Source organism: Ramlibacter ginsenosidimutans (assembly GCF_016654015.1).
GTDB classification, from domain to species: domain Bacteria; phylum Pseudomonadota; class Gammaproteobacteria; order Burkholderiales; family Burkholderiaceae_C; genus Ramlibacter; species Ramlibacter ginsenosidimutans.
Window position 1 is genome coordinate 110,771 of the sequence record NZ_JAEPWM010000001.1, and the last position, 111,338, is coordinate 222,108.

General features: G+C 68.0%; 111 protein-coding genes, 1 tRNA gene and 1 pseudogene (2 of these 113 running past the window's edge). 26 read left to right on the plus strand and 87 right to left on the minus strand.

Annotation, left to right across the window (positions count from 1 at the left end):
- Both JJB11_RS00590 and JJB11_RS00595 read left to right on the plus strand, forming a co-directional pair.
- Window positions 1-760: the end of a UxaA family hydrolase gene (locus tag JJB11_RS00590; protein ID WP_201165966.1), read on the plus strand. Its footprint begins 767 nt before the window's first position; 760 of the gene's 1,527 nt are visible here — the last part of the coding sequence; its start codon lies beyond the left edge, outside the window; the stop codon is at window positions 758-760.
- Window positions 761-768: 8 nt separating this feature from the next.
- Window positions 769-1,827: a malate/lactate/ureidoglycolate dehydrogenase gene (locus tag JJB11_RS00595; RefSeq protein WP_201165967.1), complete on the plus strand. Its 1,059-nt coding sequence runs from the start codon at window positions 769-771 to the stop codon at window positions 1,825-1,827.
- A gap of 34 nt (window positions 1,828-1,861) precedes the next feature.
- Here JJB11_RS00595 and JJB11_RS00600 read toward each other — a convergent pair whose 3' ends face one another.
- The 19 genes from JJB11_RS00600 to rfbB form a co-directional block, all read right to left on the minus strand.
- Window positions 1,862-2,221 (minus strand): hypothetical protein, encoded by a 360-nt coding sequence (locus tag JJB11_RS00600; protein WP_201165968.1) that lies wholly within the window; start codon window positions 2,219-2,221, stop codon window positions 1,862-1,864.
- Window positions 2,222-2,332: 111 nt separating this feature from the next.
- On the minus strand, window positions 2,333-3,019 hold the full coding sequence (pdeM, locus tag JJB11_RS00605; protein ID WP_201165969.1) for a ligase-associated DNA damage response endonuclease PdeM: 687 nt from the start codon (window positions 3,017-3,019) through the stop codon (window positions 2,333-2,335).
- A 137-nt stretch (window positions 3,020-3,156) separates the two neighbouring features.
- Window positions 3,157-3,789 carry a nucleoid occlusion factor SlmA gene (gene slmA / locus JJB11_RS00610; RefSeq protein WP_201165970.1) on the minus strand — a complete coding sequence of 211 codons (633 nt, stop codon included), beginning with the start codon at window positions 3,787-3,789 and terminating at the stop codon, window positions 3,157-3,159.
- A 98-nt stretch (window positions 3,790-3,887) separates the two neighbouring features.
- Window positions 3,888-5,222 carry an ATP-binding protein gene (locus tag JJB11_RS00615; RefSeq protein ID WP_201166969.1) on the minus strand — a complete coding sequence of 445 codons (1,335 nt, stop codon included), beginning with the start codon at window positions 5,220-5,222 and terminating at the stop codon, window positions 3,888-3,890.
- Window positions 5,223-5,323: 101 nt separating this feature from the next.
- Window positions 5,324-6,025 carry a response regulator transcription factor gene (locus JJB11_RS00620; RefSeq protein WP_201165971.1) on the minus strand — a complete coding sequence of 234 codons (702 nt, stop codon included), beginning with the start codon at window positions 6,023-6,025 and terminating at the stop codon, window positions 5,324-5,326.
- Window positions 6,026-6,119: 94 nt separating this feature from the next.
- Window positions 6,120-7,010 (minus strand): acetylglutamate kinase, encoded by an 891-nt coding sequence (argB, locus tag JJB11_RS00625; protein WP_201165972.1) that lies wholly within the window; start codon window positions 7,008-7,010, stop codon window positions 6,120-6,122.
- Window positions 7,011-7,061: 51 nt separating this feature from the next.
- A complete protein-coding gene (locus JJB11_RS00630; RefSeq protein ID WP_201165973.1) occupies window positions 7,062-8,189 on the minus strand; it encodes a glycosyltransferase family 4 protein in 1,128 nt (375 codons plus the stop codon).
- Window positions 8,190-8,257: 68 nt separating this feature from the next.
- Window positions 8,258-9,205, minus strand: a complete 948-nt coding sequence (locus JJB11_RS00635; protein ID WP_201165974.1) for a glycosyltransferase — start codon at window positions 9,203-9,205, stop codon at window positions 8,258-8,260.
- Between the two features lie 4 nt (window positions 9,206-9,209).
- Window positions 9,210-10,169, minus strand: coding sequence for a glycosyltransferase family 2 protein (locus JJB11_RS00640; RefSeq protein WP_201165975.1), 960 nt, complete (start codon window positions 10,167-10,169; stop codon window positions 9,210-9,212).
- A gap of 43 nt (window positions 10,170-10,212) precedes the next feature.
- A complete protein-coding gene (locus JJB11_RS00645) occupies window positions 10,213-11,607 on the minus strand; it encodes a hypothetical protein (RefSeq protein WP_201165976.1) in 1,395 nt (464 codons plus the stop codon).
- Window positions 11,607-12,836: a glycosyltransferase family protein gene (locus JJB11_RS00650; protein WP_201165977.1), complete on the minus strand. Its 1,230-nt coding sequence runs from the start codon at window positions 12,834-12,836 to the stop codon at window positions 11,607-11,609. Before JJB11_RS00650 ends, JJB11_RS00645 begins: the two co-directional genes overlap by 1 nt.
- Window positions 12,833-14,413 carry a glycosyltransferase gene (locus tag JJB11_RS00655; protein ID WP_201165978.1) on the minus strand — a complete coding sequence of 527 codons (1,581 nt, stop codon included), beginning with the start codon at window positions 14,411-14,413 and terminating at the stop codon, window positions 12,833-12,835. The genes JJB11_RS00650 and JJB11_RS00655 overlap by 4 nt, the downstream gene beginning before the upstream one ends.
- A complete protein-coding gene (locus tag JJB11_RS00660; protein WP_201165979.1) occupies window positions 14,410-15,486 on the minus strand; it encodes an FkbM family methyltransferase in 1,077 nt (358 codons plus the stop codon). Before JJB11_RS00660 ends, JJB11_RS00655 begins: the two co-directional genes overlap by 4 nt.
- A gap of 68 nt (window positions 15,487-15,554) precedes the next feature.
- On the minus strand, window positions 15,555-16,913 hold the full coding sequence (locus tag JJB11_RS00665; RefSeq protein WP_201165980.1) for an ABC transporter ATP-binding protein: 1,359 nt from the start codon (window positions 16,911-16,913) through the stop codon (window positions 15,555-15,557).
- Window positions 16,903-17,721 carry an ABC transporter permease gene (locus tag JJB11_RS00670; protein WP_201165981.1) on the minus strand — a complete coding sequence of 273 codons (819 nt, stop codon included), beginning with the start codon at window positions 17,719-17,721 and terminating at the stop codon, window positions 16,903-16,905. Before JJB11_RS00670 ends, JJB11_RS00665 begins: the two co-directional genes overlap by 11 nt.
- Before the next feature lie 3 nt (window positions 17,722-17,724).
- The gene (gene rfbC, locus JJB11_RS00675; RefSeq protein ID WP_201165982.1) at window positions 17,725-18,273 is read right to left on the minus strand and encodes a dTDP-4-dehydrorhamnose 3,5-epimerase; all 549 of its coding nucleotides are present in this window, start codon (window positions 18,271-18,273) and stop codon (window positions 17,725-17,727) included.
- A complete protein-coding gene (rfbA, locus tag JJB11_RS00680) occupies window positions 18,270-19,160 on the minus strand; it encodes a glucose-1-phosphate thymidylyltransferase RfbA (protein ID WP_201165983.1) in 891 nt (296 codons plus the stop codon). Before rfbA ends, rfbC begins: the two co-directional genes overlap by 4 nt.
- Window positions 19,161-19,162: 2 nt before the next feature.
- Window positions 19,163-20,056: a dTDP-4-dehydrorhamnose reductase gene (gene rfbD / locus JJB11_RS00685; RefSeq protein WP_201964528.1), complete on the minus strand. Its 894-nt coding sequence runs from the start codon at window positions 20,054-20,056 to the stop codon at window positions 19,163-19,165.
- Window positions 20,057-20,063: 7 nt separating this feature from the next.
- Complete coding sequence (gene rfbB / locus JJB11_RS00690; RefSeq protein WP_201165984.1) at window positions 20,064-21,128, minus strand: dTDP-glucose 4,6-dehydratase; 1,065 nt, start codon at window positions 21,126-21,128, stop codon at window positions 20,064-20,066.
- A gap of 127 nt (window positions 21,129-21,255) precedes the next feature.
- On the opposite strand from rfbB, the gene rfbF reads away from it, so the two are divergent.
- The 12 genes and pseudogenes from rfbF to JJB11_RS00750 all read left to right on the plus strand — a co-directional run bounded on the left by rfbF (window position 21,256) and on the right by JJB11_RS00750 (window position 31,233).
- On the plus strand, window positions 21,256-22,026 hold the full coding sequence (rfbF, locus tag JJB11_RS00695; RefSeq protein ID WP_201165985.1) for a glucose-1-phosphate cytidylyltransferase: 771 nt from the start codon (window positions 21,256-21,258) through the stop codon (window positions 22,024-22,026).
- Window positions 22,023-23,105 carry a CDP-glucose 4,6-dehydratase gene (rfbG, locus tag JJB11_RS00700; protein WP_201165986.1) on the plus strand — a complete coding sequence of 361 codons (1,083 nt, stop codon included), beginning with the start codon at window positions 22,023-22,025 and terminating at the stop codon, window positions 23,103-23,105. Before rfbF ends, rfbG begins: the two co-directional genes overlap by 4 nt.
- 14 nt (window positions 23,106-23,119) lie before the next feature.
- Entirely contained in the window at window positions 23,120-24,442 is a 1,323-nt protein-coding gene (gene rfbH, locus JJB11_RS00705) for a lipopolysaccharide biosynthesis protein RfbH (RefSeq protein ID WP_201165987.1), read from the plus strand.
- A gap of 119 nt (window positions 24,443-24,561) precedes the next feature.
- Window positions 24,562-24,981 carry a GtrA family protein gene (locus JJB11_RS00710; protein ID WP_201165988.1) on the plus strand — a complete coding sequence of 140 codons (420 nt, stop codon included), beginning with the start codon at window positions 24,562-24,564 and terminating at the stop codon, window positions 24,979-24,981.
- Between the two features lie 131 nt (window positions 24,982-25,112).
- Window positions 25,113-25,919 (plus strand): transketolase, encoded by an 807-nt coding sequence (locus JJB11_RS00715; RefSeq protein WP_201165989.1) that lies wholly within the window; start codon window positions 25,113-25,115, stop codon window positions 25,917-25,919.
- Window positions 25,916-26,848, plus strand: a complete 933-nt coding sequence (locus JJB11_RS00720) for a transketolase family protein (protein ID WP_201165990.1) — start codon at window positions 25,916-25,918, stop codon at window positions 26,846-26,848. Before JJB11_RS00715 ends, JJB11_RS00720 begins: the two co-directional genes overlap by 4 nt.
- A 161-nt stretch (window positions 26,849-27,009) precedes the next feature.
- Window positions 27,010-28,011, plus strand: coding sequence for a glycosyltransferase family 2 protein (locus JJB11_RS00725; RefSeq protein WP_201165991.1), 1,002 nt, complete (start codon window positions 27,010-27,012; stop codon window positions 28,009-28,011).
- A gap of 303 nt (window positions 28,012-28,314) precedes the next feature.
- Window positions 28,315-28,827, plus strand: coding sequence for a phasin family protein (locus JJB11_RS00730; protein WP_201165992.1), 513 nt, complete (start codon window positions 28,315-28,317; stop codon window positions 28,825-28,827).
- An 89-nt stretch (window positions 28,828-28,916) separates the two neighbouring features.
- Window positions 28,917-29,582 carry a TetR/AcrR family transcriptional regulator gene (locus JJB11_RS00735; protein WP_201165993.1) on the plus strand — a complete coding sequence of 222 codons (666 nt, stop codon included), beginning with the start codon at window positions 28,917-28,919 and terminating at the stop codon, window positions 29,580-29,582.
- A gap of 29 nt (window positions 29,583-29,611) precedes the next feature.
- Window positions 29,612-30,376, plus strand: a pseudogene (locus tag JJB11_RS00740) (hypothetical protein); the annotation flags it as partial.
- 81 nt (window positions 30,377-30,457) lie between these two features.
- Window positions 30,458-30,916 (plus strand): hemerythrin domain-containing protein, encoded by a 459-nt coding sequence (locus JJB11_RS00745; protein WP_201166974.1) that lies wholly within the window; start codon window positions 30,458-30,460, stop codon window positions 30,914-30,916.
- Between the two features lie 62 nt (window positions 30,917-30,978).
- Window positions 30,979-31,233, plus strand: a complete 255-nt coding sequence (locus JJB11_RS00750) for an acyl-CoA-binding protein (protein WP_201165994.1) — start codon at window positions 30,979-30,981, stop codon at window positions 31,231-31,233.
- Window positions 31,234-31,257: 24 nt separating this feature from the next.
- Here JJB11_RS00750 and JJB11_RS00755 read toward each other — a convergent pair whose 3' ends face one another.
- Genes JJB11_RS00755 through JJB11_RS00765 form a run of 3 tightly spaced genes read right to left on the minus strand, consistent with a single transcriptional unit; the run spans window position 31,258 to window position 34,842 of the window.
- The gene (locus JJB11_RS00755; protein ID WP_201165995.1) at window positions 31,258-31,683 is read right to left on the minus strand and encodes a polyhydroxyalkanoic acid system family protein; all 426 of its coding nucleotides are present in this window, start codon (window positions 31,681-31,683) and stop codon (window positions 31,258-31,260) included.
- Window positions 31,676-32,737: an aminopeptidase gene (locus JJB11_RS00760; RefSeq protein WP_201964530.1), complete on the minus strand. Its 1,062-nt coding sequence runs from the start codon at window positions 32,735-32,737 to the stop codon at window positions 31,676-31,678. The genes JJB11_RS00755 and JJB11_RS00760 overlap by 8 nt, the downstream gene beginning before the upstream one ends.
- Window positions 32,738-32,775: 38 nt before the next feature.
- On the minus strand, window positions 32,776-34,842 hold the full coding sequence (locus JJB11_RS00765; protein WP_201165997.1) for a molybdopterin-containing oxidoreductase family protein: 2,067 nt from the start codon (window positions 34,840-34,842) through the stop codon (window positions 32,776-32,778).
- 122 nt (window positions 34,843-34,964) lie between these two features.
- Here JJB11_RS00765 and JJB11_RS00770 point away from each other — a divergent pair, with 122 nt between their 5' ends.
- Window positions 34,965-36,089, plus strand: coding sequence for an ABC transporter substrate-binding protein (locus JJB11_RS00770; protein WP_201165998.1), 1,125 nt, complete (start codon window positions 34,965-34,967; stop codon window positions 36,087-36,089).
- Between the two features lie 23 nt (window positions 36,090-36,112).
- Here JJB11_RS00770 and argE read toward each other — a convergent pair whose 3' ends face one another.
- Window positions 36,113-37,282, minus strand: a complete 1,170-nt coding sequence (argE, locus tag JJB11_RS00775; protein WP_201165999.1) for an acetylornithine deacetylase — start codon at window positions 37,280-37,282, stop codon at window positions 36,113-36,115.
- 95 nt (window positions 37,283-37,377) lie between these two features.
- On the opposite strand from argE, the gene JJB11_RS00780 reads away from it, so the two are divergent.
- Together JJB11_RS00780 and JJB11_RS00785 are read left to right on the plus strand one after the other, a co-directional pair.
- Window positions 37,378-38,574 (plus strand): M20 aminoacylase family protein, encoded by a 1,197-nt coding sequence (locus JJB11_RS00780; RefSeq protein ID WP_201166000.1) that lies wholly within the window; start codon window positions 37,378-37,380, stop codon window positions 38,572-38,574.
- Window positions 38,571-39,668 carry a DUF2817 domain-containing protein gene (locus tag JJB11_RS00785; RefSeq protein ID WP_201166001.1) on the plus strand — a complete coding sequence of 366 codons (1,098 nt, stop codon included), beginning with the start codon at window positions 38,571-38,573 and terminating at the stop codon, window positions 39,666-39,668. The genes JJB11_RS00780 and JJB11_RS00785 overlap by 4 nt, the downstream gene beginning before the upstream one ends.
- Here JJB11_RS00785 and JJB11_RS00790 read toward each other — a convergent pair whose 3' ends face one another.
- From JJB11_RS00790 to JJB11_RS00800, 3 genes are read right to left on the minus strand one after another with little or no spacing between them, the layout of a single operon-like run.
- Entirely contained in the window at window positions 39,669-40,439 is a 771-nt protein-coding gene (locus JJB11_RS00790; RefSeq protein WP_201166002.1) for a type III pantothenate kinase, read from the minus strand. It lies immediately after the preceding gene.
- 5 nt (window positions 40,440-40,444) lie between these two features.
- Window positions 40,445-41,380, minus strand: a complete 936-nt coding sequence (locus tag JJB11_RS00795; RefSeq protein WP_201166003.1) for a hypothetical protein — start codon at window positions 41,378-41,380, stop codon at window positions 40,445-40,447.
- A 40-nt stretch (window positions 41,381-41,420) separates the two neighbouring features.
- The gene (locus JJB11_RS00800; RefSeq protein WP_201166004.1) at window positions 41,421-42,089 is read right to left on the minus strand and encodes a helix-turn-helix transcriptional regulator; all 669 of its coding nucleotides are present in this window, start codon (window positions 42,087-42,089) and stop codon (window positions 41,421-41,423) included.
- A 168-nt stretch (window positions 42,090-42,257) separates the two neighbouring features.
- Here JJB11_RS00800 and JJB11_RS00805 point away from each other — a divergent pair, with 168 nt between their 5' ends.
- Together JJB11_RS00805 and JJB11_RS00810 are read left to right on the plus strand one after the other, a co-directional pair.
- Entirely contained in the window at window positions 42,258-43,475 is a 1,218-nt protein-coding gene (locus tag JJB11_RS00805) for a sensor histidine kinase (RefSeq protein ID WP_201964531.1), read from the plus strand.
- A 15-nt stretch (window positions 43,476-43,490) separates the two neighbouring features.
- Window positions 43,491-44,468 (plus strand): response regulator, encoded by a 978-nt coding sequence (locus tag JJB11_RS00810; RefSeq protein ID WP_201166005.1) that lies wholly within the window; start codon window positions 43,491-43,493, stop codon window positions 44,466-44,468.
- Between the two features lie 49 nt (window positions 44,469-44,517).
- On the opposite strand, the gene cqsA is transcribed toward JJB11_RS00810, so the two are convergent.
- The 3 genes from cqsA to JJB11_RS00825 all read right to left on the minus strand — a co-directional run bounded on the left by cqsA (window position 44,518) and on the right by JJB11_RS00825 (window position 49,960).
- Entirely contained in the window at window positions 44,518-45,774 is a 1,257-nt protein-coding gene (gene cqsA / locus JJB11_RS00815) for an alpha-hydroxyketone-type quorum-sensing autoinducer synthase (protein WP_201166006.1), read from the minus strand.
- 176 nt (window positions 45,775-45,950) lie between these two features.
- A complete protein-coding gene (gene secA, locus JJB11_RS00820) occupies window positions 45,951-48,764 on the minus strand; it encodes a preprotein translocase subunit SecA (protein WP_201166007.1) in 2,814 nt (937 codons plus the stop codon).
- Between the two features lie 212 nt (window positions 48,765-48,976).
- Window positions 48,977-49,960 (minus strand): M23 family metallopeptidase, encoded by a 984-nt coding sequence (locus tag JJB11_RS00825; protein WP_201166008.1) that lies wholly within the window; start codon window positions 49,958-49,960, stop codon window positions 48,977-48,979.
- 14 nt (window positions 49,961-49,974) lie between these two features.
- On the opposite strand from JJB11_RS00825, the gene JJB11_RS00830 reads away from it, so the two are divergent.
- The gene (locus tag JJB11_RS00830; RefSeq protein WP_201166009.1) at window positions 49,975-50,298 is read left to right on the plus strand and encodes a DciA family protein; all 324 of its coding nucleotides are present in this window, start codon (window positions 49,975-49,977) and stop codon (window positions 50,296-50,298) included.
- A 156-nt stretch (window positions 50,299-50,454) separates the two neighbouring features.
- Here JJB11_RS00830 and arnF read toward each other — a convergent pair whose 3' ends face one another.
- From arnF to petA, 13 genes are all read right to left on the minus strand, one after another.
- On the minus strand, window positions 50,455-50,859 hold the full coding sequence (gene arnF, locus JJB11_RS00835; protein ID WP_201166010.1) for a 4-amino-4-deoxy-L-arabinose-phosphoundecaprenol flippase subunit ArnF: 405 nt from the start codon (window positions 50,857-50,859) through the stop codon (window positions 50,455-50,457).
- Window positions 50,856-51,191 carry a 4-amino-4-deoxy-L-arabinose-phosphoundecaprenol flippase subunit ArnE gene (arnE, locus tag JJB11_RS00840; RefSeq protein WP_201166011.1) on the minus strand — a complete coding sequence of 112 codons (336 nt, stop codon included), beginning with the start codon at window positions 51,189-51,191 and terminating at the stop codon, window positions 50,856-50,858. Before arnE ends, arnF begins: the two co-directional genes overlap by 4 nt.
- Window positions 51,188-52,837: a lipid IV(A) 4-amino-4-deoxy-L-arabinosyltransferase gene (arnT, locus tag JJB11_RS00845; protein ID WP_201166012.1), complete on the minus strand. Its 1,650-nt coding sequence runs from the start codon at window positions 52,835-52,837 to the stop codon at window positions 51,188-51,190. The genes arnE and arnT overlap by 4 nt, the downstream gene beginning before the upstream one ends.
- Window positions 52,834-53,718 (minus strand): 4-deoxy-4-formamido-L-arabinose-phosphoundecaprenol deformylase, encoded by an 885-nt coding sequence (gene arnD, locus JJB11_RS00850; protein ID WP_201166013.1) that lies wholly within the window; start codon window positions 53,716-53,718, stop codon window positions 52,834-52,836. The genes arnT and arnD overlap by 4 nt, the downstream gene beginning before the upstream one ends.
- Window positions 53,715-55,682, minus strand: coding sequence for a bifunctional UDP-4-amino-4-deoxy-L-arabinose formyltransferase/UDP-glucuronic acid oxidase ArnA (gene arnA / locus JJB11_RS00855; protein WP_201166014.1), 1,968 nt, complete (start codon window positions 55,680-55,682; stop codon window positions 53,715-53,717). Before arnA ends, arnD begins: the two co-directional genes overlap by 4 nt.
- The gene (gene arnC, locus JJB11_RS00860; RefSeq protein WP_201166015.1) at window positions 55,679-56,677 is read right to left on the minus strand and encodes an undecaprenyl-phosphate 4-deoxy-4-formamido-L-arabinose transferase; all 999 of its coding nucleotides are present in this window, start codon (window positions 56,675-56,677) and stop codon (window positions 55,679-55,681) included. Before arnC ends, arnA begins: the two co-directional genes overlap by 4 nt.
- Window positions 56,674-57,822: a UDP-4-amino-4-deoxy-L-arabinose aminotransferase gene (gene arnB / locus JJB11_RS00865; protein WP_201166016.1), complete on the minus strand. Its 1,149-nt coding sequence runs from the start codon at window positions 57,820-57,822 to the stop codon at window positions 56,674-56,676. Before arnB ends, arnC begins: the two co-directional genes overlap by 4 nt.
- A gap of 149 nt (window positions 57,823-57,971) precedes the next feature.
- Window positions 57,972-58,047, minus strand: a tRNA-Thr gene (locus JJB11_RS00870).
- Window positions 58,048-58,168: 121 nt separating this feature from the next.
- Window positions 58,169-58,675 carry a ClpXP protease specificity-enhancing factor gene (locus JJB11_RS00875; RefSeq protein ID WP_201166017.1) on the minus strand — a complete coding sequence of 169 codons (507 nt, stop codon included), beginning with the start codon at window positions 58,673-58,675 and terminating at the stop codon, window positions 58,169-58,171.
- 19 nt (window positions 58,676-58,694) lie between these two features.
- Window positions 58,695-59,306, minus strand: a complete 612-nt coding sequence (locus tag JJB11_RS00880; protein ID WP_061500777.1) for a glutathione S-transferase N-terminal domain-containing protein — start codon at window positions 59,304-59,306, stop codon at window positions 58,695-58,697.
- 99 nt (window positions 59,307-59,405) lie between these two features.
- A complete protein-coding gene (locus tag JJB11_RS00885) occupies window positions 59,406-60,161 on the minus strand; it encodes a cytochrome c1 (RefSeq protein ID WP_201166018.1) in 756 nt (251 codons plus the stop codon).
- 17 nt (window positions 60,162-60,178) lie between these two features.
- Window positions 60,179-61,588 carry a cytochrome b gene (locus tag JJB11_RS00890; protein ID WP_201166019.1) on the minus strand — a complete coding sequence of 470 codons (1,410 nt, stop codon included), beginning with the start codon at window positions 61,586-61,588 and terminating at the stop codon, window positions 60,179-60,181.
- Between the two features lie 11 nt (window positions 61,589-61,599).
- Window positions 61,600-62,196 (minus strand): ubiquinol-cytochrome c reductase iron-sulfur subunit, encoded by a 597-nt coding sequence (gene petA, locus JJB11_RS00895; protein WP_201166020.1) that lies wholly within the window; start codon window positions 62,194-62,196, stop codon window positions 61,600-61,602.
- A gap of 127 nt (window positions 62,197-62,323) precedes the next feature.
- Here petA and mscL point away from each other — a divergent pair, with 127 nt between their 5' ends.
- Window positions 62,324-62,785: a large conductance mechanosensitive channel protein MscL gene (gene mscL / locus JJB11_RS00900; RefSeq protein ID WP_201166021.1), complete on the plus strand. Its 462-nt coding sequence runs from the start codon at window positions 62,324-62,326 to the stop codon at window positions 62,783-62,785.
- Here the strand turns inward: mscL and pdxA are convergent.
- Together pdxA and JJB11_RS00910 are read right to left on the minus strand one after the other, a co-directional pair.
- The gene (pdxA, locus tag JJB11_RS00905; RefSeq protein ID WP_201166022.1) at window positions 62,782-63,801 is read right to left on the minus strand and encodes a 4-hydroxythreonine-4-phosphate dehydrogenase PdxA; all 1,020 of its coding nucleotides are present in this window, start codon (window positions 63,799-63,801) and stop codon (window positions 62,782-62,784) included. The two genes, mscL and pdxA, sit on opposite strands and share 4 nt — an antisense overlap.
- A gap of 25 nt (window positions 63,802-63,826) precedes the next feature.
- Entirely contained in the window at window positions 63,827-64,585 is a 759-nt protein-coding gene (locus JJB11_RS00910) for a Nif3-like dinuclear metal center hexameric protein (protein WP_201166023.1), read from the minus strand.
- Window positions 64,586-64,669: 84 nt separating this feature from the next.
- On the opposite strand from JJB11_RS00910, the gene JJB11_RS00915 reads away from it, so the two are divergent.
- Both JJB11_RS00915 and JJB11_RS00920 read left to right on the plus strand, forming a co-directional pair.
- Window positions 64,670-65,938: a diguanylate cyclase domain-containing protein gene (locus JJB11_RS00915; protein WP_201166024.1), complete on the plus strand. Its 1,269-nt coding sequence runs from the start codon at window positions 64,670-64,672 to the stop codon at window positions 65,936-65,938.
- Window positions 65,939-65,985: 47 nt separating this feature from the next.
- Window positions 65,986-67,149, plus strand: coding sequence for a S1C family serine protease (locus tag JJB11_RS00920; RefSeq protein ID WP_201166977.1), 1,164 nt, complete (start codon window positions 65,986-65,988; stop codon window positions 67,147-67,149).
- Between the two features lie 192 nt (window positions 67,150-67,341).
- On the opposite strand, the gene tatC is transcribed toward JJB11_RS00920, so the two are convergent.
- The 38 genes from tatC to JJB11_RS01110 all read right to left on the minus strand — a co-directional run bounded on the left by tatC (window position 67,342) and on the right by JJB11_RS01110 (window position 101,909).
- Complete coding sequence (gene tatC / locus JJB11_RS00925) at window positions 67,342-68,136, minus strand: twin-arginine translocase subunit TatC (protein ID WP_201166025.1); 795 nt, start codon at window positions 68,134-68,136, stop codon at window positions 67,342-67,344.
- Window positions 68,137-68,170: 34 nt separating this feature from the next.
- Window positions 68,171-68,629: a Sec-independent protein translocase protein TatB gene (tatB, locus tag JJB11_RS00930; RefSeq protein ID WP_201166026.1), complete on the minus strand. Its 459-nt coding sequence runs from the start codon at window positions 68,627-68,629 to the stop codon at window positions 68,171-68,173.
- A gap of 13 nt (window positions 68,630-68,642) precedes the next feature.
- Window positions 68,643-68,885, minus strand: a complete 243-nt coding sequence (gene tatA, locus JJB11_RS00935) for a Sec-independent protein translocase subunit TatA (RefSeq protein WP_201166027.1) — start codon at window positions 68,883-68,885, stop codon at window positions 68,643-68,645.
- A 64-nt stretch (window positions 68,886-68,949) separates the two neighbouring features.
- The gene (locus tag JJB11_RS00940) at window positions 68,950-69,306 is read right to left on the minus strand and encodes an HIT domain-containing protein (protein WP_201166028.1); all 357 of its coding nucleotides are present in this window, start codon (window positions 69,304-69,306) and stop codon (window positions 68,950-68,952) included.
- A 37-nt stretch (window positions 69,307-69,343) separates the two neighbouring features.
- On the minus strand, window positions 69,344-69,709 hold the full coding sequence (locus JJB11_RS00945) for a DUF4870 family protein (RefSeq protein ID WP_201166029.1): 366 nt from the start codon (window positions 69,707-69,709) through the stop codon (window positions 69,344-69,346).
- 19 nt (window positions 69,710-69,728) lie between these two features.
- Window positions 69,729-70,103 carry a phosphoribosyl-ATP diphosphatase gene (locus tag JJB11_RS00950; RefSeq protein WP_201166030.1) on the minus strand — a complete coding sequence of 125 codons (375 nt, stop codon included), beginning with the start codon at window positions 70,101-70,103 and terminating at the stop codon, window positions 69,729-69,731.
- Window positions 70,100-70,495, minus strand: coding sequence for a phosphoribosyl-AMP cyclohydrolase (gene hisI / locus JJB11_RS00955; RefSeq protein WP_201166031.1), 396 nt, complete (start codon window positions 70,493-70,495; stop codon window positions 70,100-70,102). The genes JJB11_RS00950 and hisI overlap by 4 nt, the downstream gene beginning before the upstream one ends.
- A 39-nt stretch (window positions 70,496-70,534) precedes the next feature.
- Window positions 70,535-71,314, minus strand: a complete 780-nt coding sequence (gene hisF, locus JJB11_RS00960) for an imidazole glycerol phosphate synthase subunit HisF (RefSeq protein ID WP_201166032.1) — start codon at window positions 71,312-71,314, stop codon at window positions 70,535-70,537.
- Between the two features lie 10 nt (window positions 71,315-71,324).
- Window positions 71,325-72,068, minus strand: coding sequence for a 1-(5-phosphoribosyl)-5-[(5-phosphoribosylamino)methylideneamino]imidazole-4-carboxamide isomerase (gene hisA / locus JJB11_RS00965; protein WP_201166033.1), 744 nt, complete (start codon window positions 72,066-72,068; stop codon window positions 71,325-71,327).
- Between the two features lie 51 nt (window positions 72,069-72,119).
- The gene (gene hisH, locus JJB11_RS00970; protein ID WP_201166034.1) at window positions 72,120-72,767 is read right to left on the minus strand and encodes an imidazole glycerol phosphate synthase subunit HisH; all 648 of its coding nucleotides are present in this window, start codon (window positions 72,765-72,767) and stop codon (window positions 72,120-72,122) included.
- Window positions 72,768-72,825: 58 nt separating this feature from the next.
- Complete coding sequence (gene hisB / locus JJB11_RS00975) at window positions 72,826-73,422, minus strand: imidazoleglycerol-phosphate dehydratase HisB (RefSeq protein WP_201166035.1); 597 nt, start codon at window positions 73,420-73,422, stop codon at window positions 72,826-72,828.
- A 20-nt stretch (window positions 73,423-73,442) separates the two neighbouring features.
- Window positions 73,443-74,519 carry a histidinol-phosphate transaminase gene (hisC, locus tag JJB11_RS00980; protein WP_201166036.1) on the minus strand — a complete coding sequence of 359 codons (1,077 nt, stop codon included), beginning with the start codon at window positions 74,517-74,519 and terminating at the stop codon, window positions 73,443-73,445.
- A gap of 162 nt (window positions 74,520-74,681) precedes the next feature.
- Window positions 74,682-75,998, minus strand: a complete 1,317-nt coding sequence (gene hisD, locus JJB11_RS00985; protein ID WP_201166037.1) for a histidinol dehydrogenase — start codon at window positions 75,996-75,998, stop codon at window positions 74,682-74,684.
- Entirely contained in the window at window positions 75,995-76,663 is a 669-nt protein-coding gene (gene hisG, locus JJB11_RS00990) for an ATP phosphoribosyltransferase (RefSeq protein WP_201166038.1), read from the minus strand. Before hisG ends, hisD begins: the two co-directional genes overlap by 4 nt.
- 61 nt (window positions 76,664-76,724) lie before the next feature.
- Window positions 76,725-77,990: a UDP-N-acetylglucosamine 1-carboxyvinyltransferase gene (gene murA / locus JJB11_RS00995; protein ID WP_201166039.1), complete on the minus strand. Its 1,266-nt coding sequence runs from the start codon at window positions 77,988-77,990 to the stop codon at window positions 76,725-76,727.
- 6 nt (window positions 77,991-77,996) lie between these two features.
- Complete coding sequence (locus JJB11_RS01000) at window positions 77,997-78,239, minus strand: BolA family protein (protein WP_201166040.1); 243 nt, start codon at window positions 78,237-78,239, stop codon at window positions 77,997-77,999.
- Between the two features lie 12 nt (window positions 78,240-78,251).
- Window positions 78,252-79,007 carry an ABC transporter permease gene (locus JJB11_RS01005; RefSeq protein WP_201166041.1) on the minus strand — a complete coding sequence of 252 codons (756 nt, stop codon included), beginning with the start codon at window positions 79,005-79,007 and terminating at the stop codon, window positions 78,252-78,254.
- 145 nt (window positions 79,008-79,152) lie between these two features.
- The gene (locus tag JJB11_RS01010; RefSeq protein ID WP_201166042.1) at window positions 79,153-80,073 is read right to left on the minus strand and encodes an ABC transporter ATP-binding protein; all 921 of its coding nucleotides are present in this window, start codon (window positions 80,071-80,073) and stop codon (window positions 79,153-79,155) included.
- Between the two features lie 51 nt (window positions 80,074-80,124).
- The gene (locus tag JJB11_RS01015; RefSeq protein ID WP_201166043.1) at window positions 80,125-80,406 is read right to left on the minus strand and encodes an STAS domain-containing protein; all 282 of its coding nucleotides are present in this window, start codon (window positions 80,404-80,406) and stop codon (window positions 80,125-80,127) included.
- A 4-nt stretch (window positions 80,407-80,410) separates the two neighbouring features.
- Window positions 80,411-81,064 (minus strand): MlaC/ttg2D family ABC transporter substrate-binding protein, encoded by a 654-nt coding sequence (locus tag JJB11_RS01020; RefSeq protein WP_201166044.1) that lies wholly within the window; start codon window positions 81,062-81,064, stop codon window positions 80,411-80,413.
- Window positions 81,065-81,166: 102 nt separating this feature from the next.
- On the minus strand, window positions 81,167-81,958 hold the full coding sequence (locus tag JJB11_RS01025) for an MlaA family lipoprotein (protein WP_201166045.1): 792 nt from the start codon (window positions 81,956-81,958) through the stop codon (window positions 81,167-81,169).
- On the minus strand, window positions 81,955-82,437 hold the full coding sequence (gene mlaD, locus JJB11_RS01030; protein WP_201166046.1) for an outer membrane lipid asymmetry maintenance protein MlaD: 483 nt from the start codon (window positions 82,435-82,437) through the stop codon (window positions 81,955-81,957). Before mlaD ends, JJB11_RS01025 begins: the two co-directional genes overlap by 4 nt.
- 21 nt (window positions 82,438-82,458) lie before the next feature.
- Window positions 82,459-83,241, minus strand: coding sequence for a lipid asymmetry maintenance ABC transporter permease subunit MlaE (gene mlaE / locus JJB11_RS01035; protein WP_201166047.1), 783 nt, complete (start codon window positions 83,239-83,241; stop codon window positions 82,459-82,461).
- A gap of 79 nt (window positions 83,242-83,320) precedes the next feature.
- Window positions 83,321-84,139 carry an ABC transporter ATP-binding protein gene (locus JJB11_RS01040; RefSeq protein WP_201166048.1) on the minus strand — a complete coding sequence of 273 codons (819 nt, stop codon included), beginning with the start codon at window positions 84,137-84,139 and terminating at the stop codon, window positions 83,321-83,323.
- Window positions 84,140-84,249: 110 nt separating this feature from the next.
- Window positions 84,250-85,716, minus strand: a complete 1,467-nt coding sequence (locus JJB11_RS01045; protein ID WP_201166049.1) for a glutamate synthase subunit beta — start codon at window positions 85,714-85,716, stop codon at window positions 84,250-84,252.
- Window positions 85,717-85,733: 17 nt separating this feature from the next.
- Window positions 85,734-90,464 (minus strand): glutamate synthase-related protein, encoded by a 4,731-nt coding sequence (locus JJB11_RS01050; RefSeq protein WP_201166050.1) that lies wholly within the window; start codon window positions 90,462-90,464, stop codon window positions 85,734-85,736.
- A 112-nt stretch (window positions 90,465-90,576) separates the two neighbouring features.
- A complete protein-coding gene (locus JJB11_RS01055) occupies window positions 90,577-91,287 on the minus strand; it encodes an REP-associated tyrosine transposase (protein WP_201166051.1) in 711 nt (236 codons plus the stop codon).
- Window positions 91,288-91,296: 9 nt separating this feature from the next.
- Window positions 91,297-92,190 (minus strand): class I SAM-dependent methyltransferase, encoded by an 894-nt coding sequence (locus JJB11_RS01060; protein WP_201166052.1) that lies wholly within the window; start codon window positions 92,188-92,190, stop codon window positions 91,297-91,299.
- Window positions 92,187-92,738, minus strand: coding sequence for a DUF1415 family protein (locus tag JJB11_RS01065; RefSeq protein ID WP_201166053.1), 552 nt, complete (start codon window positions 92,736-92,738; stop codon window positions 92,187-92,189). The genes JJB11_RS01060 and JJB11_RS01065 overlap by 4 nt, the downstream gene beginning before the upstream one ends.
- A 9-nt stretch (window positions 92,739-92,747) precedes the next feature.
- Window positions 92,748-93,974, minus strand: a complete 1,227-nt coding sequence (locus JJB11_RS01070; protein WP_201166054.1) for an MFS transporter — start codon at window positions 93,972-93,974, stop codon at window positions 92,748-92,750.
- A gap of 22 nt (window positions 93,975-93,996) precedes the next feature.
- A complete protein-coding gene (locus JJB11_RS01075) occupies window positions 93,997-95,136 on the minus strand; it encodes a deoxyguanosinetriphosphate triphosphohydrolase (protein WP_201166055.1) in 1,140 nt (379 codons plus the stop codon).
- A 6-nt stretch (window positions 95,137-95,142) separates the two neighbouring features.
- Window positions 95,143-96,243, minus strand: coding sequence for a 3-dehydroquinate synthase (aroB, locus tag JJB11_RS01080; RefSeq protein ID WP_201166056.1), 1,101 nt, complete (start codon window positions 96,241-96,243; stop codon window positions 95,143-95,145).
- A gap of 10 nt (window positions 96,244-96,253) precedes the next feature.
- Entirely contained in the window at window positions 96,254-96,781 is a 528-nt protein-coding gene (locus JJB11_RS01085) for a shikimate kinase (protein ID WP_201166057.1), read from the minus strand.
- 15 nt (window positions 96,782-96,796) lie between these two features.
- Window positions 96,797-98,875 (minus strand): type IV pilus secretin PilQ, encoded by a 2,079-nt coding sequence (locus JJB11_RS01090; RefSeq protein ID WP_201166058.1) that lies wholly within the window; start codon window positions 98,873-98,875, stop codon window positions 96,797-96,799.
- A complete protein-coding gene (locus JJB11_RS01095; RefSeq protein ID WP_201166059.1) occupies window positions 98,872-99,414 on the minus strand; it encodes a pilus assembly protein PilP in 543 nt (180 codons plus the stop codon). Before JJB11_RS01095 ends, JJB11_RS01090 begins: the two co-directional genes overlap by 4 nt.
- Window positions 99,411-100,076: a type IV pilus inner membrane component PilO gene (locus tag JJB11_RS01100; RefSeq protein WP_201166060.1), complete on the minus strand. Its 666-nt coding sequence runs from the start codon at window positions 100,074-100,076 to the stop codon at window positions 99,411-99,413. Before JJB11_RS01100 ends, JJB11_RS01095 begins: the two co-directional genes overlap by 4 nt.
- 43 nt (window positions 100,077-100,119) lie before the next feature.
- The gene (locus JJB11_RS01105; RefSeq protein ID WP_201166061.1) at window positions 100,120-100,833 is read right to left on the minus strand and encodes a PilN domain-containing protein; all 714 of its coding nucleotides are present in this window, start codon (window positions 100,831-100,833) and stop codon (window positions 100,120-100,122) included.
- The gene (locus tag JJB11_RS01110; protein WP_201166062.1) at window positions 100,830-101,909 is read right to left on the minus strand and encodes a pilus assembly protein PilM; all 1,080 of its coding nucleotides are present in this window, start codon (window positions 101,907-101,909) and stop codon (window positions 100,830-100,832) included. The genes JJB11_RS01105 and JJB11_RS01110 overlap by 4 nt, the downstream gene beginning before the upstream one ends.
- A 271-nt stretch (window positions 101,910-102,180) precedes the next feature.
- Between JJB11_RS01110 and JJB11_RS01115 the strand changes: the two genes are divergently transcribed.
- Window positions 102,181-104,643 (plus strand): penicillin-binding protein 1A, encoded by a 2,463-nt coding sequence (locus JJB11_RS01115; protein WP_201166063.1) that lies wholly within the window; start codon window positions 102,181-102,183, stop codon window positions 104,641-104,643.
- Here the strand turns inward: JJB11_RS01115 and cyaY are convergent.
- Window positions 104,633-104,962 carry an iron donor protein CyaY gene (gene cyaY / locus JJB11_RS01120; RefSeq protein ID WP_201166064.1) on the minus strand — a complete coding sequence of 110 codons (330 nt, stop codon included), beginning with the start codon at window positions 104,960-104,962 and terminating at the stop codon, window positions 104,633-104,635. The genes JJB11_RS01115 and cyaY overlap by 11 nt on opposite strands.
- A gap of 12 nt (window positions 104,963-104,974) precedes the next feature.
- On the opposite strand from cyaY, the gene lptM reads away from it, so the two are divergent.
- Together lptM and lysA are read left to right on the plus strand one after the other, a co-directional pair.
- On the plus strand, window positions 104,975-105,232 hold the full coding sequence (gene lptM / locus JJB11_RS01125) for an LPS translocon maturation chaperone LptM (protein ID WP_201166065.1): 258 nt from the start codon (window positions 104,975-104,977) through the stop codon (window positions 105,230-105,232).
- Window positions 105,229-106,506 (plus strand): diaminopimelate decarboxylase, encoded by a 1,278-nt coding sequence (lysA, locus tag JJB11_RS01130; protein WP_201166066.1) that lies wholly within the window; start codon window positions 105,229-105,231, stop codon window positions 106,504-106,506. The genes lptM and lysA overlap by 4 nt, the downstream gene beginning before the upstream one ends.
- An 18-nt stretch (window positions 106,507-106,524) precedes the next feature.
- On the opposite strand, the gene JJB11_RS01135 is transcribed toward lysA, so the two are convergent.
- The 4 genes from JJB11_RS01135 to JJB11_RS01150 form a co-directional block, all read right to left on the minus strand.
- Window positions 106,525-107,205: a protein-methionine-sulfoxide reductase heme-binding subunit MsrQ gene (locus tag JJB11_RS01135; RefSeq protein WP_201166067.1), complete on the minus strand. Its 681-nt coding sequence runs from the start codon at window positions 107,203-107,205 to the stop codon at window positions 106,525-106,527.
- Window positions 107,205-108,206 (minus strand): protein-methionine-sulfoxide reductase catalytic subunit MsrP, encoded by a 1,002-nt coding sequence (msrP, locus tag JJB11_RS01140; protein ID WP_201166068.1) that lies wholly within the window; start codon window positions 108,204-108,206, stop codon window positions 107,205-107,207. The genes JJB11_RS01135 and msrP overlap by 1 nt, the downstream gene beginning before the upstream one ends.
- Window positions 108,207-108,279: 73 nt before the next feature.
- Complete coding sequence (gene ccsB / locus JJB11_RS01145) at window positions 108,280-109,611, minus strand: c-type cytochrome biogenesis protein CcsB (RefSeq protein ID WP_201166069.1); 1,332 nt, start codon at window positions 109,609-109,611, stop codon at window positions 108,280-108,282.
- Window positions 109,608-111,338, minus strand: the 3' portion of a protein-coding gene (locus JJB11_RS01150; RefSeq protein WP_201166070.1) for a cytochrome c biogenesis protein ResB. Its footprint extends 381 nt past the window's final position; only the last 1,731 of its 2,112 coding nucleotides appear in the window; its start codon lies off the right edge, out of view; it ends in the stop codon at window positions 109,608-109,610. The genes ccsB and JJB11_RS01150 overlap by 4 nt, the downstream gene beginning before the upstream one ends.

Consider the following 111,338-nt stretch of genomic DNA (forward strand, 5'->3'; position numbering starts at 1 on the left):
CGTGAAGCGCGAGCCTTGCAGCGCCTCGCACATCACCATCGGCCTGCAGTGCGGCGGCTCCGACGGCTATTCGGGCATCAGCGCCAATCCGGCGCTGGGCGCGGCAGTGGACCTGCTGGTCGCGCACGGCGGCACCGCCATCCTGTCCGAGACCCCCGAGATCTACGGCGCCGAGCACCTGCTCACGCGGCGCGCCGTGCGGCGCGAGGTCGGCGAGAAACTCATCGAACGCATCCATTGGTGGGAGCACTACACCAAGGTGAACGAAGGCGAGATGAACAACAACCCCTCGCCGGGGAACAAGGCCGGCGGCCTCACGACCATCCTGGAGAAGTCGCTGGGCGCCGTCGCCAAGGGCGGCACCAGCAACCTGCAGGCGGTGTACGAATACGCGGAGCCGGTGACGGCGCACGGCTTCGTCTACATGGACACGCCCGGGTACGATCCGGTCAGCGCCACGGGCCAGGTGGCCGGCGGCGCCAACATGATCTGCTTCACGACCGGACGCGGCTCGGCCTACGGCTGCGCGCCGTCGCCTTCCCTCAAGCTGGCCACCAACTCCACGCTGTGGCAGCGCCAGGAAGAGGACATGGACATCAACTGCGGCGAGATCATCGACGGCACGAGCTCGGTCGCGGAAATGGGCGAGCGCATCTTCCGGCTCGTGCTGGCCACCGCCTCGGGCGAGCGCAGCAAGAGCGAACAACATGGCTACGGCCAGAACGAATTCGTGCCGTGGCAAGTCGGCGCGGTCATGTAAGGAGCATCATGAGCAGGACATTCCAGGCGGCGCCGCTGCGCGCCACCATCGCCGCGATCATCCAGGCGGCCGGCAGCAGTGCGCAGGAGGCGAAGACCGTCGCCGACAACCTGGTGCTGGCCAACCTGAGCGGGCACGACTCGCACGGCGTAGGCATGGTGCCGCGCTACGTGGACGCGGTGCTCGAAGGCGGACTCAAGCCCAATGCGAGCGTGAAGGTGCAGTTCGACGGCGGCAGCCTGCTGGCGCTGGACGGCCAGCGCGGCTACGGGCAGGTGGTGGGCGAGCAGGCGATGACGCTGGCGATCCAGCGCGCGCAGGAGACCGGCAGTTGCGTGATGGCGCTGGCGCACGCGCACCACCTGGGCCGCATCGGCCACTTCGCCGAGATGGCGGTGGCGCGCGGCCTCGTGTCCATCCACTTCGTCAACGTGCAGTCTCGGCCGGTGGTCGCGCCCTTCGGCGGCGGCGACGGCCGCTACGGCACCAACCCGTTCACGGTGGGCATCCCGCTGGCGGGGCGCGAGCCCTTCGTGCTGGACTTCGCGACCAGCCGCGTGGCGCAAGGCAAGATGCGCGTGGCGCACAACGAAGGCCGGCAGGTCGAACCGGGGTACCTGATCGACGAGCAGGGCCGCCCGACGACGAATCCCGGCGTGGTGGTCGTGCCGCAACCAGGCGGCATGTTCGGCGCCCTGCTCGCCTTCGGCGAACACAAGGGCTACGGCATGGCGGTAGCGTGCGAGCTGCTGGGCGGCGCACTCACCGGCAGCGGCACCTGGCATCGGCCCGCGGACAACCAGCGCGCCGTCATCAACGGGATGTTCACGATCGTGGTCGACCCGCGCAAGCTCGGCACGCAGGCGAGCTTCGAGGGCGAGGCGCTGGCCTTCGTCGACTGGCTCAAGCAAAGCCCGCCCGCGCCCGGCGGCGACGGCGTGCTGCTCGCCGGCGAACCCGAACGGCGGGCGCGGCGCGAGCGCGAGGCGCACGGCTTCGCGGTCGATGACCAGACCTGGGGCGAGATCGTCGCCGCCGCAGGCAAGGTCGGCGCGCGCATCGCCTGACGCGCCTAGTGGCAACGGGCGCGCTTGGCGCCCGTTACTTCAGCGACTGCCAGCTCTGGAAGTCGTAGCGGTTCTGCGCGTTCGGCGGCACGTTCACCCAGTAGGTGTTGACCTCGGTCTTGGTGCCGCTGGCATCACCGGCGGGGCCGCCCAGGACGGTCGTGGAACTCCTCTGGACCATCGCGCCGCCGGGCAGCAGGTGCGCGCTCGGCACCGCGACCGCAGTCGAAGGAGTCACGGTCACGGTGGCGGAAGGCGCGCCGGGCGTCACCGGGACGCCGGAGCTCGAGTTCACGGTGGCGCCGGTCCCGGTGCTGACGGTGGCGGGGGTGGGCGCCTGGGCGAAAGCGGAAGCGGCCAGCAGGGCCGCGGCGGCAATGGCGATCTTCTTCATTCGGTGCTCCTGTGCTTCAGGGGATGCTGTGGTGCTATTCCACGGCCCCTCCACGCGCAGCAGCGCCGGTCCGCATCGACGAAAGCTGTCAGCGGCGGACCGACGCAGCCCTCAAGGCACAGGCAGCGGCGGCAAGGCGCGCACGGCGTCCCCCGCGACCGGGAAAATCCGGTCCCCCGCGCGCGGCTCGATGCGGTGCATGCCCGTGAAGCTGCCGAAGGCCGGCAGGATGCCCACCGCCTGCTGCGGCAGTTGCCCGCTGTCGTCGCCCAGCCAGAAGCACGGCAGGCGCAGGCGCTCGAACGCGCGGCCCGTGATGCTGATGCACGGATGCCAGTGCCCGGCGAGCACGTACGCATCCGCCACCGGGCGCGGGTGGTGGCACAGCGCGAACGGGCCCAGGCGCAGCGGCTCGTCGACGACGGTGAAGCGAAGAGTCGCCGGCGGGTCGCCCGCGCGGTCGTCGTGGTTGCCGCGCACCAGCGTGAGCTCCAGCGCCGGATGCGCTTCGCGCCATTCGTGCAGCACGCGCAAGGTGCCGGCCGCATGCGATCGCCACGAATGCAGGAAGTCGCCGAGGAAGACCACGCGCTGCGCGCCCGTGTCCGCCAGGGCCGCGTCGAGCCGCTCGAGGGTGCCGGCAGTGGTGCCGCTGGGCACCGGCACGCCCAGCTTGCGGAAGCTCACGGCCTTGCCGAAGTGCGCATCGGCCACCAGCAGCGTTTGCTCGGCGGAAAGGAAAAGGGTGCCGCTCGGATGCAGCAGCGCATCCTGGCCGGCGAGGCGGATTCTCAACATCGATCGAATGGAAGTGCGATGGCGAAAGCTGGGGTTCGCCTGCGGCTCACCGCCAGCCTACGTGAGGCCCGCAAGCGGATCGTAGGCTGGTGGTGAACGAAGTGAACCCCAGCGATGCGCAGTTGGCGCAGGGCGAATTACAGCATGCGCTGCAGCGCCTGCTCCAGGTGCTCCGACGGCGCGCGCTTGAACCCCGAGCGGGCGAAGCGCTGCAGCCGGCCCACCATGAAGGCCGTCAGCACCGAGGCGCGCACCTGCGCGTCCACGGTCGGCGCGGCGGCGTCGGAGGTGATGCGCAGGCTCTGCTTCAGCGACGACTCCACCTTGTCGAAGAACTGGTTCATGCGCTGCTGCAGCCGCTCGTTCTCGAACACCAGCGCGTCGCCCACCATCACGCGGGTCATGCCGGGGTTCTTCTCGGCGAACTGGATCAGCATGGTCACGATCCGTCCCGCCTGCGCCGCTCCCGCGGGCTCGCGCTCGGTGATCTGGTTGATCAGCGTGAACACGGTCTGCTCGATGAATTCGATCAGGCCCTCGAACATCTGCGCCTTGCTGGCGAAGTGCCGGTACAGCGCCGCCTCGCTCACGTCCAGCTTGGCCGCCAGGGCCGCCGTGGTGATGCGCTCGGCCCCGGGCTGCTCCAGCATCGTGGCCAGCGCCTCGAGGATCTGCACCCGCCGCTCGCCCGGTTTCGGGCGCTTGCGCACCACGGCCGGCGCGTCGCCACCGGGGGTCGGTTCGGGAGAGTCGAGCTCGGCGTGGGACATGGAATGCCTAGGTCAGCGGTTCCAAATCATTCTCGCATACGCGACCGTGGGCGCCTCCTGCCGCGACCCGGCCGCGGCATTGCTGCGCGAGCAGGTGCTCACCCCGGCAACGGAAGTGTGACTTTCAAGCCACGACCGGCGGTCCCGGGCTGCAGTTGGAGGTGGGTGCGGTGGACCCGCGCGATCTCCTCCGCGATAGCCAGGCCCAGCCCGTTGCCCTCGCCCTGCGTGCCCTGCACGCGGTAGAAGCGCTCCAGGATGCGCGGCATCTCGTGGGGCGGGACACCGGGCCCGTCGTCCTCCACCTCGAGGAAGGGCTGGCTGCCGCGACGGCCGCACCGGATGGTGACGCAGCCGCCTTCGTGCGTGTACTTCACCGCGTTGTCCACGAGATTGGACAGCAGCTCGCGCAGCAGCCACTCGTGTCCCATCACGTGCACCGGGTCCGCGTCCAGTCCCAGGTCGATACCGCGCGCCGTGGCCGCGTCGAGGTGCGCCTCCAGCGCGCCTTCGCACAAGGCCTTGAGGTCCACGCGCTGCTCCGGTTGCGCTTGCATGCCACGCGCGTCGGCACGCGAGAGCGCCAGCAGCTGGTTGGCGAGTTGCGAGGTGCGGCGGGTCGCGCTGCGCAGCTTGAACACCTGCTCCGTGGGCAGCGCCAGGGTCTGCGCCTTCGCCGCCGTGGTCGCGGCCTGCGCCCAGGCCTCGACCTGGGCCTGCAGCCCCGCGATGGGCGTGCGCAGCTGGTGGGCGGCGTCCGCCACGAAGCGGCGCTGGCTTTCCGCCTGCGCATTCACCAGGCCGAACAGGCGGTTGAGCGAATCCACCAGCGGCCGCACTTCCTCGGGCGACGCGGCTTCGTCGATCGCGCTCAGGTCGCGTGGCGAGCGGCGTTCGACCGCTTCCTTCAGCGACAGCAGCGGCCGCAAGGCCTGCTGCACCGCCCAGCGTACCGCGAAGGCGGCGGCCGCGATCAGCACGAAGTTCGGCAGCAGCACGCGCAGCAGGATGGAGCGGGCCCACTGCTGGCGCGGGTCCGAGCTGTCGGCGATGACGATCACCACTTCGCCGAGCACGGTGGGCTCGCGCTGGCGCACGATGCGCCAGCTCGCGCCATCGTGCTCCTCGCTGTGCACCTCGGGCGCGCGGTCCGTCGGCGGCAGGCCGGCGAGCCACTCGTCCCCGTGCAACACCTTGCCGTCCGGATCGAGGATGGCGAAGGCCGCCGCACCCGGCCGGTCCTTGAGGAACTCCTCGAACGGCGGCGCGAGCAGCAGCAGGGGACGATCGCCCGACTGGCCGATCACCGAGTCCGCCACCAGCGGAATCAGCGAGAGCAGGCGCTCGTCCTGGTGCATCGCGACGTTGTCGGCCGAGCGGTACTCCAGCCATGCATTGGCCATGGCCAGCACGACCAGGGGCGCGATCAGCATCACCAGCAGGCGGCGGCGCAGCCCGGAGGTGACGCCCCGCACCTCGCGCAACTGCGAGCGCGACGCCGGGGCGTCGGGCAGGAAGGACGAAGCGAACAACCTCACTCGCCGTCGGCCGGGCGCAGCTCGAGCCGGTAACCGAAGCCGCGGATCGAGCGCAGCGCCACCCCGTACGGTTCGAGCTTGCCGCGCAGGCGCGAGATGTAGACCTCGACCGCGTTGGGAGTGATCTCCTTGTCCCAGCCGGTGAGGGCCTGCAGCAGCTTCTCCTTGCTGGCCGGCTTGGGCGCGTTGATCAGGAGGTACTCCATGACCGTCCACTCGCGCGGACCCAGCTCCAGCGGCACGGCCGTCCCGTTGCGCTGGGCGCTGGCGCGCCGGTTCGCGGTATCAAGCTCGATCGGCCCGAAGCTCAGCACCGCGGACGTGGCCGCCTGCGAGCGGCGCAAGAGCGCGCGCAGGCGCGCGAGCAGCTCCGGCAGCTCGAACGGCTTGATCATGTAGTCGTCCGCACCGAGGTCGAGGCCCTGCACGCGGTCGTGCAGCGCGTCGCGCGCGGTGAGGATCAGCACGGGCGTGTGATGGCTCGCCATCTCGGGCCGGCGCAGGCGCCGCGTGAGCTCCAGGCCGTCCATGTGCGGCAACCCGATGTCGATGATCGCCGCGTCGAACACCTCGGTGCGCAGCACTTCCTCCGCGCGCTCGCCGCTGCCGACCCAGTCCACCGCATAACCGGCGTTGGCGAGCCCCAGCTTGATGCCGCTGGCGACCATCACGTCGTCCTCGACTAACAGCAACCGCATGGGGCTTCTTCCAGTGCCGCCGCGGAACCGGCTTTGCCGGTCCGCTGGGGGCGCCCCCTCGAGGGGGAGGCGCCGCAGGCGCATCGGGGGTGGGTCATTTCGCGCGGATCATGGTGCCGTAGGCTTGGTCCGTGAGGATCTCCAGCAGCATGGCATGGGGCACGCGCCCGTCGATGATGTGCACCGCGTTCACGCCGGCGCGGGCGGCGTCCAGCGCGCCGCTGATCTTCGGCAGCATGCCGCCGGAGATGGTGCCGTCGGCGAACAGCGCATCGATCTGCCTGGCGGTGAGATCCGTCAGCAGCTTGCCCGACTTGTCCAGCACGCCGGGCGTGTTCGTCAGCAGCACCAGCTTCTCGGCCTGCAACACCTCGGCCAGCTTGCTCGCCACCACGTCGGCGTTGATGTTGTAGCTCTCGTTCTGGTCGCCGAAGCCGATCGGGCTGACCACCGGAATGAAGTTGTCCTCCAGCAGCGCGCGCACCACGCCCGGCGAGATCTCCACGATGTCGCCCACCTGCCCGACGTCGTGTTCCTTCGTCGGGTCCTTGGAGTCGAGCATCTTCAGCTTCTTGGCGCGGATCAGGCCGCCGTCGCGCCCGGTGAGGCCCACGGCCAGGCCGCCCGCCTTGTGGATGAAGCCGACGATGTCCTGCTGCACCTCGCCTGCCAGCACCCATTCGACGACTTCCATTGTCTCGGCGTCGGTGACGCGCATGCCCTGGATGAACTCGCCCTTCTTGCCCAGGCGGTTGAGGGCCTGCTCGATCTGCGGGCCGCCACCGTGGACCACCACGGGATTGATGCCCACCAGCTTCAGCAGCACGACGTCCTCCGCGAAGTCGGCCTGCAGCTCCGGGTCGGTCATGGCGTTGCCGCCGTACTTGATCACCATGGTCTTGCCATGGAACTTGCGGATGTACGGCAGCGCCTGGGCCAGGATCTCGGCCTTGTCGCGGGCGGCGATGGAAAGGACTTGGGTCATGGGCGGGAGGGGATTTGCCCGATTTTGCCGCAAGCGCGGGCGCGGCCCGGATCAGCGCCGCGAACGCAGGAAGCGCTGCAGGGTGCGGGTGCGGAAGCGGACGATGCTGTAGTAGGCGTACAGGTAGGTGAACACGAACAGCAGCAGGAAGCCGATCAGGGCGGCCGTGCTTTGCCAGAACAGCATGGCGGGCAGCGCGCTGAGCACCACGAAGCCCAGGAGGTACGGCGACGTGCGGTTGTTGCGCATCAGCATGCGGCGCGCCTCGTTGTCGTGGAACACGTAGCGCACGATGCGCCGGAACACCAGGTGATGCAGGTGCAGGCCGTCGGGCAGGCCCGGCGAGCGGCCCATGTATCGCTTGCGCCAGATGGAGAACAGCGTCTCCCAGATCGGGTAGGCCAGCAGCAGCACCGGGAACCAGGGCGAGACCTCGGGGTGGCGCTGCGCGAGCTGCACGCAGGTGAGCGCGATCATCGCGCCCCACAGGTAGGCGCCGCCGTCGCCGGCGAAGATCAGGCCGTAGGGATAGTTCCAGATCAGGAAACCCACCGTGGCGCCGGCGAGCACGACCACCACACCGGCGAGCTCGCGGTCGCCGACGGCGAGGGCCACGTAGCCGATCGCGAAACAGCAGATCAGGGTGAGTACGCTGGCCAGGCCGTTGTAGCCGTCGATGATGTTGATGGAGTGCGGCAGGCCTGCCACCGCGAACACCGCCAGCGCGACGCCCACCCAGGGCATGCCTTCCCACAGCCGCTCGACGCCGGGGATGCCGATGCGCGGGACGGCGATCTCGAAGAAGGCGAATGCCGCCAGCGCAGCGAACAGGGTGCCCAGGAGCCGCCAGCGGGGCTTCATGGCATGCGTGACGTCCTCCAGCAGACCGGTCACCGTGGCGATGGACGCAACCGCGCCATACGCGATCGCCGAGGACAAGTGCATCGGGATGCTGTTCACCACCCCGAAGATCGGCTCGGACAAGGCCATCCAGACCCAGCCGCCGATGCAGGCCACCAGCATCGCTGCGCCGCCCAGTCGCGGCACATGGCCGATGTGGAAGCGCTGCGGCACGTCGGTGAGCTGCCAGTAGCGGCGCGAACTCTCCTGCCCGGCGCGCAGCAGCGCGGCGCAGCCGAGCAAGGACAGCAACCCGCTCAGAATCACCAGGATCAGCATTCAGGCAACCTTTTTATCTCTCCCCGACCGCATTTTCTCATCAGTCGGGCGCGGCCCCGCCGCTCGGGTCACATGCGGCCGAGCGCACAGGCGAGCCACAGCATCAACTGCTCGGAGGGCTTCTGGCGGAAGGCGCCGCTGCGGCGCAGCCAGGCGAGGCGGGACCAGGGACTGCGTTCCTGGCGAGCCCGGGCGAACGACTCCAGCACCTGCCGGTTCGCCTGCGTGAACACGGAGGCGCGCTGCGCCAAGGCCGTGACGTTCAAGGCGTTCCACTCACGGTATTCGCCGCGCAGCATGCGCAGCAGCCGCTCCCAGCGCGCGCGCCAGCCGAGATTGCTGCCGATCACATTCTGCGCGTGCTGCCGGTAGCGCACGAACGGGCGCGGGTCGTAATGGATGAAACCATCCGCACCGGAGACGAGCTGGTAGGTGAGCCAGTCGTGCGTCACGACTTCCAGGTGCGCGGAGGCGGCGACCAGTTCAGCCGCGGCGCGGTTCATGACCATCGTGTTGCCGCCCATGATGTTCTGCGTCACCGCGTTGCGGAAGCACGGCGGCCGTACGAACAGTGGCGACAGGCCGCCTTCGCGGTCGTCGTCGTCGACGGCCAGCGTGCGGCCGCCGTAGAGCGCGGGTCGGCTCGCATCGGCCAGCGGGCCCAGCACCTCGATGGCGGCCGCGAGCTTGCCCGGCAGCCATACGTCGTCCTGGTCGCAATAGGCGAACCAGCGGGCCTCCGGCGAGCGGTTCACCCCGTCGGCCATCAGCATCAGGAAGCTGCGCGTGGCGGACCGCCGGGGGGCCGCCTGCACCCAGTGCACCGATCGCACCGCGCCTTGGGGTTGTGCCGAGAGCTCTTGCAGCAAGGCGACCGTGCCGTCGCTGGAACCGTCGTCCGCGACGTGCACGACCAGCTCGACGCCTTGCTGCTGCTCGAGGCTTTGCCACTGCTTGCGCAGGTAACGCTCGCCGTTGTAGGTGGCGAGCAGGACGTGGATGGTGGGCAAGGCCATCGTTTCAGGTTGCGATGAGGAGGTCGTGGAGCATGGAGAGGTCACCGCTGGACCACTGGTCGTACCGGCCAGCACTCCATTCGCGCCGCACCGCGAACAGCCGGCGCAGGAAGGCACGCGGAAGGTTCGCGCGGTGCCGCGCGTGCCGTATGGCGCTATCGATGCAGACCAGCGCGTCCTGCGGGGCGTCTAGCCTGGCCGCGTGCTCGCGGATTTCCAGCAGGCGCTCGAGCCGCCGCTGCTGGGCGGCCACCTGCGGTTCCGTCACGGCCCGCAGCACGCTGCGCGCGCGCCAGCCCCAGGTCGGGATCGGGAGACCTACGGTATTCGTCGCATGCAGCCGGTACTCCATCAAGGGCGTGTCCAGCATCCGCACGCGCGAGGCAAAAGCGCAGGTTAACGCGATCCACTCGTCGTGGATCCAGCGTTCCGAGAACGGCATGGCGAGCGCCAGAGCGTGCACGCTGGAGGCGCAGGCGGCGCCGGTGACGAGGTTGCGTTTCACGTAGGCGAGGTACGCCTGGCCGGAAGCGACCAGTTCCCGCTCCTTGCTTGTGACCAGCAGCGAAGCAAAGAGCCGCCGACCAAGGGGCTGACCGTCGCTGTCGATCAGCGTCGCGTCGCTGTGCACGAGGCCGAGCGACGGGTCGGCCTCGAAAGCGTCGACCACAGTCGCGAGCTTCTCGGGAAACCAGACGTCGTCGTGGTCGCTGAAGAAGACGACGTCGACCTCCCCGAGCAGCAGGCGCGCGGCTTTTTCGAAGTTTCGCACTACACCGAGGTTGCCCTCGTTGCGCTGCAGGAGCACGCGGAACGGCGCGCCCACGGCCCATTCCTGCAGAAGCTCCCAGCTGCCGTCGGTGGAGCCGTCGTCGACGATCGCCATGCACCGCGGGAGCTCGCTCTGCGCGGCGATGCTGTCCAGCTGCGCACGCAGGTAGCGGCCGCCGTTGTAGACGCACATGGCGACACCCGCAGCGGGGCGACGGGCGTGCGCAGGCCCCGTGCTAGGAAGCTCGCCCATCCGAGCGGGCGGCGAGGAGCGAACTCACCACGAAGACGAGGCAGAGCAACGCTCCCCAGATGCTCCAGAAGTTATACCGCACGTCCGCTGCGGGGGAGATGAAGAACATGGGCGCCAGATAGAGCAACCCGCTGCCAAGGGCAGCCACCGCTTCGCCGGCAAAACGGCGATTGCGCTTTGGGAGGAAGACCACCAACGACAAGAGCCCCGCGACGTAGTAGACCCACGCACGTTCCAGGATGCTGTAGCGCGCCTTCCAGACATATCCCACCGCGACCGGCGTCAGCGCATTGGGTGTGTGGGAGATGCCGAGCTTGTTCTCGTCGACGGAGGGATGGGTCACGTAGAACGGCTCGTGCCGGTGCAGACCGATGTACTCGCGGAACACCGCGGCGCGATGTCGCAGGTAGTCGCCGGGATGCTGCCTGATCGCCGCAACCCAGTAGCGAGCGATCTCGCCGGGCTCCTGCACCGCCACCCTGTGCTCGACATCGTTGGCCGCCGTGATGTTCACGTGCCGCGGATCGTAGATCTTGCGCAGGTAGGCGACGTCCACCATCCCCCCGTCGCGTGCCGGCGTCACGGACTCGCCGGAAAAGCGCGAAATGCCGATCAGGTCGTAGCGCATGATTCCGTCCATGTTTGTGTTGCGCTCCAGGCGCTCCATGGAGGGAAAGCGAAAGCTGTTCACCACCAACACCAAGACGAACAGTACGAGCACGAGGCCGGTGCCACCGAGCGCCGCACGCACGATTTCGCGTCGTCCGCTACGGGCACGTGCCACCCACACCGCGTAGATGAGCAGAGGCAGTGCTCCGCTGGCTGCGTTGAAGCGGTAAGCCATCCCGCAGAACAGCAGGAGGACACCGAAGGCGATCCAAATTTTCCCGGGCAGCGCGCGCAAGCGTGCGTGGACCAGGGCCGCGAAGCCGGCCGCGTAGAAAGCGGCCATCGCGACGTCTTTCCAGACCACCAGCATCGTGCCAGTGAGGGGCGGCAATGCCGCCACGGCAATCACGGTCACCACCTGCGCAATCGGGTTCCAGCGCAGGGAGTGGAGTATCCACACCAACGACCCGAGGAGCAGCGCGTTCTGGAACAACTGCATGAGGCTCGGTCCTGGCCATATCCAGTCCAGGACCCGCCACACGTAGCTGCCGAACGGGGGGTACTGCGACCCTTCGACGTGGGAGCGGGCCTGCCGCAAGGCTTCGAGGGAGTCATAGGACATGAATCCCGGATACGACGCTACGGTGAAGAACACCGTCACAAGGAGCACCGCCATAACGCCCGCCGCGGGGAACGCGAAGTCGGAGCGCTTGTTCTCGCGTGCCGGTGCGTCCTGCAGGGGGCCGCCTCGCGCGAAGTCCGGCGCCATCACATCAGCCTCCGCAGCACGCCCTTGATCCCTTCCTGCTTCCAGACGCGGTGCGCGCGCACGAGCAGCGGGCTGGGATGGGCGACGGGCGCGCCAGCAGAGCGAATCGACTCGCCGGGCGGTACCGGCGACAACCCGGGCGATAGGTGCACCGTCAGTCGCTCCAGCGCTGCCTTCGGATCTGCGGAGTCGACGCCGGGATACTCAAGCTGGCCCTGCTGTTGCCACCACTGCGCATAACCGTCGGCGCGGAAGGGATCGGGAAAGGCTGCCTGCAGGTCCGGCCGGTCGCGATAGGCGATCCGCTGTGCGGGCGTAATCGGGGTGCCGTCGGAAAAGGTGCCATAGGCCCACTGCACCTTCGCGAGCGGATCCTGCGCGAGGCGGGAAGTCGTGTCCAGGTACCACTGCACCAGCTCGGCGACGGTAGTATTCCCGTCGGCGTGCTTGTCGGCCATGGCCTTGTGCGCGCCGCTATCGAAGCCGGTGAAATGATAGAAACCCAACGGCTCGCCGTTCACGCGGATGCCGTCGCGCATCGTGCCCTCCAGCTTGCGGCGGCGGATGTTCCAGGTCGCGACGTTTAGCCGCGGTGTCCGGAGGATGCCCGTCGTGGAGAAGAAGGCGGGCACGAGGTCGATCCAGCGCTGGTCCGTAAACAGGCCGTTCTTGATGTCGTCGCGGCAGAAGCGGTAGATGCGCTCGCCCCACCAGTGCGCGAACTCGCGGCCCTGTTCGTCCGCCTTCACGCCCACGAAGCCGAGGTTGTACACGCCGTGCTTGAGGCAGCTGATTTCGTTGTCCATCACGGCATCGAGGGTCTGCTCCGGCATCGTGAGGTGCGGCGTGAGCACGACACTGTGGGCGTCGAGGGCGGCCAGGACGTCGTCGAGGCGAGAGAAGGCCACCGTGTCAGGGTCCATGTACAGGACCTTCTCGCAGTCGTCGCGTTCGAGGAGCTTGGCCAGCATGAACGGCTTGATGGCGGTGGCGAGCTCCACGATACGGTGGCAGAAGATCCACCGCGTGGTGTTGGGAATGCCCAGGTCCTCGACGGCGGTGACGTGGTCGAACGGCTCCCGGGACAGGTCGTTGCCCGGATGCAAGCGATCCGCTAGCGCCAAGTGCAGCACCAACTCGGGGTGGTGGCGGCGCAGCGATTCGAACAGCAGCCGCACCTTGGGGATGTAGTTGAACGCCGCGCTGGTGAAGACGTGGACTTTTTTCATGCGAGCTCTGCGTGCTGGTCAGCGATGTCTTGGTGGAACCGGAGCAGCCGGTCGAGGAGGTCCGCGGCCGTGCCGCGGGGCAAGACTCGTCCGAAGCAATAGGTGCCCACGCGGTCCGCAGGCGCGCCGAAGTCGAAGCATGCCAACGGCACGCCCAACATGATCAGCTCCTGTGTGACGTAGGAGAAGGTTTCCGGGCAGATGGACGGCAGCAGGAACACGTTCGCGCCGGACCCCGAAATCAGCCGGGGCAGGTCGTCGCGGGAGAACGGGCCCGTGCTGCGCACCACCGAGGCGTCGCAGCGCGCATAGACCGAGCCGATCACCGTGATCTTGACGGGCAGGCTGCGCCGCACGATCTCTTCCGCCAACTCCTTCAGCACGCCCGCCCCCTTGTGCCATCCGATCGCCCCGACCACGCCGATGTGCAGCGGCGCGGAAAGGTCGACCACCGGTAGTGCATCGAAGCCTTCCACCGCGTGCGGGTGCACGCGAATGCGCCCGGGCACCAGCGCGGGATATGCGCGGCGCAGTAGTGACTCGGATGATGCTGAGAAGCAGGTGATCGTGTCGGCCGCGGCGAGGGCGCGGCCCCAGGCCTCCCGCCATACCGGCATGGACGCCGGCGGAAAGAGGCGCGCGAACTCGTTGTCATTGCGCGGCAGGCATCGCGTGCATTCCACGAGGTCCGGCACGCCGCAGAAGCGGCCCGCGTCGTTCAGCAGGAACTGTGAAGGGCATACCGCCAGGTAGTCGTGGATCACCACGTGCAAGGTCGTCCCCGGTTGAGCCCGGAAGGCCAGCAGCCAATCGGGCACACACTCTGGACGAGGGAAGGACACGGCGTCGTTGTAGAGGACCTCGTCGACAATGCCCGAGCCAGCCAGAGCGTCGGCGGGCGGGGTGATGAAGTGGAAAATCCGCGCCACCCCGTGGGCGCTGCGCAGTTCCAGGGTGTAGCGCAGTGACGCAATCTCGAAGGAAAGCACCAGGACCAGCGGCCGGTCGCGCAGGTGCTGCGAGATCCACCCCGCGCTGTAGCCGCTCGCACCACCACCCATGGAGTGATCAAAAACGAGCGGACAGCTCTCGGAACCGCGCGCATGCAGCGCGGCTCGGAGTTCGGCCATCCAGACTTCGGGAGTCGCGCCACCGTCCGCCTGAGGCTTCGCTCGCCGGTCGCCCCGCACCCACATGCGCGCGCGTCGCGAGAGCCGCCGGAAGAAATCCCCGGCATCCCAGGCAGCGTCACCGGCCCGGAGGCCGTCGACTGCAAGGGCGCAGGTGAACTCCTCGCCGTTTTCCAGCACACCAACGAGGGCGAGCGCTACCGCCTGGGCGCCTTCCCACGCCCCGTACACGAGCCAGCCGGAATGGCCCGCGTGAGGCTCGGTCGGGAATGCCTCCGCCACGTCCCGCCTCTCCTTCTGCGCCACGACGGGCAGCATCACGCTGCGGCGATCGGCCAGCGTGACGCGCAGGCGGAGCTGCGCCACGGCGCAGCGGCCGTCGAAGGCCCAGCCATAGGCGAACACTCGGTTGTCCCGGACCACACAGGCGTCGAGACTCGTTTTCATGGCCGACCTGCGGGAGAGATGCGCCTGCGCAGCCGCCCCAGCCACCAGCGCAAGCTGCTGGAGCGGTAGCTTTCGGCCGCCAGCGCGCGCTGCTCCTCCTGTTTCAGACGGGCCTCAGTCATGCTCAGGAGAGCCTCCGTGTTGCCAAGTCGCGCCGCAGTCGCTTGGGCGTGCTCGCTACAGGCCGCGAGCTCGGCGCGCCCTTTGCGGACTTCTTCTTCCATCATGCGCGACAGCGGGCTGGCATAGCGGAGCCCGAGCGTGCCTGCTGCGGAACTGGCGGCCAGTACCTCGAACGGGTACTGCGCCTTGTGCAGCATCAGGAGCGCCAGCGCATCGATGGATTCGATCGGTGCGAGGCCCTGCAGCGAACCATGGGCATGCAGCACGGGCAGGCGTTCGCGTGGCACTGCGAGGAGCGCCGCTTCGCCGGCTTCGCCGAACACGTTATGTGCGTTATTGAGGAAGTTCGCCGGGTTGTACGCCGGCTCCACCGAACCGAGGACGGCGCAGTCCAGGTCCTGGAAGGCACGGAGCACCTGCGCGCCGCCTTCCAGGTCGTTGCATTCAGCGAAGATCACAGGTCGGTGGCGCGCGAGCGTCTGTCCGGCTCCGGCGATCACGTCCGGCTCCATCCCTTCTGCGTCGATCTTAATCAGGTCCAACTGCTCGAAGGCGAAGCTATCCAGCGGCCGGATCGCGACGCGCTCCACTGGCTGCGCCTCTTTGTCTTCGGCCTCGCGCAGCGCCAGTCCGCCGAAGTTGACGGCGCGCTCGGACGAGATGCTAGCAGCCACGGACGGGATCTCCAGTGTGGCCTCGGAGCGGCCCAAGGCGCAGCCGTGGACGCGCACCTGGCTGAGCCCGTTGCGATCGACGTTGGACTGCAGCAGTTGACGGATCGCGCTGCGCGGCTCGAAGCTGTGCACCTGCCCTTGCGGGCCCACCATGCGGGCGAAGGCCAGCGTGTGGCTGCCGACAAAGGCGCCGATGTCCAGGACGGTGCCGCCCGCGGGCAGCAGCCGGGCAAGTTTCTCCAGCTCCAGTTGCGCCCACTCGCCGTACAGGCGCAAGGCTTCGCCTACCGTGGTGTCGCCTTCGAAGCATTCCATGGCCCCGTAGCGCGTCTCGAGCACCGGCCTCATGCAGGCAGCTCCGCCCCCACGGGCGTACGCGCCAGCCTGAGGGACAACTCCGGCAGGCCGCAGATCCCCTGCACGAGTCTTCCGTTCAGCGAGCTCAGCGCGATCGCATCGTGGATCCAGTGGTGCTGGACGTGATCATGGCCCTGGCCTTCGGCGAACGCGATATCGACCATGTAGTGACCTTGAAGCAGTTCAGGCATGCGGAAAGCGAATTCCACCGTAACCAAGTCGCCGGCCGCGAACACGACGCGAGAGGAACGGAAGGCTTGATCGGTGCTTTCGGAGATGATGAATTGACCCAGCCTGTCCTTGATAGTGATGCCGAACGCGGGGTACACCACCTGCTGGTCGATCCGCACCTGCAGCCGGACCGCCACCGGCTCGCCGGCGCGCGCCGTGTCGATGCGCTGGCCCCGCGCATTCACGAAGCAGGCGTCGACAAAGCGTCCGCCGCCACGACCGAAGGACTCGCCGCCGGCGTTGAACCCCGAGATCTGCACCACGCTGGGCTGCAGCGTGTCTGGCGTGAAGCTGACTGCGCCGGGTTGTGCCGGCGCAGGCGCAGCGAGGTCCGGTGCGGCGTCGCCGGCACGGGGTTCCTCCTGAACCTGCTGCGCATAGAAGTCCCTCAAATAGGCCTTGCAAACCTCATCGGAATCTCCCATCACGTACTCGGAGGTTGAGGGCTTCTTCAGCCACAGCGCCGTGCGGCACAGGTTCACGATAGCCGACGTGTCGTGGCTCACGAACAGCATGGTGCCGCCGTTCGCCTGGAACTGTCGCAGGAAGCGCATGCACTTCTGCTGGAAGAACACATCGCCCACGGCCAGCGCCTCGTCGATGACGAGGATCTCGGCGTCCACGTGCGCGATCACGGCAAAGGCCAGGCGCACGAACATGCCGCTGGAATACGTCTTCACTGGCTGATCAATGAAGGCCCCGATGTCGGCGAACGCGACGATGCGGTCAAAGCGCGCGTCCACCTGCTGACGCGACAGCCCGTACAGGGCCGAGGCGATGTAGACGTTTTCGCGGCCGGTGAACTCCGGGTTGAAGCCAGCGCCGAGTTCCAACAGGGCGGCGACCCGGCCGCGCACGTTGATCTCGCCGTCGGTGGGCGTCAGAGTGCCGCAGATCATCTGCAGCAGGGTGGATTTGCCCGCGCCGTTGCGACCGATCACGCCCACCGTCTGCCCCCGCTCTACACGGAACGAGAGATCCCGGATAGCCGCGAACTCGCGATAGTGCTTGCGGCCGCCGCGGGCGAACAGCTGACTAAGCCGCTGTTTCGGGCTGTCATAGATGTGGTAAAGCTTGCTGACGTGCGCGACTTCGATGATGGCGTCAGAGGACATCGGCGAATCCACTGCGCAACTTCTGGAAGCACGCGAATCCCGCCCACGCGATGAGCGCGCAGGCAAGGGTGTAGAGGCCAAATAGGGAGGCATCCGGCAGACGGGCCCAGAACAGCACGTCGCGCGCAAACTCCACCGGCACCGCGATCGGGTTGAGCGCGAAGATGCCGCGCAGGCGCTCAGGCAGGGCGGAGAGCGGATAGAAAATCGGAGACATGAACATGAGCGCGGTTGTAAAGACGCCCACGAGCGGCTCCAGGTCGCGCAGGTACACGGCCAGGGCGGAAAGCAGCCAACTCAGGCCGACGGTCAACAGCAGCACGGGCACGAGCACCACCAGGAACAGCGGCGCGGTGGCGCTCGGCGCGCCGAAAAAGACAAGGTAGAACAGCTCCCAGACTGCAAAGCTGACCAGCGTATGGAACAGCGCGGCGCCCAACGAGACCCAGGGTAGGATCTCCAGCGGGAACACCACCTTCTTCACGTAGTTCTGATTCTGCTTGATCAGCGCTGGGGCGCGGTTGACGCACTCGGCGAACAGGTTGAACACCATCAACCCGGCGAACAGCACGAGCGCAAACTCGCCGCGCGAGGTGCTGGCGGCGTTCCAGCGCGCCTTGAACACGGCGCTGAAGACGAAGGTGTAGACGCCCAGCATGAAGACCGGAAGCAGGAATGACCAAAGCAGACCCAGCATGGATCCGCGATAGCGGCCTACGACCTCACGCTTCGTGAGCACGCCGATCAGGGCGCGATGCCGCCAGAAACTGGTCACCATCTCGCGGGGGGAAGCCGCAAACTTAGCCATGGCTCAGTCGAACACCTGCGCGTCAGCCAGCAGCTTTCCCTCGCGGTCCTTGGCCGACAGCTGGGGGGCCATACCGATGTCAGGCCACCCGATCGCGAGGTTGGGATCATTCCAGGCCACGCACCGCTCGTGCTCAGGCGCGTAGTAGTCAGTGGTCTTGTAGAGGAAATCCGCCGACGGGCTGAGCACCAGGAAGCCATGGCCGAAGCCGGCCGGCACCCAGAACTGCTTCTGATTCTCCTCGCTCAGCTCGATCCCCACCCACCTGCCGAACGTCGGCGAGGAGCGGCGCAGGTCCACGGCCACGTCGAACACGGCGCCGCGCACAACGCGCACCAGCTTGCCCTGCGGCTGCTCCAGCTGGTAGTGCAGGCCGCGCAGCACGCCTTTCGCGGAGCGGGAATGGTTGTCCTGCACGAACCTCGTCACGACGCCGGTGGCTGCGCCGAATACCTTCTCGTTGAAACTTTCCAGGAAGAAGCCCCGGGCGTCGCCGAACACCTTGGGCTCGAGGACTAGGACATCCGGGATCTCTGTACGGGTGACCTTCATAGCGGCACGTTCCCTTCGCGCAGCACGCGCAGCAGGTAGCGCCCGTAGCCGTTCTTCTTCAACGGCTCGGCGAGCCGCTCCAGTTGGCCGTCATCGATGAACCCCGCGCGCCAGGCGATCTCCTCAGGGCAGGCGATCTTCAGGCCCTGCCGGTGTTCCAGCGTGGCGATGAACTGGCTCGCCTCCAGCAGGCTCTCGTGCGTGCCGGTGTCCAGCCACGCGTAGCCGCGCTTCATGATCTGCACCGACAGCTGCTTCTTCTGCAGGTAGGCCGCGTTCACCGCGGTGATCTCCAGCTCCCCGCGCGCGCTGGGCTTCACCGACTTGGCGATGTCGACCACCTGGTTGTCGTAGAAATACAGGCCCGTCACGGCGTAGTGGCTCTTGGGCTGTGCCGGCTTTTCCTCGATGCTCGTGGCGTTGCCCCCCTTGTCGAAGGCGACGACGCCGTAGCGCTCCGGGTCCTGCACGTGGTACGCGAACACCGTGGCGCCCGTCTTCTGCGCGTCGGCCTGCTGCATCATGGGCGCGAGGTCGTGTCCGTAGAAGATGTTGTCGCCCAGCACGAGCGCGCTCGGGTCGTTGCCCACGAACTTGTCGCCGATGATGAAGGCCTGCGCCAGGCCCTCCGGGCTGGACTGCACCGCGTACTGCAGGTGGATGCCCCACTGCGACCCGTCCCCGAGCAGCTGCTGGAAGCGCGGCGTGTCCTGCGGTGTGCTGATCACGAGGATGTCGCGCATGCCCGCCAGCATCAGCGTGCTGAGCGGGTAGTACACCATCGGTTTGTCGTACACGGGCAGCAGCTGCTTGCTCATGGCAAGCGTCGCCGGATGCAGGCGCGTGCCGGAGCCGCCTGCCAGGATGAGGCCTTTGCGTCGGGTCATGTTCAGAGGATTTCTTCCAGCATGCGGCTGACGCCCTGCTGCCAAGGAGGAAGCACCAGCCCGAAGGTGCTGCGGAAGCGGCTGGTGGCTAGTCTCGAATTATGCGGGCGCCGCGCAGCGGTCGGAAACGCGGAGGTGGGCACGGGGTCCACCTGATCCGGCCCGGCCTTGACATTTTCCCCGGCTTGCTGCGCTTTACCAACAACGAAGCGCGCATAACCGTTCCAGGTGGTCTCGCCGGCGGCCGCCACGTGGTAAATGCCGGCCTGCCCAGACCCGGCCAGCAGGCTGCGCACGGCATGGGCCGTCACGTCGGCCAGCAGGTCCGCGCCCGTGGGCGCGCCGTGCTGGTCGGCGATCACCGTCAGCCGCTCGCGCTCGCGCGCCAGCCGCAGCATGGTCTTCGCGAAATTGCCTCCGCGCGCCGCGTACACCCAGCTGGTGCGCATCACCAGGTGGCGGGGATTGGCGGCGACGATCCGCTGCTCGCCCGCCAGCTTGGTGCGTCCGTAGACGCTCAGGGGCCCGGTCTCGTCGTCCTCGCGCCAGGGGCGGCTTCCGCTGCCATCGAAGACATAGTCGCTCGAGTAATGCACCATCCACGCGCCGACTTCCGCGGCGGCCTGCGCGATGGCGCCAGGCGCGATCGCATTGATCTGCGCGGCCTGTTCGGCCTCGCTCTCCGCCTTGTCGACGGCGGTGTAGGCCGCGGCATTCACGACGGCATCGGGCCGCACGGAACGCACGGCAGCCGAGACGCCTTCCGCGTCCATCAAGTTCCCGCAGAGACCATTGGCGCCTTCACGATCGAGGGCTACGACCTCGCCGAGCGGCGCCAGGCTGCGCTGCAGCTCCCAGCCCACCTGGCCGTTGCGACCGAAGAGAAGAATCTTCACGGGCCGGTCACGCGGGCTGCGCGTAATGCTGGGTGATCCAGTCGCGATAGGCGCCGCTCTGCACGCGCTGCACCCAGTCGCCGTTCGCGAGGTACCACTGCACCGTCTTGCGGATACCGGTCTCGAAGGTCTCCGCCGGCTTCCACCCCAGCTCACGCTCGATCTTGCGGGCGTCGATGGCGTAGCGGCGGTCGTGCCCCGGACGGTCCTTCACGAACGTGATCTGCTCCCGGTAGCTGCCGCCGCCCCGCTTGGGGTTCATTTCGTCCAGCAGCGCGCACACCGTGTGCACGATCTCGAGATTCGGCTTCTCGTTCCATCCACCCACGTTGTAGGTCTCGCCCAGGCGCCCGGCCTCGAGCACGCGGCGGATGGCGCTGCAATGGTCGCCGACGTAGAGCCAATCGCGGATCTGCTGGCCGTCGCCGTACACGGGCAGCGGCTTGCCGGCGAGGGCATTGACGATCATCAGCGGGATCAGCTTCTCGGGGAAATGATAGGGGCCGTAGTTGTTCGAGCAGTTGGTGGTCAGCACCGGCAGCCCGTACGTGTGGTGGTACGCGCGCACCAGGTGGTCGCTGGCGGCCTTGCTCGCGGAATACGGGCTGTTCGGCTCGTACTTGTTTTCCTCGGTGAAGGCGGGATCCCTGGGGCCCAGCGATCCGTAGACCTCGTCGGTCGACACGTGCAGGAAGCGGAAGTTCTCGCGCTCGGCGCCCTGCAGCTGCGACCAGTACCCTCGCACCGCCTCCAGCAGCCGGAACGTGCCGACGACGTTGGTGTCGATGAAGGTGCCTGGCGAGTGGATCGAGCGGTCCACGTGGGACTCCGCGGCGAAGTTCACGACGGCGCGCACGCGGTGCTTCGCCAGCAGGCTCTCGACCAGGGCCTGATCCCCAATGTCGCCGCGAACGAACGAATGCCGTGAATTTGCGTCGAGACTGCGGAGATTCTCGAGATTGCCGGCATACGTCAACTTGTCCAGATTGAGGACATCTTCCGCTCCAGCGGACACCCAATCCAGGACGAAATTCGACCCGATGAAGCCCGCTCCGCCCGTTACGAAAATCATCCCCGTCTACTCCTGTGCATGCCTGCCGTCGATTATCTCACCCTGTGGCGAGCGGCTTCCCTGAGCCGCCCGGGCCTTGCGCCCGGCCAAGGCACAATATCGGCAATTGGTCGGACAGGGGACAGGCATGAAGGCGGTGATCTTGGCGGGTGGTCTCGGCACCCGCATTTCGGAAGAGACGACGGTGCGGCCGAAGCCGATGATCGAGATCGGCGGGAAGCCGATCCTTTGGCACATCATGAAGATCTACTCCGCGCACGGCGTGAATGACTTCATCGTCTGCTGTGGCTACAAGGGCTACGTGATCAAGGAGTACTTCGCCAACTATTTCCTGCACATGTCCGATGTCACCTTCGACATGCGCGCCAACTCGATGGAAGTGCACCAGAACCAGGCCGAGAACTGGCGCGTGACCGTCGTCGACACTGGCGAGAGCACGATGACCGGCGGCCGCCTGAAGCGCGTGCGCAACTACCTCGGCGACGAGGATTTTTGCTTCACCTACGGCGACGGCGTGAGCGACGTCGACATCACGGCGACGATCGCCTTCCACCGCAAGAGCGAGAGGCTTGCCACGCTGACAGGGGTCCAGCCTCCGGGACGCTTCGGTGCGCTTAACCTCGAAGGAACGCGCGTAGCCAGCTTCGAGGAGAAGCCGCACGGCGACGGGGCCTGGATCAACGGCGGCTTCTTCGTGCTCTCCCCGAAGGTCCTGGACCTGATCGAGGACGACAGCACGATCTGGGAACGCGGCCCCATGGAGAAGCTCGCGCGCGACGGCCAGCTCTCCGCGTATCTCCACGACGGGTTCTGGCAACCCATGGACACGCTCCGGGACAAGACTTACCTCGAGGAACTCTGGCAAGCCGGGAAGGCTCCCTGGAAGGTCTGGAAATGACCCCTGGGTTCTGGCGGGGCCGCAAGGTCTTTCTCACCGGACACACCGGGTTCAAGGGCAGCTGGCTGAGCCTCTGGCTGCAGCAGCTCGGGGCCCAGGTCACCGGCTACGCCTTGCAGCCGCCGACGCAACCGAGCCTCTTCGAGCTGGCGGGCGTCGCCTCGGGGATGCGGTCCATCCTGGGGGATGTCCGGGACGGGGCGCACCTTGCCGCGGCCATGAAGGACGCGCAGCCCGAGGTGGTGATCCACATGGCCGCGCAGCCGCTGGTACGCCATTCCTATGCGGAGCCGGTGGAGACCTACGCCACCAACGTCATGGGCACCGTGCACCTGCTCGAGGCCGTGCGCCAGACTGCGTCGGTCCGCTCCGTCGTAAACGTCACAACCGACAAGTGCTACGAGAACCGCGAGTGGGTGTGGGCGTATCGCGAGGACGAACCCATGGGCGGCCACGATCCCTACAGCAGCAGCAAGGGGTGCGCGGAGCTCGTCACGGCAGCCTACCGCAGCTCCTTCTTCCCGGCGGCCCTCCATGAGCGGCACCGCGTCGCCCTGGCCAGCGCCCGCGCCGGCAACGTGATCGGCGGCGGCGACTGGGCCAAGGACCGCCTGATCCCCGACATCCTCGCCGCGTTCGGCAAGGGCGAGCCCGTGGTGATTCGCAACCCCTCCGCCACGCGGCCGTGGCAGCACGTGCTGGAACCGCTGCGCGGGTACCTGGTGCTGGCGGAGCGTCTCTACACCGACGGCACCGCCTATGCGGAAGGCTGGAACTTTGGCCCGTGGTCCGAGGACGCCCGCCCGGTGGAGTGGATCACGCGCGAACTCGCCGAGCGGTGGGGCGCCGGCGCCCGCTGGGAAGTGAGCGCCGGGGAACACCCGCACGAGGCGAACTACCTCAAGCTCGACATCTCAAAGGCGGGTGCCCGCCTGCAATGGCGGCCCGTGCTGCGCCTGGCCGAAGCGTTGGACCTGATCGTCCAATGGGACCGCGCGCGCTCGTCCGGCGCCGACCTGCACTCCCTCACCCTCACCCAGATTTCCGACTACCAATCCAGGGCCCTCGCGCCCATATGACCCCGCTCCCGACAATGGAAAACGCGAAAACCAAAGCCCTGCGCGAGCAGATCGCCACGCTCGTCCAGGAATACGCCTCGATCGCCCTGCGCAGTGAACCCTTCCTGCCCGGTGCCACGATGATCCCGCCCTCGGGCAAGCTGCTCGATGCCAGCGAACTGAAGCTGATGGTCGAAGCGTCGCTGGACGGCTGGCTCACCACCGGCCGCTTCAACACCGAGTTCGAGAAGAAGCTGGCGGCCTTCATCGGGGTGAACCACCTGATCACGGTGAACTCGGGTTCGTCCGCGAACCTGGTCGCGTTCAGCACCCTCACCTCGCCCAAGCTCGGCGACCGCGCCATCAAGCAAGGCGACGAGGTGATCGGCGTGGCCTGCGGCTTCCCGACGACGGTGAACCCGATCCTCCAGTTCGGCGCCGTGCCGGTGTTTGTGGACGTGGACCGCTACACCCACAACATCGACGTGAGCCGCCTGGAACAGGCACTGTCGCCGAAGACCAAGGCGGTGATGATCGCCCACTCGCTGGGCAACCCGTTCAACCTCGACGCCGTGACGGCGTTCTGCAAGAAGCACGGCCTGTGGCTGGTGGAGGACTGCTGCGACGCCTTGGGCAGCACCTACCGCGGGAAGATGTGCGGCACGTTCGGCGACATCGGCACGCTGTCGTTCTATCCGGCGCACCACATCACCATGGGCGAAGGCGGCGCGGTCTTCACCAACAACGACGAACTGAAGGTTATCGCGGAGAGCTTCCGCGACTGGGGCCGCGACTGCTACTGCGCGCCCGGCAAGGACAACACCTGCGGCAAGCGCTTCTGCTGGCAGCTTGGGGACCTGCCCGAAGGCTACGACCACAAGTACACCTACAGCCATCTCGGCTACAACCTGAAGATCACGGACATGCAGGCCGCCTGCGGCCTGGCGCAGTTGGAGAAGGCGCCGCGCTTCATCCAGGCCCGCAAGGACAACTTCGCGTTCCTGAAGGAGCGCCTGAAGGACTGCGAGGAATTCCTGCAGTTGCCGCAGGCTACCGAGCATTCCGATCCGTCCTGGTTCGGCTTTCCCATCACGCTGAAGGAAAACGCGCCGGTGAGCCGCGTGGACCTGCTCACCTACCTGGACCAGAACAAGGTCGGCACCCGCCTGCTGTTCGCCGGCAACCTCACGCGCCAGCCCTCCATGGCGGGAGCGAAGTACCGCGTCGTGGGCGACCTCACCAACACGGATAACGTGATGAACAACACCTTCTGGATCGGCGTGCAGCCCTCGCTCACGTGCGAGATGCTGGACTTCTCCGCGCGCAAGATCGAGCAGTACCTCGGGGTGAACTTCTGATGGAGACGGTCGCACTGGCGCGGCGCATCCGCGCGAACGCTCTGCGCATGGTGCACCGTGCCGCCGCGCCGAGCGCGTGGGGTACCGGCCGGTGAAAACCTCCCTGGAGACGGTCCTGGATGAAGCCGCCCTCTGCCTCTGAGGAGGGCGCTGGCTTGGGCGGTTTCAGGCGCCTCACCGACCACCAGTTCGTCCGCTTCCTGCTGGTCGGCGTCCTGAACACTCTCTTCGGCTACGGCTGCTTCGCCCTGCTCTTGTCACTCGGCTTGCACTACTCGCTCGCGCTGCTGCTTTCGACAATCCTCGGCGTGCTCTTCAACTTCAAGAGCACCGGGGCTCTGGTGTTCGGCGCCCGCGACAACCGGCTGATCGTGCGCTTCGTCCTGACGTACACAGTGGTCTACGCCTGCAACGTCGGGGGCGTGCGCCTGCTGAACGAGGCGGGATTGTCTCCCGCGGTGGGAGGGGCCGTGTTGCTGCTACCCATGGCCGTGCTGGCTTTCATGCTAAACAAGAAATTCGTGTTTCACCGCTCGTAAAGCTCAGTTCTCACGCTCGCGGCGGGGTGTCACCAAAAGTAGCAGACCTGCCGTATCGCCCGTGCTAACTTGCGCATCGCACCCACGGGAGCGCGTGGCTCGCAGCCCACGCGCGCGGTGCGGAGGCGAGAATGGGCCGATTCGCAGGGCGCGAGATCCGCAAGGCCATCCTGGACATGGCCTTCTCCGGTGCGACTGTGCACATCGGCTGCGCGTTCTCCATCGTGGAGGTAGTAGCGGTCCTGTATCGAAACCATCTCCGGATCGACCCGGAACATCCGCGTGCCCCGGATCGGGATTACCTGGTCCTTAGCAAGGGGCACGGCGTGATGGCGCAATACGCCTGCTTGCGTGAGCATGGCGTCCTGAGCGAGGCGGCCATCGCCGCGTACTTCCGGGACGGATCACTCCTGAAGGGGCTCGCTGACGCGCACATCCCGGGCGTGGATGCAACCTGCGGATCGCTCGGCCACGGCTTGTCCGTCGCCACCGGTCTGGCGCTCGCCGCGAAGCGCCATGGCACCGAGCAAAAGGTCTACGCCATCGTGGGGGACGGCGAATTGGATGAAGGTGCCGTGTGGGAAGCCATGCTGTTCGCCAGCCAATTCCAGCTCGACAACTTGATCGTGGTCGTGGACAAGAACGGCTTTCAGGCGATGGGCTCGACCGACGAGGTGCTGGCTCTCGGCGACATCGAAGGCAAGTTCCGTGCTTTCGGATGCGATGCGGTAACGGTGGACGGGCACGACGAACAGGCGCTCGACGACGCCTACACGCGGATGAAGCAGGCGGCGAACGGCCGCGCGAAGGCGATCGTCGCCGTCACCGTCAAGGGCAAGGGGGTCTCGTTCATGGAGCACAACAACGTTTGGCACTACACCCGCCTCACGGCGGAAACGCATGCCGCGGCCGTGCGCGAGCTCGAGTACCCCGCATGAGAAACGCTTTTTCGGACGCGCTGGTCGCCGCCGCCGTTGCCGACCCCAACGTGCTGCTGCTCACCGGCGACCACGGGTACGCACTGTTCGACGCCTTCCGCAAGGCGCGCCCCGGCCAGTACATCAACTGCGGCGTCGCCGAACAGAACATGGTCGGCGTCGCCGCCGGACTGGCCAAGGGCGGCTTCCGGCCCATCGTCTATGGGCTGGCCGCGTTCGTGCCGATCCGGGTGCTGGAGCAGATCAAGATTGACGTCTGCTCCGAGCAGTTGGGGGTGGTGCTGATCGGCGACGGTGCCGGGTTTGTCTATGGGCACCTGGGCAGCAGCCACCAATCCACCGAGGACATCGCCGCGACGCGCTCCATCCCCGGCTTGGCCGTGCTGTCTCCGGCCGATCGCTTCGAGATGACGGCCACGATGCAGTTGGCGCTGTCCCTCGGCACGCCGGTGTACATGCGGGTCGGCAAGAGCGACCGGGGGGACGTCCATGCCGCGCCCGTGGCGCTGCGTGCCGGTCAGATGCTGTGCGTGCGCCCCGGCAAGGGCAGCGTTGCTATCCTGGCCACCGGATCGATGGTGCGCACCGCGATTGACGTCGCGCCGGCTGCCGCGGACGCCGAGGTATGGAGCGTCCCCAGCATCAAGCCCTTCGACGGCGAGCAGCTCGCGGCGATCGCGCACCACGCCGACGCGCTGGTGACAATGGAGGAGCACTCCACGATGGGAGGCCTGGGAGCCTGCGTCGCAGAGCAGCTCGCAGCGCTGCGGCCACGGCCCTTGCTGCGGGTGGGCGTCGAAGACCGGTTTTCGCAGTTCTGCGGGTCCTGGGACTATCTCCTGCACGAACATGCCCTGGATACCACCTCCGTGCGGCAGCGGGTCGAGCGCTTCGTCGCCCGAAATCGTGAAATCGCCGCCACGGTGTAGTCGATGCGCTGCGCGCGCACCGCTGGGACCGCATCAGCCGGCCCTCGCCGGATGGAAATGGCACCGGGCGAGGTATGCTGTCGGGCTCCGGAACGCGGCCCACGGCCCGCCCCCGTCCGCCGCCCGATCCACCCTGCACGACAGAGTCGTCGCTCGTCCACATGGCCAAGCTGATCAGCATCGTCACCCCTTGCTTCAACGAAAGCGAGAACATCGAGGAGCTTTACCGGCGCATCGTCGGTGTCATGGAGAAACTCCCTCATTACGAGTACGAGCACATCTGCATCGACAACGCGTCGACCGACGACACGGTTCCCAAGCTGCGGGCGATCGCCGCAGCGGATCCGCGGGTGAAGGTCATCATCAACGCGCGCAACTTCGGCCACATCCGCTCCCCGTACCACGCGCTGCTGCAGACCAAGGGCGATGCGACAGTGCTGCTCGCCTCCGATCTCCAGGACCCTCCGGAGATGATCGAGGAATTCATCCGCAAGTGGGAAGAAGGCTACAAGACGGTGCTGGCCGTCAAGCCCGAGAGCCAGGAATCGGCGCTGATGTTCTTCGTGCGCAAAGCCTATTACCGGCTGATCACCCGCATTTCCGAGGTGCCGCTCGTGCAAAACGCGACCGGAGCCGGCCTCTTCGATCGTGCAGTGATCGACATTTTGCGTCAGCTGCAGGACCCGTATCCCTATTTCCGGGGCCTCCTGTGCGAGATCGGCTTTCCGATCGCCACCGTGCCATTCAATCAGCCGCGGCGCACACGCGGCATCACGAAGAACAATTTCTACACGCTGTACGACATCGCGATGCTTGGCATCACGAATCATTCGAAGCTGCCGCTGCGGCTCATGACCATGGCGGGTTTCGGGGTGTCGCTACTGAGCCTGTTCACTGCGCTCGTGTATCTCGTCGCCAAGCTGATTTTCTGGGACTCTTTTCAGGTCGGCGTGGCGCCCTTGCTGATCGGCATCTTCTTCTTCGGTGCCGTGCAGACATTCTTCATCGGCCTCCTCGGCGAATACATCGGCTCGATCCACACCAAGGTGCGGAACATGCCGCTGGTGATCGAGCGTGAGCGCATCAATTTCCAGCCCGCATCCGCCGCCAAGCCCTCGTACCTCTCCGTTCCGGCAGCAGGCGAGGAAACCGGAATGGCATGACAGGCCTTCGCCCGATTCTTTGTTGGCAGTGGCAAAGCGAAGCCGCAGGTCCGGCGTCGGCAGCAGCCTGCGCACGCATCGCGGCACTGATCCTGTACGGTGTCTGGACATCATCGGCTCCTGCGAGCTGCTGTCGGCCTTGTTCTTCCTCACGTTGCTGCGATGGACGGTCAACACACCGCGGGCACCGTCGCTGTTCGGCAGGGCATTGCTCGTTCTGTTCACCAGCGAGAAGTACCTGCCGGCCGTCGCGGCGCTAAAGTGGATGCGCGGCACTTCCGCCACCACCCCAGGAGAACCCCGATGGCCACCAAACCGCCCCCTTCCGACGAAGACGTCGAGTCCTCTGCCAGCCAGTTCGCCGGCACCGTGAAGGAGTCCGCCCAGCAGATCTGGCTCGCGGGACTGGGCGCCTTTTCCAAGGCGCAGGAGGAAGGCGGCAAGGTGTTCCAGGCCCTGGTGAAGGAAGGCGTCACGCTGCAGAAGCGCACGCAGGCCACCGCGGAGGAGAAGCTTACCGAGGCCACCGGCCGCATGAGCTCCATGGCCAGCGAGCTGTCGTCCAAGGCCTCGGGCCAGTGGGACACGCTGGGCACGATCTTCGAGGAGCGCGTCTCGCGCGCCCTCAAGCAACTCGGCGTGCCCAGCGCGCGCGACATCGAGCAATTGACGAAGCGCGTCGACGCCCTCGAGCGCAGCATCGCTGCCTCGCAAGGCACGGGCAGCGCACGCAAGACCGCGGCGAAGCGCGCCGCCGCTGCGGGATCGGCGAAGACGCCCGCTGCCAAGCGCGCCCCGCGCAGGACGGCGCGGTGAAGCGACGGGTCGGCCGGGCCTGTCCCTGCCGGCCGCCCCGCGCGCCTGCGCTCGCCGTGGGCGCAGCACCGCGACGCCGCGCCTGAGCGATGGCCCGCAAAGCCCCGCGCCGCACCGCGGAACGCATCCTCGAGGTCACGCTGGACCTGTTCAACCGCTTCGGCGAGCCGAACGTGTCGACCACGCTGATCGCCGCCGAACTCGGGATCAGCCCCGGCAACCTGTACTACCACTACCCGGCGAAGGACGCGCTGATCAACAGCCTGTTCGATCGCTACGAAAACGCCTTAAGCGCATTGCTTCCGGCGGCCGGTGAGGTGCGCGACGTGGAGGACGCCTGGTTCTTCCTGCACACACTCTTCGAGCTGATCTGGCAATACCGCTTCCTCTATCGCGACCTCAACGACCTGCTCTCGAAGAACCGCCACCTCGAGACGCAGTTGCAGCAGGCGTTGCATGACAAGACGCTCGCAGTGCATGCCTTGCTGCAGGGGATGGGCAGCGGCGGCGCAGTGCACATCGACCCCGGCGAATTGCAACCGACCGCGACCAGCATGGTCGTCGTGCTCACGTTCTGGTTGAGCTTCGAGTACGCGCGCGATCCGCGCCACGCGCTGGAAACGGCCAACGCGCAGCAGGCTTTGCTGCGCGGAGCGCACCACGTGCTCCATCTGCTGGTACCCTATCTGGAACCCGCGCAACGCGCGCACCTGCTGCAACTGGCCGGTGCGTATGGAGACAGCGTAACGGCCTGAGCGCGCGGGCAAGGAGAGGCGGAATAGCGATGGGCGAGTGGATGGCCTTCGCGCGGCCGGATCTGTTCCGGCACGACGCGGCGAGCGTGACGCGCGAGTGGCCGCGCCTGCATGCGGGGGACGCCGAGCCCCTGCCATCCGACCCGGCGGTGCTCGCCGCCTGGGTGCATTTCCACAATGGCGAGTTCCAGCGCGCCGTCGAATCGGGCCTGCACGCAGGGGGCGCCGGCATCACGGCGGCGAACAAGGCCACCTGCATGTACGCCAATTACCTCGAGCAACGCGAGGCACGGCGCCTCGAGCTGTTCCTCGAGGCCGCGGAACGCGCCGAGCGGCAGGCGCGCGACGAGCCCACGAACCCGAACGCCTGGCACTTGCACGCCTATGCCCTCGGGCGCTACAGCCAGGCGATCAGCGTGGCCAAGGCGCTGGCGCAGGGCCTGGGCAGCAAGGTGAAGGCCTCGCTCGAGCGCGCCATCTTCCTGCAGCCGCGCCATGCCGAGGCGCAGGCCGGGCTGGGTGCCTTTCACGCGGAAGTGATCGACAAGGTGGGCACCCTGATCGGCGGGATGACCTATGGCGTGAAGCGCGAGACCTGCCTGCGCCTGTTCAGCGACGCGCTGCGGCTGCACCCGCGTTCCCCGGTCGTGCTGGTGGAATACGCCAATGCGCTCGTGATGCTGGATGGCGAGAAGAAGATGAAGGAGGCCACGCGCCTCTACCGCGACGCGACGGCGATCGAACCGCTCGATGCCAAGGAGTGGCTGGACGTGCAGCGCGCCCGCTCCGAGCTGGGATTGGACCGCGAGAGCCTACGGCCGCTCGCGTCGGCAGACTACACGGCCAGGCTCGGCAGCGCCCAAGAATCGCGCCCCATGGACTCACTCAACATTTTCCAGGCGCTGCTGGTCAGCCACCAGGAGCAGCGGGCGCTGTACGCGCGCCTGCTGGCCACCAAGCAGGCGTCGCCGGAGCGGCAGCACGTCTTCGAGGAGCTCAAGGCCGAACTGGCCGCGCACGAGACAGCGGAGGAACGCTGCTTCTACGTGCCGCTGATCGAGCATGACGAGTCGGTAGACCTGTCCCGCCACGGCATCGCCGAACACCACGAGATGGACGAGATGGTCGAGCACCTGGAGCAAGTGGACCCGCATGCCGCCGAATGGCAGGAGTGCTGCCAGAAGCTCTGCGAAAAGATCGAGCACCACCTGACCGAGGAGGAACAGAAGTTCTTCCCGAAGGCCGGCGAGATCCTCGACGACGCGCAGAAGATCCAGCTGGGGCGCGACTACGAAGCGGAGTTCATGACGCTGCGCATCAAGCAGGAAGCCTGAGGCGCAACGCTCTCGTCCTCGCGGTGCGCGCTTAAGATAGCCGCCCCAACCGCAGGAGCGCCATGTCCGACCTCAACGCCGATTTCGAAGCCGCCGTCGCGAACTCGAAGAAACTCTCGCAGCGCCCGGACAATGCCACGCTGCTGAAGATCTACGGCCTGTACAAGCAGGCCACGCTCGGCGACGTGACCGAGAAGAAGCCGGGCTTCGGCGACATGATCGGCCGCGCCAAGTGGGACGCCTGGAACGCGTGCAAGGGCACGTCCGCCGACGACGCCAAGCAGCAGTACGTCGCGCTGATCCGGTCGCTCAGCTGATCGCAGCGCCGCCCGCAGCGGCGTTCAACGCGTCTTCTTTCCCGCCTGCGGTGCCCCGGGCTTGGGCGCCCTGTGCGCGTCGGCGTGCGGCTTCGGATGCTTCGCGGCGTGCTTCGCATGGTGCCGCTCCAGGCGGTGCTCGAAGGCCTGCAACGGATCCTCCTGGGCCAGCAACTCGTCGAGGTTGCTGGCGATCGCGCGCTCGATGGTGGGCTTGAGCACGCCCAGCAGCAGGCCGAGCTTCGCCTCGAGTTCGAAGCGCCCCTCCATCACGCGCAGCTCGCCGCTCGCGCCCGGGCGGCGGAAGCGGACGACGTCGTGCGTCTCGCCATGCTGGTAGACGCACTGCGCCTCCAGTTTCGTCTCGGCCACTTCCGCCCAGCGGCGTGCCAGCTGGCGCGCGCGGTGCAGCCCGAGCCCGTGCTCGCGCACGATGTGGATGTCAGCCAATGCCGCCCTCCTTGAGCCGGTCGTGCCGTTCCTGCTTGGGGAGTGCCTCGAGTTCCCGGACCGCGGCATAGAAGCGCAGCCAGTCGTCGCCCTCCGCGTGGAACAGGCGCTCGAAGCCCGGCACCAGTTCGTCGTACGCCGCCTGCGCGCCGAAGAAGGCGTTGTTCGCCTCGCGCACCCAGCGGTCATAGCCGCGCCACACGCGCGGGTCGCCGCCTGCCTGCTGCTTCATCTGCTCGTAGCCGGCGCGGAAGTCCGCCATGATCTTTTCCTTGCCCGCTTCCTTCTGTTCCGAGGACAGGCCCGGCGTCTGGTACAGGTCTTCCAGCTGCTCTCGCGTGCGTCGCGACAGCTCGCGGAACAGCTGCCGCCGGTGGTCGTACGCAGCGTACTCCTGGCGCGCCTTCTCGCTGGCCTGCGTGCGCAGCCAGCGTTCGCCGCCCAGGCGTTCGACCGCGACTGCGAAGGACTCGTTGAAGGTGGTGTCGTTCTTCGCGTAGACGACCTGGTGCGCCAGCTCGTGGAAGATCAGCCGCGCGAGCTCGCCTTCCGGGTAGCCGATGAAGGTGTTCAGCAGCGGGTCGCCGCCGGCCCAGTTCATGTAGCCCAGCGTGGAATACGCGGTCACGGGATAGACGTTGACTTCGTAGCCCTCCTGCGCCAGTTCGGCGGCATCGGCATTCGCGCGCGCCTGGTCGTAGTAGCCGCGGTAGCCCACGCAGCCCGTCACCGGGAAACACCAGGTCTTGAGCTCCAGCGAATACGCGGGCGCCGCCGTCACGTTCCAGATCGCCGCGGTGCGGTGCAGGTCCGCATAGCGGTGGTAGCTGGGGTTGTCCGGCAGCTTCAGCTCGGTGACGGCATAGTTGCGGATGCGCTGCGCCAGCTCCAGCCGCTCGCGCAGCTTCTCCGGCGTCTGCGGCTCCTGCACCAGTTCCTCGATGGGGCGCGCGGCCGCCATGATGTGCAGGTGCCCGCTCACCGATTGCCAGTAGTAGCCCAGCGTCGAGCACCCTGTCAGCAGGAAGCTCGCGGCCAGGGCGAGTGCCGCCAAGCCTCCGAATCCCATCAGCAGTACCTTCCTTTTGCTCCTCACGCCGGCCGCACGTCCACCAGGCAGTCGTAGAAGACGGGCGCGCGGCCCAGGTCCGTGAGCCGCTGGCTGGTGAGCTGGTTCACGTTGGTTCCGTCCAGCCCCAGCTTGCGCCACCAGATGCCCAGACCGTTGACCACGCCTGGACGCGCACGCAGCGACACCCGCGCGACGCAGCGGTACTCGCCGCGGTCGTTGAACACGCGCACGACCTGCCGGTCCGCGATGCCGCGCGCGGCGGCGTCGTCCGCGTGCATCTCCAGCAGCGGCTCGCCCTCGATGGCGCGCAGGCTCTGCACGTTGACGAAGCTGGAGTTCAGGAAGTTGCGGGCGGGCGGCGAAATCATGGCGAGCGGATAGCGCTTGGAGCTTCCTGCCGGCTCATAGTTCGGGACATGGTCGGGCAAACCGTCCAGCCCCTGGCGCGCGAGCCGCTCGCTGAAGAACTCGCAGCGCCCCGAAGCCGTGGGGAAGCCGCCCTGGGCGAACGGCGCCTCGGGCACCTGCAGGCTGGCGAAGCCGCGTTCGAGCAAGGCGTCGAAGTCCAGCTTGCCCGCGAAGGCGCGGCGGCACAGCGCCTCGTCGCTCTCGGTGAAGCACGGATCCGTGAAGCCCATGCGCGCCGCCAGCTCGCGGAACACCTGGGTGTTGGGCCGGCTCTCGCCGACAGGCGCAATCGCCGGCCGGTTCAGCACCACGTCCGTGTGGCCGTACGCGCTGTGGATGTCCCAGTGCTCCAGCTGCGTGGTGGCGGGCAGCAGGTAGTCGGCGTAGTCCGCCGTGTCGGTGCGGAACTGCTCCACCACCACCGTGAAGAGGTCGTCGCGAGCGAAGCCGCGCACGACCTTTCCGGACTCGGGCGCCACCGCAAGCGGGTTGCTGTTGTAGACCACCACCGCTTCGATGCGCGGGCCGAACTCCGCCGAGGCCGGGCGCAACAAGTCGTCGCCGATGGTCACCATGTTGATGGTGCGCGGCCGGCGTCCTGCGAGCAGGTCCGGGCGCTGCAGCCCGGCGCGATCCGCGGGGAACCAGCCGGAACTGGAGAGCAGCACGCCGCCGGCGCGATGACGCCAGGCGCCCGTCAGCGCGGGCAGGCAGGCGACGGCGCGCACGGCATTGCCGCCGCCGCGCACGCGCTGCATGCCGTAGTTGAGGCGGATCGCGGCGGGCTGGGTCGTGCCGTAGTCGCGGGCGAGATCGCGGATCTGCTGCGCCGGAATGCCGCAGACCCCGGCAGCGCGCTCGGGCGACCAGCGCAGGGCACGCTCGCGCAGCGCCTCCCAGCCAGACGTGTGCCGGGCGATGTAGTCGTGGTCCAGCCAGTCGTTCACCACCAGTTCGTGCATCAGCGCGAGTGCCAGCGCCGCGTCGGTGCCCGGCAGGATCTGGAGATGCTCGTGGCACTTCTCCGCCGTCTCGCTGCGGCGCGGGTCGATGCACACCAGCTTGGCGCCGCGACGCTTGGCCTCCTGCGCCAGCCGCCAGAAATGCACCGAGCTCGCGATCGCGTTGCTGCCCCAGATCAGGATCAGTTTCGACTCCGCGAAGAACTCCACCTTCATGCCGACCTTGGCACCGAGCGTCTGGCTTAGCGCCTCGCCGCCGGCCGAAGAGCAGATGGTTCGATCGAGCAGGGACGCGCCCAGGCGATGGAAGAAGCGGCCCGCCATGGCCTCGCCCTGCACCAGCCCCATCGTTCCGCAGTAGCTGTACGGCAGGATGGCCTGCGGGTCGCGCGCAGCGATGGCGCCGAGGCGGCGCGCGATATCGTCCAGAGCCACGTCCCAGGACACCGGCTCGAACTGGCCCGAGCCCTTTGGGCCGGTGCGCCTCATCGGCTGCAGCAGGCGCTCGGGGTGGTACGTGCGTTCGAGGTAATGTGACACCTTGTTGCACAAAACGCCCGCCGTCGGCGCATGCGCAGCGTTGCCCTGCAGTCGGACCGCCACGCCGTCCTGCACCGTGGTGACCAGCGCGCAGGTGTCCGGGCAGTCGTGCGGGCATGCGCCCAGGACCTGGTGCGCTGGGGACGGGGACGTGGGGGCAGGCGCGGTATCCGGCATGCGGCCATTGTCATCCAGCGGGAACGCCCCTGCGCCCGGGTATGCCACGACGCTGCGGGGGATTCGCCACAGGCTCGTGGCCCGGACTGGCTACCGCAAGGCGCCGACCCGACAATGGCCCAATGATCAGTCGCCGCCGTTTCACCCGCGCCGCCGCCGGCGCGCTCGCCCTGGTCGGCGCTCCGGCCCTGCGGGCGCAAAGCGAACGCATCCTGCTCGCCCAGTCCGCCCCCTTCACCGGGCCGGCCGCCCAGCTGGGCATCCAGTTCCACCAGGGCGCCCGGCTGTTCTTCGAGCAGCTCAATGCGCAAGGCGGCCTGCATCGCCGGCCTATCGAGCTGATCAAGATGGACGACGGCTACGAGCCCGACCGCTGCGCCGACAACACGCGCAAGCTGCTGGCGCTGGACCCCCTCGCCCTGTTCGGCTACATCGGCACACCCACCAGCGTGGCGGCGCTGCCGCTCGCGACGGCGGCGCGCGCCCCCTTCGTCGCGCCTTTCACCGGTGCGATGGCCCTGCGCGTGCCGTTCAACCGCTACGCGTTCCACCTGCGCGCCTCCTACAACGACGAGACGGAGCTGATCGTCAAGCAGCTCACCGCGCTGGGCCTCAAGAAGATCGCCGTGTTCTTCCAGAACGATGCGTACGGCAAGGCCGGCCTGGACGGCGTGCAGCTGGCCACGGAAAAGCGCGGCATCCAGCCCGCGGCCCAGGCCAGCTTCGAACGCAACACGGTGGCCGTCGCACCGGCCGTGAAGACGCTGGTGGCGGTGCAGCCGGATGCCATCGTGCAGATCGGCGCCTACAAAGCCTGCGCGGCCTTCATCCGGCAGGCCCGCGCGGCCGGCTTTGGCGGCACCTTCTTCAACGTGTCCTTCGTCGGCACGCAGGCGCTCGCCGACGAACTGGGCAAGGAGGCCGCCGGCGTGGTGGTCTCGCAGGTGATGCCCTCCCCGTATTACGCGGCGTGGGCCATCACGCGCGAGTTCCAGCAGATGGCGAAGAAGGGCGGCGCCGACTACCAGGTGAACTACTCCAGCATGGAGGGCTACCTGGCCGCGAAGGTGCTGGCCGAGGGACTGCGCCGCGGCAAACCCACGCGCGACGGCCTGATCGCCGGGCTGGAGTCCCTGGGCGACGAGGACTTCGGCGGCTTCTCGGTGTCCTTCTCGCCCACGAACCACGTGGCCTCGAAATTCGTGGAGCTGTCGATGCTGACGGCGGACGGCAAGGTCCGGACCTAGGTCCGGTCTGGCGCGCAGGGCGGCTATGCCAGCGAACGCACCTGCGCCAGTCCTTCCATGAAGGCCTGGCAGCGCCCCAGCTGCTCCAGGCTCACGTACTCGTCCGGCTGGTGGGCCTGCACGATGCTGCCGGGCCCGCAGACCACGGTGCGGATGCCCGCGTTCTTGAACAGCCCCGCCTCGGTGCCGAAGGCCACTTCCGTGGTGCCCTGCGCGCCGGCCAGGCGCAGCGCGAGCCGCGTGACGTCGTCGTCGGCGGAGCCCAGGAAACTCGGGATCTCGCAGATGGTCTCGAAGCGGAAGCCCGTCTCCGGCGCCACCTTCTTCATGGCCGGTTCCAGCGACCGCGCATAGGCCACGACCTGCTCCTGCATCGCGCGCGCGTCAGCCGTGGGCAGGTCGCGGAATTCATAGCGGAACTCCGCGTCGCGCGGCACCACGTTGTCGGCGATCCCGCCGTGGAACTGGCCCACGCTGGCGGTGGAGAACGGCACGTCGAAACCGGCATAGCGCGGCTCTTCGCGCTCGAAGCCCTCGGCCATGTCGCGCACCTTGCCGACCACGCGCGCCGCCATCTCGATGGCGTTGACCGACTGCGGCGTGAGCGAGGAATGCGCCTCCTTGCCGCGCACGCAACAGCGGTAGCGGTACACGCCCTTGTGGGCGATGGCGGGTACCATGCTGGTCGGCTCGCCCACGATGCACGCCACGGGACGGATGCCCGCCTCGCGCAGGTCGGCGATCAGCTCCCTGGCCCCGAAGCAGCCGATCTCCTCTTCGTAGCTGAACGCGTAGTGGATGGCGAAGGGCCCATCGCTGTTCAGGAACAGCTCCGCATTGGCCACGGCGGTCGCGATGAAGCCCTTCATGTCGGCCGAGCCGCGCCCATAGAGCTTGCCGTCGCGCACCACGCCGGAGAGCGGATCGACCGACCAGTCCTGCCCGTCCCACGGCACCGTGTCGGTGTGCCCGGACAGGATCAGCCCGTCCGGCTTGCCCTCGCCCAGCGTGGCGAACAGGTTGGCCTTGCTGCGATCCGCGTTGTAGCTCAACCGGCTCTTCACCCCGAGCCGGGACAGCTCGTCGCGGATGCAGTGGATGAGTTCGAGGTTGGAGTTGGCGCTGACCGTGTTGAAGCCGACCAGGGTGCGGGCAAGCTCCAGGGCGCGCGGCGTGGGGGTGAGGACTGCCATGCCGGCATTGTCGGGGATCGCGGCGCGGATTCACCCTCATAGGCACGCGACTTGCAGGCCGCTAGACTGGCGGACTCCCCGCAGTCAGACCCATCATGAAGCTCCTGGACTCCATCGTCACCGAATCCGCCTCCATCGTGGCGGTGCGCCGCGACATCCACGCGCATCCCGAACTGTCGTTCAAGGAGGAGCGGACCTCCGACCTGATCGCCGCCCGGCTCACCGAGTGGGGCATTCCCGTCCACCGCGGACTTGGCACGACCGGCGTCGTCGGCATCGTCAAGAACGGCACCTCGTCGCGCGCCGTCGGCCTGCGCGCCGACATGGACGCGCTGCCCATGCAGGAGTTCAACACCTTCCCGCATGCCAGCAAGCACGCCGGCAAGATGCACGCCTGCGGCCACGACGGCCACGTCGCCATGCTGCTGGCGGCGGCCAAGCACCTGGCGAAGAACCGCCACTTCGACGGCACCGTGTACCTGATCTTCCAGCCCGCCGAGGAAGGCGACGGCGGCGCGCGCGAGATGATCAAGGACGGCCTGTTCGAGAAATTCCCCATGGAGGCGGTGTTCGGCATGCACAACTGGCCGGGCGGCCAGGTCGGCAAGTTCGCCGTCAGCCCCGGCCCCGTGATGGCGTCGACCGCCGAATTCAAGGTGACCATCCGCGGCAAGGGCGGCCACGGCGCCATGCCGCACCTGGGCAACGACCCGGTGCCGATCGCCTGCCAGATGGTGCAGGCCTTCCAGACCATCGTCAGCCGCAACATCAAGCCGATCGACGCCGGCGTGATCTCCGTGACGATGATCCATGCCGGCGAGGCGACCAACGTGATCCCGGACAGCTGCGAGCTGCAGGGCACCGTGCGCACCTTCCGCGAGGAGGTGCAGGAGCTGATCGAGCGGCGCATGAAGACCATCGCCGAACACGTGGCCGCCGCGCACGACGCGCAGTGCGAGTTCGAGTTCCACCGCAACTACCCGGCCACCGTGAACTCGGCGGCCGAGGCCGAGTTCGCGCGCAAGGTGATGGTCTCCATCGTCGGCGAGGAGAACGTGCTGGTGCAGGAGCCCACCATGGGCGCGGAGGACTTCGCGTTCATGCTGCAGGCCAAGCCCGGGGCCTATTGCTTCATCGCCAACGGCGACGGCTCGCACCGCGAGTTCGGCCACGGCGCGGGACCGTGCATGCTGCACAACCCGAGCTACGACTTCAATGACGACCTGATTCCGCTGGGCGCCACCTACTGGGTGCGGCTGGCCGAGGAGTGGCTGGCGAAAGAGCGCGCGTGAGCGGCGTGTCCGACGCGTTTGCGCGCAGCTACGCGCAGGCACGCCAGAACTTCCTGCGCGCCGCCGACGAAGCCGGCCTGCGGGTCGAGGCCAAGCCCCATCCGCTGCCCGGACTCGAAGGCGAGCCGCTCGCGATGGACGTCGCGCGCGACGGCCCTCCCGACGCCTCGCGGCTTCTGATCGTGAGCAGCGCCTGCCACGGCGTGGAAGGCTATTGCGGCAGCGGCGTGCAGGTGACGGCCTTGCGTGACACGGCGTTTCGCGCCCGCGCCGCGGAGCAAGGTGTGGCCGTGCTCTACATCCACGGCCTCAACCCCTACGGCTTCTCCCACATGCGCCGGACCACGCACGAGAACGTGGACCTCAATCGCAACTTCCACGATTTCTCGCGGCCGCTGCCGGTGAACGAGGCCTATCGCGAGCTGGCGCCGCTGCTGGTGCCGCCGCAGTGGCCGCCCGGCGAAGAGAACATGCAGGCCATCGCGCGCTACGTCGAGCAGAAGGGCGAGAAGGCCTACCAGGCCGCCATCTCGGGCGGCCAGTACGAATTCGAGGACGGCCTCTTCTACGGCGGCCGCGCGCCGACCTGGAGCAACCTGGCGGTGCGCGAAGTGCTGCGCGCGCACGGCCGGCGCGCCGCGCGCCTGGCCTGGATCGACATCCACACCGGCCTTGGTCCCAATGGGGTCGGGGAGCGGATCTATGCCGGGCGCGACGACCCGGCGGCGATTGCCCGCGCCCGCCAGTGGTGGGGCGGGGAGAGCCGCACGCCCGTGGTCTCCTTCTACGACGGCTCCTCGACCTCCGCCGTGCTGACCGGCCTGATGTTCACCTCGGCCTACGACGAGTGCCCGCAGGCGGAGTACACGGGACTCGCGCTGGAGTACGGGACGCAGCCGCTGCAGCAGACCTTCCAGGCCTTGCGCGGCGAGCAGTGGCTGCGCGCGCATCCCGACGCGCCGGCTGCGCTCGCGCGGCAGATCCGCCAGGCGCTGATGGACGCGTTCTACACGGACACGGACGCCTGGCGCGAGCGCATCGTGGCGCAGGGGCGCGAGGCGCTGCTGCAGGCGGTGGACGGACTCGCGGCCTGATCAGCCGGCGGCGCGCGACTGCGCGATCACCAGCAGGCCGTCGAAGATCAGGCTCTCCACCAGCTCGAAGGGCACCGACATGTGCGGCGCCATCTTCCAGCCCGCGCCGCCGGTCATGTAGCAGGCGGGCTCGGCGCCGCAGCGGCGCCGCACGTGCTGCACCATCCGCTCGATCGCGCCCGCGATGGCGAAGGTGCCGCCGCTGGTGAGGGCGTCGCTGGTGTTGGTGGGGAACTCGCGCACGTCGCCGGTCGGCACGTGCAGGCCCGCCGTGCCGCTCTCCAGCGCGCGCAGCATGATGCCGTGGCCCGGCAGGATGAAGCCGCCCAGGAAGCGGCCGTGGACGTCCACCGCTTCCACGGTCACCGCGGTGCCGATCATCACCACGACCATCGGCCGCGCCGGGCCGGCGGCCAGCATGCGGTGGCGCGCGCCGATCATGGCGACCCAGCGGTCGGCACCGAGGCGCGTGGGGTGGTCGTAGCCGTTGATGACGCCGGCCTCGGCCGCACTCGCGACCACCCAGTGGGCCGGCACGACCCACAGCTCCTCCATCTGCTCCTCGACCCGCCGCTTCACCGCGTCGGCCGAGACGCTGCATCCGAGCATGCGATCGGGCGGCGCCAGCTGGGACCATTCGCCGTCGGCGAGCTTGTCGATGTTCTCGAGGAACTCCGCGCCGCCCGCGATCGGCTGCGCGCCGACCGTGGCCTGCGGGTACAGCGCCCACTTCAGGCGCGTGTTGCCGATGTCGACGGCGAGGAAGCTCATGGCTGTCAGGCCGCGGCCTGCAAGGGCCCTTGCAGCGCCGCGAGTTCGTCGGCCGCCGCCTGTTCGTTCGCCTGCGCGGCGCCGCAGTCCTGCCCGGCCTGCTGCAGCAGGCCCTGCAGGCCCTTGCGCGCACGGCCGGCGCGGTCCACGTCCTCGGAGGCCGGCCCGCTGCCCGCAGCCTTCGCCACGACCGCGATCTTCTGGCGCACGGCTTTCCACTCGCCGTCCAGCAGTTGCTGCACCGAGGCGAGCAAGGCGCCGCGGCCGGCCAGCGCGGCCCGGGCACGCTCCATCGCGCGCTGCGTGGCCGAGACGACGGTGCGCAGCACTTTCAGCCGCTCCACCAGCAGTTCGCAGCGGGCGTTGTCCTGCTGGACCTGCTGCTGCACGGCGGGATCGCCGCCCGCGGCCATGCGCACCTTGAGCTGGTTGCGCATGTCCTGCAGCCAGCGCGTGCCCTGCTCCATGATCTTTTCCAGCGCCCGCACCTCGGCGCCGAACTCCAGCAGCATGCGGTCGGTCGCGGCCTGCGCCGACTGCTTCCGGAGCAGGTCCTTCACGTCGTCGTGCAGGTCTTCGGCGGCGCGCTGCACGCGCTCGACCTGCTGCGCGAACGCGGAGGCGGCCTGCTTGCCCTTGCCGGTGGCGCGCGCGAGCCAGCCCCTGGGTTGCAGTTGCGCGAACTCGACGCGCTCCAGCGCATCGTGCAGGCCCTGGCAGGCGGTCGCGAGCGGCCGCAGTTCGCCTTCGCCGGCGCGCACCACCGTTTCGAGCTGCTGGCGCAGTTCGAGCAGGCGCCGCACGTGGCCGCTGCCGGCGTCCGCGGCCATCTGGTCCAGCCAGGCCGTGGGCGAGGCGGCGGCCTGCGGGCGGACCTTCAGCTGCGCCAGCCTGGCTGGCGTCATCAGGGACGCGGTGCGGTCGTCGTCGGGTTCGCTCATGGGGCGCAATGGTAAACCCGGCGCCCCGTCCGGCCCAGCCTCAGAGCGCGCCCAGCCAGCAGGCGCGCTGGATGGCGGCCATCTTGTTGTCCACCTTCAGCTTGTTCATCGCGTTGGCCAGGTGGTAGTTGACCGTGCGCTCGGTGCACTGCAGCTCCTGCGCCGTCTCGCGCGCGGTCTTGCCCTGGAAGGCGAGTTGCAGGCATTCGCGCTCGCGCGGGCTCAGTCGCGAGCGCGCCGTCGCGATCGATCGCTTCACCAGCGGCCAGATGTTCAGGGCCGACCAGGCCAGCAAGGCGGCGTCGGCGCGCGCGGTCAGTTCGCGCGGGCTGAACATGAAACATTCGAATGCCCGGCCCGCGGGCAGCGAGAATTCCACCCGCACCAGGGTCTGGTAGCCGTGCGCCAGCCACAGCATGCGCCAGCGGCTGGTGTGCTGGGGATCGGACTTGGCGATGGTCTGCCAGGCCACCAGCGGTGCGTCGGAATCGCGCCAGCGCGCGCCGAAGTCACCGCTCTCGGCCAGAGCTTCGGCCGCTTCGGCAACGATCGGCGGATGAACGGCGATCACCTGGCGATCGTCGGAGCCGCCGAACGGGTCGGGGCCCAGCACCACGACCGCTTCGACCGAGAATTCCCGCAGGGCGGCCACCCAGTCACTGAGGATGCCGTCCAGGCTGACACTGTCAAAGTTAACAGGGATCCCCATGCGCGTTCGTCGTTCGTACCACCGCCGTGCTGTGACAATAGCATCAACACACCATCACCCATGAGCGAGCATTTGCAGCGCGCCTACCCTTTGCCACCGCGGGCTGCACTCGAGTCCATCACGATGCGTTTGCGCCAGCGGGCATCCAACGAGGTTCTGCAACCTCTGATGGAGCCGATTCTCCACCCTTCGCAGTGGCGCATCCGCGCCCTCGGGGTGTCGACGTTCCTGGGCCATCCCCTCTTCTACGTGGTGTGGGCCTGGTGGCTGCCGCAGCCTTACGAAAATCTGCTGCTGCGCGCGCTCATGGCCCTGTGCGGCCTCAGCCTGCTCGTGCTGCCGGGAGTCCGGGTGTCGCCGCCCACGCGCGGGGCGGCCGTCACCTTTTCGCTGATCTTCTGGCTCACCCTGCCCTGGTTCTTCTGGTGGATGTACTTCTGCAACAGCGGCAACGCGGTCTGGCTCGCCAGCCTGGGCGCGGCCATGCTGATCTACTACCACCTCACGGACTGGCGGCTGGCAACCCTGGGCTGCGCGACCGGCCTGCTGTTCGCCTGGCTTTGCTTCGAAGCAGTCGGTCCGGCGGTGCCTGCACTCGGCTTCGCGCAGGCGGCGACCAACACCGTCGTGCTCTCCTTCTCCTGGTTCATGGGCCTCGTGCTGGGGCTGTCGTCGTCCAACCTGCGGCGCGAGCAGCTCAATTACACGCTGGGCACGATGGGCATCATGGCGCACGAACTGCGCACGCCACTCGCGACCATGCAGCTGATCGCCGAGGCGGTGCGCAACGAGGCGCCGCAGTACGCCGGGGAAAGCGGCGAGCGCCTGCAGCAGCTGGGGACGCGCCTGAACACGCTGGTGCGCAACATGAACCACCAGATCGACATGCAGATCACCAACGCGCGCCTGATGCGGCCGATCGGCAACCCCGAACGGATCTCCGCGGCGCAGCTGGTGCGCGAGGCGATCGACGCCTATCCCTACCGCAGCACGCGCGAGAAGCAGGCGGTGGTGCTGCGCATCTACGGCGACTTCCACTTCTACGGCTCCCGCGACATGTTCCACCAGGTCGTGGACAACCTCACGAAGAACGCCCTGCGCTCGCTGGCCGCGGCCTCGTCCTCGCCGCAACCGGGCGACCTGCTGATCGAGGTGGGTGCGCATGGAGCGCGCGGCCGCATCGCCTTCACCGACAACGGGGTCGGGATGGACGCCGAGCTGCGCAAGCGCATCTTCCAGCCCTTCGTCTCCACCGACCGCGGCACCGGCCACGGGCTCGGACTGGCCTTCTGCCAGCGGGTCGTGAATGGCGCCCACGGGACCATCCGCGTGAAGGCCGCCCCGCACAAGGGCGCGGTGTTCACGATCGAGCTGCCGGTTGCCTAGAATCCTGACAGCTCCATGACTCTCCCCCTCTTCCACCGGCCCGGGACCGTCGTCTTCCTGGACGACGATCCGGACTACCTGGAGATGCTCGCGCTCGTCCTGCCGCGCAGCTGGCACCTCAAGCTGTTCCTGCGGCCGTCCGACTGCATCGCGCACCTGATGCAGGAGCCGCCCTTCTGGGAGGCCGACGCCTGGAACCAGCAGCAGCTGATCGCCAACTGGGGCGAAGGCAAGCCTCTGATCCCGCAGGTGCTGGCCTACTGGTCGCGCTACACCGAGCGCTACGCGCTCTCGCGCGTGGTGGTGGTGGACTTCTCGATGCCGGGCATGGACGGCCTGCAGGTGCTCGCCGAGCTGGGCGACTGGCCTGGCGCGCGCATCCTGCTCACCGGCCAGGCCGACGAACAGGTGGCGGTGCGCGCCTTCAACCGCGGACTGATCGACCAGTTCATTCCCAAGCAGACGCAGGACATCTCGCGGCGGCTGCGCGAGGCCGTGGAGCACCTGCTGTTCACGTCGCATGCGCGGCATGCGCAGATCTGGCGCACCACGCTCACCCAGGAGCAGAACGCGCTGCTGCGCTCTCCCGGCGTGGACGCGTGGCTCACGTCCTTCACCCAGAAGCACTGGGTGGAGCACGTGGTCATCGGCCAGCCTTTCGGCTTGCTGGGCATGGATGCCCACGGCAAGGTGGCGTGGCTGCAGCTGGAAACGCGGCAAGGGCTGGACGCCCTGGCCGAAGTGGCGGAAGTGGCGGGGGTGCCGGCGGCGGACGTGCAGGAGATCCGCTCGGGCACCAAGCTCGCGGACATCGAGCTGCGCCAGGCCCTGTCCTCGACGCAGCCGATCTCGCTCGTGAACGCGTTCGCGGTCGGCGAACCGGGTGGACTGCTGGGCGCGGTCTTCCCCGTGGAGACACCTGCCGGCCCCGATCCGGACAACAGCTACGCCCAGTGGCTGTCCCGCCAGCCCAAGCGGCACGTGCAGGACTGACTGCTCACCCGAAAATCTGCTGAAGCAGATTTTCGGGTGGCCTGATTCGTCAGTCCGGCTTCGTGCGCTGCCGGCGCGCGATCTGCCACTCCCACGGTTTCACGATGGGCGCGATTTCCTCGGCGACCGCTTCGACATGCGAGAGTTCGGCGTCGGTGAGGCCGGCATTGAGCGTCAGCCGCACCATCGACCGGTTGCGGCTGGTCGCCGGCGCGCAGAAGACCGCGCCGAAGACGTTGCGGCGCTCCAGCTCGTCGCGCAATGCCAGCGTGTCCTTCTCCGGGCCGGCCTCCAGGGAGATGATCTGCTCGCTGCCCTGGTGGATCGGGTAGCCCAGCTCGGTGAGCCGGGTGCGCAGCCGGCGCGTGTTGCGCACCAGCGCCGCGCGCTCCGCGTCGCTGCGCTCGACGACACCCAGCGTCGCGTGCAGGCCGGCGACCTCCTGCGGCAGCAGGCAGGAGCTGAAGATGCTCGGGAAGCTGTGGCACATCAGGTAGTGGCGCAGTTCGTGCGGCATCGTGAAGAAGCCGGCGCGGCCCGCGAAGGCTTTCGCCAGGCTGGCGGTGATGAAGTGCACCCGATGCGACAGCCCGAGCTCGGCGCACAGGCCGCGGCCCTGCGGGCCGTGCGTGCCGAGCGAGTGCGACTCGTCCACCAGGATCATGCAGCCGCCCTGCTCCGCGACCTCCACCATGCGCGTGAGCGGGCACAGGGCGCCGGTGGTGCTGTACACCGAGTCCACGATCACCAGCCCGGGCCCGCCGCGCGCGACCATGCGCGCGAGGTGCTCGGGGTCGTTGTGCCGGAACGCGGTGGCCACGGCGCCCGCCGCACGCACGCCTTCCCAGAGCGACATGTGCGCGAGGCTGTCCACGTAGACCGGGGTCTCGCGGTCCGCGACGACCTGGATCAGGCCCAGGTTCGCCGTGTAGCCGGACTGGCACAGCAGCGCGCCGTCCTTGCCGACGAAGTCCGCAAGCGCCGCCTCGAAGCGCGCATGTGGGCTGGAGTCCAGCTGGAACACGCCGGACTGCACCACGAAGTCGCGCTGGTCGCGCAATGCGGCGATCTGCGCATTCACGATGTCCGCGTGGCCCGTGATGCCCAGGTAGTCGTTGCCGTCGAGGCGGACTGCATTGGGACCCGGGGTGGTGCCGTGCGTCACGAAGCGCTTGCCCCACTCGTTTTCGTAGCGATCCCGGAATTCGCGGGCGATCCGCCCGCGCAAGTGTTGCGAAAGGCCCGGATCGGTGCCTCTGGCCGGACCGGCGGTTCCGGTTGTGATATTTTTCTCGACGACTTCCATGGACTACTCCTCGCTCAGGAGTTGCCATTGAAGCAAGTTCGAACGACCGGACGCGGGCGCACCCTGTCAAGCTTGACAGGTGCCCTTACGAATCCTTACCGGAAGTTTGTGCGGCTCAGGGTGAACACCGAGAGCCCGTGCGGCCGCGAAGCGGCCCGTGCCGGCTCCGGAGCGCGCTACGTGAGCTGCCCGTGGCAGTTCTTGAACTTTTTACCGCTTCCGCATGGGCAGGGATCGTTGCGGCCCACGCGCGGCATGCCCGCGACTGCGGACGCCATGCCGGAGCCACCCGCTGCCGCCATCGCCGCCGCGGCGACCGGACGCTGCTGCTGCGCGAGCGTCGCCTGGTCGAGGGTGCTTTCCACTTCGCCGGTCTCCGTCGGCGCGGTGTAGGTCACGTTGGCGATGCGTTCGGCGCGATCCTCGAGGTCCTCGGCGGCCTGCTCCACTTCGGCGGCCGACTGGATCTTCACCGTCATGAGCATGCGCGTGACTTCGTTCTTCACCGCGTCCAGCATCTGGCCGAACAGCTCGAAGGCTTCGCGCTTGTACTCCTGCTTCGGCTGCTTCTGCGCGTAGCCCCGCAGGTGGATGCCCTGCCGCAGGTAGTCGAGGGCGGCCAGGTGTTCGCGCCAGTGGCTGTCGATGCTTTGCAGCAGCACCATGCGCTCGAAGTGCGTGAAGTTGGCCTCGCCGATCTGCTCCACCTTCGCCTCGAAGGCCGCGTTGGCAGCGGCGACCACCTTCTCGACGATGTCCTCGTCGGTGATCGCGGTAGCGGCCTCGACCGTCGCCTTCAGCGGCAGGGAGATGCCCCAGTCCTCGGCCAGCGTCTTCTCCAGCCCGGCGAGGTCCCACTGTTCCTCGACCGACTCGGGCGGCACGTACTGGTGCACGAGGTCGGTGAAGCAGCCTTCGCGCAGCGAGGCGATCTGGGCGCCCAGCGCCTGCGCGTCGAGGATGTCGTTGCGCTGCTGGTAGATCACCTTGCGCTGGTCGTTGGCGACGTCGTCGTATTCGAGCAGCTGCTTGCGGATGTCGAAGTTGCGCCCTTCCACCTTGCGCTGCGCACTCTCGATCGAGCGCGTGACGATGCCCGCCTCGATGGCCTCGCCATCGGGCATCTTCAGCCGCTCCATGATCGCGCGCACGCGGTCGCCCGCGAAGATGCGCATCAGCGGATCGTCGAGCGAGAGGTAGAAGCGCGAGGAGCCCGGGTCGCCCTGGCGGCCCGAGCGGCCGCGCAGCTGGTTGTCGATCCGGCGGCTCTCATGCCGCTCGGTCGCGATGATGCGCAGGCCGCCGAGCTTGACGATCTGCTCGTGGTCCTTCTGCCACTGCTCGCGCAGTTCGGCGATGCGTTGCTGCTTGGTCGCCGCATCCAGCGTGTCGTCGGCCTCGATGGCCTCGACCGCCTTCTCCACGTTGCCGCCCAGCACGATGTCGGTGCCGCGGCCCGCCATGTTGGTGGCGATCGTGATCATCTTCGGGCGGCCGGCCTGCGCCACGATCTCCGCTTCGCGCGCATGCTGCTTCGCGTTCAGCACCTGGTGGGGCAGGCCCGCCTTCTGCAGCAGCTGGTCGATGATTTCGGAGTTCTCGATCGAGGTGGTGCCCACCAGCACCGGCTGCCCGCGCTCGTAGCACTCGCGGATGTCCTGGATCGCGGCCTCGTACTTCTCGCGCGTGGTCTTGTAGACGCGATCGAGCTGGTCCTCGCGCCGGCTCTGGCGGTTCGGCGGGATCACCACGGTCTCCAGGCCGTAGATCTCCTGGAACTCGTACGCCTCGGTGTCGGCGGTGCCGGTCATGCCGGCGAGCTTGCCGTACAGGCGGAAGTAGTTCTGGAAGGTGATCGAGGCGAGCGTCTGGTTTTCCGGCTGGATCTGCACGCCTTCCTTGGCTTCCACCGCCTGGTGCAGTCCCTCGCTCCAGCGGCGGCCCGACATCAGGCGGCCGGTGAATTCGTCGACGATGACCACCTCGCCATCCTGCACCACGTAGTGCTGGTCGCGGTGGTACAGGTGCTGCGCCCGCAGCGCCGCGTTCAGGTGGTGCATCAGCGAGATGTTCGCCGGGTCGTACAGCGTCGCGCCTTCCGGGATGAGGCCCAGGTTGGCCAGGATGCGCTCGGCGTTCTCGTGGCCCTGTTCGGTGAGGAACACCTGGTGCGTCTTCTCGTCCACCGTGAAGTCGCCGGGCTTGGTCACGCCTTCGCCGGTGCGCGGGTCGGCTTCGCCTTCCTGCTTCACGAGCAGCGGCACCACCTGCTTCATGGCGAGGTACAGGTCGGTGTGGTCCTCGGCCTGGCCGCTGATGATCAGCGGCGTGCGGGCTTCGTCGATCAGGATCGAGTCCACCTCGTCGACGATGGCGTAGTTCAGGCGCCGCTGCACGCGGTCGCCCACCTCGTACACCATGTTGTCGCGCAGGTAGTCGAAGCCGTACTCGTTGTTGGTGCCGTAGGTGATGTCGGCGTTGTACGCGGCCTGCTTGTCCTCCTTGGGCATGTTCGGCAGGTTCACGCCCACCGTGAGGCCCAGGAAGTTGTACAGCTTGCCCATCCACTGGGCGTCGCGATTGGCGAGGTAGTCGTTGACGGTGACGACGTGCACGCCCTTGCCCGACAGGGCGTTGAGGTACACCGGCAGGGTCGCGGTGAGCGTCTTGCCTTCGCCGGTGCGCATCTCGGCGATCTTGCCCTGGTGCAGCGCGATGCCGCCCATCAGCTGCACGTCGAAGTGGCGCATCTTCATCACGCGCTTGGAGGCCTCGCGCACTACGGCGAAGGCCTCGGGCAGCACGGCATCGAGGGTCTCGCCCTGCTGCAGCCGGCCGCGGAACTCCTCGGACTTTGCGCGCAGCTGCTCGTCCGACAGCTGTTCCAGCTTCGGCTCGAGCGCGTTGATCTGCTCCACCTGGCGCCGGTACTGCTTGAGCAGGCGATCGTTGCGGGAGCCGAAGATTTTGGTGAGGAAGTTCGTGGCCATGGGCGCGAATGTCGTCGGGGCCCGCGAGGGGGTGGGCCGGACGGCGCAGTCCTTTTTTTCGTTCAGCAGGAAAGGTGGAGCCGCCAGGCGCCTTTCGCAAGGCAGGAAGGTCGGCGGCGGCCAAACCCGGGATTTTACCTGTGCAGCTTTGTGGGACGGGATCCAAGAAAAAGCCCCGCCTCGGCGGGGCCGTTTCGAGCGGGGAAGGCCGCTCAGTGAGGCCGGTGGTCAGGCGGCAGCACCATCGCTGCCACGTGCTGCGGCGCTGCCGGCGCCGGCATCGCCGGGACGCTGCCGCCGCCGGCCAGGAATTTCTGCGGATCCTGCTGCACGCCCTGGACCAGCACCTCGAAATGCAGGTGCGGGCCGGTGGAGCGGCCGGTGGTGCCCACCAGGGCGATCTGCTGGCCGCGCTTGATGAGGTCGCCCTTCTTCACGAGCAGCTTCGACGCATGCCCGTAGCGCGTGACCAGCCCGTTGCCGTGGTCGATCTCCACCATGTTGCCGTACTCGGGATGCAGTTCGGCCGTGACCACGATGCCGCCCGCGGCCGCGACGATGGGCGAACCCACCACCGCCTGGTAGTCCAGCCCCGTGTGCAGCGCCTGCCGGCCGGTGAAGGGGTCGATGCGCCAGCCGAAGCGCGAGCCGATGGGTGCGTTGCTCACGGGGACCTGCGTCGGCACCATCATCTTCTTCAGGCGCTGGTCGATCAGGCGCGACTCCATGACGGTCAGCAGGTCGGTGCGTTCGCCGGTCAGCTGGTCCAGGTCGTCGAGCGTGCCCTTGACTTCCTGCAGGCTGAGCGGACGACCCTCCACCAGGGCGCCGCCGCGCGCGGTGTTCACGTGCAGCTCTTGCGGGCTCACGCCGGCCAGGCTGCCCACGCGCTCGCCGAGGGCGTCGAGCTGCAGCATGCGGGCCTGCATCTCGCCCAGGCGCCTGGCCATCGCATCGAGGTTCTCGCGCATGAAGCGGTCGCGCTGCTCCATCTCGTCGTGCACCACGAAGCGCACCAGCGTGCCGACGACGGGCCAGCGTTCACGCGCGCCCTTGAGGAACACCCAGTGGTAGAGCCCGGCGGCCATCAGCATCAGCACGAGTGACAGCGTCACCAGTGCGCTGACGAGTCGCGTGCCGCTCAGGTGGATCGCATGGCTCCTGGCCATGCGTGCGTCCGTGATAATGAAATGCATCTTCTGTACTCCCAATGACCGTCCCGCCCACCATCCGCCGCCATCAAGCCGTGACCTTGCAGAAGGCCGCGGAAGAGGCGCCGACCCTCGCACGGCTCACGCAACTGGCGCGCGAGTCGGGCGAGCGTCTGCGGGCGATCGAGTCGTCCATCCCTGCTCCCCTGCGTCCTGCCATCCGGCCCGGCCCCATCGAGGGAACCACCTGGTGCCTGCTGGTGGACAGCAACGCTGCGGCTGCGAAGCTCCGGCAGTTGGTCCCCCTCCTGATCGCGAGGCTCAACAGTCGCGGAATTGAGGTTACCGCCATCCGTTTGCGGGTGGGAAGCCTCCAGAAGTAAGCGCGCGTCCCGCTCGTCCCTGCCAGCGGCACCATCCGTCGCGGCGCCCCCGCTCGTCCCGCCGCGCGTGCCGGCCGTCCGTTGCAGGCAGCAGCGGCAGTCGCGAACGCCGGTCGCAGCGGGCCGGCGAGCCCGCGCAGATTCGTGTGCGTGCGCCTAGCGCGGCGCGCGTGCTTGCGATGCGGGCGCGCGTGCGTGGATCAGCGTCACGCCGAGCAGCACCAGCGCCACCCCGATCGACTTGCGCAGCGAGAAGCTGCCCTCCAGGCCGGGCAGCAAGGCCGACGCGAGGTACACCAGCGCGTAGCTCACGCTGAGGAGCGGATACGCGCGGTTGAGGGGCAGGTGGCGCAGTGCGGCCAGCCAGCACAGCAGCGACGCACCGTAGGCACCGATCGACGCCACGAGCAGGGCCGCCGGCGCCCACGCGATGTCCGCGATGCGGGCCACCGGCCAGGACTCCAGGTGCGGCAGGCGCATCAGCGACCAGCGCATGCCGACCTGCGCCAGCGTGACCAGGGCCACGCTGCATGCAGCGGGCAGGAGCGCACGCGTCTTCATGAGGGCAAGCCGATGCAGGCCACCCCGAGCACGATCAGCGCAATGCCGCCCCAGTGCCGCCAGTCGGTGGGCTCGCCCAGCAGGTAGTGCGCGGCCAGCGTGACGAGCACGAAGTTGAGGCTCAGCATCGGATAGGCGATGCCGACGTCGAGCCGCTGCAGCACGACGAGCCACACGAGCAAGCCCGCGCCCAGGCACAGCAAGGCCGCCCAGGTCCACGGGGAGCGGAGCAGTTCGCCCGGGCGCGCGCTACGGCCCGACACTGCGAGCTTCTGCGCGATCTGGCCCAGGCTGGTAAGCAGGCACACGAGTGCGACGAGCAGCCAGGTCATTTCGGTGCCGATGGGGGATAGATCGCCACGAAGAGACGCGCATCGAGATCGCGGACGGCCGCGCCGGGGGGCAGCGCAGCCAAGGCGGCGGCGCTGTCGCGCGGCACGCGCATCACGACGCCCACGCTGCCCTGCGTTCGTTGCTGCGCGATCCACGCGGCCGCCTCGCCGGAAGCGACCAGGCGGCCTGCCCCGGCCGGCTTGGCCAGTCCGTACTCCAGCTCGCCTGCGCCCTGGTACAGCGTGACGTCGGTGCGTCGCAGCTCCCACGCCACCAGCGCGCACAGGCCCGGATCGTTGCACAGCACGGCGTCCGCGGCCCGGAGTTCGGTCGCATGCCGGCGGATGCCGGCGGACGGTTGCTTGGACGTGGCGAGTTCGTGCGTGAACACGAAGGGCAGCCCCGCGAGCAGCAGCCACAGCGCCTGCGCCGCGCCATCCCACGCACGCAAGGGCCAGCGCCATTGCGCCAGCGCGAGCAGCGTCCAGGCCAGTGCGATCACGAGCGCGACGATCCACGCGCGACCGTCCTGCGGGCCGTAGAGACCGCGCTGGCGCGCGTACCCGAGCCCGGCCAGCAGCACGAGGCCGATCGCGAGGTTCACGCCGGCATTCGCCTTCAGCCACCGCGTGCGCCCGGCGTCGAGTTCGCTGGCGAGCGAGCGCGCCAGCAGCAGCGCAGCGGGCGTGAAGCAGATCAGGATGTACGCGGGCAGCTTGCCGCGCGCGGCGCTGAAGAACAGCAGCGGCGCCAGCAGCCACACCAGCAGGAATGCGATGTCGGCGTCCCCGCGCTGCGACCACGCGGCAGCCGCTGCCCGCGGAGCCAGCCCCAGCCACGGAATGCACCCGAGCGCGAGCACCGGCAGGTAGAACCAGGCGGGCGCGCTGTGCTGCGCTTCGCCGGAGGCGAACCGGCGCACGTGCTCGTTCCAGAAGAAGAAGTTCCAGAAGTCGGGCGCGCGGTGGTGCACGGCCAGCGCCCACGGTGCGGCGACCAGCACGGCGACGGCGACGGCGATCGGCCCGTAGCGCAGCAACTCGCCGAAGCGGCGACGCCACAGCATGTAGGGCGCGGCCACGAGGAAGGCGAGCGCCCACGCGACGAAGCCCTTGACCAGGAAGCCCATGCCGCACGCGGCACCCAGCACCACCCACGCACCGAGGCGCACGCGCCTGCGCGTGGTCTTGATCGCGACGTGGAAGGCGAGCAAGGCGAGGTTGATCCACACCGTGAGCTGCGGATCCAGCGTGATGTACACACCGAGCGCCGCGACCAGGGCGAACGACAGGTAGACCAGCACCGCCACCGCGCTCGTGCGGCGGTCCGCCCACAGGCGTTGCGCCAGCAGGCCGACCAGCAGCGCGCTCGCGCCCGTGGCCAGTGCGGTGGGCAGCCGGCTCGCGAACTCGGTGGTCCCGAGCAGCCATTCGCTGGCGGCATTGAACCAGTAGCCCCCGACCGGCTTCTCGAAGTAGTCCAGGCCCAGCAGGTGCGGCACGATCCAGTCGCGGCGCGCAACCATCTCGCGCGCGATCTCCGCGTAGCGCGATTCGTCGGGCAGGAACAGCGGCCGCAGCCCCAGGGGCAGCAGGAACACCGCGATGAACAGCAGCACCAGGCGCCGCGGCGCCGCGAGCCTCACTGCTGCACCCCGAGCCAGCCTTCGCGCCCGGGCACCTCGCCGCGCACGAGGTGGCCGGCGGGAACCTGCCCGGGATCGGAGGGCAACAGGTCGCGCAAGGGCCGGAACGCATAGCCCTGCGCGCGTCCGTTCGCGAGCAGGCGCTTGAATTCGTCGGCCATCGCGATGCCTTCGACCTCCGCGTGCACGGTGTACGTGTTGAGCACGCCGGGACGGATGCTGGCGAGAATGAAATCGGTGAAGGCCTGCGGATTCATGCGCGGGCCGACCATCTCGTCGAAGGTGGGCAGGGTGACGGGAACCTGCGGCGCGGCCGTGCGGCCATCGCGCAGCAGCGGCCGGAACAGCGAGTTGCCCCGGCAATCGCTGTTGTAGCGGAAGCCCAGGGCTTCCTTCGCTTCGACGACGCGTTCGTCCGCGCGCCAGCCTGCTGCTGCCGACGATTCGACCGGTGCGCCCAGGATGTCCTGCAGGGTCTTGGCGCCGCGCTCGATCTCGGCCACGAGCCGCGGCAGCGGCCACCCTCCGGCATTTCGCTGCCAGCCGTGGTGGTCCCACGCATGCAGGCCGACCTCATGGCCGCGCGCGCGCGTCTCGCGCATCAGCGCGCCGAAGCGCCGCCCGATCTCGCGGCCCGGCCACGCCGTGCCCGCGAGCAGGATGTCCCACCCGTAGAGCGACGCTGCCTTCGAACGCAGCATCTTCCACGCGAACGCCGGGCGCAGCATGCGCCAGAGATGGCGCCCCATGTTGTCGGGGCCGACGGAGAAGAAGAAGGTCGCGCGCACGCCGGCGGCGTCGAGGTTGTCGAGCAGCCGCGGGACGCCTTCACGCGTCCCGCGCCAGGTGTCGACGTCGACGCGCAGGCCGACGTCCGTCATTGCTTCACGGCTTCATTCAGGAAGAAGTCCAGGGTCTTGGCGATGGTCTCGGCCATGGGCACGCTCGGCGCCCAGTCAAGCGCGCGCTTCGCGTTGGCGATGCTGGGGCGGCGGTGCGCCACGTCCTGGTAGCCGTTGCCGTAGTAGCTGCGGCTTTCCACGTCCTTGAAGCCGGCGAAGGGCGGGAAGCGGTCGCGCAGGGGATGCTGCTCGAAGTGGCGCACCAGCTCGTACGCGAGCTCGCGGATGCTCGCCTCGTTGTCCGGGTTGCCGATGTTGATGATCTGCCCGTCGCAGCGGCCGCCCTTGTTCTCGATGATGCGGAACAAGGCTTCGATGCCGTCGTCCACGTCGGTGAAGCAGCGCTTCTGCGCGCCGCCGTCGATCAGCTGGATGGGCGTGCCCTCGACCAGGTTCAGGATCAGCTGCGTGATCGCGCGCGAACTGCCGATGCGCGCCGAGTCCAGCCGGTCCAGCCGCGGGCCCATCCAGTTGAACGGACGGAACAGCGTGAACTGCAGGCCCTTGCTGCCGTAGGCCCAGATCACGCGATCGAGCAGCTGCTTGGACACCGAGTAGATCCAGCGCTGCTTGTTGATCGGGCCCACCACCAGGTTGGAGCGGTCCTCGTCGAAGCGCTCGTCGGTGCACATGCCGTAGACCTCGGAGGTCGAGGGGAACACCACGCGCTTGCCGTACTTGACGCAGTACCGCACGATGCGCAGGTTCTCCTCGAAGTCGAGTTCGAACACGCGAAGCGGATTGCGCGTGTACTCGATCGGCGTCGCGATCGCCACCAGCGGCAGCACCACGTCGCACTTCTTGATGTGATATTCCAGCCACTCGGTGTGGATGGAGATGTCGCCCTCGACGAAGTGGAAGTTGGGGTGGCCGCTGAAGCGCTGGACCGCATCCGAGCCGATGTCCAGGCCGTACACGTCGTACTTGCCGGCAGCCAGCAGCCGCTCGGACAGGTGGTTGCCGATGAAGCCGTTGACGCCGAGGATCAGCACGCGCGTGTTGCGCACGGGCGCGCGGCTGCCGCGCGTGAGCGTCATGCCCTCGGCCAGTCCCAGTTCGCGGGCGAGCTGCGGGCCGGCCAGGAACAGGCCGGCGTCGCCCCGCTGCCCTTCGCGCACTTCCAGCGCGCCCTGGCCGCAGGCGATGCGGAACGGATCCGTGCTGAGCACCGTGCCCGGCGCGGCGGAGCCGTCGGCCTCGACAGCGCGCGCGCCCCACACGATCAGCTTCTGGTCCGCGTGCCAGCCGAACGCGCCCGGAAAGGGCTGCGTCACGGCGCGCACCAGGTTCGCCAGTTGTTCGGCAGGCTTGCTCCAATCGAGCTCGCCATCCGCGGGCGTGCGGCGGCCGAAGTAGGTGGCGAGCGATTCGTCCTGCGGCTGGCCCACGAGGTCGCCGCGCGCCAGCTTGGGCAGGCTCTCGGCCAGCAGCGCGATGGCCGCCTCGCGCAGCTTCGTGTGCAGCGTGCCGGCCGTGTCGTCCGGCGCGATCGGCACCTTGCGCTGCGCGAAGATCGGGCCGGCATCGGGCCTGGCCACCATGCCGTGCAGCGTCACGCCGGTTTCCTTCTCGCCGTTGACGAGCACCCAGTTGGCCGGCGCGCGCCCGCGGTAGCGGGGCAGCAGCGAGCCATGCAGGTTGTACGCACCGCGACTGGCGCACGCGAGCAACTCGGGCGAGAGCAGCTTGCGGTAGTAGAAGGAGAAGATGAAGTCGGGCTGCAGCTTGCGCACGCGCTCCACCCACAGCGGATGGTTCGCGTCTTCGGGCGCATGCACCGGGATGCCGTTGCGCGCGCACAGCTGCGCGACCGAGCCGTAGAAGCGGTTCTCGCCGGGATCGTCGACGTGCGTGAAGACGGCGCTGATTTTGTAGCCTGCATCCAGCAGGGCCTGGATGCCGGCGCATCCGATGTCGTGGTAGGCGAAGACGACGGTGTTCATGCGGAGGCGCTCATCCTGTCCAGTGTGTCCCGGCTCGTGGCGGCCGGCTCGCCGCGCACGATGCGCTCGACGTAGAAGCGGGGGCGGGCGCGCACGTCGTTGTAGACGCGCCCGAGGTACTCACCGAGCAGGCCCAGTCCCAGGAACTGCGCGCCGGTGAAGATGAAAAGCACGGCGAAGAGCACGAACACGCCCTCCGCAGCCCATTGCGGCCCGTTCACCAGCCGCAGCACCAGCAGCAGCAGCGCGAACGCGAACCCCGCCATGGCCATGCCGGCGCCGAACAGGCTCAGCAGGCGCAGCGGCGTCGTGGTCATCGAGGTGACGAGGTCGAACATCAGGTTCACCAGCTTCAGGAACCCGTACTTCGATTGCCCCTGCTCGCGCGCGGCGTGCCCCACCGGGATCTCGCACACGTGGCGCGCGAAGCTGTTGGCGAGGATGGGAATGAAGGTGCTGCGTTCGCGGCACTCGAGCATCGCGTTGATCACGGTGCGCCGGTAGGCCCGCAGCATGCAGCCGTAGTCGGTCATCGCGACGCCGGTGGAGCGCAATGCGGCGAGGTTGATCAGCTTCGACGGCAGCTTGCGCAGGATCGAGTCCTGCCGCGACTGGCGCACCGTGCCGACCACGTCGTAACCCTGCGAGGCGACCTCCACCAGGCGGGGGATTTCCTCGGGCGGGTTCTGCAGGTCGGCGTCCAGCGTCACCACCAGGTCGCCGCTGCATTGCTCGAAGCCCGCCATGATGGCCGAGTGCTGGCCGTAATTGCGATTGAGGATGACGGCCACCACGGGGCTGCCGCGCTCGGACGCGGCCTGCTGCAGCAGGTCGGCGGAGCCGTCGCGGCTGCCGTCGTCCACCAGCACGATCTCGTAATCGCACGGCAGGCTGTCGCAGGCGGTGCGCGTGCGCCGCAGGAGCTCGGGCAGGCTGGCCTCCTCGTTGTACACGGGGATGACCACGGACACGCGCTGGATCGGATAGGGTCTCATTGTTGCCGTCCCACGATGTCGCGGATCGCCGCCACCACCCGGTCCACGTCGGCGAGGGTCATGTCGGGGAACAGCGGAATGGAGCAGATCCGCGCCGAGTTCCACTCCGTGGCGGGCAGGCTCAGGTCGGGCCAGCGCTGGCGGTACCAGGGGTGCAGGTGCGTCGCGATGAAGTGGATGCCGGTGCCGACGCCGCGCTGCTTCAGCGCCTCCATGAAGGCGTCGCGGTCGAGCCCGCAACGCTCGGGGTCGATGCGCAGCACGAACAGGTGCCACGCATGCTGCGAAGGATCCGCCGGTAACGCGAGCGGCTGCACTGGCAGGCCCTCGAGCTGTTCCAGGTAGCGCTGCGCCAGCCGGCGCCGGCTGGCGTTGATGTCGCCTATGCGATGCAGCTGCGCCAGTCCCAGCGCCGCGTGCAGGTCCGACAGGTTGTACTTGAAGCCCGGCTCGATCACCTGCGCCTGCGGCTTGCGCCCCATGGTCTCGCGGTCGAACGCATCCACCGCGAGGCCGTGGAACTTCAGGCGCCGCACGCGCTCGGCGAGCGCCGCGTCGTCGGTGACCAGCATGCCGCCCTCGGCGGACGTGAGGTTCTTGATCGCATGGAAGGAGAAGATGGCGGTGCCGCTGGAGCCGACCGGGCGGCCCTCGCAGGTCGTGCCCACCGCGTGCGCGGCGTCCTCGATCAGCGGGATGCCGTGCTTGCCGGCGACGGCGCGCAGCCCCGGCAGGTCGCAGGCCGCGCCCGCGTAGTGCACCGGCACGATCGCCTTGGTCCGCGGCGTGATCGCCGCCGCCACCGCCGCGGCGCTCACCATCAGGGTGTCGCGATCGACGTCGACGAACACCGGGGTGGCGCCGAGCAGGCAGATGAGGTTGGCCGTGGAGACCCAGGTCATCGAGGGCGTGATGACCTCGTCGCCCGGGCCGATGCCCAGCGCAAGCAGCGTCACGTGCATCGCCGCCGTCGCCGAAGCGACGGCCACCGCGTGCTGACCGCCCACCAGCGCCGCGAACTGGTCCTCCAGTTTCTGCGCATTGGGGCCGGTGGTGATCCATCCCGAGCGGAGCACGTCGGTGACCGCGGCGATTTCCGCGTCGCTGATGCTGGGGCGGGAGAAGGGAAGAAAAGCTTGATCCATCGCGATCCGTCGTGGCGGCAGGGTCCCGGCGAGCCCGGGTGCGGCGCGGTGCGCCGCTTCGGGGTTCCTGCCGCGCGCAAACTCTAGCGAACGCCTCACTGTCCCGCAACCTGCCCGGTCGAGGAACGGCTGCGCGCATTCGCGACTCTTGGTGCCGGTTGTCCGAATCGAACGGACGACCTACCGCTTACAAGGCGGTTGCTCTACCAACTGAGCTAAACCGGCGTCGGGTTCATCCGGCGAGATTAGATCAGATGCGCAGGAGGGAGCGCAGCCGCCCTGCGCCAGCCCGTGAAGGCAAGCCGGCTCGTGCCACGCAGCCCTGGGCGCAGCCACACCTCCTCCGCTACTTGATCCGCTTGAGCGCCGGACGCGGGCCGCTGGGCGGCTTGGGCGGCTCGTGCTCGGGCGGCTTGCCAGCCTCGTCGGGGGTCACGAGCTGCACCACCTTGCCTTCGTCCACCGGCGCGGCAGGCACGCTGGAGAGCGGCGAGGCCTTGGCGGGCCCCGTGTCCTCCGCGGGCGCGCCGGCCACCGGAACGGGGAACGCCATGCCCTGCCCGTTCTCGCGCGCGTAGATCGCGATGACCCGGTTCACGGGCACCATGATCTCGCGGGCGCTCCCGGCGAAACGCGCCTTGAACTCGATGAAGTCGTTGCCCAGCTTGAGCGAACTGGTCGCGTCGTAGCTGATGTTCAGCACGATCTCGCCGTTCTTCACGTACTCGCGCGGCACCTGCACGCTGTCGTCCACCAGCACCGCGACGTACGGCGTGAAGCCGTTGTCGGTGCACCATTCGTACAGGGCCCGGATCAGGTACGGGCGGGTGGACGTCGATTCGAGTGCGTTCATGGGCTCCGCGAGGACAGCTTTATTTCCGCATCACCTTTTCCGAGGGCGTGAGCGCCTCGATGTAGGCGGGACGCGAGAAGATGCGCTCAGCATACTTGAGCAGCGGGGCCGCGTTCTTGGACAGTTCGATGCCGTAGTAGTCCAGGCGCCACAGCAGCGGCGCGATGGCGACGTCCAGCATGGAGAAGTTCTCGCCCAGCATGTACTTGTTCTTCAGGAACACGGGCGCGAGCTGCGTCAGGCGGTCGCGGATGTGCGAGCGCGCCTTTTCCAGGGCCTTCTCGTTGGATTTCGCCGCGCGGGACTCCAGCGTCGACACGTGCACGAACAGCTCCTTCTCGAAATTGAGCAGGAACAGGCGCACGCGCGCACGGTCCACCGGGTCGCCGGGCATCAGCTGCGGATGCGGGAAGCGCTCGTCGATGTACTCGTTGATGATGTTCGACTCGTACAGGATCAGGTCGCGCTCCACCAGGATCGGCACCTGCCCGTACGGGTTCATCACGTTGATGTCTTCCGGCTTGTTGTACAGGTCGACGTCACGGATCTCGAAGTCCATGCCCTTTTCGAACAGAACGAAGCGGCAGCGATGGGAGAAGGGGCAGGTCGTTCCCGAGTACAGCACCATCATTTTGAAAGTCCTTTAAAAACCAAAAAGAGTGGGCCGATGAGGACCCACTCTACATCGTCGAAGTCCGCATGTCCGGCGGCGCCGGACCGCGCTTGTTACCTAGTGGACATCTTTCCAGAACGCCGCGTTGAGGCGCCAGACGATGACCGTGAAGACGGCAAGGAACAGCAGCACCCAGGTGCCGATGCGCACGCGCTCGTTCTGCGCCGGCTCGGCCATCCATTGCAGGTAACCGACGAGGTCACCGACGGCCTGGTCGAACTGCAGCTCGGTCATGGTGCCGGGGGTCACCTGCTTCCAGCCCTTGAAGGCCTCGACCTCCTGGCCGTGCTCCTCGATCTTGGCGAAGACCGGTTCGCGGTCGCCCTGCAGCTGCCACAGCACGTTGGGCATGCCCACGTTCGGGAAGACCAGGTTGTTCCAGCCGGTCGGCCGCGACGGGTCGCGGTAGAAGCTGCGCAGGTAGGTGTAGAGGTAGTCGGGACCCGAGCCGGCGTGGCTGGCACGCGAGCGGGCGACCAGGGTGAGGTCGGGCGGCACGGCGCCGAACCATTCCTTGGCGTCCTTCGGGTCGATCGGCGACTTCATGGTGTCGCCGACCTTGTCGGTGACGAACAGCAGGTTGTCCTTGATCTGCTGCTCGGAAATGCCGATGTCCTTCAGGCGGTTGAAGCGCATGAAGGCGGCCGAGTGGCAGTTCAGGCAGTAGTTGACGAACAGCTTGGCGCCGGTCTGCAGGGCCGGCAGGTCGTTGGTCCGGCTGGGCGCCTTGTCCCAGTGGACTTCCGCCTCCGCGGCCAGCGCACCCGTCAGGCTGCCCAGGGCCAGCAGCACGGTGAGGATCAGTTTTTTCATTCTCTTGGCTCCGGGCTTCAGTGCGCGAAGGTGATGCGGTCGGGCACGGCCTTGAACGAGCCCAGCCGGCTCCACCACGGCATCAGCAGGAAGAAGCCGAAGTAGTAGATCGTCCCGACCTGCGCGATCAGCGTGCCCATGGGCGACGGCGGCTCGATGCCCAGGTAGCCCAGCACCAGGAAGAACACGACGAGCACGCCGTACACGCCCTTGTGCCAGCCCGGGCGATACCGGATCGAGCGCACGGGGCTCGCGTCCAGCCAGGGCAGGAAGAACAGGATGATGACGGCGCCGCCCATGACGACCACGCCCCAGAACTTCGCGTCCAGGTTCTTCAGCAGCACGACCGCGATGGCGGCGATCACCACGACCGCGATCTTGCCGATCATGGACAGGCGGCTGCGGAAGAAGGCCCAAACGGCGGCCAGCACCACGATGATCGCGAACACGTTCACCATCACGTCGGTCGTCGCGCGCAGCATCGAATAGAAGGGCGTGAAGTACCAGACCGGCGCGATGTGCAGCGGCGTCTTCAGCGAGTCGGCCGGGATGAAGTTGTTGTACTCCAGGAAGTAGCCGCCCAGTTCCGGCGCGAAGAAGATGATCGCGCTGAACACCATCAGGAACACCGACACGCCCACCATGTCGTGCACGGAGTAGTACGGATGGAACGGGATGCCGTCCAGCGGGTGGCCGGCGGCGTCCTTCGGCTGGCCGGGGCCCTTGATGTCGATGCCGTCCGGGTTGTTGGAGCCGACGTCGTGCAGCGAGAACAGGTGCGCCACCACGAGGCCCAGCAGCACCAGCGGGATCGCGATCACGTGGAAGCTGAAGAAGCGGTTCAGCGTCGCGTCGCTCACCACGTAGTCGCCGCGGATCAGGAGCGAGAGCTGGTCGCCGACGAAGGGGATCGCGGAGAACAGGTTCACGATCACCTGCGCGCCCCAGTAGGACATCTGGCCCCAGGGCAGCAGGTAGCCGAAGAAGGCCTCGGCCATCAGCATCAGGAAGATCATGCAGCCGAAGATCCACACCAGCTCGCGCGGCTTGCGGTAGCTGCCGTAGATCAGCGCCTTGAACATGTGCAGATAGACGACGATGAAGAACGCCGACGCACCCGTGGAGTGCATGTAGCGGATCAGCCAGCCCCAGGGCACGTCGCGCATGATGTACTCGACGGAGCCGAAGGCGGTGGCCGCGTCCGGCTTGTAGTGCATCACCAGGAAGATGCCGGTGACGATCTGGATCACCAGCACCAGCAGCGCGAGCGAGCCGAAGAAGTACCAGAAGTTGAAGTTCTTGGGCGCGTAGTACTCCGACATGTGGACGCGGTAGGCGTCGAACGCGGTCGGGAAACGATTGCGCAGCCAGTTGTCCAGCTTGGCGCCGGTGCTGGCGTTCGGGGAGATTTCCTTGAATTCAGCCATGGTGCGTCCGTTCAGGCCTTGCTTTCTTCGCCGATCAGGAGCCGGGTGTCCGACAGGTACTGGTACGGCGGCACCTGCAGGTTGTCCGGCGCCGGCTTGTTCTTGTAGACGCGGCCCGCAAGGTCGAAGGTCGAACCGTGGCAGGGGCACAGGAAGCCGCCCTGCCAGTCGTCCGGCAGCGAAGGCTGGGGACCGGGCTGGAACTTGTCGCCGGGCGAGCAACCGAGGTGCGTGCAGATGCCAACGAGCACCAGGTACTCCGGCTTGATGGAACGCCACTCGTTCTTGCAGTTGTCCGGGATCGGGTACGCCGTGCGCTTGGAGTCCGGGTCCGCGACTTCGTTGTCGGTCTTCTTCAACGAGGCGAGCATCTCCGGCGTGCGGCGCAGGATCCAGACCGGCTTGCCGCGCCATTCGACCGTCATCTTCTGCCCGGGCTGAAGGGCCGAGATGTCCACTTCAACCGGTGCGCCGGCGGCCTTGGCTCTTTCGGACGGCTCGAAGCTGCTGACAAATGGGACGGCGACAAAGCCCGCGCCCACCGCGCCGGCACAACTGGACGCGATCAGCCACGTCCTTTTGCTGGCGTCCACCGTGGAGTTGCTCATGGGGTCCTCGAGGATCTCTCGTTGTTGAGGGTCAACCGGCGATTGTAGCGGGTCGTTTCCACCCGATTCCACCCCCCGGGCCGGCTCGCGCATACTTCCGCATTCGCCAGGCACCAGGAGAAGAGACATGAAGAAACTGCTGCACGAATTCCGCGAGTTCGCGATCAAGGGCAACGTCGTCGACCTCGCCGTGGGCGTCATCATCGGCGCGGCCTTCGGCAAGATCGTCGATTCGCTGGTGAACGACATCGTGATGCCGATCATCTCGCGCGTCGTGGGCAAGCTGGATTTCTCCAGCATGTTCCTGGTGCTCGCGCAGCCGCCGGCCGGCACGCCCATGACGCTGGACGCGCTGAAGAAGGCGGGGGTGCCGGTGCTGGCCTGGGGCAGCTTCGTGACCGTGGCGATCAACTTCCTGATCCTGGCCTTCGTGATCTTCCTGATGGTTAAGCAGGTCAACCGGCTGCGCCGGCAGCACGCCGCGGCCGAGGCGAAGCCCACCGAGCCCGCACCGCCGCCGGAAGACGTGCAGCTGCTGCGCGAGATCCGCGACAGCCTGAAGACCGGCCTGCCCGCCGCGGCCCGCTAGGGGCCGGGCGCGAGGGTGCGCGCCATCCGCAGGGCCTCGACGAGGCTCGCCGGATCGGCGCTGCCGCGGCCGGCGATGTCGAAGGCCGTGCCGTGGTCGGGGCTGGTGCGCACCAGCGGCAGCCCCAGCGTGACATTCACGCCCTTCTCCACACCCAGGTACTTCACGGGAATCAGGCCCTGGTCGTGGTACATCGCGACCACCACGTCGAACTCGCCGCGGCGCGCGCGCATGAAGACCGTGTCGGGCGCGAACGGACCGTGCAGGTCGAGGCCGTCGCGCTCCGCCACCTGCATCGCCGGCACGATGACGTCGATCTCCTCGCGCCCGAACAGGCCGCCCTCGCCGGCGTGCGGGTTGAGGCCGGCCACGGCGATGCGGGGCCGCCGCCCGAGCGAGCGGGCCAGTGCAGCGTTGGTGATGCGCAGGGTCTGCAGCACGTTGTCGTGGGTGACGGCGGCCAGGGCATCGCGCAGCGCCATGTGGATGCTCACCAGCACGGTGCGCAATTCGTCGTTCGCCAGCATCATGCGCACGGGCATCTGCTCCACGGCGACCCCGGCATGCAATGCAGCCTGCGCCTGCAGCAGCTCGGTGTGGCCCGGGAAGGGCACGCCCGCGGCCGCGAGGGCCTCCTTGTGCAGCGGCGCGGTCACCAGCGCTGCGATCTCGCCGCGCAGCGCGGCCTGCGCGGCCCACAGCACCGCATCGGCGGCGAGCCGGCCCGCATCGGCGCTGACCTGGCCCAGCGCCGGCAGCTGCGCGAACGGCGCGCGCACCGCCCACAGCGGGATGCAGCGCGGCGGCACCTGTGCGAGCTCGGCGAGGTCCCCGATCACCGCGACGGGCAGCGGCGGCTGCCCGCCGGCGGCGATGGCGGTGCCGCGGCGCAGCGCCTCGAGCTCGCCGACCACGAAGCAGCCCTGCGTCAGCGCAGGCTCCTGCGCAAAGGCCTTCGCGATGATCTCCGGCCCGATGCCGGCGACGTCGCCGATGGTCAGCGCGATCGGCTTCACAGGACCTCCCCAGGCTTGCCCGCGCTCATGCGGGATTCTCGATGTCGACGAACTCGTGCGCGATGCCCAGCGCCTGTGCGACGTGGCCGGCGACCGCGGGTGCCCCGTAGCGCTCGCTCGCGTGGTGGCCGCAGGCGAGGAAGGTGACGCCGCACTCGCGGGCGTAGTGCGCCTGCGGCTCGGAGATTTCCCCGGTGAGGAAAGCCTGTGCGCCGGCGGCGATGGCCGCCTCGAAGTACGACTGCGCCCCGCCGGTGCACCAGGCGATGCGCCGGATCGGCCCGGCCGCCCCCGGCACGCAGGTCACCGGCCGGCCGAGCGCCTTGCGCACGTGGGCGGCGAGCGCTTCGCCATCCGCGAATGCCTGCCTGTCCGTGCGCCCGCCCAGGAAGCCCAGGTCCTGTTCGCCGAAGCGCGCATCGGCCTGCAGGCCCAGCACGGCGCCGAGTTGCGCGTTGTTCCCCAGCTGCGGATGCGCATCCAGCGGCAGGTGGTAGGCATACAGGTTGATGTCGTGCGCGAGCAGCAGCGCGAGCCGCTGCTTCATCCAGCCGGTCACCCGGCCGTCCTGCCCGCGCCAGAACAGGCCGTGGTGCACGAACAGGGCATCCGCCTTGCGGGCGATCGCCGCCTCGATCAGCGCTCGGCTCGCGGTCACGCCCGACACGATCTTGCCCACCGACGCGCGCCCTTCCACCTGCAGGCCGTTCGGCCCGTAGTCCTTGAAGCGCTCCGGTGCGAGCAGGGTATCGAAGGCTTGCAGCAGGTCTTGCCGTGGGGTCATGGAAATAGGGCACAGGGACGACGCCACATTCTCCTACGCGGCCGCAGTGGCCGGCGCGAACATCGCCGCTTCCCAGGAGGTCCGATGGGTGCACAGGCACTGACGCTGTGGAGCATGGCGCTCGGCGCGATCGCCGCCGTGGCGCTGGCGCGCGCCGCCGACCTGCTGCTGCGGCGTGGCAGCGTGCAGGCACGCGCCCTCGCCTACCACCTGAGCGTGTTCCTGCTGGTGCTGGTCGAAAGCGGCGTGCTGCGACAGGTGGCGCAGCCGGCGACCGCGCGGCTGCACGTCCTGCAGGTGCTGGCGGGACCGGTGTGCGTGGGCTTGTCCAATTTCTGGATCCACGGCTGGCTGGCCGCGGGCGAGCGCGACCGCGTGATGGCCGCCATCCTGCGCGCCTCGGCGCTCGCCCTGCCGGTCGGCGGCATCGCGGCGCTCGCGCTCCCGGCCCACCTGCAGTTGCCCGCGGCCGCCTTGCTGTCACTTGCCGGCAGCGGCCTCACCTGCTGGCTCACGTTCCGTGCCTGGACCATCGGCGACCGGCTGGCGCTGACCATGGCCGCGGGCTGCGTGCTCACGCTGCCGGCCATCGCGGGGCTTTATGCGCTGGCGATGCACCTGGGCTCCTGGAAGCTCGCGGGCCAGGGCGCCATCGCACTGGCCGCCGTCGGCAGCAATGCACTGACCGGGCACGGCCTGTGGCGGCGCGCGCGGCGCGCCTGGCGCACGCGCGAGACGGGCAGCGTGCCCCTGCTCGACCCCGTCACCCGGTTGCACAGCGCGACCTCGCTGGTGCAGCAACTGCTGGCCGCGCAGAAGCGCCGGGGCCGCACCCGCCGCGAGGGCGCCTTGCTCGCGATCATCGTGTTCGAGCCGGAACGCATCGCCCGCGACGCCGGCGGTGCGGCCCTCGACGAGGTGTGGATGACGCTGGCCGCGCGCATCCAGCGGCAGGTGGGCCTGGCCAATCCGGTCGGGCGCTACTGGGACCGCTGCTTCGTGGCCCTGGTGGAGACCATCCCGGGCCGCCCCTGGCTGCGGACGCTGGCCCTGCGCACGGCCGCCGCCCTGCGCCAGCCGGTGGAGGTGACGGGCCGCGGCGGGCAGGCGCTGCGGGTGCGCGTGGAGGTCGGCGTCGGGGTCGTGCACCTGGACCGCAAACCGGCGGAGCTCGAGGACGTGCTGGACCTCGCGCAGCGCCTCGCCGAGGCGGCCCGCGCCCTGCCGTCCCGCACCGCGATGATCGATCCCGTCAGCGGCGAGGTGGTCGCGGTCGAGTCGGCGCAACTCGCGCCCGTGCGTGGAGGCGGGCCCGTGCGTGCAGGACTGTCCGTGCAGCGGCCCGCGGGCTGACCCGCCTCAACGCACGGCATACACTTGGGCTTTCCCGAGTGAAGACGATGCGACGCTACTGGCTGGTGTTCTCCCAGGCCGTCACGGTGCTGCTGGCGGCCTACTTCGTGGTGCTGACGCTCAAGCCGGAGTGGGTGCACCAGCGCCCGGCCGTGAGCACGGCCACGACCGGCGTCACCCTCAGCGAGGCGCCGAGCCTGCCGAACAACGCGATTCCGGCGGGCAGCTTCCGGGTGGCGGCCCAGAAGGCCTCGCAGGCGGTCGTGAGCATCAACACCAGCAAGGCCGCCGACCGGTCCTCTGCCGACGATCCGTGGTTCCGCTTCTTCTTCGGCGACCAGGGCTCGGTGCCGCAAAGCGGGCTGGGCAGCGGCGTCATCATCAGCCCCGACGGATTCATCCTCACCAACAACCACGTGGTGGAGGGCGCCACCGAAATCGACGTGGTCCTGAACGACAGCCGCAAGGCGCGCGCGAAGGTGATCGGGACCGACCCGGAGACGGATCTCGCCATCCTCAAGGTCAACCTGGACCGGCTGCCGGTGATCACGTTGGGCAACTCCGATGCGCTGCAGGTCGGCGACCAGGTGCTGGCCATCGGCAATCCCTTCGGCGTCGGCCAGACCGTCACCAGCGGCATCGTCAGCGCACTGGGGCGCAACCAGCTGGGCATCAACACCTTCGAGAACTTCATCCAGACCGACGCCGCGATCAACCCCGGCAACTCGGGCGGCGCGCTGGTGGACGTCAACGGCAACCTGATGGGCATCAACACCGCCATCTACTCGCGCTCGGGCGGCAGCATGGGCATCGGCTTCGCCATCCCGGTGTCCACGGCGAAACTCGTGCTCGAAGGCATCGTCAAGGACGGCGTGGTCACCCGCGGCTGGATCGGCGTGGAGCCGGCGGACCTCTCGCCCGAGCTGATGGAGACTTTCGGCGTGAAGGCGCGCAAGGGCGTGCTGATCACGGGCGTGCTGCAGAACGGCCCTGCCGCGCAGGCGGGCGTGCGTCCGGGCGACGTCGTCGTGGCGGTGGGCGGCAAGGACGTGGCGAACGTCTCCGAGCTGCTGACCACCGTGGCTTCGCTGAAGCCCGGCACCGCCACGCCCTTCAAGCTGCAGCGCCGCGACGAGAACCTGGAGGTCACCGTCACCCCCGGCAAGCGCCCCAAGCCGAAGCCGCAGCCCCAGGCGCTGCCGCAGCGCTGACACCGCTTCGCGATTGCTGACAGCGGGGAACGGACTTCGATACGCAAAGAGCGCAAAAGGAACAGCCAAGATTCGCAAAAGAGACATTCCTTCAATGGAAGTCCCTCTGCGTCCTCTGCGTAACCTTTGCGCCCTCTGCGTTCCAGTTCCTGAAACCGCACTCGCTTGCGCGACCGGCCGCGAGGCCCAGGGCTAGGGCTTCGCTGCCTCGCCTTCTTCCTCGGGCGCCTTGGTGTGCTTCACGAAGATCTGCGCCGCCCAGATGCCCGCTTCGTACAGCAGGCACATCGGGATCGCCAGCGCCAGCTGCGAGACCACGTCCGGCGGCGTGATGACGGCGGCCACGATGAAGGCCACCACGACGAAGTAGCCGCGGTACTGCTTGAGCTTCTCGACGGGCACGATGCCCATGCGCGCGAGCACCACCACCACGATGGGCACCTCGAAGGCCGCGCCGAACGCGAGGAACATCGTGAGCACGAAACTCAGGTACGCCTCGATGTCAGGCGCCGCCGTGATGCTTTTCGGCGCGAAGCTCTGGATGAAGGTGAAGACCCGGCCGAACACGAAGAAGTAGCAGAACGCCACGCCCAGGAAGAACAGGATCGTGCTGGAGACCACCAGCGGCAGCACCAGCCGCTTCTCGTGCGAATACAGGCCGGGCGCGACGAAGGCCCACACCTGGTACAGCACCACCGGCAGCGCCAGCAGGAAGGCCGCCATCAGCATGATCTTCAGCGGCACCACGAACGGCGAGATCACCGAGGTGGCGATCAGGGTCGCGCCCTTGGGCAGGTGCGCCACCAGCGGCGCGGCCAGCAGGTCGTAGAGCGCCGAGGGGCCGGGAAAGACGGCCAGCACCGCTGCGACCACGCCGATGGCGATGATCGAGCGGATCAGCCGGTCGCGCAGCTCGATGAGGTGCGCGACGAAGGGCTGCTCGGTGCCCGCCAGTTCGTCTTCCGGGTCGTTCGGAGTTGTGGACATAGGGAAGCGGTCGCCGGGCTGGCCGGCGCCGCTGTCAGTTGGACTTGCGGGGGCGGTACTTTGCCACGCGCGCGGCGCCGGACAGCGCGCGGGTGCGCACGCCGGCACGGGCCTTGTACCAGTGCGGCACGGCGCCCTGCTTGACGCGCCATTTCTTCTTCGGATGCCGGTACTCGGGGTAGGCGGGCGCCAGGTCGGGCAGCGGCGGCGCGGTCGACGCGGCGTCCTGCCACTGCTTCTCGAAGTCGGCGGCGGCGCTGGACACGGAGCTCTCGACGTCGCGTGCGGCGCTCTCCACCGTCTCCTTCATCTTGCGAAGTTCCTCGAGCTCCATGGAGCGATTCACTTCGGCCTTGACGTCGTTGACGTAGCGCTGCGCCTTGCCCAGCAGCGTGCCCACCGTGCGGGCCACGCGCGGCATCTTTTCGGGCCCGATCACGATCAGCGCCACGGCGCCGATCACGATCATCTTTTCGAGGCCGAGGTCGATCACGTCGTCAGCCGGCTCAGGACTTGTTGCGGGCTTCGACGTCGATGGTGGTCTTGTCGCCGGTCGGGCCCTGAGAGGCCGTCACCTGCGAAGCCGGCGGCACGGGCGTCTCGGGAGCCCCACCTTCGCGGATGCCGTCCTTGAAGCCCTTGACGGCGCCGCCGAGATCCTGGCCGATGTTCTTCAGCTTCTTGGTGCCGAAGACGAGCACCACGATCAACAGCACGATCAGCCAGTGCCAGATGGAAAAGGAACCCATGGATCAAACTCCTGTTTACTGCTCGGATTCTAGTCGGGCTGCGAAGTTCGCCCGAAGGGCAAGCTCAGCCTTTCAGCCACGGCCGGGGCCCGCCGATGACGTGGAAATGCAGGTGCGGCACCTCCTGCCCGCCGTCGCCGCCGGTGTTGCACACCACGCGGAAGCCGCCCTCGGGATAAGGCCGGCAGCCTTCCTGGGCCGCGAGCTTGGGCACCAGCGCCATCATCCGCCCCAGCATGGGCGCATGCCGTTCCTCCACGTGCGTCATCGACGTGATGTGCTCCTTGGGGATCAGCAGGAAATGCACGGGCGCCCAGGGATGGATGTCGTGGAAGGCGAGGATCTCCTCGTCCTCGTAGACTTTCTTCGAGGGGATCTTGCCTTCGACGATCTTGCAGAAGATGCAGTGGGGGTCGGACACGTTGCCTCCGTCCCGCCCGGGCCGGTGGGTGGCCGCTTCAGGTGGGGTAGCGATTGTCGTTGAAGCGCAGCCAGCCGCGCAGGCAGCGGTACAGATACCAGGCGCCGATCACGGTGTATGCGACCGCTCCGGGGAAGATCAGCAGGAACCACAGCGGCCCCGCGAGCGCCAGCCACAGCAGCGTCCACCACACCGTGCGGATCATGTAGTTGTGGTGTTCCCGGTACAGCGGGTCGGTCTCGTCCGAGCGCAGGACGTAGTGGATGACCAGCGCGATGATCGACAGGCTCCACAGCGTGAACGGGGAGACGGTGTGCATGCCGTAAAGCACCTGCATCACGGTGCGGCGCCTGCTGCCCGCGCCGTTGTCGTCGTCCAGGTTCACGTAGTCGGTTTCCGGCATGGCTGCCTCCTCGTGCGGTCTAGTCCCCGGCGCCCTCGCGTGCGCGCGCCTTGCGCAATGCCTTCTCTTCCAGGCCGGACAGGCCTTCGCGGCGCTGCAGTTCGGCGACGACGTCCGCCGGCGCCAGGCCGTAGTGCGCCAGCGCGATCATGCAGTGAAACCACAGGTCCGCCACTTCGCCCACCAGCTTGTGGCGGTCGCCGCCGTGGTCGACGTCCTTGGCCGCCATGACCACTTCGGTGGCCTCCTCCCCGATCTTCTTCAGGAAGGCGTCCGGCCCCTTGTGCAGCAGGCGGGCGACGTAGCTCGCCTCGGGGTCGCCGCCGTTGGCGGGCTTGCGGCTCTCGATGACGGCGGCCAGGCGGGCCAGCGGATCGGACGGGGGCGTGCTCATGGCTTGGCGTAGATGGTGGACGGGTCCTTCAGCACGGGCTCGACCGCCTGCCAGGCCCCGTCACGGAACACCTGGTAGAAGCAGCTGTGGCGCCCGGTGTGGCAGGCGATGGAGGGCTCGTGCCCGAGCTGCGTCACCTTGAGCAGGACCACGTCGTTGTCGCAGTCCAGGCGGATTTCGTGCACCTGCTGGACATGCCCCGACTCCTCGCCCTTGGCCCACAGCTTGCCGCGCGAGCGGCTGAAGTACACCGCGCGCCCGAGTTCCGCGGTGCGGCGCAGCGCCTCGCGGTCCATCCAGGCGAACATCAGCACGTCGCCGCTGGCAGCTTCCTGCGCGATGACGGGCACCAGCCCCTGCGCATCCCACTTGACTTCGTCCAGCCAGTCCATGGCCGGATTGTCCCACGGCCGCCGGCCGCTGCGACCAGGCTACAGGCGGACCGGGATGCCGCGCTCGGACATGCGGTGCTTGGCCTGGCCGACGGTGTATTCGCCGTAGTGGAAGATGCTGGCCGCCAGCACGGCGTCGGCGCCGCCCTGCTGGATGCCGTCGGCCAGGTGGTCCAGGTTGCCGACCCCGCCGGAGGCGATCACCGGCACCGGCACGGCGTCGCTCACCGCGCGCGTGAGTTCAAGATCGAAGCCGGAGCGGGTGCCGTCGCGGTCCATGCTGGTGAGCAGGATCTCGCCGGCGCCGCGCCGCGCCATCTCGCTCGCCCAGGCCACGGCGTCCAGGCCCGTGTTGCGGCGACCGCCATGGGTGTACACGTCCCAGCCCGCTCCGCGCGTGGCCGCGTCTTCGGCGCTGCGGCGCTTGGCGTCGATGGCCACCACGATGCACTGCGCGCCGTAGCGCGAGGACGCCGCCGAGATCACGTCCGGGTTGGCCACCGCCGCGGAATTGAAGCTGGTCTTGTCGGCGCCCGCATTGAGCAGCCGCCGCACGTCTTCGACCGTACGCACGCCGCCACCGACGGTCAGCGGGATGAACACCTGCGAGGCCACGGCCTCGATGATGTGCAGGATCAGGTCGCGTTCGTCGCTGGTGGCGGTGATGTCCAGGAAGGTCAGTTCGTCCGCGCCCTGCTCGTTGTAGCGCGCGGCGATCTCCACCGGGTCGCCCGCATCGCGCAGCTCCACGAAGTTGACGCCCTTGACGACACGGCCGCCGGTGACGTCGAGGCAGGGAATGATGCGTTTGGCGAGCATGGCAGGCGCTTCAGCCCTGGCCGAGTTCGTCCGCCCGCTCCTGCGCCTTGGCGAAGTCGAGGTCGCCCGAGTAGATCGCGCGGCCGCAGATCACGCCTTCGATGCCCTCGTCCTCCACGGCGCACAGGGCCTCGATGTCCTGCATGGAGGACAGGCCGCCGGAGGCGATCACGGGAATGGAGAGGGACTGGGCGAGCTTGACGGTGGCCTCGACGTTGATGCCGGTGAGCATGCCGTCGCGACCGATGTCGGTGTAGATGATGGACTCGACACCCCAGTCCTCGAACTTGCGGGCGAGGTCCACCACCTCGTGCCCGGTCAGTTTGCTCCAGCCGTCGGTGGCCACCTTGCCGTCCTTCGCATCGAGGCCGACGATGATGTGACCGCCGAAGGCCGTGCAGGCGTCCTTCAGGAATCCGGGGTTCTTGACGGCCGCGGTGCCGATGATCACGTAGCGCAGGCCGCCGTCGATGTAGCGTTCGATCGTGTCGAGGTCGCGGATGCCGCCACCGAGCTGCACCGGGATGTCGTCGCCGACCGCGCGCAGGATGGAGCGCACGGCGGAGAAGTTCTGCGGCTTGCCGGCGAAGGCGCCATTGAGGTCCACCAGGTGCAGGCGGCGCGCGCCGCGCTCCAGCCAGGTGCGCGCCATCGCGGCGGGGTCCTCGCTGAAGGTGGTGGCCTGGTCCATGTCGCCCTGCTTCAGGCGTACGCAGTGGCCGTCTTTCAGGTCGATCGCGGGAATCAGGAGCATGGGGGAGGTGCTGCGGGCACTGGGTGGGAAGGTGGGCCGCTTCCTGAGCGGTCAGGGATTCCAGTGCAGGAAGTTGCGATAGAGCGAGAGGCCCTGGTCGGCGCTTTTCTCGGGATGGAACTGGGTCGCGAAAATATTATCGCGGGCCAAGGCACAGGTAAAGCGAACTCCGTACTCGCATTCCCCAACACTGTGGCGCGGGTCGGACGGGCGCGCGTAGAAGGAATGCACGAAGTAGAACCAACTTTCGTCGGGAACGCCAGCCCACATGGCGTGCGGACGGGCCTGGTTGACGCGGTTCCAGCCCATTTGCGGCACCTTGTAGCGGCTGCCATCGGGCTGGCGCTGGCCCTCCAGCTGGAAGCGCACCACCTCGCCATGGATCAGCCCCAGGCCGTCGGTGGGCCCTTCCTCGCTGCGATCCAGCAGCATCTGCATGCCTACGCAGACGCCGAAGAGGGGCTTGGAGGCCGCGGCCTCCAGCACGGACTCGAGCAGGCCCGAGTCGCGCAGTTCGCGCATGCAATCGGGCATGGCGCCCTGCCCCGGCAGCACCACGCGTTCGGCGGCACGCACGTCCTCGGGTCGCGAGGTGACGATGGCGGTCACGCCGCTGCCCTGGGCGACGTGCAGCACGGCCTGCGACACGGAGCGGAGATTGCCCATGCCGTAGTCCACCACGGCCACGGTACGGGACATCAGGAAGCCTCCGCCCTCGCCGCCTCGGCAACGCCGCCCGCTCGAGTTCGTGCGGCGGTCAAAGGGAGCCCTTCGTCGAGGGAATGGTGCCGGCGGCGCGCGGGTCGAGCTCCAGCGCGGCGCGCAGCGCCCGGGCGAAGGCCTTGAACACCGTCTCGCACTGGTGGTGCGCGTTCTCGCCCCGCAGGTTGTCGATGTGCAGTGTCACGAAAGCGTGGTTCGCGAAGCCCTGGAAGAATTCGTGCGCGAGTTGGGTGTCGAAGCCGCCGATCATGCCGCTCTTGAACGGCACGTTCATGATGAGGCCGGGGCGGCCGGAGAAGTCGATCACCACGCGCGAGAGCGCCTCGTCCAGCGGCACGTAGGCGTGGCCGTAGCGGCGGATGCCCTTCTTGTCGCCCACCGCCTGGTACACCGCCTGCCCCAGGGTGATGCCGACGTCCTCCACCGTGTGGTGGCCGTCGATGTGCAGGTCGCCCTTCGCCTGGATGTCGAGGTCGATCAGCCCGTGGCGGGCGATCTGGTCCAGCATGTGGTCGAAGAAGCCGATGCCGGTGGCGAGCTTCGCCCGGCCGGAGCCATCCAGGTTCACGCTGACCGTGATCTGGGTTTCGGCGGTGTTGCGGGTCACCGCCGCTTGCCGGTGGTGACTCATGATCTCTTTCTGCGGTTCGCTCATAAGGTGGATCGCAGGGCGGCGAGCATCTGCGCGTTCTCTTCGGCGGTGCCGACGGTCAGGCGCAGGCAGCCGGCCAGCAATGGATGCATTCTAGAAACGTTCTTGACGAGCACCTTGCGCGCCTTCATGCCCTCGAAGCTCGCCGCAGGGTCGGGCACGCGCACCAGGATCATGTTGGCGTCGCTGGGCCAGGACTTCAGGCCCAGGTCCTTCAGCGCGGCCTGCAGCCGCGCGCGCTCGCGCTTCAGCTCCGCGGCCTGCGCGGCGAACACGTCCTCGTGCTCCAGCGCGAACAGGGCAGCCTCGCAATTCAGCACGCTCACGTTGTAGGGCGGCCGCACCTTGTCGATTTCCTGCACGAGCCGCTGCGGCCCCATCATGTAGCCGATGCGCACGCCGGCCAGGCCGAACTTGCTGAGCGTGCGCATCAGCAGCACGTGTTCGTGCTTCGCCATCCGATCGAGGTAGCTGCGGCTGGCGAAGGGCTGGTAGGCCTCGTCGATCACCACGAAGCCGGGCGCCGCCTGGACGATCTTTTCGATCGTCGCATCGTTCCAGAGATTGGCCGTGGGGTTGTTCGGATACGCCAGGTAGACGATCGCGGGCTGGTGCAGCGCGATCGCATCCAGCATCGCCTTCTCATCGAGTTCGAAGTCCGGCGTGAGGTCCACGCCCACGAACTTCAGCCCCTGCAACTGCGCGCTCATCGCATACATGACGAACCCGGGCTGCGGTGCCAGGATGGTGGCGCCCGGCAGGTCGCAGGCGAGCGCCAGCAGCGAGATCAGTTCGTCCGAGCCGTTGCCCAGCATCAGCCCGAAGCCGGCGGGCAGCTGCGCGTGGCGAGCGAGCGCGGCCTTCAGGTCGTCGATGCGCTCGCCCGGATAGCGGTTCAGGGCCACGTCGGCGAGACGCTCTCCGAGCTCCTTCTGCAAGGCCGCGGGCAGCCGATGCGGGTTCTCCATCGCATCGAGCTTCACCATGCCGCGCGAATCCTGGACCGCATAGGCATGCATGCCCTGCACGTCCTGGCGGATGCGGGTGGCGATCAGTTGGTCGAGGGTGGCGCTCATGGAGGACAGGGTTGCACGACGAATGGAACGCAGAGTGCGCAGAGATGACGCAGAGGACGCAGAGAACGCAGAGAACGCAGCGAAATCTTCAGCGGATGTTCCTCTGCGTCCTCTGCGAAACCTTTGCGGCCTCTGCGTTCTCTTGCGCGGTAAGACGCAATGCTAACCCTTCAGCCGCATCTCCGCCGCGCGGGCATGGGCTTGCAGGCCTTCGCCGTAGGCGAGTTCGGCGGCGACCTTGCCCAGCACCTGGGCGCCGGCTTCGCTCACCTCGATCAGGCTGCTGCGCTTCTGGAAGTCGTATACGCCCAGCGGGCTGGAGAAGCGCGCCGTGGTGCTCGTGGGCAGCACGTGATTCGGGCCGGCGCAGTAGTCGCCTAGCGATTCGCTGGTGTACGCGCCCAGGAAGATCGCGCCGGCGTGGCGCAGCAGCGGCTCCCACCGGTGCGGATCGGCGCTGGCGACCTCCAGGTGTTCCGGCGCGATGCGGTTGCTGATCTCGCACGCCTCTTCCATCGAGCGTGTATGGATCAGGGCGCCCCGGTCATTGAGCGACTTGGCAATGATTTCGGCGCGCGGCATCTCGGGCAGCAGCCGGTCGATCGCGGCCTGCACCTGGGCGATGTAGCCCGCGTCGGGGCAAAGCAGGATGCTTTGCGCCAGTTCGTCGTGCTCGGCCTGCGAGAACAGGTCCATCGCGACCCAGTCCGCCGGCGTGCTGCCGTCGGCCAGCACCAGGATCTCGCTGGGCCCGGCGATCATGTCGATGCCGACCTGGCCGAACACGCGCCGCTTGGCCGCGGCCACGTAGGCGTTGCCGGGGCCGGTGATCTTGTCCACGCGTGGAACCGTTTCGGTGCCGTAGGCCAGCGCCGCGATCGCCTGCGCGCCGCCGATGGTGAACGCCCTGGTGACGCCAGCGACGTGCGCGGCCGCCAGCACCAGCGGATTCTTCTCGCCGCGCGGCGTGGGCACCACCATGATGATTTCGCCCACGCCCGCGACCTGCGCCGGGACGGCGTTCATCAGCACGGAGGACGGATACGCGGCCTTGCCACCCGGCACGTAGATGCCCACGCGGTCGAGCGGCGTGACCTTCTGGCCCAGCAGCGTGCCATCCGCATCGCGGTACGACCAGCTTTCGCCCGACGCCTTCTTCTGCGCCTCGTGGTAGCTGCGCACGCGCGCTGCCGCCATCTCGAGCGCCTCGCGCTGGCTGGCGGGCAGGCCTTCGAAGGCGGTCTTCAGTTCGCCGCGGCGCAACTGCAACTCCGCCATCGAGCCCGCCTTCATGTCGAAGCGGTTGGTGTACTCCACCACCGCAGCATCGCCGCGCTTGCGCACGTCGGCGAGGATGGCCGCGACCGCCTGCTCGATACCCGCGTCGGTGTCGGCGGACCACTGCAGGCGAGCAGTCAGAGCGGCATCGAAGCCGGCGTCGGTGGTCGCGAGGCGCAGGGGACTGGCAGTGAGGCTCATGTCGCGGTGGCCGCCACGGTGCGGGCGAAGACGTCGATCAGGTGGCGGATCGGTTCCTGTTTCAGCTTGAGCGCGGCCTGGTTCACGACCAGGCGCGAGCTGATGTCCATGATGCGTTCCACTTCCACCAGCTTGTTGGCCTTGAGCGTGCCGCCGGTGGACACGAGGTCCACGATGGCGTCGGCCAGGCCGGTGAGCGGCGCGAGCTCCATGCTGCCGTAGAGCTTGATCAGGTCCACGTGCACGCCCTTGGCGGCGAAGAACTCGCGGGCGATGTTCACGTACTTGGTCGCGACCCGCAGCCGCGAGCCCTGGCGCACGGCGAAGGCGTAGTCGAAGTCGGCGCGCACGGCCACGCTCACGCGGCACTTGGCGATCTGCAGGTCCAGCGGCTGCACCAGGCCCTGGCCGCCGTGCTCGATCAACGTGTCCTTGCCGGTCACGCCCAGGTCCGCGCCGCCGTACTGCACATAGGTGGGCACGTCCGTCGCGCGCACCAGCACCACCTGCAGCTGCGGGTCGTTGGTCGCGAGGATCAGCTTGCGCGACTTCTCGGGGTCGTCCAGCACGGAGATCCCGGCCGCCTTCAGCAGCGGCAGGGTCTCGTCGAAGATGCGCCCTTTCGACAGGGCGAGGGTGATCGCGGGTCGTGCCCCGGTGTTCATGGGATCCAATCTATCCGATCGCGCGCGGCCGCCTGGGGCGCCGCCGCCGAACCGGCGCAGACTACTTCACTCTTTCGATGTCCGCGCCGAGCTGCCTGAGTTTGGCTTCCATCTGCTCGTAGCCACGGTCGAGATGGTAAATCCGATCGACCAGGGTTTCGCCGTCGGCCACCAGGCCGGCGATCACCAGGCTGGCGGAAGCGCGCAGGTCGGTGGCCATCACCGAGGCGCCCGAGAGGCGCTCGACGCCGTGGGTCACCGCCACCTTGCCGTCCACGTCGATGCGCGCGCCCATGCGCATGAGCTCGCTCACGTGCATGAAGCGGTTCTCGAAGATGGTCTCGGTGATCTTCGCGTCACCCTCCGCGATGCAGTTGAGCGCCATGAACTGCGCCTGCATGTCGGTGGGGAAGCCGGGGTATTCCGTGGTCTTGAAGCTCTGGGCCTCCAGCCGCCCCTGCGAGCGCACGCGAATGCCGCCCTCGACGGCCTCCACCTGCGCGCCCGCCGCGCGCAACAGGTCGATCACCGCATCGAGGTGGTCGGCGCGGCCGTCGCGCAGGAACACGTTGCCGCCCGTGGCGGCAACGGCGCACAGGAAGGTGCCGCACTCGATGCGGTCGGACACCACGCTGTGCGTGGCGCCGTGCAGCTTCTCGACACCCTGGATGCGGATGCGGCCGCTGCCATGGCCTTCGACCTTGGCGCCCATGGCGACCAGCATCTCGCCGAGGTCGGTGATCTCCGGCTCCTGCGCCGGGTTCTCGAGGATCGTCTCGCCTTCCGCCAGCGCCGCCGCCATCATGAAGTTCTCGGTGCCGGTGACCGTGATCATGTCCGTGCGGATGTGCGCGCCCTTCAGGCGCGTCCAGCCCTTGGGCAGCTTGGCGATCATGTAGCCGTGCTCGATCACGATCTCGGCGCCCATCTTCTGCAGGCCCTTGATGTGCTGGTCCACCGGGCGCGCGCCGATGGCGCAGCCGCCGGGCAGCGACACCGTCGCCTCGCCGAAGCGCGCGAGCAGCGGCCCGAGCGCCAGCACGGAGGCGCGCATGGTCTTCACCATCTCGTAGGGCGCTTCGGGAAAATGCAGTTCGCTGGAGTCGAGCAGCACCGTGCCCTCGGGGCTGAACTCCGCTGTCGCACCCATGTTGCGGATGAGCTTCAGCATCGTCGCCACGTCCTGCAGGCGCGGGATGTTCTTCAGGGTCACCGGCTCGGCGCTGAGCAGGGCCGCGCACAGTTCCGGCAGGGCGGCGTTCTTGGCGCCGGAAATGCGCACTTCGCCATTCAGCGGGCGGCCGCCGCGAATCAGGAGCTTGTCCATGGGCCTTTAGTGAGGAAGCGCCTGCCATTCGGCCGGCGTGAAGGTCTGCATCGACAAGGCATGCACCTCGTCGGTGTGCATTCTCGCACCCAGGGTCGCGTAGACGCGCTGGTGCCGCTGGACAGGACGCAAACCGGCGAACTCGGCTGACACGATGACCGCGGTCCAGTGGCGGCCGTCACCGTCCACCTCGAGGTGGTCGCAGGCGAGCCCGGAGGCGATGAGGGAGCGGAGTTGGTCGGCGGTCATGGGGATGAGGTTCTAGCCGCGGATCTTGTAGCCGATGCGCAGCAGGTGCACGGCAATGGCACCCACCACGAGCATGGCGCTGCCGACGATGCCCAGGCTGAGCCAGGGCGACACGTCGCTCACGCCGAAGAACCCGTAGCGGAAGCCGTCGATCATGTAGAAGAACGGGTTGAGGTGCGAGATGCGCTGCCAGAACGGCGGCAGCGAGTGGATGGAATAGAAGACGCCCGAGAGGAACGTCATCGGCACGATCACGAAGTTCTGGAACGCGGCCATCTGGTCGAACTTCTCGGCCCAGAGGCCCGCGATCAGCCCCAGCGCGCCCAGCATGCCGGCGCCGAGCACCGCGAACAGCAGGATCCACAGGGGGGCAGCGAAGCCCACGTGGGTGAACCACACGGTGATGATGAACACCCCGAGCCCGACGCAGAGCCCCCGCACCATCGAGGCACCGACGTAGGCGATGAACCAGCTCCAGTGCGACAGCGGCGTGAGCAGCACGAAGACGAGGTTGCCCGTGATCTTGCTCTGGATCAGCGAGGAGGAGCTGTTGGCGAACGCGTTCTGCAGCACGCTCATCATCACGAGCCCCGGCACGAGGAACGCGGTGTAGCTGATCTGGTCGTAGACCTTCACGCGGTCCGACAGCACGTGCCCGAAGATCAGCAGGTACAGCAGCGCGGTAAGCACGGGCGCCGCGACGGTCTGGAAGCTCACCTTCCAGAAGCGCAGCACTTCCTTGTACAGGAGCGTTTGCCAGCCGGTCATGCGGGGACTTTCGGCATGCATGCAGATGAACGCAGAGGACGCAAAGGTTTCGCAGAGGACGCAGAAGGAATTCCCTCTTTGGATCGCTTCTTCCTCTGCGTCCTTTGCGTAATCTCTGCGTCCTCTGCGTTCTGATTGGCGAAATTCATGCCGGTACCCTCTCCCGCCCCACCGACATCACGTCGAGGAACACGTCCTCCAGGTCCGGCTTGCGGATTTCGACGTCTTCTACCCGCAGGCCGGCTTGGCGGATGACGGCGAGGTGTTGTTCGATCTCGTGCGCGTCGTGTGCGGGCAATTGCACGATGCGGCCGGTGACGCGCGCCTTGCCTTCGAATTCGCGCGGCAGGGCGCCATCGAGCTTGAAGCGCAGCACGTTGGTGGAAGCGGCCTGCAGCAAGTCGCTGGTGCGCTCCAGCGCCACCACCTTGCCGGCCTTGAGCATGGCGATGCGGCTGCACAGCGCCTCGGCTTCTTCCAGGTAATGGGTCGTGAGCAGCACCGTGTGGCCTTCGCGGTTGAGGCGGGCAATGAACTGCCACAGCGTCTGGCGCAGCTCCACGTCGACGCCCGCGGTCGGCTCGTCCAGCACGATCACCGGCGGGCGATGCACCAGCGCCTGCGCCACCAGCACGCGCCGCTTCATGCCACCCGAGAGCTGACGCATGTTGGCGCTCGCCTTGTCCGCGAGCCCCAGGCTCGCCAGCAGTTCGTCGATCCAGGCCTCGTTGTTCTTGACGCCGAAGTAGCCGGACTGGATACGCAGCGCCTCGCGCACCGTGAAGAACGGGTCGAACACCAGCTCCTGCGGCACCACGCCCAGCTGGCGCCGCGCCAGCTGGTACTCCTGCTGCACGTCATGCCCCTGCACCAGCACGCGGCCGGCGCTCGCGCGCACCAGGCCCGCAAGGATGCTGATGAGGGTCGTCTTGCCTGCGCCGTTGGGACCGAGCAGGCCGAAGAACTCGCCCTGCTCGATGTCGAAGGACACGCCGTCGAGCGCCTGGAAGCTGCCTCGCGCGGTGCTGTAGGTCTTGGAGACGGACTGGAAGGAGATGGCGGGCATGGGCAACCGGCCATTTTACCGCCGGGGCCTGTCCCGCGCCCCGTGGGGGGATCAGGCGGGAACGACCGCCTCCGGCAGCAGTTCAGCCACGCCATACAGCGTGGCGAGCGCGCGCAAGCGCGGCTGCAACTGGTGCACGGCGAAGCTCTTGCCCAGCGCAAGGGCCTCACGCCGGCACTCCAGCAGCACCGCGAGGGCGGACGAGTCGAACTGGCGCAGCGCCGATGCATCGGCCACGGCCTCGCGGGCGGGCTCCGTGCGCAGCGCCTGCGCCAGCATCCGGCAGCAGGCCGTCGCCTGCGCGTGCGTCAGTTCGACCGGGAGCACCAGCACGCGCTCAGCCCTTCTTCGCGACGCCCGCGGCGTTCGAGCGGTTGCGTTCGGCCAGCGTGGCGATCAGGCCGTCGATGCCGCGGGCGTTGACCTCCTGCGCGAACTGCGTGCGGTAGGTCTCCACCAGCCACACACCCAGCACGTTGAGGTTGTAGATCTTCCAGCCGGCGCCCTCCCCCGGCGTCTTCTCGAGCCGGTACTCCAGCTGGATCGGGTCGCCGTGCCCGCGGATTTCGCTGCGCACGATCACGTCGGTGTCCGTCGGCGCCGCGCGCAGGGGCTTCATCGTGATGCTCTCGTCGGAGACCTGCGAGAGCGCGCCCGAATAGGTGCGCACCAGCAGCAGCTTGAACTCCTCCTGCAGGCGCTTGCGCTGCTCCGGCGTGGCTTCCCGCCAGGCCGGCCCCACCGCGGAGGCGGTCATCCGCTGGAAGTTGACGTTCGGCATGATCTTCGCATCGACCACCGCCATGATGTGGTCGATGTCGCCGTTGCGGACCTTGTGGTCGGTGCGGATGGTCGCGAGCAAGTCGTCCGACAGCCGCTTGATGAAGGCGTCCGGCGCTTCGTCGGCCGCCAGCGCGAGCGGCGCCAGGCCGCCGAACAGGACTGCGGTGAAAACTGCGGCCGCCATGCGGCCCAGGGTACGTCGGTTCATGCTTTTCCTTTTCTGTCGGGCCGGGCCCGGTCTCCCTTGGAACAAGTGCGCGCGGCACGCGTTCGCCGCGGCGCTGCGCTCAAGGCAACAGCCTGCAACGGGTCAACGCGCGGGCGCTGGCGCTCGTTGTCCGGCGGGCGGCGGATCGCTGCCGTCCTCGGGCAAGGGCGGCGGCACCTCGTGGTCATCTTCGTCGTGATCGAAGATCTCTGCACGACGGCGCTGCAAATAGGCATCGCGAGTGAAGGAGTACTTGTCCAGGGCTGCCTCGTCCAGGACACTGCTGACCCGCAGCAGATTGGAGCGCGCGTCCACCGCTCGCAGCCCATACGTGACGGCGCGCGCATCATGGGGACGCACACTGCTGATGAGGTCGTAGCGCCAGTCCACGGGCAGTGCGACGGTGTCGCGCAGCGTGGACGGCCCCAGCAGAGGCAGCACCAGGTAAGGCCCCGGTGGCAGGCCCCAGCGGCCCAGCGTCTGCCCGAAGTCCTCGCGATGCCGCTCGATGTTCAGGTCGCTGGCCAGGTCGAAGATGCCGAACAGGCCGAACATCGTGTTCAGGTGGAAGCGTGCGATGTCTTCTTCCGCGTCCTGCAGGTGGAACTGCATCAGCGCATTCGCGGCGGACCACACGTCGCCCAGGTTGCCGAAGAAGTTGGAGACGCCGGTGCGCACCAGCGATGGAACCTTGTCGCGGTACAAGGTCGCGACGGGCTTGAGCACCACCTTGTCCACGCCTTCATTGAAGGCGAAGGTGCCGCGGTTCAGGCGCTCCAGCGGGTCCCGCGGGTTCGGGTGTGCGACCGTGGCGCAGCCACCCAGCAGCGCGAGCGACGCGGCGAGTGCGATGACGGCGGCCGTCAGGCGCGCCGGCTGCGGATCAGGTTTCATTTCTTCGCGGGCGGCGCAGCGGGAGCTTCCGCCGCCTTGTTGTACAGGAACTGTCCGATCAGGTTCTCGAGCACCACCGCGGACTGGGTATTGTTGATCGTATCGCCGCTGGCGAGCACCTTCTCGTCGGCGCCGGCCTCCAGCCCCACGTACTGCTCACCCAGCAGGCCACTGGTCAGGATCTTCAGTGAACTGTCCTTGGGAAACTGATAACGGGAATCCATGGACATGGCCACGTTCGCGCGGAAGGTCTTGTCGTCGAAGCTGATGGATTCCACGCGGCCGACCACCACGCCGGCGCTCTTCACCGCGGCACGCGGCTTGAGGCCGCCGATGTTGTCGAAGCGGGCCATCAGTCGGTACGTGGGCTGGAAACTCAGCGTGAGCAGGTTGGCGGCCTGCAGGGCCAGGAACACCAGCGCGGCGGCGCCGATGAGGACGAACAGCCCCACCCAGACGTCGTTCTTGTTGCGCTCCATGAAACGTTTACTCCTTGATCCTCAGATGCTGAACATCATGGCCGTGAGCACGAAGTCCAGCGCCAGCACGGCGAGCGAGCCCATCACGACGGTGCGGGTCGTCGCGCGCGACACGCCTTCGGGCGTCGGGTGCGCCACGTAGCCCTGCAGCACGGCGATGAAGGTCACCGCCAGCCCGAACACGATGCTCTTGATGACGCCGTTGCCCACGTCCTTGAACACGTCCACGCCTCCCTGCATCTGGCTCCAGAAGGACCCGGGGTCGACCCCGATCAGCACCACGCCGACCAGCCAGCCGCCCAGGATGCCGACGGCGTTGAAGACGGCCGCCAGCAGCGGCATCGCGATCACGCCGCCCCAGAACCTCGGTGCGAGGATACGTTGCACGGGATCGACTGCCATCATCTCCATGGCAGAGAGCTGCTCGCCCGCCTTCATCAGGCCGATCTCTGCGGTCAGCGAGGTGCCCGCGCGGCCGGCGAACAGCAAGGCGGTGACCACGGGCCCGAGCTCGCGCACCAGGCTCAGCGCCACCATCAGGCCCAGCGCTTCGGAGGAGCCATAGCGCTGCAGGATGTAGTAGCCCTGCAGCGCCAGTACGAAGCCGACGAACAGGCCGGACACGCCGATGATCGCGAGCGAATAGTTGCCCAGGAAGTGCACCTGGTCGCGCACCAGCCGGCCCCGCGCGAAGGTCGGTCCGACCAGGGCCAGCAGCCGCCCGAGCAGGCGCGCCGAGTGGCCGACGTCCGCCAGCTTGGTGCGCACGGCGAAGCCCACGTCGGCAGGACGCCACCAGGTCATGGCGCCCGCCCGGCCGCCCGAAGGGCGCCACGCCCCCCATGGCCATGGGGGGGCAGCAAACGAAGTTTGCGTGGGGGGCTCATTTCTCCAGGCCTCCGCTGAAATCCTCGGCGACCGTGGGGCCCGGGTAGTGGAAATGCACGGGGCCTTCCGGCAGCGCGTGCACGAACTGGTGCACCAGGGGATCGTCGGAACCACGCACTTCCGCTGGCGCGCCCTGCGCAGCGATGCGGCCGTTGGCCAGCACGATCACGTGGTCGGCGATGCGGAACGTCTCCTCCAGGTCGTGCGACACGACGATGCTGGTGATGCCGAGCGTGTCGTTCAACTGCCGGATCAGGTGGGCCGCGGTGCCCAGCGAGATGGGATCGAGGCCGGCGAACGGTTCGTCGTACATCACCAGGTCCGGGTCCAGCGCGATCGCGCGCGCGAGGGCGACGCGCCGCGCCATGCCGCCCGACACCTCGCTGGGCATCAGGTCGCGGGCGCCGCGCAGGCCGACGGCGTTCAGCTTCATCAGCACGATGTCGCGCACCAGGCTTTCCGGCAGGCCGGCGTGCTCGCGCAGCGGGAAGGCCACGTTGTCGAACACGGAGAGATCGGTGAACAGCGCGCCGAACTGGAACAGCATGCCCATGCGGCGACGCATGCGATAGAGCCCGTCGCGGTCCAGCCCGGGGATGCTCTCGCCGTCGAACAGGATGTCGCCGCCCTGCGGACGCACCTGGCCCCCGATCAGGCGCAGCACCGTGGTCTTGCCGCCGCCGGACGCGCCCATGAGCGCCGTCACCTTGCCGCGCGGCACGGTGAAGCTCACGTCGTCGAGGATGCGCCGCTGGTCATAGCCGAAGCTCAGGTTGCGGCATTCGACCAGCGCGCTCGCGTCGGGATCGGTCATCCGGGGGAAGAGGGCCGCGGCGGGCGCGGCCGGTAATACAAACCCGGAATGATAGGAGGTTTGCTGATCAGCAGACTTACCGGGGGCTTAGGACCGGCCGGCGTGTGGCGTCAACGCGGCAAGTCGCTGAATCCCATGAGGAATTCGTCCACCGAGCGCGCCGCTTGTCGGCCCTCCCGAATGGCCCAGACGACCAGCGACTGGCCCCGCCGCATGTCACCCGCCGCAAACACCTTCGGGACATTCGTCACATAGCCGCCGTGGAAATCCGTGCTGGCCTTGGCGTTGCCGCGCGCATCCTTTTCCACGCCGAAGCCGTCGAGGATGGACTGCACGGGACTCACGAAGCCCATGGCGAGCAGCACGAGGTCGGCCTGGTATTCCTTTTCGCTGCCCGGGATCTCGACGAACTTGCCGTCCTTCATCTCCACGTGCACGGTCTTCAGGCCGGTGACCTTGCCCTTCTCGCCGACGAACGCCTTGGTCGCGATCGCGAACTCGCGCTGCACCCCTTCCTCGTGCGAGGAGGACGTGCGCAGCTTGTACGGCCAGTAGGGCCAGGTCAGCGCCTTGTTCTCTTCCTCGGGTGGCATGGGCATCAGCTCGAACTGCACCACGCTTTTCGCGCCATGGCGGTTGCTGGTTCCCACGCAGTCGCTGCCGGTGTCGCCGCCGCCGATCACGATGACGTGCTTGCCGTCCGCGCGGATCTGGCCCTTCACCTTGTCGCCGGCGTTGATCTTGTTCTGCTGCGGCAGGAACTCCATCGCGAAGTGGATCCCGTCCAGGTCACGCCCGGGGACGGGCAGGTCGCGCGATTGTTCGGCGCCGCCGGTGAGCAGCACCGCGTCGAACTGCTCCTGCAGCTGCTTCGGCGTGATCGTTTCCTTCGCCCAGTTCGTGACCTTCGAGTCCTTGGGCAGCTCGCCGACCATCACGCCCGTGCGCATCGTCACGCCCTCGGCCTTCATCTGCTCGACGCGGCGGTCGATGTGGACCTTCTCCATCTTGAAGTCGGGGATGCCGTAGCGCAGCAGGCCGCCGATGCGGTCGTTCTTCTCGAACAGCGTCACGTCGTGGCCGGCGCGCGCAAGCTGCTGCGCGGCGGCCATGCCGGCCGGGCCGGAGCCGACCACGGCGACCTTCTTGCCGGTCCGGATGCGCGGGGCACGGGGTTGCACCCAGCCGTGGTCCCAGGCGCGGTCGATGATCGCGTGCTCCAGCGACTTGATGCCGACCGGCTCCGCGTTGTAGTTCAGCGTGCAGGCAGCCTCGCACGGCGCGGGGCAGATGCGACCGGTGAACTCGGGGAAGTTGTTGGTCGAGTCCAGCACCTGCCAGGCGTTCTTCCAGTCCTGCTGGTAGACGAGGTCGTTGAAGTCCGGAATGATGTTGTTGACCGGGCAGCCCGAGTTGCAGAAGGGCGTGCCGCAGTCCATGCAGCGTGCCGCCTGCACCTTGGACTCCGCGTCCGTGAGCCCGATGACGAATTCCTTGTAGTGCTTCACGCGCTCGGGGACGGGCTTGTAGCCCTCCTCGAGACGCTCGAATTCCATGAAGCCGGTGACTTTTCCCATGATGTTTCTTCGTCCTCTTACTTCGCCGGCGCCGTCTCGCGCTGCATCGCGGCTTCCTGGTTGTTGCCCACGCTCGCGAGCTCCACTTCGCGCTCGTGCATTTCGGCCAGGGCGCGCTTGTACTCGTTGGGGAACACCTTGACGAACTTCATGCGGGCATTCGTCCAGTCGTCCAGCAGCTCGCGGGCACGGCGGCTGCCGGTCCAGCGGTTGTGCTCCTCCAGCAGCTTCCTGAGCAGCGCCTCGTCGGTCTCGTCGCGGTGCAGCTTGGTCTGGCCGGAACCGGCCTTCTGTTCGGCGGTCGTGCCCACGCGCTCGAGCGAGACCATCGCGGTGTTGCAGCGGCTCGCGAACTTGCCGTCCTCGTCGTACACGTAGGCGATGCCGCCCGACATGCCGGCCGCGAAGTTGCGGCCAGTCTTGCCCAGGACAACGACCGTGCCGCCGGTCATGTACTCGCAGCCGTGGTCGCCCGTGCCCTCGACGACGGCCGTCGCGCCGGACAGGCGCACGGCAAAGCGCTCGCCCGCGACGCCGGCGAAGAAGGCTTCGCCCGAGGTCGCGCCGTACAGCGCGGTGTTGCCGATGATGATGTTCTTGGTCGCTTCGCCGCGGAAGTCGATCGACGGGCGCACCACCACGCGGCCGCCGGACAGGCCCTTGCCGGTGTAGTCGTTCGCGTCGCCGATCAGGTACAGCGTGATGCCCCTGGCGAGGAAGGCGCCGAAGGACTGGCCGCCCGTGCCTTCCAGCTGGATGCGCAGCGTGTCGTCGGGCAGGCCTTCCGGGTGCACGCGGGTCAGCGCGCCCGAGAGCATCGCGCCCACGGAGCGGTTCACGTTGCGGGCGTGCTCCATGAACTGCACCTTCTCGCCGCGCTCGATCGCCGCCCGCGACTTCTCGATCAGCACCCGGTCGAGGCTCTTTTCCAGCTTGTGGTCCTGCTGCTCGCAGTGGAAGCGCGGCACGTCGGCCGGCACCTGCGGCTGCGCGAACAGGCGGGTGAAGTCGAGGCCGCGCGCCTTCCAGTGCGCGATGCCCTTCTTCGTGTCCAGCAAGTCGGCGCGGCCGATCAGGTCGTCGAACTTGCGGATGCCCAGTTGCGCCATGATCTGGCGCACTTCCTCGGCGACGAAGAAGAAGTAGTTGACGACGTGCTCGGGCTTGCCCGAGAACTTCTTGCGCAGCACCGGGTCCTGCGTGGCCACGCCCACCGGGCAGGTGTTCAGGTGGCACTTGCGCATCATGATGCAGCCCTCGACCACCAGCGGCGCGGTGGCGAAGCCGAATTCGTCGGCGCCGAGCAGCGCGCCGATGACGACGTCGCGGCCGGTCTTCATCTGGCCGTCCGCCTGCACGCGGATGCGGCCGCGCAGGCGGTTGAGCACCAGCGTCTGCTGCGTTTCGGCCAGCCCGATTTCCCAGGGCGAGCCGGCGTGCTTGATCGACGACCAGGGCGACGCGCCCGTGCCGCCGTCATGCCCGGCGATCACCACGTGGTCGGCCTTGCACTTCGCGACGCCGGCGGCGATGGTGCCCACGCCGACTTCGGACACCAGCTTCACGCTGATGGAGGACTGCGTCGCGACGTTCTTCAGGTCGTGGATCAGTTGCGCGAGATCCTCGATCGAATAGATGTCGTGGTGCGGCGGCGGCGAGATCAGGCCCACGCCGGGCACCGAGTACCGCAGCTTGCCGATGTACTTGGAGACCTTGCCGCCGGGCAGCTGGCCGCCTTCGCCGGGCTTGGCCCCCTGCGCCATCTTGATCTGGATCTGGTCGGAGGACGACAGGTACTCCGCGGTCACGCCGAAGCGGCCCGAGGCCACCTGCTTGATGCGCGAACGCAGCGAGTCGCCGTCCTTCAGCGGGATGTCCACCTCGACGACGTCGCGCCCGATGATGTCGGCCATGGTCTGGCCGGTCTTGATCGGGATGCCCTTCAACTCCTGGCGATAGCGCGCCGGGTCCTCGCCGCCTTCACCGGTGTTGCTCTTGCCGCCGATGCGGTTCATGGCGATCGCCAGCGTGGCGTGCGCTTCGGTGGAGATCGAGCCGAGCGACATCGCGCCTGTGGCGAAGCGCTTGACGATCTCCTTGGCCGATTCGACCTCGTCGACCGGGATCGCGCGCGACGGGTCCACGCGGAACTCGAACAGGCCGCGCAGCGTCATGTGGCGGCGGCTCTGGTCGTTGATGAGCTGCGCGTATTCCTTGTACGTGTTCCAGTTGTTCGCGCGCGCGCTGTGCTGCAGCTTGGCGATCGCGTCGGGCGTCCACATGTGCTCTTCGCCGCGGGTGCGCCAGGCGTACTCGCCGCCGGCGTCGAGCATGGTGGACAGCACCGGGTCGTTGCCGAACGCGGCGCGGTGCAGCCGGATCGCTTCCTCGGCGATCTCGAACACGCCGATGCCCTCGACGCGGCTCGCCGTGCCGGTGAAGTACTTGGCCACGGTGTCGCTGTTGATGCCGATGGCTTCGAACAGCTGGGCGCCGCAGTAGGACATGTACGTGGACACGCCCATCTTGGACATGATCTTCGACAGGCCCTTGCCGATCGCCTTCACGTAGTTGTAGATGGCCTTCTCGGGGCTCAGGTCGCCCGGCAGGTCCTTGTGGATGGAGACCAGCGTCTCCATCGCGAGGTAGGGATGCACGGCTTCGGCGCCGTAGCCGGCCAGCACGCCGAAGTGATGCACCTCGCGCGCCGATCCGGTCTCGACGACCAGGCCGGCGGTCGTGCGCAGGCCTTCGCGGATCAGGTGCTGGTGGATGGACGACAGCGCCAGCAGCGCGGGGATCGCGACCTGCTCGGGCGACACGCCGCGGTCGCTGATGATCAGGATGTTGTGGCCGCTCTTGAGCGCGTCCACGGCTTCCGCGTTCAGCGAAGCCAGCTTGGCCTCGACGCCTTCATGGCCCCACGACAGCGGATAGGTGATGTCGAGCGTATAGCTGCGGAACTTGCCGTGCGTGTGCTTCTCGATCTCGCGCAGCTTCTGCATGTCGGCGAAGTCGAGGATGGGCTGGCTCACTTCCAGCCGCATCGGCGGGTTGACCTGGTTGATGTCCAGCAGGTTCGGCTTCGGCCCGATGAAGGAGACGAGCGACATCACGATCGCTTCGCGGATCGGGTCGATCGGCGGGTTCGTCACCTGCGCGAACAGCTGCTTGAAGTAGTTGTACAGCGGCTTGTTACGGTCGGACAGGACGGCCAGCGGGCTGTCGTTGCCCATCGATCCGATGCCTTCCTCGCCGGCCTGCGCCATGGGCGACATCAGGAACTTGATGTCTTCCTGGGTGTAGCCGAAGGCCTGCTGGCGATCGAGCAGCTCCAGCTGCGCGGCGGGCGCCACGCCCGAGGTCTCGGACAGGTCGTCCAGCTTGATGCGCAGGTTCTCGATCCACTGCTTGTAGGGCTTGGCGTTGGCGAGCGAGGACTTCAGCTCCTCGTCGTCGATCATGCGGCCCTGCTCCAGGTCGATCAGGAACATCCGGCCGGGCTGCAGGCGCCACTTGCGCACGATCTTGTTCTCCGGCACCGGCAGCACGCCGGACTCGGAGGCCATGATCACGAGGTCGTCGTCGGTCACGCAGTAGCGCGAGGGCCGCAGGCCGTTGCGGTCCAGCGTGGCGCCGATCTGGCGGCCGTCGGTGAACACGATGGAGGCGGGGCCGTCCCACGGCTCGAGCATCGAGGCGTGGTACTCGTAGAAGGCCTTGCGGCGCTCGTCCATCAGCGTGTGCTGCTCCCAGGGCTCCGGGATCATCATCATCACGGCCTGCGCGAGCGGGTAGCCCGCCATCGTCAGCAGCTCGAGGCAGTTGTCGAAGGTGGCGGTGTCGGACTGGTCGGGGAAGCTGATCGGGTACAGCTTCTTCAGGTCGGCGGAGAGCACCGGCGAGGACATCACGCCTTCGCGCGCCTTCATCCAGTTGTAGTTGCCCTTCACCGTGTTGATTTCGCCGTTGTGGGCGACGTAGCGGTACGGGTGGGCCAGCGGCCACTCGGGGAAGGTGTTGGTGGAGAAGCGCTGGTGCACCAGGCCCAGCGCGGACACGCAGCGCGGGTCCTGCAGGTCCTTGAAGTACACGCCGACCTGGTCGGCAAGCAGCAGGCCCTTGTAGATGACGGTGCGGCTGGAGAAGCTGGGGACGTAGTACTCCTTGGAGTGCTTCAGCATCAGCTTCTGGATGGCGGCGCTCGCCGTCTTGCGGATCACGTACAGCTTGCGCTCGAGGGCGTCCTGCACGATGACGTCGCTGCCGCGGCCGACGAACACCTGCTTCAGGATCGGCTCCTTGGCGCGCACCGCGGGCGACATCGGCATGTCACGGTCCACCGGCACGTCGCGCCAGCCGAGCAGCACCTGGCCTTCCGCCTTGATGGCGCGCTCCAGTTCCTGTTCGCAGGCAAGCCGTGAGGCGTGTTCCTTCGGCAGGAAAATCATGCCGACGCCATACTCGCCGGGCGGCGGCAGTTCGACGCCCTGCGCCGCCATTTCCTCGCGGTACAGCGCGTCGGGCAGCTGGATCAGGATGCCGGCGCCGTCGCCCATCAGCTTGTCCGCGCCAACGGCGCCGCGGTGATCGAGGTTCTCGAGGATCTTCAGCGCCTGCGAAACGATGCCGTGGCTCTTCTCGCCCTTGATATGGGCTACGAAGCCGACGCCGCACGCGTCATGCTCGTTGGCGCCCGTGTACAGGCCGTGTTCTTGCAAATGAGCGATCTCGGCAGCCGTGGTCATGGCGCGCACCTCTGGGAATTCGGGGAAAACCCGAGGTTACTGCACTGCAGCAGCCCTGCCAAGCAAAATAATTGGGGTCAGATTCCAATTACCCGACGCCGATCTCCCGGGTCTACTTAATTAGGGACGGATCATCCGTGCGCCGGACCGGCCGTCCCGCCTGCCCCTTCACCACCCTGCGCTGGGTCCGGCGCTGCAGGTCGGCGACATAGTCGGGCTCGCCCAAGGCCCAGCCCCGCAGCGTCGCATCGGTGAGCGCTAGCTTGTCCGTTTCCCGGATGCCGGCGCGGACCAGTGACCCATACGCGACGTCACGGGCAAAGGGCGTGTTGCCCAGCTCCCAATACAGCGGATGCGGCGTGATGAGCTTGTCCGTGCGCCGGCCGATGTAGTGCAGGTAGCTCGACCACGGGTAGTCCGCCGGATCCGCGACCATCCCGGCGCGCACCGGATTCAGGTCCATGTACACCATGCACGCGAGCAGGTAGCGCTCCGCCTGGATCAGCGTCGAGCGATAACGGCCTTCCCACAACGTCCCCGTGCGCGCCTGGCGCAGGTTGTAGTTGCGCACGTAGCGTCGCCCGACGGCCTGCATCATCTGCGGGATGCCGTCGGCCGTCTCGGGGGTGGCCAGCAGGTGGAAATGATTGCTCATGAGAACGTACGCGTGCACGGCAACCTGTTGCTTGCGCGCGTGTTCGTCGATGAGGTTCAGCAGCAGTTCGTAGTCGGCCGTCCCGCTGAAGATGGGCTGCCGGTTGTTGCCGCGCTGGATGATGTGATGCGGATAGCCCGGGATCGTCAACCGTGGAAGGCGCGCCATCCCGGCATCTTAATTGGAATCTGACCCCATTTCCGCAGATTCTCCCTCGGTCGCTGCAAGCGCCGGCAGGCCGGGATAGCGCAGAGGCTCCAGCCCGCCCAGGCCGAACTCCGCGAGCAAGGCGCGCAGGCGCTGCGCCGCACTGCGCTTGCGCTGCCCGGTCCAGCGCGCCAGGATCAGCTCGTTCTTCATCGAGTGCTCCCAGCCGACCAGTTCCGTCACCGTGACCTGGTAGCCCATGGCCTCCAGGTACAGGCAACGCAGCACGTTGGTGAGCTGGCTGCCCATCTCGCGCGTGTGCAGCGGGTGGCGCCAGAGCTCCGCGAGGGGCGTGCGCGCCAGGTCCAGCGCCTTGTGCTGCCGCAGCACGCTGGCGAGCTCCGCCTGGCAGCAAGGCACCAGCACCATGAAGCGCGCCTGCTTGCGCAAGCCGAAGGCGATCGCGTCGTCGGTCGCCGTGTCGCACGCATGCAGCGCCGTGACCATGTCGATGCGCTCCGGCAGGCCCGCCGCATCGGCCGCATCGGCCGCGCTCAGGTGCAGGAAGCTCATGCGCTCGAAGCCGAGCCGTGCCGCGAGTTCGCGCGAGCGCGCTACCAGTTCGCTGCGCGTCTCGATGCCGTAGATGTGGCCCACGCCACGCGGCTGGAAGAAAAGGTCGTACAGGATGAATCCCAGGTACGACTTGCCCGCGCCGTGGTCGGCCAGCGTCGGATGCCCGGGCGCGGCGGGGATCTCGAGCAGCAGCTTCTCGATGAACTGCACGAGGTGATGCACCTGCTTGAGCTTGCGCCGCGCATCCTGGTTGATGCGTCCCTCGCGCGTGAGGATGTGCAGCTCCTTCAGCAGCTCGATCGACTGCCCGGGCTGCAGGCCGAGCTCCTCGCGGACGTCCTTCTTCATCGCGAAGGCCCCACTTCGAGCGCATCCCAGCCGGCCTGCCCCAGTGCGCGCAGCCGCTCCATGTTCGCCTCGTAGATGGCGGAGGCATCGGGAAAGGCTGCGACCGCGCGGTCGATGCTCGCTTCGCGCAGGAGGTGCAGCGTGGGCCAGGGCGAGCGGTTCGTGCAGTTGGTGACGTCCGCCTCGTCCGTTCCCGCGAACACGAAGCGCGGGTGGAAATGGGCGACCTGCACTTCGCCTTCTAGGCCGCGCTTGCGCAAGAGGCGCTCGGCCCGCGCCACCACATCGAGGAAGCCGAGGAAATCGTCCATGCCGCGGGGGATCACCAGCAGCGTCGTGTCGCGCTCGTCGGCGTCGCAGGCGAGCAGCGCATCCAGTTCCTGCGCGAACGCTTCCAGGATGCCTGCGGGATCGTCGCGCTCGGTCGCGGCGAAGTGCACCTGTCCCTTCACCAGCACAGCCTTCGCGAACGGGCAGAGGTTGAGGCCCACCACGGCACGCTCGAGCCAGCGGCGCGTGTCTTGCAGCGCAGGTTCCAGGTTCGTCACCGCCGGATTTTACGGGCGGGCCCGCGAGGCCGTCCGGGGACCGGCAGGGTGACCCGCGAGGAAGCGGGAGATCGCGACTGCGATCACCATGCCGGTCGCCGCGAGCGATCCCGTCACCCACCAGATCACATGCCAGCCGCCGGCGCGCGCGGCGGCCCACGCTGCCAGCGGCGGTCCGACGAACTGGCCGAAGGCCGACAGTTGCTGCATCCAGCCGATGGTGGTCGAGACCGTGCTCTCGTCCGGCGCCACGCGCACGCCGATGGAAAACAGGGTGCCGGGCACGAGCCCGCCCACGGTGGAGAACAGCAGCACGCCCGCGTAGCGGATCGCGGCCACCTGCACGCCGCCCTCGCCCCACTGGGCGAACGCGACGATGGCGCCAACCAGCATCGCGCCATAGCCGGTGAGGAGCAGCGCCGCGGCCGGGACGCGGCGTTGCAGCAAGCGGCCCGCACCGATGTTGCCTGCCATGTTGACGGCCGCCGCGAACGCAGTGGCGACGGCGGTGTAAGCGACAGGCAAACCAGCCTGCGCATAGATGGTCGGCAGGAAACCCACCACCGCCAGCCACTGCGACGAGTAGACGGCGAAGGCCAGCGAAGCGAGCCAGGGTCCGCGCGAGCGGATCGTGCGAACGATGCGCCGGCCCGGTGCAACCGACATCCCCGCGCGCACATCTCCCGACGCAGGGACAGCGATGAACAGGACGACGGCCATCACCAGCGAGAGCGTGGCCAGCAACCACCACCAGCCGGGCCAGCCCGTCAGCGCAATGAAGCCCGGACCGACGAGCAATGCCGCGGCCGTGCCGAAGGGCATGTACGCACCCCAGAGACCCAGCATCGCGCTCAAGCGAGCGGGCTCGACGAGCCGGCGGATCAGGCCCGGCGCGGGAAGCGAGGCGAGCAGGAAGCCGACGCCTTCGGCTGCGCGCAAGGCCATGAGCGCCGCGGCCGAGTGCACGGCGCCTCCCGCGAAACTCGCGGCAGACAGGATCAGCAAGCCGAGCACCATCGTGCGGCGCGGTCCCAGCGAATCCGCGGCCGCACCGATGGCGAGGCCCAGGGTCATGCCGGCGAGTTGCACGAGCGACAGCAGGAAGCCGGCCTGCACGAGGCCGATGTGCAGGGACTCGCGCAGCACGGGCAAGGCGGGCGGCAGCTTGCCGACATGCAGGGCCGCGCTGATGCCCGCGAGCACGACCACCAGCGCCGGATCGATCCTCCGCGTCACCGCACGAAACTCCGCATCCGGTTCATGCCGACGGCACCAGCAGCCTGCGGCCGGTCAGCCGCTCGTGCTCGCGCATCGCGTAGCGGTCCGTCATGCCGGCGATGTAGTCGGCCACCGCGCGCTGCGTGTCACTGCGCGCGGTGAAGCCGGCCTGCATTTCCTGCGGCTGCTGTACATAGCACGCAAACAACTCGCGCACGACCTGCTGCGCCTGCAGCGTCGTCTCGCTCACGCGCGGATGCCGGTACAGGTCACGGAACAGGAACTGCTTCAATGCCGCCGATTCCGTGCGCATGGGGTCGCTGAAGCACACCATCGCCTGCTGCATGCGCACGTCGTCCACGCTGTTCACTCCGGCGTCGGCGAGTCGCTGCCGGGTCGCCGCCATCACGTCGTAGACCAGCGCACTCAGCATCCGGCGGATCGCTTCATAGAGCAGCCGCCGCCCTTGCAGTTGCGGATGTTCGTGCAGCGCTTCGCGGTGGTAGCGCCCGAACAGCGGCACCTGCGCCACCTGCTCCAGCGTGATCAGTCCCGAGCGAACGCCATCGTCGATGTCATGCGCGTTGTAGGCGATCTCGTCGGCGAGGTTGCACAGCTGCGCCTCCAGGCCAGGCTGCGTGCGGTCCAGGAAGCGCCGGCCGACGCCGCCCGGTTCCTGCCGCTCGAGCCGCTCCGCGTTGGCGCGCGAGCAGTGCTTGAGGATGCCTTCGCGCGTTTCGAAGCACAGGTTCAGGCCGTCGAAGTCCGGATAGCGCTCCTCCAGGCTGTCCACCACGCGCAGGCTCTGCAGGTTGTGCTCGAAGCCCCCGTGCTGCGCCATGCAGTCATTCAGCGCGTCCTGCCCTGCGTGGCCGAAGGGCGTGTGGCCCAGGTCGTGCGCGAGCGCGATCGCCTCCACCAGGTCTTCGTTGAGCTGGAGCGGCCGCGCGATGGAGCGCGCCAGTTGCGCGACCTCGATCGAATGCGTCAGGCGCGTGCGGAACAGGTCCCCTTCGTGGTTCAGGAAGACCTGCGTCTTGTAGACCAGCCGGCGGAACGCAGTGGAGTGCACGATGCGGTCGCGATCGCGCTGGAAGTCGTTGCGCGTGGGCGCAGGCGCTTCGGGTCGTCGGCGGCCGCGGCTGCGCCCTGCATCGCAGGCATACGGGGCGAGGCTCATGGCGCGTCAGCGGGTGCAGTCGGCCAGCACCTGCCGCACCAGCGCATCGGGGGCGCCGCGCACGCCCGCCCGGCCCGGACCTTCCAGCACGACGAAGCGGATCTCGCCGGCTTCGGCCTTCTTGTCCACGCGCATGAGTTCGAGGTAGCGCTCGGCGCCGAGCGCCGGGCCCACCGTGGGCAGTCCCGCGCGCGCGATCAGGTCCGTCACGCGCTGCGCAAACGCTTCGTCGATCAGTCCCAGGCGCCGCGACAGCTGCAAGGCCATCACCATGCCGCAACCGACCGCCTCGCCGTGCAGCCATTCGCCATAGCCCAGGCCGGCCTCGATCGCATGACCGAAGGTGTGGCCGAAATTGAGGATGGCCCGCAGCCCCGACTCGCGCTCGTCCTGGCCGACCACGTCGGCCTTGATCTCGCAGCTGCGGCGCACCGCGTGTGCCAGCGCATCGACATCGCGTCGCAGCAGCGCGGCGATGTTCGCCTCGATCCAGTCCAGGAAGGCCAGGTCCGCGATCGGACCGTACTTGATCACCTCCGCGAGGCCCGCGCTCAGCTCGCGATCGGGCAAGGTGCGCAGGGTGTCGAGGTCGCAGACCACGCGCGCCGGCTGGTAGAACGCGCCGATCATGTTCTTGCCGAGCGGATGGTTGATCGCGGTCTTGCCGCCGACCGAGGAGTCCACCTGCGCCAGCAAGGTGGTGGGCACCTGCACGAAGGGAACACCGCGCATGTAGCTCGCCGCGGCGAAGCCGGTGATGTCGCCGACCACCCCGCCGCCAAGCGCGAACAGCACCGTCTTGCGATCGCAGCCATGCGCCAGCAGGGCGTCGAAGATCCGGTTGAGCGTGGTCCAGTCCTTGTGCTCTTCGCCGTCGGGCAGCACGACCTCGTGCACGGAGCGGTAGCGGGTACCGAGCGCTGCGCGCAGCCGCGCCGCATACAGGGGCGCGACCGTGGTGTTGGTGACGATCAGGGCTGCTGCCGCGGCAGGCAGCCCGTCCCAGGTCGCGGCCTGCGCGAGCAGGCCAGGGGCGATCAGGATGTCGTAGCTGCGATCCCCCAGCGCGATGCGCACCTGCCGGGGAACTTGCATGGAGGGGGGCATGCCCCCGAGTTTAAGCGCGCGGGGGGAGCGCCCCGGCCAGCTCCAGCTGCATCACGATCATGTTCACCAGCGTCGGCACGGAGGGGCGGCCGGTCTCGATCTGGAAGTGCGCCGTCTCGCGGTACAGCGGGTCGCGTTCGGCGTGCAGCGCGCGCAGCCTGGCCATCGGGTCGGCGACCTGCAGCAGCGGCCGCTGGGTGTCGTGGCGCACGCGCCGGTACAGCTCCTCGGGGGACGAACGCAGGTAGATCACCTTGCCGCCCTGCCGCAGCGCCTCGCGCGTGCCGGGCCGCAGCACCGACCCACCTCCGGTAGCCACCACCGCGGACGGCCCCTGGGCCAACTCGCGCAACACCTGCTCCTCGACGTCGCGGAAGGCGGGCTCGCCTTCGCGGGCGAAGTACTCGCGGATGCTGCAGCCCAGGCGCTGCTCAATCAGGTGGTCGGAGTCGAAGAAGGGCAGCCCGAGCCGCCTGGCGAGCTGGCGCCCGACAGTGGATTTACCACTGCCGGGCATGCCGACGAGGGACAGGATCAAGTCACCACGCGAGGCTCAGCGCAGGGCGGCACCCAGCTTGTCGGCCACCACCTTGGGGGTGATGAAGACCAGCAGCTCGGTCTTCTTGGTCGAGCGGTCGCGGTACTTGAACAGGTTGCCCGCGACGGGGATGTCACCCAGAACCGGCACGCGTGACTCGTTCGAGGCATCGTCGAGCGTGAAGATGCCGCCGATCACCACCGTCCCGCCGTTGTCGACCAGCACCTGCGTCTTGATGTGCTTGGTGTCGATCGCGACGCCCGCGGCGGTCGTCTCGCCGCGGCTGTCCTTGTTGATGTCCAGGTCCAGGATGATGTTGCCCTCGGGCGTGATCTGCGGCGTCACTTCCAGCTTCAGCGTCGCGCGCCGGAAGGACACCGAGGTGGCGCCGCTGGAGGTCGCCTGCTGGTACGGGAACTCCGTGCCCTGCTCGATCAGCGCCTTGGTCTTGTCGGCGGTGACGATGCGCGGGCTGGACACCAGGCGGCCCTTGCCGTCGGCCTCCAGGGCGGACAGCTCCAGGTTCAGGAAGCGGGTCAGCGAGGAGTTGAAGATCGACACGCCCAGGGTGGCGGCGGGGAAGCCGCCGGCGCCCTGCGAGGGCAGGTTCACGAAGGGCAGGTCGCTCGTCGCGCCCGTGTTCTTCTGGGCCACCGCCGTATCGTAGGAGTTGGACACGACGCCGCGGCCGCCGCCGCCGACGCCGAAGGACGGGAAGCCGGCGCCCAGCTTCACGCCAAGGGAGTTGCCGAAGCTGTCCTGCGCCTCCACGATGCGTGCCTCGATCAGCACCTGCGGCACCGCGATGTCCAGGCGCGCGACCAGTTGCTGCACCTCCTCCAGCTTGGACGGCACGTCGGTCACGAAGAGCTGGTTGGTGCGCGGCTCGGCGATGGCGCTGCCGCGCGAGCTCAGGATGCGCGAGGAGCCCGTGCCGGTCAGCTGCACCGCGATGTCGGCGGCCTTCGTGTAATTCATCTGGAAGGCCTGCGTGCGCACCGGCTCCAGGCTCTGGATCGCGGCGTTGGACTCGAGCTCCAGCTTCTCCTTGGCGGCGATTTCATCCTTGGGCGCGATCCACAGCACGTTGCCCGAACGGCGCATGCCCAGGCCCTTGGCCTGCAGGATGATGTCCAGCGCCTGGTCCCACGGCACGTCCTTCAGGCGCAGCGTGACGGCGCCCGTGACGGAGTCCGAAGTGACGATGTTGAAGTTGGTGAAGTCCGCGATCACCTGCAGCAGCGAACGCACTTCGATGTTCTGGAAGTTCAGCGACAGCTTCTCGCCGGTGTAGCCCGGGCCCTGGCTGAGCTTGTTCGGGTCCTGCTTCTGCTGCCGCACTTCGACCACGAACTGCGTGTCCGACTGGTAGGCGCTGTGTTCCCAGGCGCCGCGCGGCTCGATCACCATGCGCACGCGGTCACCCTGCTGCGTGGTGGTGACGGTCTGGATCGGCGTGCCGAAGTCGGTCACGTCCATGCGGCGACGCAGGCCCTCGGGCAGCGAAGACTTCAGGAAGTCGACGACCAGCGTCTGGCCCTGCTGCCGGATGTCCACGCCCACCTGGTTGGTCGGCAGGTCCACGATCACGCGGCCGGAGCCGTCGGGACCGCGGCGGAAATCCAGGTCCTTCAGCGGCTGCATCTCGCGGTTGCGGCTCTCGGCGAACGGAGTCTGCGCCGCTGCGGCCTGCGCCGTCTGCGCCACGGGGTCCAGCGACACCAGCAGCGCCTTGCCATCGAGCTGCAGCTTGTAGTTGGTGGGCGTCTTCAGGTTCAGCACCACGCGCGACCGGTCGGAGCCCTGCACCACGTTGACCGAGCGCAGGTTGCCGACGTTCATCTCCACCGCGTTGCGCCCCATGCTGTTGGAGGCGCCGGGGACGTCCAGCGCGATGCGCGCCGGCGACTGCGTGACGAAGCCGGTCGGCAGCGACGTCAGGGGTTCGGAAAACTCGACGCGCACCACTTCCTGCCCGCCCTGCAGCGAACCGGTGATGTTCTCCACTGCAGGCGCCGCATGCACCCAGGCCGAAGCCAGGGTGGCCGCAGCCGCCAGGAGGGCTCGCCAACTCCACATATTTGTTTTCATCATTTCCCCTTCTCCTGCAGTTGCAGTGTCGCGACTCGCTCCACCCACTCACCGGCCGCATCCTGGACCAGCTCGCGCAGCACGACTTCGCTCTCTCCCACCTTGGTGATCTTTCCGTAGTTCTGCCCCAGGTAATTCCCCGGTTTCACCTGGTACAGCAGGTTGTCGACCTTGACCAGCGCGACCGGCTCGCCCTTCTTGATCAGGCTGCCGACCATGGACATCGCGTCCAGGGGGAACGCCTCCAGCGGCTCCTTGCGGCGGGTCAACTCGGGCGCCAGCAGCGCGGCGCTGGCCTGCCCCTGTTGCTGCGAGTCGCGCTTGAGCGCCTGCGCCAGCTTCTGGCTGCTGAAGGGCTCGACCTGCGCTTCCTGGTCGTAGGCTTCGGGCGTGAAGTTCTTGGGCTCCGCGATCGGCGTGACCTTGGGCTTGGTGGTGGCCCTCTGCTGGGCCATCCACGCGTTGATTTCGTCCGTATCGGAACCGGCGCAGCCGGCGAGGACGACGACCGCCGCGGCGGCGAGAAGGGCGGCGTACTTCATTTCTTCTTCCCTCCCTTGCCCGTCGCCTTGCGCTGCGCGGCCACTTCGTCGGTGTCCAGGTAGCGGAAGGTCTTGGCCGTGCTCTCCATCACCAGCCCGTTGGGCGCCACGGCGATGTCCAGGTTGTTCAGCGTCACGATCCGCGAGAGGTGCGCGATATCGGACGCGAAGGCGCCGATGTCGTGGTAGCGGCCGGACACGCGGATGGAGATCGGCAGCTCCGCGTAGTACTCCTTGACGATCACCTGGCCGGGACGGAAGTGCTCGAACGCCAGGGTGCGGCCCAGGCCGGCCTGGTTGATGTCGGACAGCAGGGCGTCCATCTCCGCCTTGCTCGGAAGCTGCTTCTCGAGCTGCGTCACGTACTGCTGGACCTGTTCACGCTGCTTGCGCAGGGCGTCGAGGTTCACGGCCTGCGCCAGCTTCTTCTGGTAGTCCGACTTGAGGACTTCTTCCTTTTTCTGCTCCGCCTCGAGTTCCTCGGCGGAGGTGCTCAGCCAGACGAACCACAGGGCCACGACGATGGCGGCCGTGACCAGCGTGCACAGAGCCGCCTTGGGCACGAGCGGCCAGGACGCCGGATCGTTCGGGTTGAGGCCGCGGAACTGCGCCTTGATGTTCTCCAACATGGCGGCGGTGTCGATGCCTTTGACGGTAGCCATGGTTAGTCCCTGATCGAGGTGTGCGTGGAATCGGCGGCCATGTTCACTTCTTCACCGAAGGAACGGGGGCGGGTGCGGCTGCGGGCACGGGCGCGGGCGCGGCGACAGCCACCGCGGCGCTGGCCGGCACGGCGGCGCCGGGCGGGAGGGCTGCGCCGCTGGCGCCGGCGGCCGGGGCCTTGGCCACGACCTTCACTTCGCTCGCCCGCAGCAGCTTCACGCTCATGCGGAAGTTGGCCACCCGGCGCTGGTCCTTGCCGATCTGCACGTTGCCCGCCACGATTTCAGCGAGCTCCGGGTGCGTGAGCCACGGGCTGTTGGAGCTGAGGTTGCGCAGCAGCTCGGAGACGCGCTCGTTCGACTGGGCCACGCCCGTGAGCGCCACCACGCCGCCGTTCTGCTTCATGCTCGTGAGATACACCCCGTCCGGCAGCTGCTTGACCAGTTCGTTGAGCAGGTGCACCGGCATGTTGCGGTCCGACTGCAGGTCTTCCACGGCCTGCTGGCGGGCGCGCAGCGCGGCGATCTCCTCCTGCAGCGTGGCGATGTCCTTGATCTGGCTTTCGAGCTTGCTGATCTCCGTGCTCAGGATCCGGTTGCGGTCCTGCTGGGCGGAGATCTGGGCGGTGAACCACAGCCAGATGCCGCCGGCGACGACCAGGCCGCCGACCGCGGCGGCCCCGAGCGCCGCGTAGAAGATTTCGCGGCGGCGCTTGCGCGCCGCTTCGCGGTGGGGCAACAGGTTGATGAGGATCACTGCACGAACCTCCGCATGGCCAGGCCGCACGACGTCAGGTACGACGGCGCTTCCCGGCGAACCTTCTTCTCGCGCACGTTGTCCCCGAACTGCATGCCCTGGAACGGGTCGGCGAGGTCGCAGGGGAAGGACGTGGCGGCCGTGATGGATTCGCTCAGGCCAGGCAGGCTGGCCGAGCCGCCGGCCACCATGATGTGGTCGACGCGGTTGTGGGGCGTGCTGGTGAAGAAGAACTGCAGCGCGCGCGCCACTTCCTGCGCCATGCTGTCCACGAAGGGCCGCAGCACGCCGGACTCGTAGTCGTCGGGCAACTCGCCGCTGCGCTTCTTGCTCTCGGCCTCCTCGGGCGAGAAGCCGTACTGGCGCACGATCAGCTGCGTGAGCTGGGCGCCGCCGAAGGCCTGGTCGCGGTCGTAGAGGACCTCGTCGTTGCGGATCACCTGCATGCTGGTGGTGGAGGCGCCGACCTCGAACAGGGCGACCATCTGGTCCTTGCCCTCGCTCGGGAGGTTGCTGATCAGGCGGCCGGCGGCGAGGCGGGAGGAATACGACTCGACGTCGATGATCACCGGCTTCAGGCCCGCGGCCTCGGCCAGGCCCTGCCGGTCCTGCACCTTTTCCTTGCGCGAGGCGGCTATCAGCACTTCGACGTCGCCCTGCGACGTGGGGCTCGGGCCGACCACGCAGAAGTCCAGGCTCACCTCGTCGAGCGAGAAGGGGATGTACTGGTTGGCTTCGCTCTCCACCTGGATCTCCAGTTCCTGGTCGGACATGCCGCCGGGCAGGATGATCTTCTTGGTGATGACGGCGGAGGCCGGGAGCGCCATCGCGACGTTGCGCGTGCGCGTCCCGCTTTTCTTGACGACCCGGCGCATGGCTTCCGCCACTTCCTCGAACTTCTCCACGTTGCCGTCAGTGATCCAGCCGCGCTCGAGGGGCTCGATCGCGCAGCGCTCGAGGATGTAGCCACCGTTCTTGGCCACCCCGAGTTCGACCAGCTTGACGCTGGAGGAGCTGATATCCAGGCCCAGCAAGGGCGCGGACTTGCTGCCAAACAGAGAGCCGATTGAGATCAAACCCGTCTCCTACGACGCCAGTGTCAAGGCGTAACGATCTTAAGATTCCACTTGAATGCTAGCAGTAACACCCTTGTCGCCAAAGGAAATTCCGGCCACGGAGCCCTCGGTGCGTTGTCAAAAGCCGACGAGCATTGCTGCCATACTGCGGGCGTTCGAGCCCCAGCTGCAAGAGACCGCGCGACGCGAGACGCGGAACTGTCAAGGATGCGGCAGCTCTGACGTTTTCTAGATAATGGGGGCGCTCCGGGGACGCGCCCGATGGAGTTCTATGTCTTCCGAACCTTCTTCCGCCGCTCCCGGCCCCGCCCCTCGTCCGGCCTGGCAGCGATTCCTGATCAAGTTCTTCGCCTGGGCCTTCGGCCTGGCGTTCGCCGGCCTGCTGGCGGTGCTGACCATCGGCGGCGTGGCGCTCGCGGTCGCCTATCCGAACCTGCCTGACATCTCGGAGCTGTCGGACTACCGGCCCAAGCTGCCGATGCGCATCTTCAGCCAGGACGGCGTGCTGCTCGGCGAGTTCGGCGAGGAGCGGCGCAACCTCACGCCGATCGACCAGATCCCCGCGGTCATGAAGAACGCGGTGCTGGCGATCGAGGACGCGCGCTTCTATGAGCACTCCGGGGTCGACTACAAGGGCATGGTGCGTGCCGCGGTGGCCAACCTGGGACGCGTGAAGAGCCAGGGCGCCTCCACCATCACCATGCAGGTGGCGCGCAACGTCTATCTCTCCACCGAGAAGACCTACACCCGCAAGCTGTACGAGGTGCTGCTCACGTTCAAGCTGGAACACCTGCTCTCGAAGGACCAGATCCTCGAGATCTACATGAACCAGATCTTCCTGGGCAACCGCGCGTATGGCTTCGCGGCGGCCTGCGAGACGTATTTCGGCAAGCCGCTGAAGGACATCACCATCGCCGAGGCGGCAATGCTGGCCGGATTGCCCAAGGCGCCCTCCACCTTCAACCCGGTGACGAACCCCTCGCGCGCCCGCTCGCGCCAGCTGTACATCATCGAGCGCATGGAGGAGAACGGCTTCATCACCCACGAGCAGGCGGAGGCCGCCAAGAAGGAGGAGCTGCACGTGCGCACCGGCGTGCAGACCACCGGCGTGCGGGCCGAATACATCGCCGAGACCGTGCGCCAGCTGGTGTTCGCGCAATACGGCGACGAGGCCTACACCCGCGGCCTGAACGTCTACACCACGATCAAGTCCAACGAACAGGAAGCCGCGTACAAGTCCTTGCGCAAGGGCATCATGGACTACGAGAAGCGGCAGATCTACCGCGGTCCCGAGCGCTTCGTCGACCTGCCCTCCGATCCCAAGGAACTGGACGACGCGGTCGACGACGCGCTGGCGGACCACCCCGACAACGGCGACGTGATGGCCGCCGTGGTGCTGGAGGTGAACCCGAAGAAGATCACGGCGGTCCGTGGCAACGGCGACCAGGTCGAGATCGTCGGCGCCGGCCTCGAAGCCGCGCGCTCAGGGCTCTCGGACAAGGCGCCGCCCAAGATCAAGATCCGCCGCGGCGCCATCATCCGCGTGATGAAGACGCCCAAGGACACCTGGGAGATCACCCAGCTGCCGGAAGTCGAAGGCGCGTTCGTCGCGGTCGACCCGCGCGACGGCGCCATCCACGCGCTGATCGGCGGTTTCGACTTCAACAAGAACAAGTTCAACCACGTGACGCAGGCCTGGCGGCAGCCCGGCTCGGGCTTCAAGCCCTTCATCTACTCCGCGGCGCTGGAGAAGGGCTTCTCGCCCACGACCATCATCAACGACGCGCCCCTGTTCTTCGACGCGGGCGTCACCGGCGGGCAGCCCTGGGAGCCGAAGAACTACGACGGCAAGTTCGAAGGCCCGATGCCGCTGCACACGGCGCTCGCCAAGTCGAAGAACATGGTCTCCATCCGCATCCTGCAGGCCGTGGGCACGCAGAACGCGCAGGACTGGATCACCCGCTTCGGTTTCGACGCGGACAAGCATCCGCCCTACCTCACCATGGCGCTCGGCGCCGGCTCGGTCACGCCGATGCAGATGGCGCTGGGCTATTCGGTGTTCGCCAACGGCGGCTACCGGATCAATCCCTGGCTGATCACGCGCATCACCGACCAGAAGGGCAAGACGCTGGTCGAAAGCCAGCCGCCGCTGCTGAACGAGTCCATGCGCGCGATCGACGCGCGCAACGCCTTCATCATGGACCGGCTGCTGCAGGAAGTCGCGCGCGTCGGCACGGCCGCCCGCACCCAGCGCGAACTCAAGCGCCCCGACCTGTACGGCAAGACCGGCACCACCAACGATTCGATCGACACCTGGTTCAACGGCTTCCAGCCCACGCTGGTGGCGATCGTCTGGATGGGATACGACACGCCGCGTTCGCTGGGCGACCGCGAAACCGGCGGCGGCCTGAGCCTGCCGGTGTGGGTGGACTTCATGCAGACTGCCCTGAAGGGTGTGCCGGTCATGGAACCGACCGCGCCCGAGGGCGTCGTGAACGTCGGCGGCGACTGGTACTACGAGGAGAATGCGCGCGGCAACGGCGTGTCCAGCCTCGGCCTGAGCGGCGGCGATACGCCCCCGCGTCCGGCAGGCGGCGCGCCTGGTCCCTCCGGCGAACAGGCTCCCGGCGTCCCCAGCGACAAGAGCATGATGAACTCCAACGGCTTGCCGCCGCCGGTCGCGCCGGCGCCGGCGGACGAGCGCCGCAGCATCCTGGACCTGTTCAGGAACTGAAGGAGAGCTGCTGGCCGGCCTGTTCGCTCGCGTAGCGGCTCAGGTCGGCGAAGAATTCCGCCGCGGTCTTCGTGTCGCGCCAGCACTGGCCGTCCCACTTGTAGTGGAAGCCGCCCGAGCGGGCGGCCAGCCAGACCTCCTGCAGCGGCTTCTGCAGATTGACGATGATCTGGCTGCGGTCGGCGAAGGTGAGCGTGACCATGCCGCCGACGCGCTGGTTGTCGATATCCGCGTCGCTGCGCTCGTTGATGCGATCGCAGTTCGCCTCGACGCTGGCGAGCAGGGCTTCCGCGCGGTCGAGGTACTCGAGATCCGTCATTACAATTTCCAGATGTTCGGTGTCCAACAAATTCTAGTCAGCGCGGGTGCGCGCCGTCGCCTCGCCGCGATGGCCCTGCTCGCGCTGCTGTCTGCCTGCGGGCAGAAAGGCCCCCTCCTGCTGCCCACCGGGGAGGCCGCGGCGGGCCGCGCCTCCTTGCCGGATACCCTGAACCCGAACGGGGGCGCCACGGCCATCGTACCCTCCACCGCCGCGTCCAGTTCCAGTACTCCGCCGACCGGCACCGTCTCGCCGCTGCACAACCAATGAGCGCAACCATCCTCCCCGGTGCGCCGCACCTGCAGTATCGCGGCGATGCGCTGTACCTCGAAGACGTGCGCCTCGCGGACCTCGCGCGCGAACACGGCACGCCCCTGTTCGCCTACTCGCGTGCGTCCATGCTGTCCGCGCTTGCGGCCTACCAGCGCGGCTTCGCCGGCCGCAACGCCAAGGTCTGCTACGCGCTGAAGGCGAACTCCGCGCTTGCGGTGCTGCAGGTGTTCGCGCGCGCGGGCTGCGGCTTCGACATCGTGTCGGGCGGCGAACTCGAACGCGTGCTGGCCGCAGGCGCCCGCGGCAGCGACATCATCTTCTCGGGCGTGGGCAAGACGCGCCGCGAGATGCGCCGCGCGCTCGAAGCCGGCATCCATTGCTTCAACGTCGAGAGCGAGCCCGAGCTCGAGGTCCTGAGCGGCGTCGCGATGGAGACGGGAACGCGCGCGCCGGTCAGCCTGCGCGTGAACCCGGACGTCAATCCGCTCACCCATCCCTACATCTCGACGGGCCTGAAGGGCAGCAAGTTCGGCATCGCGCACAAGGAGGCGCTGCGCGCGTACCAGCGCGCGGCCGCCCTGCCCGGCCTGCGCGTGGTGGGCATCGATTGCCACATCGGCTCGCAGATCACGCAGGTGTCGCCTTACCTCGACGCGCTCGATCGCGTGCTGGACCTGGTCACCGCCATCGAGGCGGCCGGTATCCCGCTGCAGCACATCGACTTCGGCGGCGGCCTGGGCATCGTCTACAACGCGGAGCAGCCGCCGGCGGCCGATGCCTTGTGGCAGCGCCTGCTCGCGCGCCTGGATGCGCGCGGCTTCGGCGAGCGCCAGCTGATGATCGAACCCGGCCGCTCGCTGGTGGGCAATGCAGGCGTCTGCCTGACCGAGGTGCTGTACCTGAAGCCCGGCGAGCAGAAGAACTTCTGCGTGATCGACGCGGCCATGAACGACCTGCCCCGGCCCGCGATGTACGAGGCGTTCCACCAGATCGTCCCGCTGCAGGCCACCACGGCCAAGCCGGTCACCTACGACGTGGTCGGCCCGGTGTGCGAGAGCGGCGACTGGATCGGCCGCGACCGCAAGCTCGCGGCGCAGCCCGGCGACCTGCTGGCGGTGCTGTCGGCCGGCGCCTATTGCATGAGCATGGCGAGCAACTACAACACCCGCGGCCGCGCGGCCGAAGTGCTGGTGGACGGCGCCACCGTGCACCTGATCCGCGAACGCGAGGATTTCGCCGACCAGGTGCGCAAGGAAAAGCTGCTGCCCTGAACGGGCGCCAGCCCGTTCCTACACGCGCGACTCCTGGCGCGCCACGCTGCGCGCAGTCCGCACGTCCCGCCCGGGCGGCGCCGGGCTGCGCGACGCGCGCTTCCTGAGCGCCTCCTTCACGCGCCATCCGAGCAGGACCGCGAGGATCGCCGCATACACCGCGACCTCGGCGAAGTTGTTCTTGCCCGCGCGCATCCAGAAGAAGTGCAGGATCCCCAGCAGGGCGATCGCATACACCAGCCGGTGCAGCGCCTGCCACCGCTTCGCGCCGAGCGCCTTCACCGCGCGGTTGAACGAGGTCGCGGCCAGCGGCGTGAGCAGCAGGAAGGCCGCGAAGCCCACCAGGATGAAGGGCCGCTTGGCGATGTCCTTGACGATCTCGGGCCAGTCGAAGCCCTGGTCGAACCAGCTGTACGACAGGAAGTGCAGCACGACGTAGAAGTACGTGAACAGGCCCAGCATGCGCCGGAATCTTTGCAGCGTGGGCAGCTTCAGGACCACGCGCGCCGGCGTGACGGCGAGCGTCAGGCACAGGAAGCGCAAGGTCCAGTCGCCGGTGGAGCGGATCAGGTGTTCCTGCGGGTTGGCCCCGAGGTTCTGCGTCGCCGCGGCGTAGAACAGCCAGGCGAACGGCAGCAGCGAGAGCACGAACACCAGCGGCTTGGCCGCCGGGTGCAGCAGCGCCTTGGCGGCCGACATCAGAAGTTCTTCTTCAGGTCCATGCCGGCATACAGCTGGCCGACTTGCGCTTCGTAGCCGTTGAACATCAACGTCTTCGTGCGCTTCGCGAACAGACCGCCGCCCTCGCCGATGCGGCGCTCCGTGGCCTGCGACCACCGCGGGTGGTCGACGTTCGGGTTCACGTTGGAATAGAAGCCGTACTCGTTGGCGGCGGCCTTGTTCCAGGCAGTCGGCGGCATGCGGTCTGTGACCCGGATCTTGACGATGCTCTTGGCGCTCTTGAAGCCGTACTTCCACGGCACGACGATGCGCACCGGTGCGCCGTTCTGGTTGGGAAGCACCTCGCCGTACATGCCGAAGCCCAGCAGCGTCAGCGGATGCATGGCTTCGTCCATGCGCAGGCCTTCTGTGTAGGGCCAATCCAGCACGCGCGATCCCACGAAGGGCATGGTCTTGGGGTCCGCGAGCGAGACGAACTCCACGAACTTCGCGTTGCCCAGCGGCTCGACCTTCTCGATCAGCCTGGCCAGCGAATAACCGACCCACGGAATGACCATGGACCAGCCCTCGACACAGCGCAGGCGGTAGATCCGCTCCTCCTGCGGCGCGAGTTTCACCAGGTCGTCGATCGCGAACTTCGCCGGCTTCTTCACCAGGCCCTCGACCTCCACGGTCCAGGGACGCGTCTTCAGCGTGTGCGCGTTCTCCGCCGGGTCGGCCTTGTCGGTGCCGAACTCGTAGAAGTTGTTGTAGCTGGTTGCGTCCTTGTACTCGGTCGGCTTCTCCATGGTCACCGCGCCGGGCACCGTGGAGCGCACCGCTGCGATGGGCTGCAGCTTGCCCGGATGCGTCACCTGCTGGGCGAAGGCCTCGCGTTGCGCCCAGCCCGCCAGGGCCGCGCCGGCCGCGCCGCCGGCCATCCACTTGAGCATCTGGCGCCGCTGTTCGTACACCGCGCGCGGCGTGATCTCGCTGGCGAGGGGGTGCTGGAAGCCATCGCGGCCGGTTCGGATCAGCATGGGTTCTCCTGGTTCGGGGTTTCGTGAAGGTCCCCGACTAGTACGAAGCGAAAGCCGCGCCGGTTACACCGGATCAGAGTTCGCCGTAACTATGTAGCCCGGACAGGAACATGTTCACGCCCAGGAAGGCAAAACTGGTGACCGCGAGCCCCACGAGGGCCCACCAGGCAGACACATTGCCGCGCAGCCCCTTCATCAGCCGCATGTGCAGCCAGGCCGCGTAGTTCAGCCAGACGATCAGCGCCCAGGTCTCCTTGGGGTCCCAGCTCCAGTAGCCGCCCCAGGCTTCCGCCGCCCACAGCGCGCCCAGCACCGTGGCGATGGTGAAGAAGGCGAAGCCCACGGCGATGGACTTGTACATGAGGTCGTCCAGCACTTCCAGCGGCGGCAGCTTCTCGGCGATGCGGCGGCGGGTGAACAGGATGCCGCCCACGATCAGCGCAGCGACCCCGAAGTACATCACCCAGTACGTGGTGCTGCCCTGCACGGACTTGCGGAACACGAGCGGCAGCACCGTCAGGAACACGCCGACGGCCCACAGCGGGGCCAGCCGGGTCCAGCGCACTTCCGTCGCGTGCTGCTTCACGAGATACGCGAAGGAGACCATCGCGGCCAGCGAGAAGGTGCCGTAGCCGATGAAGTTCGCCGGGACGTGCAGCTTCATCCACCAGCTCTTGAGCGCCGGCACCAGCGGCTGGATCTCCTGCGCCTCGCGCGCGAACGCGTACCAGAGCAGGAAGCCGACGGCGGCGCTCACCACCAGCATGACGAAGCCGCCCAGGGCGCGCGTGCCGTACTGCTCCTCGAAGTACAGGTAGAAGGCCGTGGTGAGCCAGCAGAAGAGGACGAACACCTCGTAGAGGTTGCTCACGGGGATGTGGCCGATGTCCGGGCCGAGGAGGTAGCTCTCGTACCAGCGCACCATCATTCCGATCAGGGCCATGCCCACGGCCGCCCAGGCCAGGCGCGAGCCGATGGCCTGCATGGCCGGCCCCTGCCCGCGCGCGAACGTGCCGATCCAGTAGAACACCGTGCTCATCACCATCAGAACGCTCATCCAGAGGATGGCCGACTGGCTGGAGAGGAAGTACTTCAGCCAGAAGACGCTGTCGGCGCGCGCCATGTCGCCCTGGTACGAAGCGATGGACAAGAGCGAGAAGCACGCGACCGTGAGCATGAGCACGCGCAGCGGCCGCCAGAACCAGCCCAGCCAGATGCCGGCCGGCATGGCCGCGAGCAGGATGCCCTTCTCGTACACGTCCATGTACTGGTGGTACTTGCCGAAGGCATACAAGCCGCCGGCGAGGACGAAGGCGGCGAACAGCCAGTCGAACCAGTTGCGCCGGGAGAAGTAGCCTTCGTCCAGCGTGATGGTGCGGCCTGCGGTAGTGGTGGCGGTGTTCATGTGCGGTCTCCCAAGAGCCGGTCCCGGAGCTTGTCGAATTCGCGGTCCACGTCCAGCAGCTTGCGGTTGGCGGACAGCGCCATGCGCGCCTGCGATCCCTCTTCGGCCGGGCTGAGCCAGACCCAGAGCCGACGCTCCCGAACATACAGCATGGCGAAAACCCCCAGGATCAGCAAGGCGCAGCCGAGGTAGACGATGTAGTGGCCGGGCGAGCGCGTCACCTGGAACACGCTGGCCTGCACCTGCTTGAAGTCCTGGAGTTCGAAGGCCATGGGCGCCGGGTAGGCGAACGCGTCGCTGAGGGCCAGCACGGACTGCGTGACGAAGGCCTGGGCGTGCTCGTCGCGCGGCAGCGGCGCCAGGCCCGCCTTCTCGCGGCTCAGCTCCATGAGTTCGAACAGCGCGCCGTTCAGGATGCGCACCAGCACCTCGCCGGCGCGCGGACGTTCGGCCTCCGGCACGTTGCCGTCGATGAATTCGGAGACCGCCTGCAGTCCGCCCACGGACTTGCCCGGTCCGCCCTCGGCGCCTGCGAACAGCGACAGCGCCCGCAAGGTCGAGGCCGTGAGCTGCTGGGCGAGTTCGGGCCGCGAAGGATCGGTCGCGAGCTTCGCATACGCGCGCACCGCGGCCTCGCGCATCGCCGGGTCGGCGAGCGCGGCGCGCAGGCGCAGGAAGCCGTCCATGCTGCCCTTGTCGTCGGCCGGGATCCGCATGTAGCGGAAGGTGTCGTCGGCGGCCTCGCGCATGCCGAGCAGGAACACCGGCGCGCCGTCGCCCAGGTCCACCGGCAACATGTAGTTGTGGAACTCGCGCGCCTGGCCCGACGCGTCGCGCAGCTTGTACGTGATGCTGGGGCCGACGTTGCGCAGCTTCTTCTTCGCATCGGGCTTGTTGGCCGCACCCAGGCGCGCGTCGAGCGCCGCCTTCAGGTCCACCTTGCGGACGTCCGTGCCGCTGCCCTCGTTGCCACCCAGGTTCTCCACGTTGATCACTCGCAGCGCCGTGTACTCCAGCGTCATCTTCTGCGCGCCGCCACCGGGCCCGCGCGTCAGCTCGGTGGATCCGCCGATCGTGCCCTGCACGTCGAAGCCATGGCCGCTGCCGTCCAGGGGCACCGCCTTCAGCGTGACGCTGGAGCCACCGTCGTCGAAGCTCGACTGGTAGATCTGCACGCCGCGATGGCTCACGGGATGGTTGACTTCCACGCGTGCGGGAAAGGATTCGCCGGTGTCGCGGTCGTGGATCACGATGTCGCTCGCGAACAGCTTGGGCATGCCCGCCGAGTAGTACTCCACGACGAACTTCTTCAGCTCGATGGAGAAGGGCAGCTCCTGCAGCAGGATGCCGTCGGACTGGTTCAGGACGGCCGTGGACGACGCCGTGCCCTCGGCCACCATCAGGTTGCCCCGGAACGCGGGGTTGGTGCTCGCGAGCCGGTGCTGCGCCGACACCTGCGAGATCAGGCCGCCGCCGTTGTAGGGCTGCTTGCCGCCCCACAGCATCTGCGCGCGCACGACCAGGTCGCCATCGAGCAGGCCGCCCAGGCACACCAGCACGATGGCGCTGTGCGCCGAGACATAGCCGATCTTGCCGAGCCCGCCCGTGCGCGCCGCGACCATCCAGCCATTGCTTCGCTGCTGCAGTCGCACCTTCCAGCCGCCCCGCGCCAGGGCCTGGCCGATCCGCTGCGCCTCGGTTTCCGGCGGGTCGGCCAGGCGCGCTTC

Coding starts and splice junctions, on each gene's coding strand:
- JJB11_RS00910 (WP_201166023.1), bottom strand. CDS start 64,585: ATGACCCCACGGCAAGACCTGCTGCAAGCCTTCGATACCCTGCTCGCA.
- arnA (WP_201166014.1), bottom strand. CDS start 55,682: ATGAACACCGTCGTCTTCGCCTACCACGACATCGGATGCGCCGGCATC.
- arnD (WP_201166013.1), bottom strand. CDS start 53,718: ATGACGGACGTCGGCCTGCGCGTCGACGTCGACACCTGGCGCGGGACG.
- murA (WP_201166039.1), bottom strand. CDS start 77,990: ATGGACAAGCTCCTGATTCGCGGCGGCCGCCCGCTGAATGGCGAAGTG.
- JJB11_RS01100 (WP_201166060.1), bottom strand. CDS start 100,076: ATGGCTACCGTCAAAGGCATCGACACCGCCGCCATGTTGGAGAACATC.
- JJB11_RS00915 (WP_201166024.1), top strand. CDS start 64,670: ATGGGTGCACAGGCACTGACGCTGTGGAGCATGGCGCTCGGCGCGATC.
- JJB11_RS01075 (WP_201166055.1), bottom strand. CDS start 95,136: ATGAGCCTCGCCCCGTATGCCTGCGATGCAGGGCGCAGCCGCGGCCGC.
- JJB11_RS01020 (WP_201166044.1), bottom strand. CDS start 81,064: ATGAACCGACGTACCCTGGGCCGCATGGCGGCCGCAGTTTTCACCGCA.
- secA (WP_201166007.1), bottom strand. CDS start 48,764: ATGGCCACGAACTTCCTCACCAAAATCTTCGGCTCCCGCAACGATCGC.
- JJB11_RS00825 (WP_201166008.1), bottom strand. CDS start 49,960: ATGCATTTCATTATCACGGACGCACGCATGGCCAGGAGCCATGCGATC.
- JJB11_RS00800 (WP_201166004.1), bottom strand. CDS start 42,089: ATGGGGATCCCTGTTAACTTTGACAGTGTCAGCCTGGACGGCATCCTC.
- JJB11_RS00880 (WP_061500777.1), bottom strand. CDS start 59,306: ATGATGGTGCTGTACTCGGGAACGACCTGCCCCTTCTCCCATCGCTGC.
- JJB11_RS00615 (WP_201166969.1), bottom strand. CDS start 5,222: ATGCTGATCGCGCCCCTGGTCGTGCTGGCCATGGCCAATGCATGGCTG.
- hisG (WP_201166038.1), bottom strand. CDS start 76,663: ATGAACACCGGGGCACGACCCGCGATCACCCTCGCCCTGTCGAAAGGG.
- hisD (WP_201166037.1), bottom strand. CDS start 75,998: ATGAGCCTCACTGCCAGTCCCCTGCGCCTCGCGACCACCGACGCCGGC.
- hisC (WP_201166036.1), bottom strand. CDS start 74,519: ATGAGCGCCACCCTCGACCAACTGATCGCCACCCGCATCCGCCAGGAC.
- JJB11_RS00630 (WP_201165973.1), bottom strand. CDS start 8,189: ATGCTGATCCTGGTGATTCTGAGCGGGTTGCTGTCCTTGCTCGGCTGC.
- rfbG (WP_201165986.1), top strand. CDS start 22,023: ATGACCCCTGGGTTCTGGCGGGGCCGCAAGGTCTTTCTCACCGGACAC.
- JJB11_RS01010 (WP_201166042.1), bottom strand. CDS start 80,073: ATGCCCGCCATCTCCTTCCAGTCCGTCTCCAAGACCTACAGCACCGCG.
- cyaY (WP_201166064.1), bottom strand. CDS start 104,962: ATGACGGATCTCGAGTACCTCGACCGCGCGGAAGCCCTGCTCGCCAGC.
- aroB (WP_201166056.1), bottom strand. CDS start 96,243: ATGCCCCCCTCCATGCAAGTTCCCCGGCAGGTGCGCATCGCGCTGGGG.
- JJB11_RS00665 (WP_201165980.1), bottom strand. CDS start 16,913: ATGTCCTCTGACGCCATCATCGAAGTCGCGCACGTCAGCAAGCTTTAC.
- ccsB (WP_201166069.1), bottom strand. CDS start 109,611: ATGAACACCGCCACCACTACCGCAGGCCGCACCATCACGCTGGACGAA.
- JJB11_RS00875 (WP_201166017.1), bottom strand. CDS start 58,675: ATGAACGCACTCGAATCGACGTCCACCCGCCCGTACCTGATCCGGGCC.
- lptM (WP_201166065.1), top strand. CDS start 104,975: ATGTTCGGTGTCCAACAAATTCTAGTCAGCGCGGGTGCGCGCCGTCGC.
- JJB11_RS00645 (WP_201165976.1), bottom strand. CDS start 11,607: ATGGCGCCGGACTTCGCGCGAGGCGGCCCCCTGCAGGACGCACCGGCA.
- JJB11_RS01055 (WP_201166051.1), bottom strand. CDS start 91,287: ATGGCGCGCCTTCCACGGTTGACGATCCCGGGCTATCCGCATCACATC.
- JJB11_RS00620 (WP_201165971.1), bottom strand. CDS start 6,025: ATGCGGTTGCTGTTAGTCGAGGACGACGTGATGGTCGCCAGCGGCATC.
- JJB11_RS00745 (WP_201166974.1), top strand. CDS start 30,458: ATGGACTCACTCAACATTTTCCAGGCGCTGCTGGTCAGCCACCAGGAG.
- tatA (WP_201166027.1), bottom strand. CDS start 68,885: ATGGGTTCCTTTTCCATCTGGCACTGGCTGATCGTGCTGTTGATCGTG.
- petA (WP_201166020.1), bottom strand. CDS start 62,196: ATGAGCAACTCCACGGTGGACGCCAGCAAAAGGACGTGGCTGATCGCG.
- JJB11_RS00710 (WP_201165988.1), top strand. CDS start 24,562: ATGAAGCCGCCCTCTGCCTCTGAGGAGGGCGCTGGCTTGGGCGGTTTC.
- JJB11_RS00600 (WP_201165968.1), bottom strand. CDS start 2,221: ATGAAGAAGATCGCCATTGCCGCCGCGGCCCTGCTGGCCGCTTCCGCT.
- JJB11_RS01025 (WP_201166045.1), bottom strand. CDS start 81,958: ATGAAACCTGATCCGCAGCCGGCGCGCCTGACGGCCGCCGTCATCGCA.
- JJB11_RS00725 (WP_201165991.1), top strand. CDS start 27,010: ATGGCCAAGCTGATCAGCATCGTCACCCCTTGCTTCAACGAAAGCGAG.
- rfbA (WP_201165983.1), bottom strand. CDS start 19,160: ATGACCCGACGCAAAGGCCTCATCCTGGCAGGCGGCTCCGGCACGCGC.
- rfbF (WP_201165985.1), top strand. CDS start 21,256: ATGAAGGCGGTGATCTTGGCGGGTGGTCTCGGCACCCGCATTTCGGAA.
- JJB11_RS00795 (WP_201166003.1), bottom strand. CDS start 41,380: ATGAGCGAACCCGACGACGACCGCACCGCGTCCCTGATGACGCCAGCC.
- JJB11_RS00805 (WP_201964531.1), top strand. CDS start 42,258: ATGGAGCCGATTCTCCACCCTTCGCAGTGGCGCATCCGCGCCCTCGGG.
- JJB11_RS00670 (WP_201165981.1), bottom strand. CDS start 17,721: ATGGCTAAGTTTGCGGCTTCCCCCCGCGAGATGGTGACCAGTTTCTGG.
- JJB11_RS00595 (WP_201165967.1), top strand. CDS start 769: ATGAGCAGGACATTCCAGGCGGCGCCGCTGCGCGCCACCATCGCCGCG.
- JJB11_RS00885 (WP_201166018.1), bottom strand. CDS start 60,161: ATGAAAAAACTGATCCTCACCGTGCTGCTGGCCCTGGGCAGCCTGACG.
- msrP (WP_201166068.1), bottom strand. CDS start 108,206: ATGCTGATCCGAACCGGCCGCGATGGCTTCCAGCACCCCCTCGCCAGC.
- mlaE (WP_201166047.1), bottom strand. CDS start 83,241: ATGACCTGGTGGCGTCCTGCCGACGTGGGCTTCGCCGTGCGCACCAAG.
- JJB11_RS01095 (WP_201166059.1), bottom strand. CDS start 99,414: ATGAAGTACGCCGCCCTTCTCGCCGCCGCGGCGGTCGTCGTCCTCGCC.
- JJB11_RS00770 (WP_201165998.1), top strand. CDS start 34,965: ATGATCAGTCGCCGCCGTTTCACCCGCGCCGCCGCCGGCGCGCTCGCC.
- JJB11_RS01060 (WP_201166052.1), bottom strand. CDS start 92,190: ATGAAGAAGGACGTCCGCGAGGAGCTCGGCCTGCAGCCCGGGCAGTCG.
- mscL (WP_201166021.1), top strand. CDS start 62,324: ATGAAGAAACTGCTGCACGAATTCCGCGAGTTCGCGATCAAGGGCAAC.
- JJB11_RS00780 (WP_201166000.1), top strand. CDS start 37,378: ATGAAGCTCCTGGACTCCATCGTCACCGAATCCGCCTCCATCGTGGCG.
- JJB11_RS00635 (WP_201165974.1), bottom strand. CDS start 9,205: ATGGCCTTGCCCACCATCCACGTCCTGCTCGCCACCTACAACGGCGAG.
- cqsA (WP_201166006.1), bottom strand. CDS start 45,774: ATGGAAGTCGTCGAGAAAAATATCACAACCGGAACCGCCGGTCCGGCC.
- JJB11_RS01115 (WP_201166063.1), top strand. CDS start 102,181: ATGTCTTCCGAACCTTCTTCCGCCGCTCCCGGCCCCGCCCCTCGTCCG.
- JJB11_RS01050 (WP_201166050.1), bottom strand. CDS start 90,464: ATGACCACGGCTGCCGAGATCGCTCATTTGCAAGAACACGGCCTGTAC.
- hisI (WP_201166031.1), bottom strand. CDS start 70,495: ATGGACTGGCTGGACGAAGTCAAGTGGGATGCGCAGGGGCTGGTGCCC.
- hisA (WP_201166033.1), bottom strand. CDS start 72,068: ATGCTCCTGATTCCCGCGATCGACCTGAAAGACGGCCACTGCGTACGC.
- JJB11_RS00650 (WP_201165977.1), bottom strand. CDS start 12,836: ATGAAAAAAGTCCACGTCTTCACCAGCGCGGCGTTCAACTACATCCCC.
- JJB11_RS00655 (WP_201165978.1), bottom strand. CDS start 14,413: ATGAAAACGAGTCTCGACGCCTGTGTGGTCCGGGACAACCGAGTGTTC.
- argE (WP_201165999.1), bottom strand. CDS start 37,282: ATGGCAGTCCTCACCCCCACGCCGCGCGCCCTGGAGCTTGCCCGCACC.
- JJB11_RS00830 (WP_201166009.1), top strand. CDS start 49,975: ATGACCGTCCCGCCCACCATCCGCCGCCATCAAGCCGTGACCTTGCAG.
- JJB11_RS00640 (WP_201165975.1), bottom strand. CDS start 10,169: ATGTGCGTCTACAACGGCGGCCGCTACCTGCGTGCGCAGCTGGACAGC.
- hisH (WP_201166034.1), bottom strand. CDS start 72,767: ATGTCCCGTACCGTGGCCGTGGTGGACTACGGCATGGGCAATCTCCGC.
- mlaD (WP_201166046.1), bottom strand. CDS start 82,437: ATGGAGCGCAACAAGAACGACGTCTGGGTGGGGCTGTTCGTCCTCATC.
- JJB11_RS01005 (WP_201166041.1), bottom strand. CDS start 79,007: ATGACCGGCTGGCAAACGCTCCTGTACAAGGAAGTGCTGCGCTTCTGG.
- rfbC (WP_201165982.1), bottom strand. CDS start 18,273: ATGAAGGTCACCCGTACAGAGATCCCGGATGTCCTAGTCCTCGAGCCC.
- JJB11_RS01045 (WP_201166049.1), bottom strand. CDS start 85,716: ATGGGAAAAGTCACCGGCTTCATGGAATTCGAGCGTCTCGAGGAGGGC.
- argB (WP_201165972.1), bottom strand. CDS start 7,010: ATGACCCAAGTCCTTTCCATCGCCGCCCGCGACAAGGCCGAGATCCTG.
- JJB11_RS00765 (WP_201165997.1), bottom strand. CDS start 34,842: ATGCCGGATACCGCGCCTGCCCCCACGTCCCCGTCCCCAGCGCACCAG.
- JJB11_RS00750 (WP_201165994.1), top strand. CDS start 30,979: ATGTCCGACCTCAACGCCGATTTCGAAGCCGCCGTCGCGAACTCGAAG.
- slmA (WP_201165970.1), bottom strand. CDS start 3,789: ATGTCCCACGCCGAGCTCGACTCTCCCGAACCGACCCCCGGTGGCGAC.
- arnC (WP_201166015.1), bottom strand. CDS start 56,677: ATGAGACCCTATCCGATCCAGCGCGTGTCCGTGGTCATCCCCGTGTAC.
- JJB11_RS00890 (WP_201166019.1), bottom strand. CDS start 61,588: ATGGCTGAATTCAAGGAAATCTCCCCGAACGCCAGCACCGGCGCCAAG.
- tatC (WP_201166025.1), bottom strand. CDS start 68,136: ATGTCCACAACTCCGAACGACCCGGAAGACGAACTGGCGGGCACCGAG.
- JJB11_RS00715 (WP_201165989.1), top strand. CDS start 25,113: ATGGGCCGATTCGCAGGGCGCGAGATCCGCAAGGCCATCCTGGACATG.
- JJB11_RS01090 (WP_201166058.1), bottom strand. CDS start 98,875: ATGATGAAAACAAATATGTGGAGTTGGCGAGCCCTCCTGGCGGCTGCG.
- JJB11_RS01135 (WP_201166067.1), bottom strand. CDS start 107,205: ATGTCGGCCGCCAAGGCGCTGCTGCACCCGGCGGCCAAGCCGCTGGTG.
- JJB11_RS00730 (WP_201165992.1), top strand. CDS start 28,315: ATGGCCACCAAACCGCCCCCTTCCGACGAAGACGTCGAGTCCTCTGCC.
- rfbB (WP_201165984.1), bottom strand. CDS start 21,128: ATGATTTTCGTAACGGGCGGAGCGGGCTTCATCGGGTCGAATTTCGTC.
- JJB11_RS01040 (WP_201166048.1), bottom strand. CDS start 84,139: ATGACCGATCCCGACGCGAGCGCGCTGGTCGAATGCCGCAACCTGAGC.
- JJB11_RS00810 (WP_201166005.1), top strand. CDS start 43,491: ATGACTCTCCCCCTCTTCCACCGGCCCGGGACCGTCGTCTTCCTGGAC.
- JJB11_RS00720 (WP_201165990.1), top strand. CDS start 25,916: ATGAGAAACGCTTTTTCGGACGCGCTGGTCGCCGCCGCCGTTGCCGAC.
- arnB (WP_201166016.1), bottom strand. CDS start 57,822: ATGGATCAAGCTTTTCTTCCCTTCTCCCGCCCCAGCATCAGCGACGCG.
- JJB11_RS01000 (WP_201166040.1), bottom strand. CDS start 78,239: ATGACCGCCGACCAACTCCGCTCCCTCATCGCCTCCGGGCTCGCCTGC.
- hisB (WP_201166035.1), bottom strand. CDS start 73,422: ATGAGTCACCACCGGCAAGCGGCGGTGACCCGCAACACCGCCGAAACC.
- arnF (WP_201166010.1), bottom strand. CDS start 50,859: ATGAAGACGCGTGCGCTCCTGCCCGCTGCATGCAGCGTGGCCCTGGTC.
- pdeM (WP_201165969.1), bottom strand. CDS start 3,019: ATGTTGAGAATCCGCCTCGCCGGCCAGGATGCGCTGCTGCATCCGAGC.
- hisF (WP_201166032.1), bottom strand. CDS start 71,314: ATGCTCGCCAAACGCATCATTCCCTGCCTCGACGTCACCGGCGGCCGT.
- JJB11_RS00790 (WP_201166002.1), bottom strand. CDS start 40,439: ATGAGCTTCCTCGCCGTCGACATCGGCAACACGCGCCTGAAGTGGGCG.
- JJB11_RS00950 (WP_201166030.1), bottom strand. CDS start 70,103: ATGAGCACGCCCCCGTCCGATCCGCTGGCCCGCCTGGCCGCCGTCATC.
- JJB11_RS00735 (WP_201165993.1), top strand. CDS start 28,917: ATGGCCCGCAAAGCCCCGCGCCGCACCGCGGAACGCATCCTCGAGGTC.
- lysA (WP_201166066.1), top strand. CDS start 105,229: ATGAGCGCAACCATCCTCCCCGGTGCGCCGCACCTGCAGTATCGCGGC.
- arnE (WP_201166011.1), bottom strand. CDS start 51,191: ATGACCTGGCTGCTCGTCGCACTCGTGTGCCTGCTTACCAGCCTGGGC.
- JJB11_RS00945 (WP_201166029.1), bottom strand. CDS start 69,709: ATGCCGGAAACCGACTACGTGAACCTGGACGACGACAACGGCGCGGGC.
- JJB11_RS00920 (WP_201166977.1), top strand. CDS start 65,986: ATGCGACGCTACTGGCTGGTGTTCTCCCAGGCCGTCACGGTGCTGCTG.
- rfbH (WP_201165987.1), top strand. CDS start 23,120: ATGGAAAACGCGAAAACCAAAGCCCTGCGCGAGCAGATCGCCACGCTC.